Source organism: Bovifimicola ammoniilytica, from assembly GCF_025567085.1.
In the GTDB taxonomy this organism is placed as follows: Bacteria; Bacillota; Clostridia; order Lachnospirales; family Lachnospiraceae; genus Bovifimicola; species Bovifimicola ammoniilytica.
The window spans coordinates 266,349-381,691 of record NZ_JAOQJN010000004.1; the positions used below are offsets into that span (position 1 = coordinate 266,349).

Below are 115,343 nucleotides of genomic sequence, written 5' to 3' on the forward strand. Positions count from 1 at the left end.
TCAAATAATTAAGCTCTTTCAACAAAGCCTGATTTTAAGCATGAAGTACAAACATACATCTTTTTAGCTGCTCCGTTAAGGTTAACCTTTACAGATTTAACGTTTGATTTCCACATTTTACTTGTTTTTCTATTTGAGTGACTAACTGCGTTTCCGAAGTGAGCACCTTTATTACAAATTTCACATTTTGCCATTCCTAAGCACCTCCTTAAGCGTACATTTGGTCTTTTAGACCTAACACGAATGATATTTTAACAGATTAGCAATAAATATGCAAGCATTTTTTGAATTTTGTACTTTATTTTTTGAAAAAAGATGATATAATATCACCATAACATTAAATTAGGTTTTTACGCATATTTGCAATTTCCTAATTTATACTTGATTGTTATTAAATTCATTTTCATACATTTTATGCATGTATGAGGAACGGAGGAAGTATGAAAGGTAAATTAAATTCCAATCTTGGAGATGTTTATATTGATAACGCAGTTATTGCTAAATGTGCAGGTACAATTGCAATAGAGTGTTTTGGTATCGTTGGGATGGCAACTGTCAGTGTAGCTGATGGTATTGTTAAATTAGTTAAACGTGAAAATCTTGCTAAAGGAATTAATGTAGAAGTAGATGAAGATAATAATCTTACTATTGATTTTCATGTAATAGTTGCATATGGAGTCAGTATTTCAGCAGTTGCTGATAATCTTGTGTCAAATGTAAAATATCAGGTAGAAGAAATTACCGGCCTTTCCGTTAAGAAGATTAATATCTTTGTAGAAGGCGTACGTGTAATAGACTAATCTTAAGGAGGATTTTAATTGTGGTAACAAGTATAGATGGAAAGACTTTGCAGAAAATGTTTTTAGCAGGTGCTAAGAATCTTGAAGCAAAGAAAGAATGGATTAATGAGTTAAATGTATTCCCTGTTCCAGATGGTGATACAGGAACGAATATGACATTAACGATAATGTCTGCTGCAAAAGAAGTTAGCGGAATAGATAATCCAACAATGGAGACATTAGCTAAGGCTATTTCTTCGGGTTCCTTAAGAGGTGCGCGTGGTAACTCAGGTGTTATTCTTTCACAGCTTTTCAGAGGATTTACAAAAGAGATTAAAGCTTTTGAAACTATTGATGCAGTAGTTTTGGCAAATGCATGTGAACGTGCAGTTGAGACAGCATATAAAGCCGTTATGAAGCCTAAGGAGGGAACAATCCTTACAGTTGCAAAAGGTATGGCTGAAAAAGCAAAAGAAGTTGTTCTTGAAACAGATGACCTTGAATATATGATTGATGAGATAATCAAACATGGTGATTATGTACTCAGCCAGACACCAGAGATGCTTCCAGTATTAAAACAGGCAGGTGTTGTTGATTCAGGTGGACAGGGACTTATGCAGGTTATAAAAGGTGCATATGATGCATTTATGGGTAAGGAAATTGACTTATCTACTATAGAGGGTACACCTGCAAAAGCAGCAGCAACAAATGAAGTTCCTGAAACTTATGATATTAAGTACGGATATTGTACTGAATTCATTATTATGCTTGAGAAAGAGTATAATATGGAGAAAGAACACGAGTTCAAAGCATATTTAGAGTCAATTGGTGATTCTATTGTTTTAGTTTCTGATGATGACATTGTAAAGGTTCATGTACATACCAATGATCCTGGTCTTGCAATTCAGAAAGCTTTAACATTTGGTTCTTTAACTAAGATGAAAATTGATAATATGCGCGAAGAACATCAGGAAAAATTAATCAAAGATGCCGAGAAATTAGCAGCTAAACAGAAAGATGAAGAAGTCAAGAAGGCAGACGAACCAAGAAAACCAGTTGGATTTATAGCAGTTTCAATTGGTGAGGGAATGAATGAGATTCTTTCAGGACTTGGAGTTGATGAGATTATCGAGGGCGGTCAGACCATGAACCCAAGCACAGAAGATGTTCTTAATGCGATTGATAAGGTAAATGCAGATACAATATTTGTATTACCTAATAATAAGAATATTATACTTGCTGCAGAACAGGCAAGAAATTTAACAGAAGACAAGGAAATTATAGTTATCCCATCTAAGACAGTTCCACAGGGTATTACAGCTATTATTAACTATGTTCAGGATACTGATTCTAAGACAAATGCTGAAAAAATGATTGAAGAGATGTCTAAGGTTAAGACTGGTTCAGTAACTTATGCTGTAAGAGATACTGTAATTGATGATAAAGAGATCAAAGAAAATGACATAATGGGTATTGGTGATAATGGTATTATTTCTGTAGGTACAGATTTATTTAAGACTACAGTTGATATGGTATCTAATTTGGTAGATGACGATTCGGAGATAATAAGCATTTACTATGGTGCAGATGTAGATGAAGAAGCAGCTAATGAGCTTAGCGAGAAAATCGAAAGTCTGTATCCGGATGTTGAAGTCGATTTGAATTGTGGCGGACAGCCAATATATTATTATATTATTTCAGTAGAATAAGATTATGATAATTGGATAACTTGAATTTAAAATAAATAATATAAAATAAACAGAGGTCATATATTTTAATTTTCTAAAAATAGAGAAAATATAATATATGACCTTTTAATTTAGAATTATAGAGAACTATACAGACTAGAAATATACGACAAAGTGTGTTGGTTAAAACAGAACTATAGAATAGAAATTATTTACTGAGTAATGAGTCTATATAAATATTTCTTATAATAGTCACTGGTAAAATGTATTCCATCTGTTGTAGATTCAGATTTAAGAAAACCATTTTCATCAATGAAATAACTGTTTAAATCTATGTATGTGGTATCTGTCTCTGAACACATATTTCGAATCTTATTATTAAATAAATCGATTCGTTCATTATTTTCTGATTCGTTATTAACTTTTGCATCAGAAGAGATATGAAAAATTGCCATTATATTAATATGTGATTCGGGACTGATTTCTTTGATTTTATTAATTAATACTTTATATTTTTCTATAAATGTATCTTCATATTTCCAACCTAATTCATTATAACCAATGGATAAGTATATATTATCATATTTATATTTGCTTATGGCTTCATATAGTCCCAGATTCTCTCCGTTAATGAAGAATGTATCTTCTGTAAGCTTATCAATGGTGATTCCGACATCACAACAAAATGATGCGAATTTAGATGCTCCGGTGAACCTTCTGATGCCATCAGTTCTTGAATCACCGACAAATAATGAGTTATTGAGATGTTTAGAAACATTATCATCAGCCAAAACATTATCAAGATTAGAATAATTATCATCAGCTAAATAATTACTATCAGAACCATTGGAACTAATATCAGTTTTATTGCCGGAATTTGTATTTCTATTATTAACAGGATTAGTAGAATTAACATTATCAGAGCTATCTAAATCTGAATTATTATTAGAATTATTTGCATCTGGATTAGAAGTGTTATTTATTATATTACCATTGATGGGGTTAGAATTATTCTCAAATCTAACCAGACGGTTATCTGGAATATTTAATCTGATTATTATTACAATCAGAAATATTACAGCTATAAATAATAAAAATATTGTCAGTAATAATTTTTTTCCATTATTCAATGTTATATCTTACCTTTCGCATAAATTAAATACGTGATATAATGGCACAAAGATAACAAGTGATGTGAAATCATTGTGTATGTTACTATTATATAATTGCAATGATAAGAATGCAAGGAGGATTCTTAATGGAATTAACAAAAATAAAGGGTGTAGGTGAGAAAACTGTTGCACTTTTAAATAAATTAGGAATTAATGATTCGGATGAGTTGCTAAGGTACTATCCTAGAAATTATGATATATATGAGAAACCGATATTGATTGAGGATATAGATAATAAATTAATCGTTGCCATAGATGGTGTGGTCACTAAGAATATAGAGATAAAACATATGAAGAATCTTACCGTGGTTACGACAAATATTAAAGATGCTAATAATAAAATGATTAAAGTAACATGGTTTAATATGCCTTTTCTGAGGTCAACAATAAAATATTCGATGAGATTTATATTCAGAGGCAGAATTAACAGAGTAAATGGTATTCCTGTAATGGAGCAGCCTGAGATATTTACTATGGCGAAATATGAAGAGAAGCTTAATTCGATGCAGCCACTTTATGGACTTACTAAAGGCATTACAAATAACCAGATTTCAAAGATTATAAATAATCTTTTAGAGGTTAAAACTATAACAGATTATTTATCTGATGATTACAAGGCAAAGTATGATTTGTGTGATATGGATTATGCAATCAGAAATATACATTTTCCAAAAGATTTTGAATGTATGGCAGCAGCTAGAAAACGTCTTGTATTTGATGAATTTTTTGCGTTTATATATAAGATGAAGATGTTAAAGGCAAAAGAGATTCAGGTAGTAAACCAATATATAATTAATAATTTTCAGATGTCAGACAGTATCATTGAAAAGCTGCCATATAGCCTTACATCTGCACAGAGAAAAGTAATTAATGAAATACGAAGTGACATTTCAGGGGAATATGTAATGCAGAGACTTATACAAGGTGATGTAGGCTCAGGTAAGACGATAGTGGCATTTTTGACGATGATTGATTTTGCAGCGGCAGGTTTACAGTCAGTAATTATGGCACCGACAGAGGTGCTTGCAAGTCAACATTATGAAGATATGATTAATTTATTAGAAGAAAATGATTTGGATTACAAAGTTGTATTGCTTACAGGTTCACTTACTGCCAAGCAGAAACATATTGCCTATGATATGATTGAATCAGGTGAGGCTAGACTAATTATAGGTACACATGCAGCATTTCAGGAAAAAGTAGTCTATAATAATCTTTCACTGGTAGTTATAGACGAACAGCATAGATTTGGTGTGGTACAACGATCTTTGCTTATGGAAAAAGGATTAAAACCTCATGTGATGGTAATGAGTGCGACACCGATACCAAGAACACTTGCAATTATTCTATATGGGGATATGGATATTTCCGTTATCGATGAACTCCCCGCTAACAGACTATCGATAAAAAACTGTGTTGTAACTAAGGAATATCGCCCGAATGCATACAGATTTATTGAGAAAGAGGTACATTCAGGCAGACAGGCATATATAATATGTCCGATGGTAGAGGAAAGTGATACCTTAGAAGCTGAAAATGTAATAGATTATGCTGATAATTTATCTAAGATATTGCCGGATGATATTAAGGTTTCATATCTGCATGGTAAAATGAAGTCAGATTTGAAAAATGAAATTATCAGTAAATTCGAGAAAAATGAGATAAATGTCTTAGTATCGACAACTGTAATAGAGGTAGGAATTAATGTGCCGAATGCAACGATAATGATGGTCGAAAATGCAGAAAGGTTTGGTCTGTCTGCATTGCATCAGTTAAGAGGTCGTGTGGGACGAGGAAAATACCAGTCTTATTGTATATTTGTAAGCGCTTCGCAGAATAAAGAGAAACTTGATAAGCTAAATATTTTAAATAAATCTAATGATGGATTCTATATTGCTTCTGAGGACCTCAAACTAAGAGGACCGGGCGATTTCTTTGGAATACGCCAAAGTGGAGATATCGGTTTTGAAATTGCTGATATTTATACAGATGCTAAAATTTTAAAAAATGCCGAAAAGGCTGTGGATGAATTTATTAATGATGGATATGAATTTATTGACAAAAAAATTAATGATGATATAGTAATATATTAATTGATGAATATGATATATAGAAAGGATAAATGTACAGTCAGATTCATATGAAGATATATGATTGTACAAGGTATTTGTATGAATATAGTTGTTTTATGTGCAGGAACAAGTACAGAAAGAGAAGTATCCATTGTTACTGGTAAGATGGTGTGTGATGCACTTAGAGAAAAAGGACATAACGCAAGAGTATTAGATGTTTTCTTTGGAACATATAAAAATGATAAAGTTAATAAAGATAATTTCTTCTCAGGAGAATATGATTTAGATAGAGAAATAGAACACATTTCCTCGCTTAATAGTGAAGTTACGGAAATGAAGAGCAGTAGAAGGAGATTTTTCGGGGATAATGTACTTGATATATGTATGAGTGCAGATGTTGTATTTATGGCTCTTCATGGTGCAAACGGAGAAGATGGAAAAGTTCAGGCAACACTTGATTTATGTGGCGTTAAATATACAGGCACAGGATATTTAGGAAGTGCACTTGCAATGGATAAAGGAATGACAAAACAGTTATTTGTATACAATAATGTTCCTACACCTAAGGGAATTCTTTTATCTAAAAATGATAATAATAATTATGTGGAGAAATTAAAGAAAGCTGAAATTGCATTCCCATGCGTTGTTAAGCCTTGTTGTGGAGGCTCAAGTATCGGTGTTTCGATATCAAATAGTGAAGAAGAATTTTTAAAAGCACTAGAAGAAGCATTTTCGTTTGAAGATAATGTTGTTGTGGAAGAATATATTAAGGGCAGAGAATTCTCAATTGGTGTAATAGGTGGCAAGGCACTTCCTATTATTGAAATTATTCCTTTAGAGGGATTTTATGATTATAAGAATAAATATCAGCCTGGAATGACTAAAGATGTATGCCCGGCACAAATTAGTGCAGAATTAACTGAAAAAATGCAGGCTGAAGCAGTACATGCAAGCAAGGTTCTTAATCTGGATGCATATAGTAGAATAGATTTCTTAAGTGATGATAATGATAATATATATTGCTTAGAGGCAAATACTTTACCAGGAATGACACCAACAAGCCTTCTTCCACAGGAGGCAGCAGCTATTGGAATCAGCTTTCCTGATTTATGTGAGAAATTGATTAAAGAGAGTGATAGATAGAACACTTGGAAATGGAGTTAGTATGAGAAACCTTACATTAGAAAATGTTGCTAAAGCATGTAATGGAAGATTGTTCTGTGATTCAGAAGAATTATCTAAAAGAGAAGTGAGTGATATAGTTACGGATAATAGAAAAGTTACGAAAGATTCATTATTTGTAGCGATAAAAGGTGCACGAGTTGATGGACACAGTTTCATTAATTCAGCTTATGAAGCAGGTGCATTGTGTGTAATATCTGAACGGAAATTAGATATCGATAAACCATATATATTAGTCGAAAGCTCATTAGTTGCCATAAAAAATATTGCGAAATTCTACCGCAAGGGCTTAGATATTAAAGTTGTCGGAATAACGGGAAGTGTTGGTAAAACAAGCACTAAAGAGATGATATATTCAGTTTTATCTGAAAAATATAATGTATTAAAAACAGAAGGAAACTTTAATAATGAACTAGGACTTCCTCTCACAATTTTCAGGATAAGAGAAGAACATGAGATTGCTGTACTTGAAATGGGAATCAGTGATTTTGGCGAAATGACAAGACTTTCTGAAATTGCACAGCCTGATGTGGCTGTAATTACTAACATTGGTTTATGCCATTTAGAGAATCTCAAAACCAGAGACGGAATACTTAAAGCCAAGACAGAGATGTTTAAAAATATTTCTGAAGATGCATCAATAGTATTAAATGGTGATGACGATAAATTAAGTACAATTTCTGAATATAATGGTATAAAACCATATTTTTACGGTATTGATAATAAAGAGAGCAAAATATATGCAGACAATATCGAAAATTTTGGAATAAAAGGAATAAAATGCGATATCCACTACAAAGATTCTACTATAAATGCATTGATTAATATACCGGGTAAACATATGGTCTATAATGCACTTGCAGCCGTATGTGTCGGTAAAATATTTGGACTTAAAGATAATGAGATAGAAAGTGGAATAGAAAAATTAAAACCTGTATCAGGACGAAATAATATATTAGAATTAGATGGAATAACTGTAATAGATGACTGTTATAATGCTAATCCTGTATCAATGCGTGCAAGTATCGATGTACTTAATTATGCGACAGGCAGAAAAGTTGCAATCCTTGGTGATATGGGAGAATTAGGTGCTAATGAAGATAAAATGCATAAGGAAATCGGAGATTATATCATTAATACTGACATAGACGTAGTAGTATTAGCCGGTAAATTAATGAATAATGCATTTTTAGAGTTAGAGAAACAACATTTTGACAGAAAAATCTATTATTTTGATAAATTAGATGATTTAGTTTCTGAATTACCACGCATAATCAAAAAAGATGATACCATTTTAGTAAAGGCTTCCCATTTTATGAACTTTGTTAAAATAGTAGAGTATTTCAAAGAAAACTGGTAAGTTTAAGCAAATTACTAAAACTTACCAGTTTATATTTGAAATACCTCCACATAATATTACTGTAACATCAAAACCAGTAAAATATATGGAGGTTTAATTATGAATAACACAAGTTCAAACAAAACATCAGTACCAGAAGCAAAAAGTGCTATGAACAAATTCAAAATGGAAGTAGCAAATGAAATTGGTGTTCCTTTGTCAGATGGTTATAATGGTAATCTTACTTCCGCACAGAATGGTTCAGTAGGTGGATATATGGTTAAAAAGATGATTGAAGCACAGGAAAGAGAAATGGCTTCAAGAGGATAATTTAATCTAATCTATCTGAATTGATGTTAAGAGGGCTACCTGTTAAAGGGTAGTCCTCTCAGTGTTTACGGCTTATATTTTTGATAATGTCATTTACATAAGTATATAATTCTGATAAATTATTTGGATTATTATCAAAATTACTATTGGAATTGTCGTTAGCATTAACATTAGTAGTATTGCCGATATTATTGTTATTATTATTAATTATGTTATAAAAATCATTTATTTCAAAATAAAATTCCTTGGAATTAGACTCTTCTTTAAAAGCCGGTTTAAATATTTCCGAAAATTCTCTAGCGAAAACTCCGGTTTTCTTAGTATAGCAATTGTCTTTTTTAGCTTTGGTTCTATGTCCTTTATCCACAAACTGGGCAACTGATTTATGTATTGCCATATCTTCGTCAGGAAGATAATAATAGTCTTTATAATTTGTATAAAAATATTTAAGACATTTTTCTTCTAAAGGTATAAGAATTTTAAGTATATCATTGCCGGCACTTATATAAATATTGTCTTTTCTTATGGAAAAAGGAACTTTTAGGCGGTTATTAAGGTGGCAGTTTATTATAAGATTTTCGTTACATTCATAATCTGTAATGGTATAATCACCCTTTATAATGCTTACATATGACAAAATATCACAGATTTTTACCAGACCATATATATCATCGTAATTATGCAGGAGAAGAAGTTCTAAATAATCTTTAGTTGGTCTCTTTAAATAATCATAATAAATCTGAATCAGTCGTCCACCATCATATTCATCATCTCTTTGAATCTTAAGAAAGAGTTCTAAAGATTTCTGCTTAAGATTATCAAGTCCGAAGAAGAAACGGTAACTAAATACCTCTTTATAAATATCATATGAGATAAAATTATCAAAACTAAACTGTAATTCATAGAATTCCGCCTTGGCTTCAATAAAAGGAATATCAAAAGAATTTCCATTATAATTAATTACTACATCAAAATCTTTAATAAATGTTATAAATTCTGAAATAATTTCCTGTTCAGAATGTCCGTCATCATCAAACCATTGTATTGATTTAAGAGAATGATTATCGTAGTATACGACACCTATTAAATATATCGTATTTTTTAATCTGCTAAAACCTGTGGTTTCAATATCGAAAAAGCATATTCTTTTATTACCAAAATGTTGTTGTATATCATATAATATTTTTATTTGGGATGTATCTTTTCTCGTAATCATATTAAGTCTCCATTTCTGACACTTTAATACATATAAAATATCATATATTAAATTTGCTAACAAGATGTATTTTAAAGTTGTATTTTATGCTAAATTATATTAAAATTATATAATGATTTAAAACTAGAAAAGAGGGATTTCAAATGTCGTTATTAACGTTCAAAGGTGGTATTCATCCTTACGAGGGCAAAGAATTGTCAAAGGATAAAGCCATTGTTGAATATTTTCCAAAGGGCGATGTAGCCATATCTATGTCACAGCATATAGGAGCACCTGCAAAGCCTGTTGTAAATGTGGGGGATTATGTACTGACAGGGCAACTGATAGGCGAGGCATCAGGGTTTATTTCTGCAAATGTCCATTCATCAGTTTCAGGAAAAGTTAAAGCTATTGAGCCTAGAATGCTAGTAAATGGAAGTAAGGCTACTTGTATAATTATAGAAAATGATGGCAAGTTCGATGAAGTTGAATTCGAAAAGCCAAAGAGTTTAGAAGAATTAAGCAAGGAAGAGATAGTAGAACTTGTTAAAAAAGCAGGTATCGTAGGTATGGGTGGTGCAGGATTCCCCACTAATGTTAAGTTATCTCCGAAAGAACCTGATAAAATTGACTATGTTATAGTAAATGGTGCAGAATGTGAGCCATATCTTACATCGGATTATCGAAGACTTATAGAAGAACCAGAGGTTGTCATAGTTGGCCTTAAGGTTATGCTTAAATTATTTGACAATGCTAAGGGAATTATTGCTGTAGAAGATAATAAACTTGATGCAATAGCTAAATTAAAAGAACTTGTTAAGTCAGAAGATAGAATAGAGATTAAGACCTTGTATACAAAATATCCTCAAGGGGCAGAAAGAATGTTAATCAACGCAGTAACCGGAAGAAAGATTAATTCATCAATGCTTCCGGCTGATGCTGGATGTGTAGTTGATAATGTCGATACAGTATTTGCCATAAAATCTGCCGTAATTGATGGCAGACCGCTTATTAAGAGGGTTATAACAGTTACCGGTGATGCGATTAATGAACCACATAACTTCTTAGTAAGAACAGGTACAAATCACAGTGAATTAATAGATGCGGCAGGCGGCTTTAAAGAAGAACCAGAGAAGATTATTTCAGGCGGTCCTATGATGGGAATGGCTATAAGTACAATAGATGTTCCGGTAACTAAGACTTCTTCAGCATTATTATGCTACGTAAAAGATCCGTTGTCCAAAGTAAAAGAGACAAATTGTATAAATTGTGGCAGATGTGTAAGTGTCTGTCCAGGCAGGATTATTCCTACAAGACTGGCTGAATTCTCTGAACGCGGAGATATGGAGAACTTTGTTAAATATAATGGATTAGAATGCTGCGAATGTGGCTGCTGCTCTTATATATGTCCTGCTAAGAGAAATCTTACCCAGGCAATAAAGAGTATGCGTAAACAGGTATTGGCAAGTAAGAAAAAATAGAACAGAGGTGTTAAACTTGAAAGAAATGCTTAATGTATCATCAAATCCCCATGTCAGGGACAATACAACGACATCGGGAATAATGCTTGACGTATTAATTGCATTAATACCTGCAAGCATGTTTGGTATTTTTAATTTTGGCTACAGGGCATTAGCAGTAATAGTAGTTACTGTTTTAGCTGCAGTGGCTACAGAAGCGATTTATGAGAAAGCAATGAAACGAAAACTAACAATAGGTGATTTAAGTGCTGCCGTAACAGGACTTTTACTTGCACTTAATTTACCATCTACAATCCCTTTATGGATAGCTGCATTAGGTGCAATATTTGCAATATTGGTTATAAAGCAGTTATTTGGAGGTCTTGGACAGAACTTTATGAATCCGGCTCTTGGTGCAAGATGCTTTTTATTACTTTCATTTACGGGACAAATGACTAAGTTCACACTTGACGGAGTGACAACAGCTACACCACTTTACAATATTAAAAATGGTGGAAGTTATGATGTATTAAAGATGTTTATCGGAAATACTGCAGGTACTATTGGAGAGACATCCACACTAGCGATACTTATCGGTGCATGTTATCTTTTGGTAAAACGTATTATTGATTTTAAGATACCTGTATTTTATATTGGTACATTTACTATATTTGCAATGATTTATACAGTCTGTCATGGTGGTCTGGATATGCAATTTGTGGCAGCACAGTTATGTGGCGGAGGACTTATGTTAGGTGCATGGTTTATGGCAACTGACTATGTAACTTCACCGATTACTCCAAAGGGTAAAATAGTCTACGGAATCTGTCTTGGTCTTTTGACAGGAGCATTCAGATTACTTGCTACGGCAAATGCAGCACCTGAAGGAGTATCGTATGCAATTATATTCTGTAATCTGTTAGTTCCATTGATTGAAAAAGCTACATTTCCTAAAGCATTTGGAAAGGAGGCTTCAAAATAATGAAAGAAATTATGTTAAATTCTCTTAAATTATTCCTGATTACATTGATTGCAGGTCTGCTTCTCGGAACGGTGTATGAGATAACTAAGGAGCCGAGAAAGAAGCAGGAAGAGAAAACTAAGCAGACAGCATATGAAAAGGTATTTGAGGCAGCAGATTCATTTGAAGAGATGGATTATGATAAGAAAGAATTAGAGACATATATCTCTGATAATGGATATAAACCATCAATCGCTTATATTGACGGAATAGTTAAGGCATTAGATGGCGACAAAAATGTTGTCGGATACGTAATTACCGTAACAGATAAAGAAGGTTATGGCGGAAATATCCAGTTTACAATAGGCATTCAGAGTGATGGTACAATTAACGGAGTATCATTTTTATCTATTGAAGAAACTGCAGGTGTTGGTATGAAAGCAAAAGAGAATAAATTCAAGAGCCAGTTCGAGGGCAGAAAAGTTGATTCTTTTGAATATACCAAGAATGGAGCAACTGCTGATAATCAGATAGATGCAATCAGCGGAGCTACAATTACGACTAATGCAGTAACTAACGGAGTAAATACCGGAATTTTAGCATACAAATTTGTGATGGAGGCGAATTAAATGAATAAATGTTTAGAACGTCTATATAATGGAATTATAAAAGAAAATCCTACATTTGTTCTTATGTTAGGTATGTGTCCTACGCTTGCTGTTACATCATCATTACAGAACGGCTTTGGAATGGGTATGACAACCATGGTGGTTTTAACAGCATCGAATGCAATAATAGCTTTACTTAGAAATGTTATTCCTGATAAAGTCAGAATGCCTGCATTTATTGTTATTGTTGCGAGTTTTGTTACGATAGTACAGTTCTTATTACAGGCGTATCTGCCTGCACTTAATACATCATTAGGAATATATATTCCTTTAATAGTTGTTAACTGCATTATCTTAGGAAGAGCTGAAGCATATGCTTCTAAGAATCCTGTATTGCCATCAATATTTGACGGAATAGGAATGGGACTCGGATTTACATTTGGATTATCTTGTCTTGGCTTTTTCAGGGAATTAATCGGCTCAGGAACGATCTTAGGCAACAGGGTTATTCCGGAAAATTATAATATAAAGATAATAGCTTTAGCACCGGGAGCATTCTTCGTTCTTGCAACATTAGTTGCTATCCAGAATAAAATAAGAATTGCCCATGGAAAGAAACCAAAAGAAATGAAATGTTGTTCAGACTGTTCAAATTGTAATAAGCAATGTGATGACAGGACTGACGAAGTAGTAAAGGAGGCTTAATCACATGAAATCATTACTTATAATTGCCATTGCGGCAGCACTTGTAAACAATGTTGTATTAAGTCAGTTCTTAGGACTATGTCCATTCTTAGGAGTTTCTAAAAAAGTCAAAACTGCCGGAGGAATGGGTGCAGCGGTAATATTTGTAATCACTATATCATCATTGCTTACAAGTATTATTTATAAATGCATTTTAGTACCATCGAAGATGACCTACTTAAATACAATCGTATTTATATTAGTTATAGCTGCATTAGTACAGTTCGTGGAAATGGTACTTAAGAAATTAAGTCCCTCACTATACGAGGCACTTGGTGTATATCTGCCACTGATTACAACTAACTGTGCAGTTTTAGGTGTTGCATTATTAAATGTACAGAATAGTTATGGAATACTTGAAAGTGTTATAAATGGTTTTGGAACTGCCGTAGGTTTTACGGTTTCCATTGTTATTATGGCAGGAATCAGAGAAAAAATAGAATATAACGATGTATCGCCGGCATTAAAAGGAATGCCTATTGTACTTATAACAGCAGGACTTATGGCGATAGCTTTCTCTGGTTTTTCCGGTTTGTTATAATTATAATAAAAGATTCTGGCACAATGACACCTGAATTAAGATTGAGAGGAATTTCAAATGAACATAACAGGAATAATAATTGCCACCTGTCTAGTAGGCGGCACAGGATTAATAATTGGATTACTTCTTGGCTTTGCAGGCAAGGCTTTTGAAGTAAAAACAGATGAAAAAGAAATAGCAATAAGAGAAGCACTTCCGGGTAATAACTGTGGTGGCTGCGGATATGCAGGCTGTGATGCTCTGGCTAAAGCAATTGCTAATGGCGAAGCTATAGCATCGGCCTGTCCTGTAGGTGGTGCTATAGTCGCTGCAAAGATTGCTGAAATAATAGGCAGTGAAGTTGAAGTTACTAAAAATGTAGCATTTGTAAAATGTAGTGGAACCTGTGAGAAAGCAGGTAATAAGTTCAATTATTATGGTAACGAAGACTGTAAACAGGCTGCACTTTCAACAGGTGGCGGACCAAAGGCGTGTACATTTGGCTGTATGGGTTTTGGTTCGTGCGTTAAAGTCTGTGAATTCGATGCTATACATATAGAAAATGGTATAGCAGTAGTTGACAGAGAAAAATGCGTTGCCTGTGGTAAATGCGTAAAAGAATGTCCAAAACATCTTATAGAATTAGTTCCATATGATAGTAAATGCTTCGTTGCCTGTAACTCTAATGATAAAGGTAAAGACGTTAAAGCAGTCTGTCAGGCCGGCTGTATAGGCTGTAAATTATGTGAAAGAAATTGTGAATTCGATGCAATTCATGTAGAAAATAATCTGGCACATATAGATTATTCGAAATGTACTAACTGCGGAAAATGTAAAGAAAAATGCCCGGTTAAAATTATCAGATAAAACTTCGGACTGGTGGCTTTCTAAAATTATCATTGTAAACAAATTGCTTATATAATTATTGGCACTTTTATAAGAATTACGAATTTGTCGATATATGTTTTTGACTCTTATGATTATTTGTATTCATTCAACAGCCAGACATTAAATCGAGTTGTTCGTCTATGACATACACACGATTTACTCCTACTAGGTTAAGAAATTATGAGTGCGTATGCCATAGTCGTACAACTCAACTTAAATGTCTGTCTGGTGAATGTACACAAACCCTGAGTCAAAAACACACATCTGACAAATTTACGTAATTCTTATATATGTTCCAAAATTATATAAGCAATTTTGTTATACATTGGCAATTTACTTGAAAGCCACCAGTCCGAAGTTTTAGTTATTAATTAAGGACGGCATTATTCTTTACTTTTCAGCGTTAGTACATTATCTTTAAGCTTTAAGCCGGATGACAGATGAAGTTTATAATCCTTATCTATAAAAACTGCCTCAACACCATTGGTATTTTCTATTAAGTTCATTCCGTCTTCAAGACCAAGAAGATAAGCAGAGGTGCTAAGTCCATCTCCATCTGTAGAACTTTTAGAAATGATAGTTACTGCAAGCAGATTGTTTTCTTCAGGATAGCCTGATGAAGTGTTTAGTATATGATGATAGAGCTTATCATTTTCATAGAAATAACGTTCATATATGCCCGAAGTAATAATAGATAAATCATTGGCATTTACAATGGCGATGACATCATCATCTGAACCGAAAGGTTTCTGCAGACCTATATTATAATTCGAATTATCAGGTTTGCTTCCAATAAGTAGAATATTTCCACCAAGGTTAATAATGCCTTTGGGAATGTTCTGCTTTTTTAAATATTCTTTTAGTTTGTCGGCGATATATCCCTTTGCAATTCCACCAAGATCTAGTTTTGCTTCTGAATCTCTTAATAAGACTTCATTTCCGTTGATAGAGATATTGTTATAATCTATATGTGTAATAATATTTTCTATGGAAGCATTGTCTGGAACTTTTGGAGAATCTCCGGAGAAATTCCATAGTTCACTTAGATAACCAATGGTAATATCAAATTTTCCACTTGAAATGTCACCATAATGAATACCGGTTTTTATTAATTCAATAGTTTCATCGCTTACTGTTGTATATCTGCCTGATTTTGAATTGGCATTTATTTTGGAAACATCACTTGATTCTATGGTATTACTGAATATCTTTTCGTATTTATCACATATTTTAAAACATTCTTTAAGAGTTGTTTCATTTGCATTATAAAGGGTTATGGTAACTGCTGTATCAAAATAAAATCCGGTGTCGCTTACTGAAGATTTCCTGTCACTGCAGCCTGTAAGAGAAATCATGCATGTAAAGAGTGAGATAATTAGTGTAAATATTGTAAAATGTTTTGTGAAATTGCCAATGTTATTAAAATTATTTGAATTATTTGATTCATCAGGTTTAAAAGTTTTTATAATTAATTTAGATTTCTTACTAGTATTCAAAAGTACAATTCCTTTCTGCTTAGTTATCTGTGCTCATAATAATTCGCTCAGAAATGTAGATTATTATGAGTATTTTATATCAATGGCAGGCATAATACAACCATTAGAATTTATAATTGTATGTGACAAACAAAAATATTTGACAGATACTTGATGATATTCATAATAAATGTTAAAATTATGATTGTTTATGAATCAATATAGAAATGCAGAGTGATATATGAAAATATTAAAAAAGGATATAGTAATAATTGGTGTAATTATAGTAATTGCCACATGTTTTCTGATTTATAATTCTGTAAATGCGAGAAAAGGAACAGGCGTGGAGATAACAGTTTCAGGAAAGTTATATAAGACATTTCCAATCGATAAAGACGGAGTGTATGAGATAACGAATGGCAATGAGCATAATACATTGGTTATTAAAAATGGAAAAGTTAATATTTCAGAGGCAACCTGTAAGAATCAGGTGTGCGTAAAACATAAATCAATTTCTAAAGCTAATGAAACAATCATTTGCGTTCCAAACAAAATAGTAGTGAAAATTGTAAGTGATTCTGAAAATGAATTAGATGGAGTTGCAAAATAAGATATAATAATAAAATATAATTATGAAAAATTTGAAACAATTAAATAAATCAGAAAGTGTTGCATATATTGGACTTTTCAGTGCATTTGCAATAATAATAAGTTATATTGAAGCATTGATTCCGATAAATATCGGGATACCGGGAATTAAGTTAGGACTGCCTAATATAGTCATTGTGTTAGCAATTTATCTTATTGACAACAAGGCAGGGATAATCATTAACATTATAAGAGTACTTGTAGTTGGAATATTATTTGGAAATGCATTTTCGATAATTTTTTCAATGGCTGGTGCTTTAGTAAGCTACGTTGTAATGATTCTTATTAAGAAAATTAAAAATATGAGCATGTTAGGAGTAAGTGTGTGTGGCGGAGTTACACATAATGTTGCACAGCTTATTATGGCAGCTTTTGTTGCAGATACTTACAGCGTCAGTTATTATATGCCATTTATGATTATAGGAGGACTTATAACAGGCGTAATCATCGGAATTATTGCAATGCTTATCTATAACAGGTGCAGAAACATTAATTAGAACAGAAATATCAGGAGAAAAAGATAATGATTTCATTTATAAAAGGAACAGTAGTTGATATCGAGGAATCAAAGATAATATTAGAATGTAATGGTATCGGATATAATATTTTTGTACCATCATCACTAGTAAATTCGATTGGTAAAACGGGAAAAGACTTAAAAGTATTTACATATCTGGCTGTACGTGAAGATAGTATGACATTATTTGGTTTTTTATTAAAAGAAGAATTAGATATTTTTAAACAGATAATCGGTGTAAGTGGAATAGGTCCAAAGGGAGCACTTGGAATATTATCAACACTTACAATAGATGAACTTAAGATTGCAATTATGGCAGATGATTCTAAGACAATTGCCAAAGCACCAGGAATTGGAGGCAAAACTGCTTCAAAACTTATTCTTGAATTAAGAGATAAGATAGATTTTGACAATCCTTTTGGAATATCTGGAGATATGGAAGAAGACACAGATTATAATAGTGATTCTGGAGTACAAAATGATGCAATGGATGCACTTATTGCACTTGGTTATTCATCATCACAGGCTTTATCTGCAATTAAAAAGGCATATGCATCGAAAACAGATATTGGAAATACAAGTGAGCTTATCAAGATTGCATTAAAAAATATATAGACAATGAAAAGCGTACGGAAAGGCATGAAGAAAAGTGAGTAATACTTCGAAAAAGAGAATTATTAATACTGAATTAGAAAAAGAGGAAATTGCATTAGAGAATAATTTACGTCCACAGCTTTTAGATGATTATATCGGACAGACAAAAGCTAAAGAGAATTTGAAAATATTTATAAATGCAGCTAAGAGGCGAGGAGAATCTTTAGACCATACTCTTCTATATGGACCACCGGGACTTGGTAAGACTACCTTAGCAGGAATTATTGCAAATGAGATGAATGTTAATCTTAAAATCACATCGGGACCTGCAATTGAGAAACCGGGAGATATTGCGGCAATACTTAATAACTTAAGTGAGGGTGATGTTCTGTTTATTGATGAAATTCACAGACTAAACCGTCAGGTTGAAGAAGTATTATATCCAGCAATGGAAGATTATGCCATAGATATTATGATTGGAAAGGGTGCTTCGGCACGTTCTATCAGAATAGATTTACCAAGATTTACATTAGTTGGTGCTACAACAAGGGCAGGTATGCTTACAGCACCTTTAAGAGACAGATTCGGCCTTATTAACAAGTTAGAATTCTATTCGCCTGATGAGTTATTTATGATTATAAAACGTTCTGCAAATGTATTAAAAGTGGATATTGATGACGAAGGTGCAATGGAGCTTGCGAGACGTTCAAGAGGTACACCAAGACTTGCAAACAGACTATTAAAACGTGTCAGAGATTATGCTGAAGTTAAATATGATGGAATAATTGACGGAGAAGTTGCTAATAAAGCACTTGATATGTTAGAAGTTGATACTTTAGGACTTGATAATGCAGATAGAAATATTTTGCTTACAATTATTGAGAAATTTGCAGGTGGTCCAGTCGGTTTAGAGACACTAGCAGCATCAATTGGTGAAGATACAGGTACACTTGAAGACGTGTACGAACCATATTTGTTGCAAAATGGACTTATAAATCGTACACCGAGAGGAAGAATGGTAACACAGGCAGCATATGACCATTTAGGACTTAGCTATAATTAATACTTGTAATTTACCCATAATAAGGTATAATTAACTAAGCAATATAAGATATGAAAACAGAAGGGAGAGAACAATAAATGTCCTCAAAAAACAATACTGAAGTAATAATAGACGGCAAAATATTTACACTTAGTGGATACGAAAGCGAGGAGTATTTACAGAAAGTTGCTGCTTATATTAATAATAAGATAAGTGAGTTTAAGCAAGATGAAGCCTATAAGAGGCAGAATATTGATGTTCAGAAAGCCCTTCTTGATTTGAATATTGCAGATGATTATTTCAAGGCGAAAAAGCAGGCTGATACATTAGAAACAGAATTAGAGAATAAAGATAAACAACTGTATGAGATTAAACACGAATTGATAGCTGCACAGATTAAGATTGAGACAGGCGAAAAAGAGTCAGAAGATTTAAAGAAGCAGTTAAGTGAACTTCAGAAAGATGTTATAAGATTAGAGACAAGAATTCAGGAAATGAAAGAAGTTCAGCCTAAGAGAACATCATCTGCCAAGAAAGATAAAACAGAACTTAATTAATTTATTATAGCCGGACAGTTATGGAATAGGTGAGAATTCCTTGTGTTCGGCTAAATATTTTATTCTTAATGATGCATAATAGATAACAGTGTGAAAAATGCAGATTGATAACTGATTTTTCGCACAGCTAAATGTGTCGCAGACACCACAAATAGCAGCTATCGCAGAGCCAAATCTGACATTTGGCTTGTGATTCTTACGACACTTTGTGTCTGTGAAATGGAGAATGGTATGAAAAATAATATAGAAATTTTAGCTCCGGCAGGGTCACTAGATACCTTGTATGCAGGGATAAATGCAGGAGCTGATGCAATATATATCGGTGGAACTAAATTCGGTGCAAGAGCCTATGCTGACAATCCGGACGAATATAATTTACTACAGGCAATAGATTATGTCCATTTTAATAACAGGAAAATATATCTGACAGTTAATACGCTTATAAAGAATAACGAGATAGAAGAACAGCTCTATGACTATATTTATCCTTTATACAAACAGGGATTAGATGCGGTAATTGTACAGGACTTAGGTGTTTTTGAATTTATAAGGAATAATTTTAGAGACTTAGATATACATGCAAGCACACAGATGGCTGTTTCAGGAGTTGAAAGTGCTAAGCTGCTAAAGAAAATGGGTGCAAGCAGGGTTGTAACTGCCAGAGAATTATCACTTATGGAACTTAATAATATTCATAATAATGTGGATATTGAAATTGAGAGTTTTATACATGGCGCAATGTGTTACAGTTATTCAGGAATGTGTCTCTTTAGCAGTATGATTGGTGGCAGGAGCGGAAACAGGGGAAGATGTGCAGGGCCTTGCAGACAGCCATATGAAGTATATATGGGCAGAAAACGTATTAATAACGAAAACAATCTGTATGCATTAAGCCTTAGGGATATGAACACGTTAGAGATAATACCTGAGATTATAGATTCTGGAGTATTTTCATTAAAGATTGAGGGAAGAATGAAAAGCCCTGAATATTGTGCGGGAGTTGTATCAATATATCGTAAATATGTAGACTTATTCTTTGAAAAAGGTAAGGATAACTATAGAATTGATAAAAACGATATGAGAAATTTATCAGATTTATATAGTAGAAGTGGTTCGACAACAGGTTATTATAAGACACATAATTCCAGAAATATGATTTCTCTTCAGAAACCAGCATATAAGACTGAAAATATGGATTTTATAAATGAAATTAATTCTAGATACTGTAATGGCAGAAGATACAAAAATGTTAATGCAGACATTAAATTAAAATCCGGCAAAAATGCAATATTGACAATTTATACAGATGATATGTCTGTAACTGAAACAGGTAATAAGGTTGATGATGCACTTAACAGACCAATTGATAAAGAAAATGTAATAAAGCAGTTAAATAAGACAGGTGAATCTTTACTTAAATTTCAAAAAATAAACATAGAAATGGACGATAATATATTTATACCTGTTAAACAACTTAATGAATTAAGAAGAAGTACTGTTACAAAATTTGAAGAGGAATTCTTAGCCGGATATAGAAAAAATATAGATAATTACAATTGTGATTGCGCAGGCAACTATAAGGAGAAAGTCACAGATAAACCGGACATTAAAGATGTTAATACTAATATTATCTGTATGATTTATTCTAATGAGCAGTTATCAGCAGTTTTAGAACAGCCTGAAATTAAAGATATATATGTGTGTACAGATATGTTAGATACAGATGAATGTATAGAGGCTGTAAATAAGGTTAGTGATAATGGTAAATCACCTTATATTGTTCTTCCTGCCGTATTCAGACAGAAAGATAAGGCATATATAGATAATCTTTTAAAAAAAATATCTGGTAGAATATCAGGTGTTGTGATTAAAAATATAGATGAATTAGGTTATGCAGATGAGAAATTAATAGAAAATATTTATATAGATAATTCACTATATTCATTTAATGACTATGCCTATGAATATTTTAAAAAAATGAAGGCTAAGAGGATAACACTTCCTTTTGAATTGAATTATAAGGAACTTAGAAGGCTTGCAAAAGAAGACAATGAATTAGTGGTCTATGGTAAGATTCCTCTTATGATAACGGCTAATTGCATTAATAACACATTTAGTGGTTGTGACAGAAAGGCCAAAGATGTTGAGATAAAAGACAGACTTGGAATTAATTTCAATGTATTTAACTGTTGTAATTTCTGTTATAATATTATTTTTAATAATGTACCACTTTCTCTTTTAGACAGGCAAAATAAGATAAAATGTATTAATACTGCTAATTTAAGGCTTAATTTTACAACTGAAGACTATAAGCAGACTAAATACATTCTTGAAAAATACGTAAAAGTATTTTATTATAATGAGTATTCAGATGAAATTAAAGAATTTACCCGCGGCCATTTTAATCGCGGAGTTGAATAACCAGATTAAGATACCTGAATGTTTTGAACAGAACATTTGATATATTAATCCATATAAGAATGACAATGGAGAAAATCAGATATGAATAATTTATTTATTGGAATCTCAAAATACCTGTTTATAATTTTAATGGCATTTTTTGTATTCTTTAGTTTTATTGTTTTGGCAGACAATAAGAAACGTTCGCATAAAGCAGCTTTATTTATACAGACAATGATGATGTTTATATTACATCTGGCAGCATATATAGTTATTTTTATTAATACTGAGAATAATACAATGATTATATTCTATGGTGCACAGGTAATCTTTTTAGTAATATTTAGGGGATTACATGATGTGTTTTATGAGAAAGATTATAACAAAGGTCTTCTAAATGATGTATGTATGTTTTTATGTATAAGTTTTATAATGCTTACAAGACTTGATTATTCGAAAGCTATTAAGCAGTTTCTTATCGTATGCGTGGCATCAGTAGTGGCAATTATAATTCCTGTTATTATTAAGAAATACAAAAATATTGTAAATCTTACATACGTATATTGTTTTGCAGGGGTGGCATTTTTAGCAATAGTATTAGTTATAGGACAGATTACGGGTGGTGCAAAATTGTCAGTCTCATTAGCAGGCTTTTCATTCCAGCCATCGGAATTCGTTAAGATTTTATATGTATTTTTCATAGCAGCACTTCTTAATAAAAGCACAAGCTTCTTAAGAGTATGTCTATCGGCAATATTTGCAGGACTACATGTTATAATTTTAGTTTTATCAACAGATTTAGGTAGTGCACTTATATTCTTTATTGTATATGTTGTGATGATATATGTTGCAACGTGTAAAATCAGATATTTATTTGCTGGAGGAATTGGCGGCTGTGCAGCAGCATTAGTTGCTTATAAATTATTTTCGCATATAAGAATAAGAGTAGCAGCATATTTAAATCCATGGGCATTCATAGAGACAGGTGGATATCAGGTGGCACAGTCATTATTTGCAATAGGGACAGGTGGATTCTTAGGACTTGGATTATATAAAGGTCTGCCTAAATCAGTTCCGCTTGTAGAACAGGACTTTATGTTTTCAGCCATATCAGAAGAGTTAGGCGGCTTCTTTGGAATATGCCTTATCTTCTTATATATGTCATGTTTTATATGTATGATAAAGATTGCAATGAAACAGGAAGTTTTATTCTATAAACTTGTGGGAGTTGGTTTAGCAGTTACATATGCAGTACAGACAATTCTTACAATCGGTGGTGCGATTAAATTCATTCCGTCAACAGGTGTTACATTACCGCTCATAAGTTATGGTGGAAGTTCAGTTCTTTGCACAATGATTATGTTCGCTATATTCCAGGGACTTGTAGTACATGCGGAATATGAAGAAAAACAGACATCAGAAAGGATGATGACAGAAGATTTTAAATTTGTGGGTGATACGGAATCACTTAAGGCAGTTAAGAAATCGAGCAGGAACAAGAAAAAGAAGAGAAATATGTAGAAAAATATTTAATATTCATATAAGGATTGGTTTCGAATTATGAAGAAAGAAAAACGAAATAATAAAAACGACAAAATAGCAGAAATTAAGGATAATAGAAAGAAGAAAACTAAGAATTCCAACCGACAGATAATGGTTGTAACATATTTATTTCTTCTGTTGTTTGCGGGAATGATAGGATATTTTGTTAAATTTCAGGTTAAAGATAGTGATGAAGTAATTAACAATAACTATAATAACCGCCAGGAAGTGTTAGAAGAATCGGTTATAAGAGGAAGCATTTTAAGTGATGATGGTCAGGTGCTTGCACATACAATTGTAAGTGCTGACGGGACTGAAATAAGAAGTTATCCATATGGAACATTATTTGCTCATTCGGTAGGCTTTTCAACACATGGCAAAACAGGCGTTGAACTCATGGCTAATTATAAATTACTTACATCAAATGAACCGATAAATGAAATCGCTGAAAATGATTTGAAAGGTGATAAACATATTGGTGATAATGTAACTACGTCATTAAATATTAATCTGACTAAAGTTGCATATAATGCTTTAGAGGATAACCAGGGTGCGATTATTGCGATTGAACCATCTACAGGTAAGATAATTACAATGGTTTCAAAACCTGATTTTGATCCGAATACAATTGATTCAATATACGATACTTTAGTGGCAGACAACAGTAATTCCAATCTGCTTAACAGGGCAACTAACGGATTATATACTCCTGGTTCTACATTTAAGTTATTTACACTTATAGAATATATACGTGAGAATCCTGATTATTCAAACTATACATTTAATTGTAAAGGAAGTATTACGCAAGAGGATCATACGATTCACTGTGCAGGTGGAAGATGGCATGGTAACGAGGACCTTAAAGATTCATTTGCTAATTCATGTAACAGTTCATTTGTTAATCTTGGACTTACACTTGACAGGGCAAAATTCAAGAAATTATGTGAAAGCCTTTTCTTTAATAATGATTTACCGCTTAGCATGTCATATAAGAACAGTCAGTTTTCGTTAGACGAGACGTCATCGACATTTGAGACAATGCAGACAGTTATTGGTCAGGGTAAGACTTTGGTAACACCAATTCATCTTGCAATGATTGCATCAGCTATTGCAAATGATGGAGTTTTGATGAAACCATATATGATTACTAGTGTAGAAAATTATCTTGGAACATCAGTTAAAAAATATTCACCTGAAAAGGCGCAGAATTTATTCGAGAAACCAGAAGTTGATGTATTAAAAGAATTTCTTCGTGCTGTAGTAACACAAGGTACTGGTACTAAGTTAAAATCAGATTTATACACAGCATATGGTAAGACAGGTACAGCTCAGATTAATGATGGCAGCCAGTCTAATTCGTTATTTATGGGGTACGCTGAAAATGAAGGTAAGAAACTTGCCATATGTGTTGTCCTTGAGGATATGCCGGAGGGTTCAACACCTGCTGTTCCTGTTGCAAAAGCTGTATTTGATGAGTACTTTTCTAAGGAAGCCAATTAATAATTTATATTGCATAGAATTAATTATTGAGTTATACTAATATCAGTTCTGTTAGGACACACCAATTATACAGGAGGGATTGCAATGATTGAAGCAACGAGCTGTGGCGGTGTGGTTATATTTCGAGGCAAGATATTACTTTTATACAAGAATTATAAGAATAAGTATGAAGGCTGGGTATTGCCAAAAGGAACCGTAGAAGAAGGCGAAGAATATAATGAAACAGCACTTCGGGAGGTTCGCGAAGAAACAGGTGTTAGTGCGTCTATTATTAAATATGTTGGGAAGAGTCAGTACTCTTTCACTACACCACAAGACATTGTTGACAAAAGTGTACACTGGTATTTGATGATGGCAGATAGCTATTACAGCAAACCACAACGTGAGGAATACTTTTTAGATTCAGGATATTATAAATTTTATGAAGCATATCATCTGCTTAAATTTGCCAATGAGAAGCAGATTTTAGAAAAAGCATATAATGAATACCTTGATTTAAAGAAGAGTAACTTATGGGGAAGTAAGAAGTATTTCTAATATATACCAAGTTTTAGGTGAATAATCTCAGGGTTATTCATCTTTATTTATAATGGAGATTAATATGAATAAAATTAACTATCAAAAGATACTGGATAAGACAATTGAAGAAATATCTGCATCAGACAAGGTTCCGACTCTGTTGCTTCATAGTTGTTGTGCACCTTGCAGCAGTTATGTTTTAGAATATCTGTCACAGTTTTTTTCTATTGCTGTTCTGTATTATAATCCTAATATTTTTCCGAAAGAAGAATATGAATACAGAATCAGTGAACAGCAGAAACTTATAGATGAACTGCCAGTAAAGAATAAGATAACTCTTATTAGTACAGAGTATGAGCCAGAGAAGTTCTATAAAGCGGTAAAAGGACATGAAAATGATATGGAGGGCGGAGAACGTTGCTTCATATGTTATGAGTTGAGATTAAGGGAAGCGGCAAGATATGCGATTGATGGCAAGTTTGATTATTTTACTACCACATTATCGATTAGTCCTATGAAGAATGCTGATAAATTAAATGAAATCGGTAAGACAATATCAGAAGAATGTGGTATACCATATCTGTATTCGGATTTTAAGAAAAGAAATGGATATAAGCGTTCAGTTGAGCTTTCTAAGGAGTATGGATTATACCGCCAGAATTATTGTGGATGTGTATATTCTAAAACTATTGAATCTACTCAAAAGATGTGATATTATTATGATAATTTGAACTTTATTTTAAATGAATAGGAGGGAATATTGTGTCTCTTTCAGAAGGAATAATATATTATATATTTTCATTTGTGTTAACACTTGCATTCGTTCTGTGTGGTTGTTTCATTGGAACTACACTCAGAAAAAGAAAGAATCTCAAATTAGCTAATATAGATTCGGACAACACATCTGTTAATGCTGATGAGATGACAGAAGAAAAATAGGAATAAATAGCTTGTGATTAAATCACATTTGGAGGTCGAAATGGAAAAGTACGGAGTAAATCAGTTACGTAAAATGTTTTTGGAGTTTTTTGAGAGCAAAGGTCATTTAAAGATGAACAGCTTCTCATTAGTTCCTCATAATGACAATAGTTTATTATTAATAAATTCAGGCATGGCACCTTTAAAACCATATTTTACAGGACAGGAGATACCACCACGCAGACGTGTTACAACATGTCAGAAATGTATCAGAACAGGCGATATTGAGAATATTGGTAAGACAGCACGTCATGGTACATTCTTTGAGATGCTTGGTAACTTCTCATTTGGAGATTATTTTAAGACAGAAGCAATTCATTGGTCATGGGAATTTCTTACAGAAGTTGTAGGATTAGATAAAGACCGTTTGTATCCATCAATTTATGAAAATGATGATGAGGCATTTGATATCTGGAATAAAGAAATGGGAATCCCAGCTGAGAGAATATTCAGATTTGGTAAAGAGGATAATTTCTGGGAGCATGGTGCAGGCCCTTGTGGACCATGTTCAGAAATCTACTATGACAGAGGAGAAAAATATGGCTGTGGTAAGCCGGGTTGTACAGTAGGTTGTGATTGCGACAGATATATGGAAATATGGAATAACGTATTTACGCAGTTTGATAATGACGGAAATGGTAACTATGAAGAATTAAAACAGAAAAATATTGATACTGGTATGGGATTAGAGCGTCTTGCAAGCGTTGTTCAGGACGTTGATTCAATCTTTGATGTAGACACAATATTTGATTTAAGAAATAAAGTATGTGAAATGGCAAATGTTGAGTATCAGAAAGAATATAAGACAGACGTTTCAATAAGGATTATTACGGATCATATCCGTTCAGCTACATTTATGATTTCAGATGGAATTATGCCATCTAACGAGGGAAGAGGCTATGTTCTCCGTAGACTAATCAGAAGAGCTGCTCGTCATGGAAGATTACTTGGCATTGATGGTAAATTCCTTGCAACATTAAGTGAAACGGTAATTAATGGTTCTAAAGACGGTTATCCTGAACTTGATGAGAAGAAGGATATGATATTCAAGGTATTGACAGAAGAAGAGAACAAGTTTGATAAGACAATAGACCAGGGACTAAATATCTTATCTGATATGCAAAAAGAGATGGAAGCTAATAATTCTAAGGAATTATCTGGTGAAAATGCATTCAAATTATATGATACGTATGGTTTCCCTCTTGATTTAACAAAAGAGATTCTTGAAGAGAAAGGCTTTACAGTTGATGAAGAGAGTTTTGCAGCAGCGATGCAGAAACAAAAAGAGACAGCTAGAAATTCAAGAGCAAAGACTAACTATATGGGTGCAGATGTTACTGTATATGAATCTATTGACCCTGCCATAACATCTGAATTCGTAGGATATGATAACTTGGTTTATGATTCTAAGATTACTGTATTAACTACAGATACAGAATTAACAGAAGCATTAGCTGATGGAGATACAGGTACTATAATTGTAGATAAGACACCTTTCTATGCAACAATGGGTGGTCAGGAAGCCGATAAGGGTATTATCGTAACTGATACAGCAGAATTTGTTGTTAAAGATACAATTAAATTATTAGGTGGAAAAATCGGTCATGTAGGACAGGTTACAAAAGGAATGTTTAAAGTAGGAGATACAGTTACATTAAAGGTTGATGAGGAAAATAGAAATGCTACAGCTAAGAACCATAGTGCAACTCACCTTCTTCAGAAAGCACTTAGAATCGTACTTGGTACACATGTTGAGCAGGCAGGTTCTCTTGTAAATGCTGACCATTTAAGATTCGACTTTACACATTTCCAGGCACTTACAAGTGAAGAGTTAAAACAGATTGAAGAAATTGTAAATGAGAAGATTGCAGAGCAGTTACCGGTAGAGACAAAGATTATGTCTATTGAGGAAGCTAAAAAGACAGGAGCAATGGCTCTTTTTGGTGAAAAATATGGTGATAGTGTACGCGTAGTAAATATGGGTGAATTCTCTAAAGAATTTTGTGGTGGTACACACGTGAAGAATACAGGAAATATCATGCTGTTCAAGATTATATCAGAAAGTGGTGTAGCAGCAGGTGTAAGAAGAATAGATGCTCTTACAGGACAGGCAGTGTTAGATTACTATGCTAATATTGAAAATATGCTTTATGAAGCGGCTAGGACAGCTAAATCCGAACCAGCTAAATTAAATGCTAAAATCGAATCATTATTAGAAGAAATCAAGGTACTTCATAGTGAAAATGAGAGCCTTAAAAGTAAATTAGCTAATAATTCTCTTGGAGATGTTATGAGCAATGTTAAAGAGATAAAAGGCTTTAATGTTTTAGCAACTAAAGTTGACGGAGTAGATATGAATGGTCTCCGTAACCTTGGTGATAATTTGAAAGAGAAACTTACTAACGGAGTTATAGTTCTTGCTTCTTCACAGGAAGATAAAGTCAACTTAATAGTAATGGCAACAGATGATGCTGTTAAGAATGGCGCTCATGCAGGCAACATAATTAAGTCAATTGCACCATTAGTTGGTGGTGGCGGTGGAGGACGTCCTAATATGGCACAGGCAGGTGGAAAGAATCCGGCCGGCATAGATGCATCTCTTGCTAAAGTTGAGGAATGTTTATAAGAAATATAGTTTATAAGAACTATTTAAAAAGTCATTGACGTATGGAAAATTTATGCTATAATATGACTAGTGCAATAAAAAATACCCAAACAGTTGTATTATGCACAATTACACAACTGGAGGGAGGTTAGGTGTGAGACTATGTCAAATGTAATCGTTAAAGAAAACGAATCTTTAGATAGTGCTTTACGCAGATTCAAAAGAAACTGTGCAAAGGCTGGTATCCAGCAGGAAATCCGTAAGAGAGAACATTACGAAAAGCCAAGCGTAAAGCGTAAGAAGAAATCTGAAGCAGCTAGAAAACGTAAATATAATTAATCATTTAATATACCTATAGGTTTATCTTATAGGTATATTTTTTTTACTATAATCATATAGATAAATAATTAGGTGTAGTTACGTGCTGGTGTTTAATATGATTAGAGAAAATATATCTGATAATTTGAAACTGCCTAAAGAAGTATTGTTGGGTGCATCGGTATTACACGTAACAGGGCAGTATGAAATATATATTGAAAATTATAAAAATATAATTGAGTATACTGATACATTAATAAAATTACAGGGTAAAACCTGTAAAATGTATATAACAGGTAAAAATCTCCATATTGAATATTTTAATAATGAAGATATGAAGATAAAAGGCAGATTTAAAAATATTGAATTCGTATAAGGAAGTGATTATATTCATTGGCTGTATAATTCCATAAAGGGATATCTGATAATGAAATTCACAGGATTAGATAAGATAAGATTTATAAATCTATGTAAGAATAACAAGCTTAATATATGGAAAATAACAAGCGAAAACGATTATGTCATAATGTGCTGTGATGTGGCGTCTTTCTATAAGATGAAGAAGCTTCGAAGAAAATGTAATGGTTCAATTAAATTATTGCAAAGAAGAGGTCTGTTATTTCAGACAATAAAATATAAAAAACATATTTTCTTTGTAGTTGGAATAATATTATTCTTTGTAATTGCAAAAATAATTACGTTGTATGTATGGAATATTTCGTTTGAGGGAAATTATTCACATACTGATATTGAACTTATGAACTTTTTAAATAAGAATAAAATAGATAATGGTATCAGGAAGTCAAAAATTGATTGTGAAGAAATCGAATATTTATTAAGAACTAATTATGATGATATAACATGGGTATCTGCAGAAGTAAGGGGAACACGTATATTTATACATATTAAAGAAAACTTTGACACATACATTGCCAAAGTTGAAGACAAACCATATAATATTATCAGTAATGTTGACGGAATGATAGACAGTATAGTTACGAGGAGCGGCACGCCAAAGATTAAAGTAGGCGATGAGGTGAAAAAAGGGCAGCTTTTAGTAAGTGGAATAATTGAAATATATGGAGATAGTGAGGAGCTTATTAACTACAGACTTGTCAATTCTGACTCTGATATATATGCAAGAACGTATATTGAATATAATGATGAATTTGAGTTGAAACATATTGAAAAGGAATACACGGACAGAAAAAACAACATTCTACAGGTAGATATATTAGATAAAGCCTTTTATTTAAGCTTGTTTCAGAAAAAATTCAAGAATTACGATATAGTCAAGGATTATAAGCAGTTATCAATAACAGATAATTTTTATCTTCCAATGGGATATTCGAATATTAGTATAAAAGAATATAAAAATATTTATAGAATATATACGGAAGATGAGGCTAGAGCAATAGAAGAATCAAAAATTGAATTTTTTATGCAGAAATTGAACGAAAAAGGTATTCAAATTATAGAAAATAATGTTACAATAGTCGTTGAAAATGAAAAGTGTATTGCAACAGGAAATTTTCTGGTTGTAGAAAAGATTGGTGAAGTTCAGTATGTAGATGATACAATGTTGCCCAAGATAAGTAGTTCTGAAAGTGAGACATAAAATTATAACAAGAATAAGCTGTATATGAAATTATAATAGACATTGTAAATTACTTATAAAGTGAACTGTAAAAGAAATTAAAGTTATAAAAATGAACTATAAATTTATAAGAAATGAGGTCAGATACCAGGCATGAGCGTAATTGAGAATATAATAGATATACCTATGCAGTATAGTCAGGAGATATTTGGACAGTTTGATATAAATATTAAGAAAATAGAGAAAACTCTTCATGTGACAATTATATCAAGAGGATCCGAGTTAAAGATAATAGGAGGAGAGAGCAGTGTTGCGAGAGCAAAGAGCATTATAGAGACTCTTTGTACCTCAGCTAAGAATGGTAACCAGATTAATGAACAGGTTGTTAATTATGCTATTTCCTTAGCATACCAGGATAAGGCAGAGACATTAACTGAATTAGATGAAGATATAATATGCCGTACACTTACAGGTAAGCCTATAAAACCTAAGACTCATGGTCAGAAGCAGTATATTGATATGATTAAGAATAAAATGATTACATTTGGAATAGGACCTGCTGGAACAGGTAAGACATATCTTGCAATGGCGATGGCAATTACGGCATTTAAGAATAATGAGGTTGGAAGAATTATTTTGACGAGACCTGCTATTGAAGCCGGCGAGAATCTGGGCTTTCTACCGGGAGATTTACAAAGTAAGGTTGATCCTTATCTAAGACCTTTATATGATGCACTCTATCAGATTATGGGAGCTGAGTCGTATCTTCATAATAGTGAAAAAGGTTTAATTGAGGTAGCACCTTTGGCTTATATGCGTGGACGAACTTTAGATAATGCATTCATAATTCTTGATGAGGCACAGAATACAACACCTGCACAGATGAAGATGTTTCTTACGAGAATCGGTTTTGGTTCAAAGGTGGTTATAACAGGAGACTTAACCCAGAAAGACTTAAAGCCGGGCATACAAAGCGGTTTGGATACAGCAATCAGAGTATTGTCAAAGGTTGACGATATCGCATTTATCAGACTTACTAACGAAGATGTAGTAAGACATCCATTAGTACAGAAGATTGTTAAAGCCTATGAAGAATATGAGAATGCAAAGATGAAAAAGATAAATTCAGCAGCTAGAAGTAAAGGGAAAAATTGATGAAATTCTTTAAAAAAAATAAAAATGAATTATTAAAATTACTGATATTTATAATTATGGCAATATCAGTATTCTATATTACAAAAATACGCCTTAAGAGAGAAGTGTTATGGCCTTATGAGAAGAATACAAGACTTATAATTATTACATTTACTTTTGTTTTCTTAGAATATAGCATTTATTATGTAATGAAGAAAAGTGATAAATTTATAGCTCTGTTATATAGACTTTTACCAGCAGTATTATTAGTAAGTGTGTTTCTGTTTATTCCTGAGAAAATATTCAAAGTGACACCATTTTTATTACCATTGGTGCTTATATATTTCTCATATGGAATTATTAATACCATTATATTTCAGACATTTATAATGATTTTATATTATTTTACGGGACAGATGACTGTAGAAGTGCTTATTATGTATATGTTAAGCTTTGTTGTGGTATTCTTCTTTGCAAAATATACTGTTTCACATAGCTTTGCTATTCTGTCATTTATATTGTCTGTGACAACATATTTTATAGTAAATCTTAATTATCAATATATGACATATGAGAAAATTAAGGTTTCATCGGCATTGATTGGTCTGATTCCATTTATTATATCAGTTATTCCATTGTATTTCAGATATATTCTAATTGGAATTAATAACAGATATCTAAAAAATAGCCTGAAAAATATATGCGATGATGAAAATGAATTATTATTAATGCTTATGAAAAAAAATGAAAATGTATATTTACATTCGTTACAGGTGGCTGATACATCAGTAAGAGTAGCTAAAATGGTTGGTGCAGATATGAACCTTGTAAAAGCAGGTGGAAGATTTCATGAGATTGGTAAGTTGAAAAGCAACAATTACGTTTCTGCCGGAATAGATATTATGAAGTCTAATAAGTTTCCAAAAGAAGTAATAAATATTGTAAAAGAGCATAATAGTAAGTCAAACATACCAAGGACTTTAGAGTCTGCAATTGTTATGCTAAGTGATTCAATTGAAAACACACTTGAGACGATTATTGTAACTAAGGGAAATAATTTTAATAGAAGAAAGATTGTAGAAAATATTATAGATATCAGATTTGATACAGGTATGTTAGATATTGCCATAAAGGATATTGATTTATATAAGAAGCTTCGTAAGGCATATTTAACAATATACTCATAGGTGTTAATGAATTAAAGAATGGAGTTATATACTTTATAAATTAATGGATATTATGAACTGAAATATTTTCTTAAATATCAGATACTTATAAATACAGCTTAGAAAAGAGGATTTAGATATGAATATATGTATAGAAAAAGAGACAGATTTAGATTTAGGTTTTGACTGCGATGAGCTTATTAATAAAGTAATTACTTATGCTGCTGATTATGTGGGCTGTCCATATGAATTCGAAGTAAATGTTGTATTAACAGATAATGATACAATACATAAAGTTAATAAAGAGACAAGGAATATTGACAGAGCCACTGATGTATTATCATTTCCAATGGCAGAATATGATGAGCCTGGAGATTTCTCAAGGTTAGAAGATGAAGATATGTTTGATGTCTTTAATCCTGAGACCGGAGAATTATTATTAGGTGATATTATGGTATCACTTGAAAAGGTAGTGTCACAGGCAGAAGAATATGGACACTCAACAACCAGAGAGCTTGGATTCCTGATTGCACACAGTATGCTTCATCTATTTGGGTATGACCACATGGAGGAAGATGAGCGTGTAATAATGGAAGCAAAACAGAATGAAATAATGAATGGATTAGAGATATATAGATGAAAATATATGTGGATGGAGATAATGCGAAGGAATTATGTCAATGCACTGGTTCGTTCGCACAGCTATTTGCTCTGGAGCGAAAGCAAATAGCCTTAAAGGCAGATGAGAAATTACCTCTTTGCGATAAGTTGCTCAGAAATGGAGAAGATTATGGATAATGAAACTCTTATATCTTATGCAAAAAAGGCTATGGGGAATGCATATGCACCATATTCACAATTCAGTGTTGGCGCGGCTGTTTTAACAACTGACGGAGAAGTATTTACAGGTTGTAATGTCGAAAATGCATCGTTTGGAGCAACCATATGTGCTGAAAGATGTGCAGTATTAAAAGCTATATCAGAAGGTTATACATCTTTTAATAAGATTGCAATTGTATCCTCATCGGACAACCTTACATATCCATGTGGAATATGCAGACAGTTTCTTTCTGAATTTATGGAAGATGGATATGTGGTGTTACAGGATTCTGATGGCAATATCAGAGAATATCCATTTGATGAGTTGATTCCATATGCATTTAATCTGACTAAAGATTTATAAAATTTATAAAACTGAATAATATTATAAAATATGTTAACAATATATGTAAATAAATCAATTGAAATGGGGAGTAGTATGTTTTCATTGAAGAAAATATCATATATTGTATATTTTATTGCAATTGTATCAATTTTCGTGTTGTTATATTATGGAGGATATTATTATGCCATAAATAATATGAAATCAGATAATCTTATTACGAAAGATGAGGCACAGATAAGTAATCCGGGAGTCAAAACGGATGATTATACTGAGGTTAATAATAGCGAAAGTAATGTAATTCTAAGCAGTGCCAGATATATTATTGAAGAATATAACTCAGATACGGATGAATTAACTAAAAAGGAAGAGAAGATACCTGTTGATTATATCGGACTTACCAGAGAACAGGTTATTGATTATCTTACAACCTATGTTGCAAAGAATAAAGATGAAACACTTCAGAATGTACAGTTAGTGGCGTTTTCACCGGAGTCGCTTATTATTAGAAAGACGGTATGCAATCTAACTAACATTTACAATTATTTTGTTATTAGTGAAAATAATATAATTATGATTTATAATGCGAATCATGACAAATTATTTATTGATACGGGAATTGATGTAAGTAATATTGAAGAACAATATAAAGAAGAATTAAAAGATGGTTTCTATATAGAGACAATCCATGATTTATATAATTACTTAGAAAGCATAACCAGTTAAGATTCTATTTAAGTTATAAATAGATTGCAGGTTAGATTATGTTAAACTATAATAAAGTTATAGTTTAAGATTATAGATTAATATTATAGTTTAAGATTTAAGTAAAAGATTATAGTAAAAGGTTATAGTAAAAGGTTATAGTATAAAGTTATAGATTATAAATAGATAGAATAAAATTTTAGAAAAGAGACTGATAATGAATAATATTATAATAATAGGTGGCGGTGCATCAGGATTATTTGCTGCGATTAATGCTGCAAATGAAGACAATTCAGTAACCATCATTGAAGCAAATGATAAAATGGGTAAAAAGATTCTGTCTACTGGAAATGGCAGATGTAACTTCAGTAATTTAGATAGCCTTACAGGTAAATATAATTGTGATGATAATGAATTTATAGAAAAGATATTTAATGCATTTTCTAATAAGGATATAGTAAATACTTTTGAAAAAATGGGGCTATTTGCAACTAATAATAATGGATATCTGTATCCGGCATCAATGCAGGCAGCTTCAGTTTCTGATATGTTAATTAGCAGATGCAGGTTAGCTGGTGTAAAATTTATAAATAATACAATTGTTACTGATATACATATTGCAGAAGATGGAGGATTTGTAATTGAAACTGAAACTGATAATATAAATAATAATTATCATTGTGATAAAGTGATTCTGGCAATGGGAACTAAGGCAGGAATCAAAGATGATTTCTGCGAGAATATGACAGAATTTCTAATAGAACATAATCATACAATTGAGAAGTACAAGCCTGCATTATGCGGCATGGAAGTTAAGAAAGATAAACCGCCCTTTAAACAATTCTTTAAAAATACTGCGGGGGTAAGATGGAAAATAAATGCGTTTCTTTACATAGATAATGATAGAATTACAACCGAGTCAGGTGAATTGCAGTTTACTAATTATGGATTATCAGGAATAGTAATATTTCAGCTAGCGGCTATGGTATCAAGAGCTTTAGAGAATAACAGAAAAGCGACAGTTTTAATTGATTTTCTGCCAGAATATGATATCAATGAATTAGTAAATGCAGTGTGTATGCAGTATGCTTATGAAAAGAAGTCAGTATATGATATTTTAATGGGAATAATTAATTCCAAACTTGCGATGGAATTAATTAATATATATTCTTATTATGTTGATAATGAGGTTAAACCATTTAACAAGAATCTGCCTAAAGATAAATTAACAGATATGTTTAAGTTTTTCAAGAAGGTAGAATTTAACATAGATAGAACCAATGATTTTATGAAGGCACAAGTATGTTGTGGTGGAATAGATGTAGATGGTATTAATCCCTATACAATGGAATCTAAATATATTAAAAACCTGTATTTTACTGGAGAGCTAATAAATGTAGACGGAAAATGCGGCGGCTATAATCTTCAATGGGCATGGTCTACAGGATATGTTGCAGGGAAAAGTTGTAAATTAGTTTCGCAGAGCCAGATCTGACATTTGGCTTGCAATTTTGCAGGCACATTGTGCTTGTAAAATGGAGATTAGTATGAAAGGACTATCAGAAAAATGATTAGAATTTCACAAATTAAATTACCGATAAATCACACAGAAGAAGATTTATCTAAACAGATAAGTAAGCTTCTTAAGGTTAATAAAGATAATTTTAAATATAGGATATCAAAGAAATCAATTGATGCCAGAAAAGAAGATATAAAATATATCTATACTGTAGATGTAGAAATTAATAATGAAAAGAAAATAATTTCTAAAATTAACAATAAAAATATTATGTCAACCGATAATAAAAAATATGAATTTATTACGCCGGGAGAAAAGAAATTAAATCACAGACCTGTAATTGTAGGTTCAGGACCAGCAGGATTATTTTGTGCATATATGTTAGCAATAAATGGATATGAACCGCTTGTAATTGAACGTGGTGAAAAAGTAGATGAAAGACAGAAAACGGTAGAAAAGTTCTTTGAAACAGGTATTCTTAATCCGGAGTCTAATATACAGTTCGGTGAGGGGGGAGCAGGCACATTTTCTGATGGTAAACTAAATACAATGGTTAAAGATAAATTTCATAGAAATGATTTCGTATTAGATACATTTGTAAAATTTGGTGCAGATGAGAAAATAACTTATATTAATAAACCTCATATCGGAACTGATGTATTATCAAAGGTCATTAAAAATATCCGATTAGAGACTATTCGGCTTGGTGGAAGTTTTATGTTTGGTACTAGATTTACCAAATGTAATTATGATAATAATGTATTAAAATCAATTGATATAGAAACGAAAAATTATAAAGAGACAATTCCTTGTGAGGTTTTAGTGCTAGCGACAGGACACAGTTCAAGAGATACATTTAAAATGCTATATGATTCTAAATTAATTATGGAACCTAAAGCATTTGCAATCGGTGTAAGAATCGAACATAAACAGAAGCAGATTAATGATTCACAATATGGTATATTTAGTGACAAGTTGCCTGCTGCGGACTACAAACTTGCAACTAATCTTTCAACTGGAAGAGGTGTATATTCATTCTGCATGTGTCCGGGTGGATATGTGGTTAATTCCTCATCGGAATTAGAGTCAACAGCAGTTAATGGAATGAGTTATAGCAAGAGAGATGGCGAAAATGCGAACAGTGCAATGATTGTTACGATTACACCGGATGATTTTAAGGACAAGACACCTCTTGGTGGAATAGAATACCAGAGGGTTTTAGAAAAAGCAGCATATATAGAGGGTAAAGGTAGGATTCCTGTTCAGCTATTCGGAGATTTTAAGAAGAATATAAAGACTACAGAACTTGGAGATGTTAATCCCCAGATGAAAGGAAAATACGAATTTTCAAATTTGAGAAATATTTTTCCTGAATATATATCGGAGTCTTTAATACAGGGAATTGATTCTTTTGCATCTAAGATAAAGAACTATAACAGATATGATGCAGTTATGTCAGGAGTAGAGAGCAGAACCTCGTCACCACTTAGAATATTAAGAGATGAAACATTTGAAAGTAATATTAAAGGAATATATCCTTGCGGAGAGGGTGCAGGATATGCAGGCGGTATTACATCAGCAGCAATGGATGGTATAAAAGTCTATGAAGCAATTTCTAAAAAATATGCTCCATTGACAGATTAGTAACTTTTGTATAAAATACAAGAATGTATTTTACTTCACTTCGGAGGATTAAACGGAAATGGAAATATCAGATAATTATAGAAATAAATTAAAAGACAAAAAAAGAATTGTAGTAAAAATCGGTTCGTCATCGCTTACACATCCTGAGACGAATGGAATTGATTTATATAAACTTGAGAAATTAGTTCGGATTCTTACAGATATAAAAAATCAGGGCAAAGATGTTATATTAGTATCATCAGGCGCGATAGCTGTAGGTAAGCAATCTACGGGACTATCAGGTAAGAGCTTAACACTTTCAGAGAAACAGGCATGTGCAGCAATTGGACAGGCACAGCTTATGATGATGTATCAGAAGTTATTTTCTGAATATAACCAGAAAACTGCACAGATTCTTATGACAAAATATACAATGCTTGATGATTTAAGCAGATATAATGCAAGAAATACTTTTGAAGAATTATTAAAATTAGGTGTTATTCCTGTTGTAAATGAAAATGATACAGTTTCAACATATGAAATCGTATTTGGTGATAATGACAGATTATCTGCTTTAGTTACAGCACTTACAAATGCTGATATGCTTATATTATTATCTGATATAGATGGAATGTTTACGGATGATCCAAACATGAATAAAGATGCAAAATTCATTCCAATCGTTACTAATTTAGACAGTAAAATGTTCTCAATGGGTAAAGAATCATCTGGAAGTGATGTAGGAACGGGCGGAATGAGTGCTAAATTGGCTGCAGCACAGATAGCAACAGAGTCAGGTGCTGATATGATTATAGCTAATGGCGAAAATGTTTCGGTTGTTGAACAGATTTTAGCTGGGAATAATGTTGGAACTTTATTCACTTCTAATCAGAAAGAAGATTTTAAAATAATAGACTATTTGTCTGAATAAAAGGATTTTATTAATGAAAATAAAAATATTACAGAATTCAGAATGGCACTTTGGTAAATATCTTAGTGATAATTACGTGCTTGAAACAACTGAATATGATGGTGAATTTGAATCTGTTAAGGGAATTAGATATAGCTTACTTAACTTAGAGACAAATGAGCGAATTGAGGTTCTTCCTAATATTAATAAATATAACATTGGAGAAATTATCGATGTCTCGACAGAACCTAAATACTTATATTTTGCAAATGTAGAAAAAGATGATACAGAGGCTTCAAAAGACATTTATGCAGATTATACGGAAGTTGATAGATATAAAGAAGTCGGGAAAATATTACTTCTAAGATATAATATATCAAGTGGTGCAACTGAAGCTTTATATAATTTCTCAGAGAATCTTTATGGCCTTAATGAGATAAAGAAGCTTAAAATATTTATTATAAATGATTATTACATTATTATACAGAACGAGTATCTTGTATTAAATAAATCAAAAACTTATTCAGGATTCTTTAGATTTAACCAGAGACTATATAATATCAAAGATGAAACAGAGTATATGATTGCTGATGAGAATTTCAACTTGAATGGTATTATGAATATTCTTGCAATATCAGATAACCAGTGTGTCATCAAGACAGGATATTCGCTATTAGAGGATAACAGATATAACCTGCTAGATGAAGATGAGTGTAGTTTAGAGGCTGTAAGTTTTGTAAATATCGGACAGATGGTTTCAGACCTCGCAATTGGTAAGAAAAGTATTTCGCTTGAGACTATCGAACAGACTTATCATAACAAGACAATTCCATATATTAAGAAAATGGGAGATTACGTTATATATTCCTGTGTAAATAATGAGACTAAGGAAGAAGAGGTTAAATTTTATAATTTAACTTCGTCTGAGATAAAGACCTGTATTAATCAGGATGTTATACGTATTTCCAATCTTGCAAAAGCATATGTTCTCAATAATGAACCATATATTTGTATAATAAAAGATAATGAACTTTCATTCTTAAATCTTAATACAAATAAGATTGAACCTAAATACAATAATGGTTCGAGATTATGTGAGATATATAATAATCTGCTTGTATTTACCGGAGTTAATAAGACGATATTTGGTAAAAAGAAAACATTTTTTGATATCATAAGCTTTCCGGGAGGAGAATTATTATTGCACGAACAAAGTGAATATGTAGACAGCCTGATAACTAATACAGATACATTATATATAATTGTTAAGTGATATTGAAATTAGAAAATTATAAGTCTGTAAGAGTAGTAATGTATAGAATGGAGAAGATTTATTAATGGAACAGAGTAAATTAGACAGAATAAATGAATTAGCACGTCTTTCTAAGACAAGAGAACTTACAAATGCTGAAAAATCAGAACAAAAGAAGTTACGTGATGAGTACATCAGACTTGTTCATAATAATTTAAGAGGACAGTTACAAAATATCCGTATCGTAGAGAAAGATGGTTCGATAACATCTTTAAAGAAGAAATAGACAAAATTTATGAATAAAAGTGAATTAAGAAAAATTATGTCTGTTAAAAGAAACAGTCTTACAGATGAAGAAAAAATACATAAGAGTAGAAAAATATTTGAAAATTTGTTAGATACTGCGAACCTGGCTGATGTAAGTTGTATATTTATATTTGTAAGCTACAGAAGTGAATGTGATACGACTCCTATTATCGATTATTGTATTGATAATGGAATAAAAGTAGCAGTTCCAAGAGTAAATGGAGATAAAATGGATTTCTATGTAATCAGAGATAAATCAGAATTATCCATTGGCAGTTATGGAATATTAGAACCGGTTACAGATACAATTATATATCCTGATGAAAAAAGTCTTATTATAATGCCTGGATTAGTATTTGATACAAAGGGCAACCGAATCGGTTATGGCGGAGGATATTATGATAAATATATCTCTGAATATAATCTGGGCCTTAAAGTTGCAATTTGTTTTGATTTTCAGATCATAGAGGAAAATATTATAGAAGTCGAGGATACAGATGTTGTTCCGGATATGATTATTACAGATAGCCGTAATATAGATGTAGCCAAGCTTCGCTCATAGAGAACATTTGATATCATCTGATGTAAGCAAACTGCGGGGATGTAGAATAGAACTTATGTTTCAAATTGCTAATTTGTCGGTATTATCTTTCTTCTCTTTTGATTATTTATGTTCATTTAACATCCAGAACACTTAAACAGGGTTGTCCGTCTGTAACATACACTTGATTTATGACGTATCGTGTGTGTGAGTTATATGCCGTCATATGCAAAAGGTCGGTGCAGTAAATTACCGTTCAAGCGAAGCGCGTTTGATTTACTGCACCGTAATAGACTTTGCAGATGGCGGCATTTACTCACACCCGATAAAGGAATACGAAAGTGTATGTTACAGACGGACATTCCTGCTTAAGTGTCTGTCTGGTAAATGTACACAAAATATGAGAAGAAAGATAATACCTGACAAATTTACGCAATTCTTACAAAAAGTTCTAAATCTACATCCCCGCAGTTTGCTATATACAGATGATGCATTTATTATCACTGAGCGAAGTTTTACTACATTTATATACAACGTCCTAAGAATTACAAGTACAACATCTGCATCCCTGACGTCTTTTTTTATTTTCTAAGGCATATAATATCAAAAAAAGGTTTTATATGATTATCAATCTCGACAATATCTATACATACAATTCTTTATTAAACAAGTCTTTGCATATCGCAAAATTATATCCGCAATTAATTAAAGTTACCCATATAGGAACTTCTAACGATAACAGGATAATATTTATGGTAAAAGTAGGAAAAGGAAATAGAGGTCCGGTATTTGTGGCGGGGGTTCATGGCAGGGAAATAATTAATCCTACAGTTATGCTTTCTTTGATAGAACGACTTTCGCATCGTTATTATTCTTATGGAGAAAAATTATTAGACAAATATGCTTTGTATTTTATTCCTCTATTGAATCCTGATGGTTACACTATTGCTATGGAGGGATATTATGCAATTAATGATAAAATTCTAAGAAATAATTGTAGGCATTGTAATATTCCATACAAAGAATATAAATTCAATGGTGATGGAGTGGATATTAACAGGAATTTTATGTCGCAGTCTTTTGCATTTACTAATAATTCGGGGCTTCCTGATAATGAGCCTGAAACAATGGCATTTATAAAGGTGTGCGAACAAAATGATTTTATGGGAATGATAGATTTTCATTCAAGAGGAAATTCTATATTCTATTATAGAAGTGCAATGGTATATGAGTATAACAGAAAACAGTTCGATATTGCCTGCCGGTTATCTAAAATTACAGGCTATTCTTTATATACACCAAATGATGAGAATTCTGATAATCTGTCCGGGGGAAATACAGTTAATTTCTTCTCGGAAAGATACCTGTTGCCGGCAATAACCGTAGAAACAGTAGAAGATGAAGCAACATTTCCATTGGAGGCATCTTACTGTACGAGGGTATATAATGAACTTAAAAATGTTCCACTTGAATTTTTAAGAATGCTAATTTATTTGCATTGACAATAATATTTTAACTATATATAATATTAATTTGGGTGTTTGTACGCCTAGAGGTCTGATCTAGTAATTATAATACCAGATGATACTTATAAAATTGTGTCAGGATAATAAGCTATAAACCAACTTTTATTTCTGGCATTATATTATAAAGAAATTAATACGAAAGGATTACTTATGAACGAAATTAACCTTGATTTAGTAGATATATCAACCGAGGCACCATTAGAAGAACCGGCAAGACAATATTACTATATGGCAAAATGCAGAGAAATAATCCGTAAGAAGAGCGAACTGTTAAGACGTCCTCTTTATTGTCAGATTCAGACATTTGGTTGTCAGATGAATGCCAGAGATTCAGAAAAATTAACAGGTATTCTTGAGGCAATAGGCTATGTGCTTACTACTTCAAATGAAGAACCTGATTTTATCTTATATAATACCTGCACCGTCAGAGAAAATGCTAATCTAAAAGTATATGGACATCTTGGTAATTTGAAGAAATTGAAGAATAAGAACCCTGAAATGATTATTTCATTATGTGGTTGTATGATGCAGGAAGAAACAGTAGTTGAGAAAATTAAAAGCAGCTACCGTTTTGTTGACCTAATATTTGGAACGCATAATATATTTAAGTTAGCAGAACTTCTATATGAGAAATTCACAACTGGAAACAGTGTTATTGAGATATGGAAAGATACAGATAAGATTGTTGAAGAACTTCCTATTGACCGTAAATATCCATTCAAATCAGGTGTAAATATTATGTTTGGCTGCAATAACTTTTGTAGTTATTGTATAGTGCCTTATGTAAGAGGTCGTGAAAGAAGCAGAAAGCCTGAAGATATTATAGAAGAGATTAAAAAATTAGTTGCAGATGGCGTTGTGGAGGTGATGTTACTCGGACAAAATGTCAATTCTTATGGCAAAAACCTAGAAAATGGAATCTCATTTGCCGAACTTCTTAAACGTGTAGAAGAAATAGATGGATTAGAGCGAATCAGATTTATGACTTCACACCCTAAAGATTTATCAGATGATTTGATTGAAGTTATGAAGAACTCAAAGAAGATATGCAGACAGCTACATCTTCCATTACAATCAGGAAGCAGTCGTATTCTTAAAATAATGAACAGACATTATGATAAGGAGAAATACCTAGATCTTGCATTAAAGATTAGAAGAGAAATACCTGATATGGCATTATCTACTGATATTATTGTAGGTTTTCCAGGTGAAACAGAGGAGGACTTCTTAGAGACATTAGATGTAGTTAAGAAAGTAAGATATGACAGTGCATATACTTTCATATATTCGAAGAGAACAGGCACACCTGCTGCTAAAATGGAAAATCAGGTTCCGGAAGATGTGGTTAAGGACAGATTTAACAGATTATTAGAAGTAGTTCAGGAGATTTCTAATGAAAATACAGGTAAATATGTTGGAGAGACTATGGAAGTATTAGTTGAAGAAGTAAATGACCATGATTCCTCATTAGTTACTGGTAAATTAAGTAACAGCACAACAGTGCATTTTAAAGGAACTAAAGATTTAATCGGTAAGATTGTAAATGTACACTTAGATGAAGCTAAAGGCTTTTATTACTTTGGCACAATGGTTGAAGAATAATAGTGGCAAAAATAAAAAAGAAGCAGGAAATAAGAATAAAGAAATAAAAAGAAGTAACAAGAAAAGAATGAAGAAAAGAATGAAGAAAAGAATGAAGAAAAGAAAGTGTTTGTGAAAAAGTTATGAATTATATTAAACCAAAATTATTTTCGGTAATGAAAGATTATACTAAAGAACAGTTTGTTAAAGACGTAGTGGCAGGCATAATTGTTGCAATTATTGCATTACCATTATCAATTGCGTTAGCACTTGCATCAGGAGTAACTCCGGAAATGGGATTATATACAGCGATAGTTGCTGGTTTTATCATCTCATTTTTCGGTGGAAGTCGTGTCCAGATTGCAGGACCAACAGCGGCATTTGCAACAATTGTAGCAGGAATCGTGGCTACAGAGGGAATTGACGGATTAATAATTGCTACCATAATGGCAGGTATTATTCTTGTATTAATGGGATTGTTCAAATTCGGAAGCCTGATTAAATTCATACCACTTACCATAACTACTGGTTTTACAAGTGGTATTGCAGTTACTATTTTCATTGGTCAGATTAAAGATTTTTTAGGACTTACATTTAAGCAGACTAAAGAGCCTCTGATAGAGACTATGGATAAAGTTAAGATGATTGGAAGCTGCATTAATACTGTTAATGTATCAGCTTTAATAATAGGACTTGTGGCATTATTAATATTAATAATATGGCCAAAGATTAATAAGATAATTCCTCCATCATTAATAGCTATTATTATAACTGCTGCAGCAGTAAAATTATTATCACTTGATGTAAATACAATTGGTTCATTGTATACAATTTCATCAAAGTTACCACATTTTAATATGCCTGCATTTTCATTTGAAAAAATACGTTTATTATTACCTAATGCATTTACAATAGCGATACTTGCAGCTATTGAGTCACTTCTTTCCTGTGTAGTTGCAGACGGTATGATTGGAAGCAGGCATAAATCAAATGCTGAACTTGTGGCACAGGGCTTAGGTAATATCGGTAGTGCATTTTTCGGTGGAATACCTGCAACAGGTGCGATAGCAAGAACGGCTGCGAATGTTAAAAATGGAGGTAGAACTCCTATAGCAGGAATAGTTCATTCTATAACACTTGCACTTATATTAGTGATTTTGATGCCATATGCGGCACTTATTCCTATGCCTTGCATTGCAGCAATATTATTTATGGTTGCTTATAATATGTGTGAATGGAGAAAATTTCTCAATATATGTAAAACAGCACCAAAAAGTGATATACTTGTACTCATCTTAACTTTTGTGTTAACAGTAGTATTTGATTTAGTAGTAGCAATAGGTGTCGGTATTGTCTTAACCTGTCTGTTATTTATGAAGAGAATGTCAGAGGTTACATATGTACATGGCTGGAAATATATAGACGAAGATGAAGAAGATACCGAAGATGAAGATGCAATAGGCCTGAAAGTTGTGCCAAAAGGAACACATGTATTCGAAATTAACGGACCAATGTTCTTTGGCGCAGCAGATAAATTTATGGAGGTTGTATCTGAAACTGAAGGAGATGTACTTATTATCAGAATGAGAGGAGTGCCTGCACTAGATGTTACAGCATATCAGACACTTTTAAATATCTTAAAAACATGTAAAGCAAATGGAATGACACTTGTACTCTCGCACATTAATGAACAACCAAAACACGTATTTGAAAAAGCAGGCTTTATAGAAATGGTCGGAGAAGAGAATATTTGTCCAAACATTGATGCAGCAATAGAAAGAGCAAATGAAATACATTCGAAAAACGGAGGTTGACATGGGGCAGTTATCACCAATGATGCAAAAATATATGGAAACAAAGGAGCAATATAAGGACTGTATTCTGTTCTACAGATTAGGCGACTTTTATGAGATGTTTTTTGATGATGCAATCTTAGCTTCTAAAGAGTTAGAATTGACACTTACAGGTAAGGACTGTGGACTTGAAGAACGTGCGCCTATGTGTGGAATACCTTATCATGCTGTAGATACATATTTGAGCAAACTTGTTGAAAAAGGATATAAAGTTGCTATAGGTGAACAGGTAGAAGATCCTAAGCTGGCAAAGGGGTTAGTTAAACGTGAAGTAATAAGAGTGGTTACTCCGGGAACTAATCTTAATACTTCATCAATGGACGAAACAAAAAATAATTATCTTATGTGTATATCATATCTTGATGATAAATTTGGAATTGCAATAACTGATATTACAACTGGAGATTTTATGGTAACAGAGGTCAATTCTAGGAGGTCATTATTAGATGAAATTAATAAGTTTATGCCATCAGAGATAGTAGTTAATTCACCATTTTATCTGACTGGTATAGATACTGATGATTTGAAGAACAGACTTAACATATGCATATTTACATTAGATTCATGGTATTTTGATGAAGAGATGTGTGTAAATACCTTAAAAGACCATTTTCATGTAATGAATTTATCAGGATTAGGACTTGATGATTATCCTACAGGCACAATTGCAGCAGGTGCATTGATGAAATATCTGCTCGAAACACAGAAGATATCATTATCACATATTATTGCGATATCTCCTTATTCTACTGGAAAATATATGATAATTGATACATCTACCAGAAGAAATCTTGAATTAACGGAGACACTTCGTGAGAAACAGAAACGTGGCTCACTTCTGTGGGTTCTTGATAAGACTAAGACAGCAATGGGTGCAAGAACCTTAAGACAATACATAGAACAGCCTCTTGTTAAGAAAGAAGATATAATAAAGCGTCAGGAGGCTATTGCAGAGATTAATGATGACTTAATTACAAGAGAAGAGATAAGAGAATATCTTAATCCGGTATATGATTTAGAAAGATTAATAAGCCGTATTTCGTATCAGTCAGCTAATCCGAGAGACTTAATAGCATTCAGAAATTCGTTAGAGTTATTACCTCATATTAAAAATCAGATGAAGTCATATAAATCAGAAGAATTATCCGGATTATATAATAAGTTTGATGTGCTTGAAGACTTATACGAACTTGTCAGAGATTCAATTATGGAAGAGCCACCTGTAACTATTCGTGAGGGTGGAATAATTAAAGATGGATATTCAGAAGAAATCGACAGATTGAGAAAAGCCAAGACAGAGGGTAAGAACTGGATTGCAGATTTAGAAGCAAAAGAAAAGGAAAGAACCGGAATAAAGAGTTTAAAGATTAAATATAATAAGGTATTTGGATATTATATAGAAGTTACTAATTCATTTAAGGATTTAGTACCTGATAATTATACAAGAAAACAGACATTAGCTAATGCAGAACGCTATATTACCGATGAATTAAAGAATTTAGAGGATATAATTCTTGGCGCAGAAGAGAAACTTTCTGCTATTGAATATGATAAATTCTGCCTTATAAGAAATACTATAGCTGATGAAGTTGTAAGAATTAAACATACAGCTAAAATAGTTGCCAGGATTGATGTATATGCATCACTTGCATATGTGGCAGAGCATAATAATTTCGTCAGACCATCAATTAATGAAAAAGGCATTATTGATATTAAAAACGGTCGTCATCCTGTAGTTGAAAAGATGATGAATGGTTCAATGTTTGTTGAAAATGATACTTATTTAGATAAGCATAATAACAGAATTTCGATAATAACAGGTCCTAATATGGCAGGTAAATCTACATATATGAGACAGACGGCATTAATTGTATTAATGGCACAGATTGGCTCATTTGTTCCTGCAAGCTCTGCTAATATCGGAATATGTGACAGAATTTTTACCAGAGTCGGAGCCTCTGATGATTTGGCATCGGGACAGAGTACATTTATGGTGGAGATGACAGAGGTTGCTAATATCCTTAGAAATGCTACTTCTAACAGTTTACTTATCCTTGATGAAATAGGACGAGGTACAAGTACTTTTGATGGCCTTAGTATTGCATGGGCTGTAGTTGAACATATAAGCAATACAAAGCTTCTAGGTGCAAAGACACTATTTGCCACGCATTATCATGAACTTACCGAATTAGAGGGTACTTTAGCGGGCGTAAATAACTATTGTATAGCAGTTAAGGAACAGGGCGATGATATCGTATTCTTAAGAAAAATTGTCAAAGGCGGTGCTGATAAGAGTTATGGTATACAGGTTGCTAAACTTGCAGGAATACCGGAGTCAGTTATATTACGTGCTAAAGAGATTGCGATGGAATTATCGGATGCTGACATAAGTGCGAGGGCTAAAGAGATTGCGATTTCGTCTAAACCGGCAATTAAGAATAAGCAATTTGTTAAAGATGATACAGATGCAACCCAGATGTCATTATTTGATACTGTTAAAGATGATGACATTATAAACGAATTAAAAGAGTTAGATATATCTAATATGACACCTATGGATGCATTAAATACATTATATAAACTTCAAAATAAGTTAAGGAACCGTTGGTAATAGTTGTTAATGTTTAGAAATAAAAGGATGAGGTGAACTATGGCACATATAAATGTTCTTGATAAATCTACTGTGGATAAGATTGCAGCCGGAGAGGTTGTAGACAGACCATCATCAATTGTTAAGGAAGTTTTAGAAAATGCAATTGATGCCAGGGCAACTGCGGTTACGGTTGAGATAAAAGATGGTGGTATTTCATTTATCAGAATTACGGATAATGGACAGGGAATAGAAAAAGATGATATAAAAAATGCTTTTTTAAGACATGCTACTAGCAAAATTAAGAATGTAGAAGATTTATTAAGTGCCAGTTCGTTAGGATTTCGTGGAGAGGCATTATCAAGTATTGCTGCCGTTACACAGTTAGAATGTATTACGAAGACTCCTTCTGATTTAACAGGAATACGATATGTGATTGAGGGTGGAGAAGAAAAATGTCTTGAGGAAGTCGGTGCACCTACAGGAACAACATTTATTATAAGAAATTTGTTCTATAATACACCAGCACGACGTAAATTTTTAAAATCAGCTACAACAGAGGCATCATATATAAGTAGCATAGTGGAGAAAATTGCCCTTTCACATCCAGAAGTTTCAATCAGGTTTATTAACAATAATCAAAATAAACTTCATACATCGGGTAATAATAAATTAAATGAAATTATATATTCTATATATGGACGAGATGTTGCTGCAAATATATTAGAGATAGACGATATAGCAATGAATATGCATCTTACAGGATATATCGGGAAACCGATTGTCTCAAGAGGCAACAGAAATAATATGGTATACTTCATTAATGGCAGATTTATAAAAAGTAAAATTATAAATAATGCAATTGAGGAAGCATATAAGCCATATATGATGCAGCATAATTATCCATTCTGTGTATTACATTTTCAGATAGACAACTATCTTATAGATGTAAATGTTCATCCGTCTAAAATGGAGATTCGTTTTGAGAATCCAATGGATATATATAATATTTTCTATAATGCGATTTCGGCAGCACTTAGCAGACGTGAATTAATTCCTGAGGTAGCAGAGGCAGATTCGGGTAATTCTAAGAAAGCTCATGTACAAACTATTACAAATAATGTCAATAATATTGAAAGCAATATAAATAACATTGAAAACAATGTGAAAAATATTGAGAATATTGAAAACGATGTGAAAAATATTGAGAATATTGCAAATGCGATTACAACAAAGGAAAAACAACAGCCTAAAAGACATATAAGAGAACCTGAACCATTTGAAATCAGAAGAAATATGTTAAATGATATAGAAAGGGTCTCATATGCTTCAGAAAATGATAGCGTAGCAGATATATCTATGGTTGCTGATGGTGCAGATGATTATAATGCAATACCAGTACAGGGGCAGACTGAACAGATAGATTTATTCAATGATGTTTTCTTGTCTAAAAAAGAACGTAAGAAGCATAAAATGATAGGACAACTTTTCGATACTTACTGGCTTATTGAGTATGATAACAATTTATATATAATTGACCAGCATGCGGCTCATGAAAAGGTACTATACGAAAAGACGTTGAAGTCATTTAAGAATAAAGAGATTACCTCGCAGCAGATTAATCCTCCGATTATACTTACATTATCAATGGAGGAGGAAAATATAATTAACAGATTCAGTGATGAATTCGAAAGATTCGGCTATGAAATCGAGCCATTTGGTGGTAAGGACTATGCTGTACGTGCTGTACCTGCTAATCTGTATTCTATTGGACAGAAAGAACTATTAATGAGTCTTATTGATTCACTTACAGAGACTTCTGCAGAATTAAAATCAGATTTAATAACAGAGAAGATTGCTTCAATGTCCTGCAAGGCAGCAGTTAAAGGTAATAATCGTCTATCAGTTGAAGAGGCTAATGCATTAATAGAACAATTATTGCAACTAGACAATCCTTATAATTGTCCTCATGGACGACCTACTATTATATCAATGAGTAAATATGAAATTGAGAAGAAATTCAAAAGAATAGTGTAACAGAACAGAGGATAGTGTGAAAGAATTGTGCTGATGCACCAATTCTTTCACACAGCTATTTGTTTCAGAGCGAAAACAAATAGCTGTTTATGGCAAGTCAGAAATCGCCTACGCGAATTTCTGACCGCCTCTTTGCGACAAGTTGCTCAGAATAGAGGATTAGTGAAAAATGAATAATCTAAATAAGAAACCATTAGTTATAATAACAGGACCGACAGGTGTTGGTAAAACGGATATATCGATTGATATTGCTAAGAAAATTAATGGTGAAATTATAAGTGCAGATTCGATACAGATATATAAATATATGGATATAGGTTCGGCTAAAATAACTAAAGAGGAAATGGATGGAATAAAGCATTATCTGGTAGATGAACTTAATCCTGATGAAGAGTTCAATGTGTATATGTTTAAAACAATGTCTAAGAGAGCTATGGAAGAAATATATGCTAAAGGTAAAATTCCGATAATTGTTGGAGGAACTGGCTTCTATATACAGAGTATACTTTATGATATTGAGTTTTCTGATGAAGAAGAGAAAGATGATAGTATCCGTAAGAAGTATGAGCAGTTAGCAAAGGAAAAAGGCAATTTATATGTCCATAAGCTTTTAGAAGAGGTAGATAAGGAGTCAGCAGATTCAATACATGAGAATAATTTAAAACGTGTAATTCGTGCCTTAGAATATTTTGAAGTGAATCACGAAAAGATTTCTGTTCATAATTCCAGGGAAGCTTCTAAGAAATCACCATATAATTTCGTCTATTTTGTACTTAACAGGCAGAGAGATGTGTTATATGAAAGAATAGATAAGCGTGTAGATATGATGATTGAACAGGGACTTGTAAATGAAGTTAAGAATCTGTTGAATTTAGGATACATGCCTGACTTAGTATCTATGCAGGGCTTAGGATATAAGGAAATTGTTGCATATCTTAATGGAGAATATACATTAGATGAAGCAGTTGAGATAATTAAGCGAGATACAAGACATTTTGCAAAACGCCAGCTTACGTGGTTCAGACGTGAGAAAGAAGTTACTTTTATGAATTATGAAGATTATGGTAATGACAAAGGATTAGTTAGTAATGCTATGGTTGAAATAATGCATAAAAAAGCAATAATAGATAATAATTAAATAACATTTATTATTGAATATAAATATCATGGTATCAGAATAGTGCATTTGTTCTAAGCACGGCTAAAATTTTGATGTCGAAATTTATAAATATTATATTAATAGAAAGTATAGAGAAAAACAATGAATGAATTAAAAGATAAAATGTATAATGGTTTAGGAATATCAAAGCAAGTTCTTGATTTCTGTACTGAAATTGAGGAAAGGTTACAAGACAGATTTAAGGAATTTGATGAAAAGGCAGAATATAACCAGTTAAAGGTTATTAAGGCAATGCAGGAAGCAAGGGTAAGTGATGTACATTTCTCAGCTTCATCTGGTTATGGATATAATGACTTAGGAAGAGATACATTAGAAGAAGTGTATGCGAAAGTATTTAATACAGAAGCAGCACTTGTACGTCCGCAGATAACTTGCGGAACCCATGCACTTGCACTTGCGCTTGCTTCTAATCTAAGACCTGGTGATGAGTTGTTATCAGTATCAGGAAAGCCTTATGACACATTAGAGGAAGTTATTGGAATAAGACCATCTGTTGGTTCACTTAAAGAATTTGGAGTTACATATTCACAGGTAGATTTATTACCGGATGGCTCGTTTGACAAAGAGGGAATAAAAAAGGCAATTAATCCTAAAACTAAACTTATAGCAATTCAGCGTTCGAAAGGATATCTTCCTAGAAGAACTCTTTCACCATATGAAATAGGTGATGTTATAAAATTTATTAAAGAAATTAATCCTGAATTAATAGTGATGGTAGATAACTGTTATGGTGAATTCGTAGAATATGATGAACCGAGTGATTTTGGTGCAGATATGACAGTAGGTTCACTTATTAAGAATCCGGGTGGGGGACTTGCACCTATAGGTGGATACATTGTAGGAACTAAAGAATGTATTGAACAGGCGTCGTACAGACTTACAGCTCCAGGACTTGGAAGAGAAGTCGGTGCAACATTAGGTGTGACACAGAGCTTTTTCCAGGGATTATTCTTAGCACCTACTGTAGTAAGCGGAGCTTTAAAGGGTGCTGTATTTGCAGCTAATATATATGAGAAGTTAGGCTTTAAAGTAGTTCCTGATGGCAGTGAACCAAGATATGATATAATTCAGGCCATAGAATTCGGCCGTCCAGAGGGAGTTATTGAATTCTGTAAAGGTATACAGGCAGCAGCTCCGGTTGACAGCTTTGTTACACCAGAGCCATGGGCAATGCCAGGATATGATAGCGATGTAATTATGGCAGCAGGTGCATTTATTCAGGGTTCATCAATTGAACTTAGTGCAGATGGACCTATTAAGCCACCTTATGCAGTTTATTTTCAGGGTGGTCTTACATGGTATCATGCGAAACTTGGCATAATAAATTCTTTACAAAAATTAGTAGATGCGGGTATTGTTAAATTATAATTATTATGCTATTATAAAAAAGATTTTAGCAATTTTCTTTTTTGAATCTGGAGAGAATAATTGATGAAAGGATGATGAAGATAACATCGATTAAGGAAATCAGAAAAGAAAACAGACCTTATGAGAAATTTTTACTCAAAGGTCCCGAGGCTCTTACAGATTCAGAGCTTCTTGCAATTATAATCAGGACAGGTACTTATAATATGACATCTGTAGAATTATCAGATGCAGTATTATCAATGTCTAAATCGGATAATATATTAGGAATAACAAATTTGTCTTTAAAGGAATTACAGAGTATTAAAGGAATAGGACTTGTGAAAGCTACGCAGATAAAGTGTGTGGCAGAATTAAGCAGACGTATTTCTAAAGGAAACATTCCACTTGATAAAGAATTTATTTCACCTGAGATAATTGCAAATTATTATATGGAAGACTTAAGACACCTTGAAACTGAGCGCCTGCTTGTAGTAATGCTTAATACGAAGCACAGATTCCTAGGTGATTTTGAATTGTCTAAAGGGACGGTTAATGCATCAATGGCATCCCCAAGAGAGGCATTTATAGAAGCACTTAGGACAGGTGCAGTATATATAATACTGCTGCATAATCACCCTAGTGGTGACCCGACACCTAGCCGTGAAGATATAGTAACGACAAAGCGTATGAAAGAGGCGGGAAATATTATCGGTATTAATCTGATAGACCACATAATTATTGGCGATAATAAATATATAAGTCTGAAACAAATTGGATTGTTTTAGAAAATGGAGGAGAATAATGGCACAACATTCATATGGTATAGATTTAGGTACCAGCAATTTTAAAATTTTTGGATTAACAAATAAGAAAATAATAAATGAGAAAAACGTTATTGCTAAGAAGAACAAAGATGAAGTATTTCAGTTCGGTGACCTGGCATTTGAAATGTATGAGAAAGCACCTGAGAATATCGAGGTATCATTTCCTGTTAAATTTGGTGTAATTGCAGATATTAAGAATATGGATATTTTATTCGAAAGATTTTTCAAGAAATTAAATGGTAAAGGCATTACGGGTTCATCGAATTTCTGTATTGCAGTTCCTACTGATATTACAGAAGTAGAGAAAAGAGCCTTTTATGATATGATCGCGGAATCAAGAGTAAAGGCAAAACATATCAGTGTAGTTGAAAAGCCGATTGCAGATGCAGTTGGTGTAGGAATTGATGTTGAAAGTCCAAGAGGTAATCTTATTGTAAATATAGGTGCAGACACAACAGAGATTTCTGTAATATCATTAGGTGGAATTGTCTTAAGCAAGTTAATTAAAACAGGTGGTTCTAAATTAGATGATACAATCTGTAGCATTGTAAGAAAAAAATATAATCTTGTAATAGGAAGAAGAACAGCAGAACAAATTAAGATTAATCTTGCAGATGCTATTAATGTTTCATCAAGTTCATATGTTGCCTTTGGAAGGAATATTGTAACAGGACTTCCAGCAAGCAAGGAGATAAGTTCAGAACTTGTTTTTGAAGCGATTCAGGAATGTTTACATTCTATTATAGATTCTATTAAAGTTATCTTAGAGAGAACTCCGCCTGAACTTGCTGCTGATATAATTAACACAGGGGTATATCTTACAGGTGGTTCTTCATTAATCCAGAATATCGGACAGTTAATTACTAATGAAACAGGATTAAAGATTAATCTTGATGATGAACCTGAAGAGACAGTTATAAGAGGAATTGCTGAAATATTATCGAATAATAAGCTTAGTGAATTAATGTATGTTCCAAGAGAGAAACAATATAACTAAAAGACTATCAGAGGTATATTATTTTGAGAAGACGAGAAAAAAAAGAATTTCCAATTAAATATGTTTTATTCATTTTAACATTCCTTTGTTTTGTGCTTATTGTTTCTTCATTTGTATTTAAAGGATTTGCAACACCAGTTAAATCGGTTGCAACATATGTCATGACGCCAGTTACAAAGGGTATGAATGAAGTTGGAAAGTGGCTTACTGACAGAGCTGCAGATATAAAGGAACTTAAGAATATAAAAAGTGAGAATAAGAGTCTTAAAGAACAAATATTAGACTTACAAAATAAGAATGCATTATCAGTTGAAGATCAGAATGAGTTAGACCAGTTAAGAAAATTATATAAACTTAGTGAACAATATTCTGATTACGAGACGGTTGGTGCAAGAATTATCAGTAAGGACACAAGTAACTGGTATTCAACTTTTACAATTGATAAAGGAAGTAAGGATGGAATAGAAGTCGATATGAACGTTATCGGTGACGGAGGGCTTGTCGGAATCGTAAGTGAAGTTGGTGATAATTATTCTATAATCCGTTCAATTATTGATGATGAGAGCAATGTCAGTGCACAGTTTGCTTCAACATCTGATAAATGTATTGTAAAAGGAAGTCTGCAGTTAATTAATGATGGAATACTTCAGGTATTTAATATTAATAAGAATGCTAATGTAAATGAGGGTGATATGATTATCACATCTAATATAAGCAGTAAATTCTTACCGGGTATTTTGATAGGATATGTTAAAGATATTTCTGATGATTCTAATAATCTGACGAAGTCAGCATATGTTACTCCGGTAGTTGATTTTGCACATTTAGATATTGTTCTTATTATCAAACAACAGAAATTTACCGGTGAACAGTAGATAACGATTTAATCGTGGAAATGAGGTATATATGCTTCGGAAAATTATATTAGGCATTTCAATATTTGTATTTTATCTGTTACAATGCACAGTATTTAAAGCACTTTCGTTAGCATCAGTATCACCGAACCTTTTACTCATACTTACATTTGCAGCAGGATTTATGCGTGGTAAGAAAGAGGGAATGTTTGTTGGTTTTTTCAGTGGTCTGGTACTTGATATATTCTATGGGCAGGTAATTGGATTTAATGCATTATTGTATATGTATATCGGTTACATAAATGGCTTCTTTAATTCTATGTTCTATGATGAAGATGTTACGTTGCCTATCGGACTTGTATTCGGAAGTGACTTTGTGTATTCATTCTTCTATTATGTATTCAATTTTATGCTTAGAAACCGTTTAAATTTCATATATTATCTGATTCACATTATTTTACCAGAAATGATATATACAGTAGTTATTACACTTTTAATATATCGGATTATGTTAAAGATAAACCGTAAATTAGAAGCCTATGAGAAAAGGAGTGCAACAAAATTTGGTTAAAGAATTTTTTGAATATATATTAAGTATCTTAAAATCAAGATTGTTCGTATTAGGAATTATTGTTGTGTTATTATTCTCAGTTCTGATGATAAGAATATTTAATGTACAGATTGTAAATGGAGAATATTATTTAGAAAATTACATCCAGATGGCAGAACGTGAGGTCCTTACATCCGGAACAAGAGGAATTATATACGATAGAAATGGTGAAGTCCTTGCATATAACAAACTTGCATATGCAATTGAAATTGAGGATGATATAAGTGATTCCACAGAAAATAAGGATAAAAAGCTTAATGAGATAATATCTGAAACCATTAATATAATTACATCAAATGGTGATACATTGATTAATGATTTTCCTATTATTCTTAATACAAATAATGAATTTGAATTTTCTGTATCTTCTGATAATGAAAGATTAAGATTCTTAAGAGATATTTATGGAAAAAAATCGATAAGTGAATTAGATACTAAAAAAGAGACACTGTCAACATCTACGGCAGATGATGTAATGAAATATCTTTGTGGTGAAAAGATGTTTGATATATCAGATGAATATGATAAGGCAGAACAGATTAAGATTGCTATGGTAAGATATAATCTGTCACTTAATCGTTTTCAGAAGTATATTTCTACTAAGATAGCTTCAAATGTATCTGAGGAGACTGTGGCAGCTATCTATGAGGCACAGGCAGAGTTAAAAGGTGTAACTGTATCTGAAGAGACTGTAAGAGTATACAATGACAGTGTATATTTTGCACATATATTAGGTTATACAGGTACGATATCAGAAGATCAGTTAGCAGAGTTAAATTCTGATGGTGGCAGCTATATCAGTTCAGATGTCGTAGGTAAATCAGGAATAGAAAAAGAAATGGAATCTTATCTTCAGGGAACTAAAGGTAAGAGTACAATATTTGTAGATAATACCGGACGAATTCTTGAAAATGTAAGTAAGACAGATGCCAAGGCAGGAAATGATGTGTATTTAACGCTTGATGCTAAATTACAAAAGGCTGGATATACGATATTAGAACAGAAACTTGCAGGTATTTTATATTCGAAAATAGTTAATTATGATGTGACACCAAGTGAGGATATGAAGACAATCCCTATTCCGGTCAAAGATGTCTACTATCAGATTATCAATAATAATGTTGTAGATTTGAATAAGTTCGGACTGGAGTCTGCATCAGATAATGAGAAGAATATTTATGCGAAATTCGCAGCAAAACAGTCAGGTGTTATTAACTGGGTATATAGTGAACTTACAACTGATACACCAGAGGCACTCTCTGCGTTACCTGAAGAGAATAATACTTATTTGTCATATATATATACAAAATTAGCAGATACCGAGGGTATAATTAACAAAAAAGCAATTGATAGTGAAGATGAAACATATCAGAAATGGACTAATGAAACAATTAGTTTAAGAGAATTTCTGTTATATGCCATTTCTAAGAACTGGATAAATACTTCTAAGATATTTGACTCTTCAGAAGTTAAATATTCTGATACAGATGAAATCTATAATAAATTAGTAGAACACATTTACAATAGTCTTCCGACTGATACAGGCTTTAGCAAAAAGATTTATTATTATCTTATCTATAGTGGTTCAATTAGTGGTAATCAGGTATGTATGTTATTATATGACCAGAATGTTCTAGAATATGATGAAGCAGCTTATACAGCACTTAGAAGTGGAAGTTCTGCATTTGAATTTATCAGGGAACAGATTAAACAGATTAAAATTACACCTGCACAGTTAGCACTTGATCCTTGTTCAGGTTCGTTAGTCGTAACAGATACTAATTCAGGTGATGTACTTGCATTAGTAACATATCCAAGCTATGATAATAATAAATTGTCGGGTTCAGTAGATGCAGTATATTGGAAACAGTTAAATAGTGATTTGTCACTTCCGCTATATAACAGAGCAACCCAAACGAGGACTGCACCAGGTTCTACTTTTAAGATGCTTTCGGCCATAACAGGATTAGAAGAAGGCTATCTGACACCAGGAAGAACAATTACAGACCTTGGTGAATTCAAGAAAATCACACCATCGCCAAAATGTTGGAGATATCCGGGTAATCATGGTTCAATTAATGTCTCACAGGCACTTGAACACTCATGTAACTATTTCTTCTACGAAGTTGGCTATGAACTTAGTATTGACGAGCATGGAGGTTTTAGCAGTGATTTAGGATTGTCTAAGCTTAAAAAATACGGTGTGCAACTTGGACTTACTACAAAATCAGGTGTTGAGATTGAAGAAAATGAACCACTTTTCAGTACCGATAACTCAGTACGTTCAGCAATTGGACAGGGTTCAAATAGTTTTGCTAACATCCAGCTTGCAAGATATGTGAATACAGTTGCAAATAGTGGACATAATTATCAGTTGACACTACTTAATAAGGTTATTGATACAGATGGTAATCTTATTAAACAATATGAGCCTACATTAACTAATACAACTAATTTCAGTCAGTCGACCTGGGATGCCGTTCATTATGGTATGAGACTTGTTATAACAGGTGGTACTGCAAAAGGAACATTTAATGGTTTCCAGATAAATGTGGCGGGTAAATCCGGTACTGCACAGGAGAATAAGTTGCGTTCAAACCACTCAGTATTCGTGGCATATGCTCCTTATGAGAATCCTGAAATCGCCTTAAGTGTATTAATTCCTAATGGTGAGTCATCAGGATATACGGCAGAGGTTGTACGTGATACAATCAAATACTACTATGGACTTACAACTGATGAAGAATTATATGGTGGTATAGCATCAATACCTACATCGGGTGTAACGAACGATTAAGACATATAATAGCCATTATGTTAGCAGGAAAGGAATGAAAATTCAAAAAATGAAAAATTCTGTAGTGATAAAAGGAAATAAATATGGTATTATAGTTATGTTAGATAAAAATATACCATTTGATAATTTGTTGGCAGATATTGCTGAAAAATTTAAAGAATCATCAAAGTTTCTTGGTAACTCATCTATGGGAATTACTTTTGAGGGCAGATTTCTTGATAATAATGAGATACGTCAGGTCCTTGATACAATAGCAGATAATTCAGATTTGAATATTGTATGTGTTGTCGATAATGACAAGGAGCGCGAGGAATATTTCAAAAAAACAGTTGATCAGCATTTGAATGATTTGTCGAATAATGATGGACAGTTCTATAGAGGAACCTTACGTTCAGGACAGGTAATCGAAAGTGAAGGAAGCATAGTGATTCTTGGTGATGTTAATCCAGGTGCAAAGGTAATTTCATCAGGTAATGTAATAATACTTGGTTCTCTTAAGGGAACAGTATATGCAGGTGTTACCGGTGACTCTACATCATTTGTAGTGGCATTAGAGATGGAACCTATGCAGATAAGAATTGGTGATTACATTGCAAGAGCATCAGATGATGCTAAAAAGGCTAAGGATTCTAAAAATAAAAAGAATAAACCTGAAACAAAGATTGCATTTGTAGAAAATGGTAATATTTATATAGAACCACTTAATAAAGAAGTTTTAAATGATATTCATTTTAACTAAACAATAAAACTTGGGAGGAATTGTTACAATGAGTGAAGTAATTGTAGTAACATCAGGAAAAGGCGGCGTTGGTAAGACAACTACAACAGCCAACGTAGGTACAGGTTTAGCTATGCTGAACAAGAAAGTAGTATTGATTGACACAGATATAGGATTAAGAAATCTTGACGTCGTAATGGGGCTTGAGAATAGAATCGTATATAATCTTGTTGATGTTGTAAAAGGCAATTGTCGTGCAAAACAGGCAATGATTAAGGATAAACGTTATCCTAACTTATTCTTATTACCATGTGCTCAGGCAGGCGATAAGAACAGTGTATCTCCTGAAGAGATGAAAAAATTAACAGATGAATTAAGAGACGAATTTGATTACATAATTCTTGACTGTCCTGCAGGTATTGAGCAAGGCTTTAAGAATGCCATAGCAGGCGCAGACAGAGCAATTGTTGTTACAATGCCTGAAGTATCAGCTATTCGTGATGCAGACAGAATTATTGGATTATTAGAAGCAAATGAGAAGAAACGTGCTGACCTTGTAGTTAATAGAATCCGTATGGATATGGTTAAAAAAGGTGAGATGATGTCAATTGATGATGTTGTGGATATTCTTGCAATTGATTTAATTGGTGCTGTGCCTGATGATGAGAATATCGTTATTGCAACTAATAACGGTGAACCATTAGTTGGTTCTGACAGTCTTGCCGGACAGGCATATATGAATATTTGTAAACGTATTCTTGGTGAAGAAGTTCCATTACTTGATTTAGATAAGAAGCAGGGCTTTTTCGCAAGATTATTTAAGAAAAACTAAGGGGGTGTAAGTATGAGTATCTTTGATATGTTCAAGAAGAAACCTTCTGGAAATGTCGCAAAAGACAGACTCAAGTTATTACTTGTATCAGACAGAGCAAATTGCTCACCAGAGATTATGGAATTGATTAAGAATGATATAATTAATGTAATTAAAAAGTATATGGAAATTGATTGTGACGGACTTGATATCCAGATAACACAGACAGAGTCAGATAGCTCTAATGGTGCAGTTCCTGCACTTATCGCTAACATTCCAATCAAAGAAGTAAGACATAGTGCTGAAAAGGAAAATAAATAAAACATGGCAAGAATATTTGAAACTTTGAAAAGTTACAAATTCAGACATTTTAATATCAGATTACTAATCTGGGTATGTGCATTAACTGTTATTGGTATACTTGCAATAGCGAGTGCGACAGATTCAGACATATATGAGAAGAAACAGATTATGGGTTTTGCGATGGGGCTATTTATAATGGTTATAGCCTGTCTTGTAAGTTATAAATTCATTTTGAAGTTCTCGTGGGCATTTTATTTTCTGAATCTTATATTACTTATATGGGTAAAAGTCGCAGGTGCAAATAAAATGGGTGCTACCAGATGGATAGATTTAGGTTTTATCCAGTTACAGCCATCGGAATTCACAAAGATATTTCTAATATTATTTTTTGCAAGATATTTATGTAAATATAAAGACCGCCTTAATACATTACCTGTAATTGGTGGAGCAGTGGTATTATTTGCAATTCCACTTGCATTAGTATTAAAACAGCCGGATTTATCTACGAGTATTGTTATTTCACTTACATTTTGTGCAATAATGTATATGGCAGGACTCAGTTATAAGATAATCGGTGGCGTACTTGCAGTTGCAATTCCAGTTGCAGTTGTTTTAATATATCTGATTATGCAGCCAAACCAGAAAATAATCGAAGAATATCAGTACAACAGAATTATTGGTTTCTATGATGAAAATAATGAGGTCGCTGAAAGAATTAATTACCAGCAGAAGAACTCTGTTATGGCAATCGGTTCAGGCGGACTTTGGGGAAAAGGTTTAAACAATAACACGACAACAAGTGTTAAAAATGGTAATTATATATCAGAACCACAGACAGACTTCATCTTCTGTATAGTAGGTGAGGAATTAGGGTTTGTAGGTGCTTCGGCAGTTATAATACTGCTCTTGTTAATAATACTTGAGTGCTTTTATATCGGAACAAATGCACCTGATATGGCAGGTAAACTTATCGCCTGTGGATTTGGTTTTCTGTTAGCCATTCAATCGTTTGTAAATATTGGTGTAGTTACAAGAATTATTCCGAATACCGGATTACCATTACCATTTGTAAGTTATGGACTCAGCTCATTACTAAGTCTGTTTGCATGTATTGGTGTAATTCTTAATATCGGACTTCAGCGAAAAGAAATTATATAACAGTAGGAGGTAGCTTATGAACATTGGATTAATAGCACATAATTCCAAGAAAAAACTTATGCAGAACTTGTGTATTGCTTATCGCGGAATATTATGCAAAAATGAATTATATGCAACAGCAACAACAGGCAGGCTTATAGAAGAGGTAGCAAATTTGAATGTTCACAAGTTTTTAGCAGGACATCTCGGAGGTGTCCAGCAGATGTGCTCACAAATAGAACAAAACCAGTTAGATATGATTATATTTATCAGAGACCCACAGACACCACAGTCTCATGAGCCTGATGTAAATAATATTTTCAGATTATGTGATATGCATAATATTCCTTTAGCTACCAACTTAGCTACAGCGGAGATGTTAATCAAATCACTTGAACGTGGTGATTTAGATTGGCGTGATGTATATAGATAATTAGAGTATAGACTTTAGAATATATATAAACCGCATTTGTTTTAAAATTAAAGACCTGCGTATATGAACTGTCCTTAACTAACGTCACAGGCCGTCATATATTGCAGGTCTTTATGGTTATTATACTTGAATTATGGTTATCAGATTATTTCGTTATTTTAGTGTCTGCAAATTTTATAATATTATTTCTGTTTTAGTTAGAGAGCGTAGTAAGATTTACATTATTCAGCTATATCTCTGACTCTTCCGAACATACTTATAAGGTATAATCCGCAGATACCCACAACAGCATAAATGATTCTTGAAATTAATGTCATATTGCCAAATAGAAATGCAACGAGGTCTAATCTGAAGAAACCAATTAAGCCCCAGTTAATTGCACCTATAATAGCTATTGTAAGTAATGTATAATCTAAGCCTTTTGAATTCATTTTAATCATCCTTTCTAAGAGATATTCTATATCATCTATTATTAACAGTTATAATAAAAATTATTAAAATATTTATAAATTTATATAATTTATTAATATGTGATTGACTAAAAAACAAGATTATTAGATAATATTATACAGAGTCATTGAAAATATGGAGGTAAAAGTGAGAACTAAGAATAAACGAATTGTAAGATATAAGAAACCTTTAAATATAAATATTGGTATGATAATTCTGACTCTTGTTTTTTTATATCTGGGTATAAATTGTATAATCTATCTTTCAAGAGATAAGATATCTATATATGAGGTAACAAAGGGACAGAGTGAAGAGATAGCAGGTATAGCTACAACAGGAATTGCTCTTAGGACAGAGAATGTAACTAATGCACCTGCCTCAGGATATATTAATTATTATATTAAAGAAGGAACAAAAGTATCAGTAGGAAATACATTATATACAATAGATGAAAATGGTGATTTCTCTGAGAGATTAGAAAATGCAGCCGAGAATGATTCGATGCTTACAAATGAAAATCTGTCAGAAATCAAAACAGATATATCAAAATTTGTTTCATCATATGATTCTAAAAAATTTGATGAAGTTTATGATTTTAAATATAATCTTGATGCAACTTTATTAGAAAATATTAATCTTAATAACTTATCAACTATAAATGAATCAATAACAGCTAATGGAGGTGCAGCTTTATCACTAAATAAAGCCGACCGTTCAGGAATTGTTGAATTCTATATTGATGGTTATGAGGGACTTACAAATGATAAGATAACAGATGATTTATTTGATGAGAAAGCCTATAATAAGAATCCTATAAAGTCAGGAAGCAGTGTTGAAAGCGGAAAGCCTATTTATAAGACTATTGATAATGAGGAATGGGAGATAGTTATTCCATTAACTAAGAAGCAGGCTGAGGATTATAAGGATACAACTGTAGTAGACATATCATTTCCATCGGAGGGAATTAAAACCTCAGCATATTTCAGTATTATAGATAATAATGGCTCGAAATATGGTATAATCGGTCTTAGACGTTATATGATTCAATTTGTAGGAGATAGATTTATTAATATAAAGATTGATAGTGATAAAAAAGAAGGACTTAAAGTACCAAAGACGGCAATAGTTAAAAAAGATTATTACGAAATTCCGATTGATTATATTACAAATGGCGGAGATACCAGTGATGAAGGATTTATGAAAGAAGAAATTGTTAATAATGAGACAAAATCTGTTTTTGTAGCTGCTTCAATCGTATCTAGAAATGATACCATTTGCTATGTAGAAACATCTGACAAATTACAAAAAGGAGATGTTATAGCAAAACCTAATTCAACCGACAGATATCAGATAGATAAAACAGAGAAATTAGCAGGTGTATATAATGTTAATACAGGATATACAACTTTCAGATATGTTAAAATTCTATCAGAAAAAAATGGTTATTATATAGTTGAGTCTGGTTCTAAATATGGATTACAGGTATATGACCAGATAGTTTTAAATGCGTCATTAGTTAAGGAAAATCAAGTTATTTTTAAATAAAAGTATTAAAAAAAGTTTTAAAATAAAAGGAGTTGTGACACTATGATTAAAGACAACATAAGTACAGTACAGGCAAATATTGATAGTGCGTGTAAAAGAGTAGGAAGAGATTCTAAAGAGGTCACATTGATTGCCGTAAGTAAAACTAAACCTGTTTCAGATATCGAAGAGGCATATGCAACAGGAACAAGAGATTTTGGTGAAAATAAGGTTCAGGAGCTTGATGAGAAATATCCGGTTTTGCCTGATGATATAAGATGGCATCTTATAGGTCATCTGCAGAGAAATAAAGTTAAATATATAGTCGATAAAGTTCATCTTATCCATTCTGTTGATTCAGTAAGATTAGCTGAACAGATTAGTGTTGAAGCAGTAAAGAAAAATGTATCAGTAAATATTCTGGTTCAGGTAAATGTTGCAAATGAAGAGACAAAATTTGGATTAAGTGAAGAAGAGACAATAAATATTGTAACAGAGATAAGTAAGTTATCTAATGTACATATAAAGGGACTTATGACAATTGCACCTTATACTGAGAATCCTGAAAGTAATAGACAATATTTCAGGGAATTAAAGCAATTATCAGTAAAGATTGACAACTTACATATAGATAATGTCGAAATGAAAGAGCTTTCAATGGGAATGACAGGTGACTATGAAGTAGCAGTAGAAGAGGGAGCAACTTTAGTAAGAGTTGGTACGGGGATTTTTGGTAACAGAAATTACAATATATAGCCATAAATCAGTATAAACTGGTTGACATAAGCACCAAAAACAAGGATAATAGTAATAATTAAATATAACTCATTGACGTACTTATGTATGTCATGGATTAATCAAAATATACGTCATTAGCATATTTATGTATGATGTATATTAATCAAAATATATTAGATGGCATATGTTATGTATGCCGGTTGGAGGTAATTTATGAGTATAACAGATAAGTTTTTAAGTTTTATGAAACTGAATGATGAAGATGATTATGATGATTATGATGAAGAAGATGAATATGAGGTTCCAAAGAGACAGCCTAAAGCTTCTAAACGATATGATGATATAGATGATTATTCAAAGGAAACAGTATCAAGAACAGCACCAAGACCTAAACAGGTTAAGCCTAAAGTTGTACCTATTAGAGGTAAGAATGGTATGGAGGTTTGTGTTATTAAACCATCTACTATAGAAGATGGAAGAGAGATAACAAATACTCTTGTTTCAGGACGAGCTGTTGTATTAAACTTAGAAGGAATCCATGTTGAACTTGCACAGAGAATAATTGATTTTACATCAGGTTCATGCTTCGCAATTGATGGAAATATGCAGAAGGTTTCTAATTACATATTTATTGCAACTCCACCATCAGTAGAGATTTCAGGAGATTTCCAGGAAATTCTCAATGGTAATGCAAATGTAACAGAAATGTAATTGAGGTGTATATATGTCCGTTATTTTACCGGTAAGTTTCAATAATAAGCCTTGCTATAATATACTTATAGAGAAGGACTATGAAAAATTTTATGAAGAAGTACAGAAGTTTGATATATTAAACCGTCGCTTGTGTATTGTCACAGAGACTAACGTAGGACCACATTATGCTAATCAATTAAGAGACAGATTAGCAGGACTTTGCAAAGAAGTGTATATATTTACATTTGATGCAGGTGAAAGTAGTAAAAATCTTGATGTGGTCTATAAGTTATATGAATTTTTGATACAAAATAAATTTGACAGAAAAGATGTCTTAATTGCACTTGGTGGTGGTGTAGTTGGAGATTTAACAGGATTTACGGCTGCAACATATCTTAGAGGTATAAGATTTATTCAGATGCCTACATCATTACTTTCACAGGTTGATAGTAGTATTGGAGGTAAGACAGGTGTCGATTTTAATGGTTATAAGAATATGGTTGGTGCATTTTATCAGCCTATATTAGTTTATATTAATATTGAGACCTTAAAGACCTTGCCAATTCGCGAATATTTATCTGGAATGGGAGAGATAATTAAACATGGTTTTATTAAAGACAAGGATTATCTCAAGTGGCTTAATGATAATTCTGAACATATTCTTAATTTAGAATATGATGCATTAGAATATATGATATGCGAAAGTTGTATGATTAAGAGAGCTGTTGTTGAATATGATCCTAAGGAGACACTTGGCGAAAGAGCTTTACTTAATTTTGGACATACACTTGGACATGCTATCGAGAAGAATTCTAACTTTTCATTATTACATGGAGAATGTGTAGCACTTGGTATGCTTGCTGCATTAGAGATTTCATATACAAAAGGTTATATAAGTGAGAAAGATTTGGAATTCAGTAAAAGTATTATTAGAAAATATAATTTGCCTACGACAGTAGAGGGATTATCCAAGACTGAAGTAGTAGAGGCAACTAAATCAGATAAGAAGATGGAGGCTGATACTATTAAGTTTATTCTTCTTAAGAGTCTTGGTAATGCTATTATCGATACATCAGTATCTATTGAAGAGATGGATAATTCTTTAGAAGGTATTGTATTATAAACTATTAATTTAACTGATGTATTTATATTAATGATATATTATACTGCAGTTATCTAGTATCTGCTTTAGGTAATCTACTTAATTGAAAGGAATAAACAGAATAATAATGCAGAGTAGTAAGAAAAAGTTGACTAAATACTTATTATTAAGTATTTTAACTATAATTCTGGTAGGTATTGACCAGATATCAAAGTATCTGATTGTTAACAGACTTAATATTGAGAAGAATTATCCAGTTATTCCGCAATTAATATCCTTTGAATATCTTGAGAATAGAGGTGTTGCATTTGGAATTATGGATGGAAAGATGACTCTTATTACAATAGTTGTAATTCTTGTTACAATTGGAATAATTTATATTATTAAGCTATTACAGAATTCTATATATCGCAATTATGATTTATCTAAGAAATTTTCGTTTCTGCAGATATTATGTACATTTATGATTGCAGGTGCGATTGGAAATCTAATAGACAGAATCAGATTAGGATATGTAGTTGACTTTATAAAGTTTGACTTTATTGATTTTCCAACTTTTAATATTGCAGATTGCTATGTTGTAGTGGCAACCATATTAGTATTTATTATTTTAATGTTTTTTACGGACGAAAATGAATTCGAGAGTTTATTTCATAAGGAAGTTTAAATAAATGAACACGTTTTTTGATAAAATAATTGTTGATTTTCTTGCAGATGGTACAAGAATTGATAAGTACATTTCAACATTATATCCTGATATATCAAGAACACATATTCAAAGGTTGATTGCAGAACAATTTATATTAGTTAATGACTCAGTCGTTAAGTCGAATTATAAGCTTTCTACAAATGATGTGGTATTAATCCATATTCCGGAAGCAATCGAACCAGAAATTGTACCAGAGGATATTCCATTAGATATTCTATATGAAGATAGCGATATAATTGTTGTTAATAAGCCTAAACAAATGGTGGTTCATCCAGCAAGAGGACATTATTCAGGAACATTGGTAAATGCATTGCTTTATCATTGTAAAGATGAATTATCAGGAATCAATGGTGTTATGAGACCTGGTATTGTTCATAGGATAGATATGGATACAACAGGTGTTTTAGTTGTATGTAAAAATGATTATGCACATAACAAATTAGCCGAACAATTAAAGGAACATTCAATAACACGACGTTACGAAGCTATCGTCCATAATGTTATAAAAGAAGATTCAGGTACAGTTAATGCCAAAATTGGCAGACACCCTAATAACAGACTGAAGATGGAAGCAAACGTTAATAATGGTAAAGATGCAATTACGCATTATAAGGTTTTAGAACGCTTTAAGAATTTTACCCATATTGAATGTCAGTTAGAAACTGGAAGAACTCATCAGATAAGAGTTCATATGGCGAGTATAGGTTATCCTTTATTAGGAGATGCCGTATATGGTCCGGCTCATTGCCCATATAAATTAGTTGGGCAGACACTTCATGCCAGAGTTTTAGGATTTATACATCCAAGAACTAATAAATATATGGAGTTTGAAGCTCCTTTACCAGAATATTTTGTACATTTACTCAAAATATTACCGCGCAATTAGTAAAAAATTTTTTGGGAGGTGTTTTGTATGGATAAACATACTATTATTACAATCGGAAGACAATATGGTAGTGGTGGTCGTGAAATCGGTCAGAAGCTTGCAGAAAGACTTGGTATCAAGTGCTACGATAATGAGTTACTTTCTATTGCTGCTAAAGAAAGTGGTTTATGCCAGGAAGTATTCGAAGCACATGATGAAAAACCTACAAATAGCTTTTTGTATTCACTTGTTATGGATACATATCACCCATATGGTACAGGTGGAATGATAGATGTTCCATTAAGCCAGAAGATATTCTTAGCCCAATTCGAAACTATTAAGAATATTGCTAAGAAAGAAAGCTGCGTATTTGTTGGAAGATGTGCAGATTATGCATTACAAGATGATTACAATGTAACAAGTGTATTTATTTCAAGTGATATGGATTCTAAAATAAAAAGAATTTGTGAAAGAAATAATGTTACACCTTCTAAGGCACAGGAGATGATTTTAAAAACCGATAAGAAACGTGCAAGTTATTACAATTACTACACTAATAAAAAATGGGGTGTTTGTTCATCCTACGACCTGTGTATAAACAGTGGTAAAATCGGAATCGATAAAGCTGTTGATGTAATTATGAATTATTTAAAAATGTAAAGGTTATACATACAATTCAAAACATAATTATTAATATTAATTTAGTTGTTTAATTAAACCACCATAATATGTATATGGAGAAATCAAAGAATGATTTTACATTACATTTATGGTGGCTTTTTTTTTAGAGAAATTGTAATGTCTGTAATATATGTACACCATAGCCGAAATGATGAACAGTGAAATAAAAAAGCCAAAGGAAAGCCCAAAAAGAGATGTATTGGAACGAATAAAACTATTCGCAAAACCATAGTTTAACGAAAAGTTATACTAGAAAAGTTATTATTAATGTGTTATAATCAGATTATTAATAAATATAACAAATACAAACATCATATCATAAGGAATAAATATATGGAATTACAGAAATTATATAGTTATACAAGGCAGGCTATAGATAAATATAATATGATAAATGATGGAGATAAAATTGCAATTGGTGTATCTGGTGGCAAAGACAGTCTCACATTATTATATGCTTTAAGTGGACTTAGACGTTTTTATTCAAAACATTTTGATTTAGTGGCAATATCCGTTGACTTAGGCTTTGGTATACAGGAATTTGATGCGATTAACAAATTATGCAATGATTTGGATATTCCTTTACATATTGTACATACAGAAATTAATCAGATTGTATTCGTTAATCGCAGGGAATCTAACCCATGCTCATTGTGTGCTAAAATGCGTAAAGGTGCGTTGAATGATAAGGCTAAGGAATTAGGATGTAATCGTGTTGCATATGCTCATCATAAAGATGATATTATAGAGACTATGATGTTATCTCTTATGTATGAAGGCAGGTTTTATTCTTTTTCTCCAGTGACATTTTTAGATAAAACCAAACTTTATGTTATACGTCCATTAATGTTTGTCAGTGAATCTGAAGTAATTGGCTTTAAAAATAAATATAATTTACCAGTTGCTAAAAATCAATGTCCGGCTGATGGACATACTAAACGTGAATATGTAAAAAATCTTATAAAGCAACTTAATCATGACAATCCAGGTGTTAAAGAACGTATGTTCGGAGCAATTGTCGCTAGTAAAATTGAAGGGTGGAATATTACAAATGCCAAATTCTAAGAAAAATTCATCTAATAATATTTCTAGTAATAATAATTCTAGTAATAATATAGATATTTCTGATACAAATAATTCTAATAAAGCTAATCCTAAAGAAATTAACACTAAAACAGTTAATACCAAAACGACTGCTAATACTAAGACAACTACAAGAAATTATCACGACCAGATTAATATAAATAATGACTTAAAACTTCGTGAAATGTTAAAGGAATTACCACGATTCTGTATGACTTTCTTTAGAGGTATTGAATATACAACATCATCAAGAACACGTATTGCTTATGCATATGATTTAGGTGTATTTTTTAATTACATTAAAGATACTAATCCTGCATATGCTGATATTGAAATAAATCATTTTTCAATAGATATATTAAATAAAATAACGGTTGATGATATCGAAGAATATCTGGATTATCTGAAAGTATATTCTAAAAATAGTTCAGAACATACAAATCGTGAAAAGGGAATTAAGAGAAAATTATCATCTTTAAAATCATTTTATAACTACTTCTTCTGCAATCAGATTATTGAAGATAATCCAGCAGCTAAGGTCAGAATGCCTAAATTACACGAATCAGAAATTATCAGACTTGATTCTGATGAGGTTGTAAGATTACTTGATGAAGTTGAATCAGGAGATAATCTTACTAAATCGCAAAAGAAATATCATGATAAAACCAAACTACGTGATACTGCATTACTTACACTTTTACTTGGAACCGGTATGCGTGTTTCAGAATGTGTAGGTATAGATATTAATGATGTAGATTTTAAAAATTCAGGTATAAAAGTCAGACGTAAAGGTGGTTACGAAGCAATCGTATATTTTGGAGATGAGGTAGAAATAGCTTTGCTTAATTATCTTGAATACAGAAATACAATTAAACCTGTTGCTGGACACGAGAATGCACTCTTCTTATCTTTACAAAATAAAAGAATTAGTGTTCGTTCAGTAGAAAATCTTGTTAAGAAATATTCAGGTTTAATAACAACTTTAAAACATATAACGCCTCATAAACTCAGGAGTACGTATGGTACAAATCTTTATAAAGAAACTGGAGATATCTACTTAGTTGCCGATGTACTTGGACACAAAGACGTTAATACAACCAGAAAGCACTATGCTGCCATAGAGGACCGCAGACGTTATAATGCAAGAAATGAGGTCTCATTACGAAGAAATAAAGAGGAAGAATAACCCATAAAATAAATATGTAATGCAAACAAATATTATATCAGGCATTGATCATTACATAATGAATAGTATTTAATCATTGTAATAATATACAATGATGTAATTACCACTATGAATTGTGTCTGAACTCAGACTATTTATTGCTTTAATTTCTTTAATATAAGATTTGGTTGATATACTATCAGATGGCTTATATTCTTCGGCAATTGACCAAAGTGTATCGCCATCTTCAATCAATATACTTGAATAACATTTTACTTTGTTGTTCTTTTTATTTTCTTTGGCATTAGTTTTTAATGTAAAGGAAAATACGAGAATTAATATTAACATAACCAATACAATGGCTACAGGTATTATGGAATAAATGTTTTTTATACGTATTTTTTTAATGTTCATAGATTTTATTGTTGCTTTATTTGTGTCTCTCATTGTTATCACCTTTAATCCTTTCACATTTTGGTGTACTTTTTATAGATATTATATATTATTATATTTGTACTTCTCATTTGTTCTGGTTTTATATAAATTTAATCCATTACTACACAGAACAAATGTTCTTACTTATATTCTGTATTATACATAACGAACAAGTGTTTGTCAATATTTTTTCGAACATTTGTTTGATTATTTTTTGATAGTATGTTATAATGCTATTATCAACAAGAAACTGGAATTATATTGAAAGGGACATATAATATATATGTTAAAGGTAAATTATTTATATGGAATATGGTAAGATAAGTACTAAACAACAGGAAATACTTGATTATATAAAGACTGAGATTATTAACCGTGGTTATCCACCAACTGTAAGGGATATCTGTAATGCAGTTAATTTGAAGTCTACTTCTTCTGTTCATTCTCATTTGGCGACGCTTGAGAGAGAGGGATATATTATTAGAGATAAGACTAAGCCAAGAGCTATTGAGATTGTTGATGATTCATTTAATGCATCCAGATGTGAGATTATTAATGTTCCTATTGTCGGAAGAGTTGCTGCAGGCGAACCAATTCTTGCAATTCAGAATATAGAGGATTATTTCCCTATTCCTGCTGAATTTCTTCATAATAAGACTACATTTATGCTAAAGGTTAAGGGCGAAAGTATGATTAATGTTGGTATTTTAGATGGTGATACTATTATTGTGGAGGAATGTACAAGTGCTGATAATGGAGATATCGTGGTTGCTCTTGTAGATGATTCTGCCACAGTTAAGACATTTTATAAAGAGGATGGTCATATTCGTTTACAACCTGAGAATGATACATATGAACCTATTATAGTTGATAACTGTACTATTATAGGTAAATACATAGGATTAGTTCGTATGATGAGATATTAAGATAATTAAGTAGTTATTGGATATAAAAGGTCCATATATTGTTCAGGATAATGAGTGTTATCCTGAACAATATATGGACCTTAAAAAATCTTTATATTTATTATTTTTGTTGTAGCTTTGTGTTTTAATTGATACTAATAATTATTGTTTATATAATTAAAGTGAGTCTACATCAACAACATTTCCGTCCTGCCATAATCTTTCTAAATCATAGAATAATCTGTCTTCTTGATTGAATACATGTACAATTATATCACTATAATCTAATAATATCCAATTAGCTGAAGAGTATCCTTCAACATGATTTGTGTAAACTTTATCATTGGCAAGCTCTTCTTCTACTGAATCGACCATAGCCTGTACCTGGCTTTTGTTAGAACCTCCGGCAATAACGAGGTAATCTGCAAGTACAGAGATATCTTTTATGTCGATGATTTTTATATCAATAGCTTTTTTATCATCTAATGCATTATAAATTGTTTTTAATTTTTCAGTTATTGTCATAATTAAGGCTACTCCTTTTATTCATCTTTATTCAATTTCTTATAATATTCATAGGCTTTCTGAGTCTGATTATCTATAGGGCTATTTGTTTCCTTGAGATATTCAAGAGTATCACGAATAATTAGATATACAGCCCTGTCGATATCTTCGAATGCAGTTTTTCGTATTTCCTTAAGGTTGGGAGCCTTATCTCTGTTAGGTTCAATATAATCTGCAACAAATATAATCTTTTCAAGCATTGTCATCTCCTGACCGCCTGTAGTATGTTTAAGGATTGCATTAATAATCTCTTTATCCTGTATACCGTATTTGTCCATTGCTATAAATGCACCTAATTTAGCATGTAATAACGATGGTTTTGCTTTCTCAGCTTCATTTATGCTTATATTGTGTTCAATACATTTTTTTAACTTTTTATCATCTGTAATACATTTGGCACAATCATGCAAAAGTCCAGCAATTTCTGCTTTCTCTAGATCTACGTCATATTTCATTGCAAGGCAGATTGATGTATATGATACTCCGATAGTATGTTCATATCGTTCCTTATCTAATGAATTTTTTAAATCTTTCGTAATGTTTTTGAAATTTTTATTCATCTGGTAATTCCTTCCTGAAATAAAATTGTCTCTTCAATGTCTTGATTTTTTATACATTTTTATACAATCTATTGTCAATTATATACCTTTCAACCTTATCGTCAACAAGATATTTTATTGACTTATTTTTATATACTAAATTCCTTATATCACTTGAAGAAATACCAATAACCGGTGATTTTACAAATTCAATTCTTGCCATATATTTTGCTTGTAATTTAGCTATATGTTCCTTGATTTGCATATATTGATAATCTCTGTCAGCTACTAATACTGTACAGTATCTAAAAATCTCATCAGGATTATGCCAGCTTTCGATAGCAAGAAGTGAATCAGCACCCATTATAAAGAATAGGTTATCGTTTGTATGTTCTCTTAACAGTTTCAATGTATCTGATGTATAGATGATTCCTGTACGCTTCATTTCAAAATCAGAAAAAACAAATCTGTCATTTGATTTTATGGCTAATTCTACCATGTTTTTTCTGTGAAAATTACTTGTAATATTATTAATATCCTTATGAGGCGGATTGCCTGAGGGCATAAACAGAATCTTATCAAGATTTAATTCATTTAATGCAGCCTGTGCAATAATTGTATGTCCTATATGAATAGGATCAAGTGTTCCACCAAGGATACCAATATTTGATATGCTATGAGTATTCATATATTATAATCACTTCAATTCTATTTTGGGATTGGTTTTAGATGGTCTGTAAAGTACAATTTTCTTACCAATAACCTGAACGACTTCAGAATGTGTTCTTTCGGCAATGATATTTGCAACATTCATAGGTGTATCCATACAATTTTTTAAAACATTAATTTTTATTAATTCTCTTGCTTCAAGTGCTTCATCTATTCCGGCTGTTAATTCAGGAGTTACGATTGATTTGCCTACCTGATAAATTGGCTGGATAGTGCTTGCAAGACTTCTTAAATAAGCTCTTTGTCTACTTGTCAAAATACTTCCTCCATTCTATTTTTAGATATTTTGCGTTCTATATAGAACTTTAGTTTACATAATTAATTTATGTAAACTAAAAGATATTTCTGTAATTTTTTTCGATTATGGTGTCAAAAGGATGTTTTACACCAATAACCACCACAAGGACTTTTGATACCTTATCTTTATAATAAATATAATAAATCTAATAAATCTATATATTTATTATTGTAAAATTCTACTTACTTGTAATATTCAAATTCGTGACCATAAATCTTAACAGTATCACCTTCCTGGATACCGAGATTTTCTAATTCTTCTAAGATACCATTGTCTTTCATAAATTTCTGGAAGAAAATGAATCCCTTTTCAGCTTCAAGATTAGTATATCCTAACATTTTCTCAATTCTTGGTCCTTCTATTGAATAAAGACCATCTTCTACTTTTTCTACTGTATATGGGTCATCAGGATTGTCACTAAATTGTCCAGGAAAATATTCCTGTTCAAATACAACGGGTGTACTATCCATCTGTTCAAGCATATCATTTACAGCATATAAAAGCTCTTTAAGACCTTTACCACTCACAGCGGATATACCAAATACTTTAATACCTTTTGGCTCAAATTCAGCCTTTAATTTATCGACAATGCTTTCGTCACCATCATAAATTGCATCTATTTTATTAGCGGCTATTACCTGCGGACGATTCATTAAGTCAGGATTATATGCTTTTAATTCAGCATTTATCTTATTAATATCGTCAATAGGATCTCTTCCCTCGGTTGATGCTGCATCAACCATATGAATAAGAACTTTGGTTCTTTCAATGTGTTTTAGAAATTCGTGACCAAGACCAATGCCTTCTGAAGCACCCTCAATAAGTCCCGGAATATCGGCAATTACAAAGCCTTTATTACCATCTAAATCAACTACACCAAGGTTAGGATTAAGGGTTGTAAAATGATAATTTGCAATTTTAGGTCTGGCATTAGTTACTCTTGATAATAATGTTGATTTGCCTACGTTTGGATATCCTACAAGACCTACATCAGCTATAACTTTTAACTCAAGGCGTACATATAACTCCATTGATTTCTGTCCCGGCTGCGCATATTTTGGAACCTGCATTGTAGCTGTTGCATAGTGCTGGTTACCCTTACCACCTCTTCCGCCTTTCAGAACTATAACTTTCTTATCAGCATCAGACATATCGGCAATAACTTTTCCTGACTCATCATCTTTTATAATTGTGCCGAGGGGAACCTTGATGATAAGGTCCTGTCCATCTTTACCATGCTGATTTCTTTTGCCACCCTCTTCGCCAGATTGTGCTACATATTTTCTAATATGTCTAAAATCAGTAAGAGTATTTAAGCCTTCATCTACAATAAATATAATATCGCCACCGCGGCCACCATCGCCGCCATCAGGACCGCCATTTGGGACATATAATTCTCGTCTGAAGCTTACATGACCGTCTCCGCCTTTTCCTGATTTTATAAATATTTTCGCACTATCTGCAAACATGTTTTCACCATGCCTTTCTAAATAAAAAAGGCTTCAAACCATAGGATTTGAAGCCTAAAATAATTATTCTGCTACTGGAACGATAGAAACCTGTTTCTTATCTCTACCTTTTCTTTCAAATCTAACAACACCATCAACTAAAGCGTATAATGTGTCATCTCCACCACGTCCAACATTCACACCTGGGTGAATCTTTGTTCCACGCTGTCTGTAAAGAATATTACCAGCTTTAACAAACTGTCCGTCTGCTCTTTTTGCACCTAATCTCTTAGATTCTGAATCTCTACCGTTTTTTGTAGATCCAACACCCTTTTTATGAGCAAAAAACTGAAGGTTCATTTTTAACATAGTTTACACCTCCTTGAAAACTATTTTGATGTATTTTTCGTTGTCTTTTTGAATATCTTTGACACCACGTACCAAAGATTTCATTAAAATTTTCGACTCATTACTCAATTCTTCTGTTAGACGAAACATCAAATATCCTGATTCTTCATCAGAATTGCATTCAAATGCATCATCTGTAAATTCTTCAATAGAATTAATTGTATTAATAGATAAAACAGATGCTGCAGCACAAACAATGTCTCTGCCATATTCATCAGCTTCTGCGTGTCCATCAAATTCAAATCCTACAAATTGATCAGAGGAGTCTTTATAAATTGTTACATTAATCATAAGACTACCAATTAAGCATTGATTTTGTCAATCTTAACTTCAGTATATGCCTGTCTGTGACCATTCTTCTTATGATATCCAGTCTTTCTCTTGTACTTGTAAACGATAACCTTTTTAGCTTTACCGTTGCCTACAACTGTTGCTTCAACACTTGCATTAGCTACTGTAGGATTACCTACTTTAACATCAGCATCACTAACAAGAAGAACCTGATCAAATGTAACTTTTTCATCAGCTTCAACACCAAGTTTTTCAACTCTGATTACATCGCCTTCTGAAACTTTGTACTGTTTACCACCTGTTGCTATAATTGCGTACATATGGCACCTCCTATTTCAATTACTCGCCAACTTCGGTGTTAGTAAATAAATACTATACTTATAACCTCATTGTGCGGCACACTAGAGTAGTTTAACATAATCGGATATACTTGTCAATGCATAATTTCTAAAATTTACATATGCAATTTAATATAATCTTATCATATAATAAAGTAAAAATATACCGGAGAATTATATGAGCAATAATAATCTTCCACTTTATTACGAGAAATATCCTGTAATTAATTTAGCACGCAGTAATTATGCTAATAATATGGATTTGGAATATCTTAATACATTATTTCCTAATGAAATTGCCGAATTAAAATATATAATCGAACAGGAATGTGATAAATTAGATTACAACGGAAGTATGATATATGATGAATGTCCTGATAAGATTATGTTTATGAAAAAATGCAGTGACATTTGTTCAATAGCCTGCTGCAACTGTAAATATGCTAAAAAATGTACAGATACAAGATGGCTTAGGGATATTGTAAATGTTCTTTTTACAAATGAAGTATATAAAAGACGTTGCAATCGCAGAAACTATTTTTATTAATATTATTAAAGAAAATAGAAAAAAGATTTAAATCCAGATGATATGTTCTATAGAAAAATAGAAACTTTCCGGTATAGGATAATTCACTAAACCGGAAAGCTTACATATTTTAATGTTTAATACTTAACTTTGAAATTATACATCCGGAAAGATAAAATTAACTATTCAATCCTTAATGTTCAATTCTTGTTATCAGACCATTATTTTCAAAATCTACTATGATATGGTCACCAGCATCTAATTTATCACTAAGAATCTCCTTAGCTACCATTGTCTCAATATTCTTCTGCAAATATCTCTTAAGTGGTCTCGCACCATATACAGGATCATAACCATTGTCTGCTATAAACTGTTTAGCACTGTCTGTAAGACTTATTGATAAATCTCTGTCAGCTATTCTCTTGTTAAGATTATTGATGAGAATATCTATAATTCCTGAAATATTTTCCTTAGTCAATGGCTTAAACATAATAATTTCATCAAGACGGTTAATGAATTCAGGTCTGAAATGACTCTTAAGTTCATTTTCAACCTTGGCTGCCGCTTCAGGATTAATTGTACCATCTTCATTTATACCATCAAGCAGATATGACGAACCTAAGTTAGATGTCATTATTAGGATAGTATTTTTAAAGTCAACAGTTCTGCCCTGAGAGTCAGTGATTCGGCCGTCATCTAATACCTGTAACAGGATATTGAATACATCAGGATGAGCTTTTTCAATTTCATCGAACAGAACAACTGAATAAGGTTTTCTTCTTACTGCTTCAGTAAGCTGGCCGCCTTCATCATATCCTACATATCCTGGAGGAGCTCCAACTAAACGAGAGACTGAATATTTCTCCATATATTCACTCATGTCGATTCTGACCATATTAGCTTCATTATCAAAAAGATTTGCAGCAAGTGATTTGGCCAATTCTGTCTTACCTACACCTGTTGGTCCAAGGAATAGGAATGAACCGATTGGTTTAGATGGATCTTTTATTCCTGCTTTTGAACGGATAATTGCCTCTGTAACTTTTTCTACTGCATCGTCCTGACCAATTACTCTTTTATGAAGTTCATCATCTAGATGTAATGTCTTATTTCTCTCTGATTCTGTAAGTTTAGCTACAGGTATTCCTGTCCAGCGCGAAACAATCTTTGCAATCTCTTCGTCGGTAACAGCCTCATGAACAAGAGTAAGTTTCTGGTTTTTTATTTTTTCTTCTTCCTGTTCAAGACTCTTATTAAGTGCAGGTAATTCACCATATTTTAATTTTGCAACAGTTTCAAGGTCATAATTTCTTTCAGCAACCTGAATCTGGTTATTGATATCTTCGATTTTCTCTCTGATTTTAGAAAGATTATCTACACTTGATTTTTCATTTTCCCATTTTGCCATACCATTTTTGAATTCATCACGTAATTCGGCGAGTTCTTTCTGGAGTGCCTCTAGACGTTCTTTACTAAGTCTGTCATCTTCCTTCTTTAATGCAGTTTCTTCAATCTCCATCTGCATAACTTTACGTTTTAATTCATCAAGTTCTGTTGGTAATGAATCTAATTCAGTTTTAATTAATGCACAGGCTTCATCGACTAAGTCAATTGCTTTATCGGGAAGAAATCTGTCTGAAATATATCTGTCAGATAATGTGACTGCACTTACTAATGCTGAGTCAGTAATCTTAACACCATGATATACTTCATATCTTTCTTTAAGACCTCTTAATATTGAAATAGTATCTTCAACTGATGGCTCATCAACCATAACAGGCTGGAAACGTCTTTCAAGTGCAGGATCTTTTTCAATATATTTTCTATACTCATCAAGTGTTGTTGCACCTATACAATGAAGTTCACCTCTGGCAAGCATTGGTTTTAACATATTGCCTGCATCCATAGCACCATCTGATTTACCAGCACCAACAATTGTATGCAGTTCATCAATAAACAGGATAATCTGTCCCTCGCTGTTCTTAACTTCATTTAATACAGCTTTAAGTCTTTCTTCAAATTCACCTCTGTATTTCGCACCTGCAACTAATGCACCCATATCAAGAGCAAATACTTTCTTATCCTTTAAGCCCTGAGGTACATCGCCTCTGACAATTCTTTGTGCAAGTCCCTCTACTGCTGCTGTTTTACCGACACCTGGTTCACCGATAAGTACAGGGTTATTTTTAGTCTTTCTTGATAAAATTCTAATAACATTTCGAATTTCATTATCTCTACCGATAACAGGATCTAATTTCTGCTCTCTTGCACGCTCTACTAAATCAGTAGCATATTTACTAAGAGTATCATAAGTAGCTTCCGGGTTATCAGAAGTAACTCTCTGATTACCTCTTACAGTAGCTAAAGCCTGAAGAAATCGTTCTTTATTAATTCCAAATTCCTTAAAAATTTCTTTAATTCCTTTATTCTGATATCTTATAAGGCTTAAGAACAAATGTTCAACGGAAATGTATTCATCTCCCATTGCCTTAGCATCATCTTCAGCACTTATTAATACCTTATTTAAATCATTACTGATTCGTAAATCTCCACCTTGAACTTTAACTTTTTTCTCAAGAGCTTCCTTAACTCGATTAACAAAGTAATCTTTATTTATATCCATTTTTTCAATCAATTTAAGAATAAGGCTGTCTTCAGATATTAACAGACTATAAAGTAAATGTTCCTGGTCGATTTCCTGATTACCGAATTCATATGCAATTTTCTCACAGCCTTGTACTGCTTCGATTGATTTCTGAGTAAATTTACTAATGTTCATAAGATTATCTCCCTTCTATAATGAATTTATCAGGTATCAAAAAATATTACATTTTGTAAGAACCTGACAGAACATAACAGATTCTTGATTCAAAACAAATCTAATTGATAAGATTCATCTCTGCCCTGTTGTTCTATTACATATATAACACCAACTTCATAAAAATGCAAGAACTTTTTTTGAAAAATTTTATAAATGGAAAAAATAGTTTATCTTTCGCTATATTCTATGCCATTTTTACAACATTTTATCAGATAAAATATAAGAATAAAGAATGTCGCTTGCGACATTCTCCGCCTGCGGCGGGTTGCTATAGCAACATTTTCTGTTCCGACGCAGTGCAATCCTCGCGGAGCGTTTTTTACTTACCAGAACAATTTCAACGAAATTTCCTGGTAAGTAAAAAAGGATACTAAAACCTATAAACAGAATTTTAATATCCTTTAATGATAAGCAAATGTTTCTACTTGTATTATTTACTTGTTATTAACTCAAACTTTGCACATACATAATAACTTTTTAAATGTTTTATATTAGTGATGGAATAATCTAAGTCCTGTGAAGCACATTGCCATATTATATTTATTGCATGTATCAATTACATTATCATCACGAATTGAACCACCAGGTTGAGCTACATATTTAACACCACTCTTATGTGCTCTTTCAATATTATCTCCAAATGGGAAGAATGCATCAGAACCAAGTGCTACGTCCTGCATTTTATCAAGCCATGCTCTTTTCTCTTCTCTTGTAAATACTTCAGGTTTAGTTTTGAAGATTTTCTCCCATTCGCCATCAGCGAGTACATCCATATAATCTTCACCGATGTATAAATCGATTGCATTATCTCTGTCAGCACGCCTTATACCGTCGATAAAAGGTAATTCAAGAACCTTTGGAGACTGACGTAAGAACCAGTTATCAGCCTTAGAGCCTGCAAGTCTCGTACAATGTATTCTTGATTGCTGACCAGCACCAATTCCTATAGCCTGTCCACCTTTTGCATAGCATACTGAATTAGACTGTGTATATTTTAATGTAATTAATGAGATAATTAAATCAATTTTAGCTGATTCAGGAATCTCTTTATTATCTGTAACGATATTTCCAAGAAAATCATCATCTATTACAAGTTCGTTTCTTCCCTGCTCAAATATAACACCGAATACTTCTTTGTGTTCGATTGGATTTGGTTTGTATTCAGGATCGATTTTAATTACGTTATAATTACCTTTTTTCTTTTCCTTTAGAATTTCTAAAGCTTCAGGTTCATATCCTGGAGCAATAACACCATCTGAAACTTCTCTCTTTATAAGTAATGCTGTTGCAACATCACATACATCTGAAAGTGCGATGAAATCACCAAATGATGACATTCTGTCAGCACCTCTTGCTCTTGCGTATGCATTTGCAAGTGGAGTGAATTCAACATCAAGATCATCCACCCAGTAGATTTTTCTTTCAACTTCACTTAAAGGAAGTCCTATTGCTGCACCTGCTGGAGAAACATGCTTAAATGATGTAGCTGCTGCTATTCCTGTAGCTTTCTTAAGTTCACTTACTAACTGCCAGCCATTAAATGCGTCAAGAAAATTAATATAACCAGGTTTGCCACTTAAAACTTCGATAGGAAGTTCGCCTTCGTTCATATATATTCTTGATGGTTTCTGGTTTGGGTTACAACCATATTTTAATTCGAGTTCTTTCATTTTTTAAACCATACCTTTCTTCTTTATTTGTTCTTATTTATAATAACACTTTCGTATTTACCTGTTTCAATATCTATATATCTAACAAATAAAGATACTTTATTATCTTCATTTAAAGATGTCCATAAATCATTTGCAAATTCATTCATATCATCCTTAATTGCAACTAATTTTGGTTCGCCTTCGAAACTTGGTAATGGATTACCATCGCATTTATATGTGTGAATGAAATGTCCCTCACCTGATACAGGATTAGTATAAGCAAATGTATATCTGTTACATGCATCAGGATTACCATTGTTGCTCTTAAGAATTGACATTGCATAATTATATTCACCATTTTCAACGTGCATAATACCTGAAATTCTTGGTGTATAGTTTGGAGCATCAGGCTCAAATTCTCTTGTTCTAAGTGACTGCTCGAATGTCTGCTGTTTATCCATTAATTCATAGATTGTGTCAGTCTGGTCACCATTTGTTACAATTGTCTTATTTCCTAATACTCTTACAGGTGCATAGATAATTAAGCTTGGATCACTTAATTTAGATGGATCAAATGCCTGTGTTCTGATACCCTCTCCATCTTCTACAAAAACTCTGTTTCGGCTGTTTTCACTTCGTCCCATAATAAAGTATGCTGTTACTGCATATTTTCCATTAGGACTTTTTCCGATAATGATACCTCTTCCAGGATATGAGTTTTCTTTAAGTTCTTTTTCAATTGAGATTGACTCCATTCTGATAATCCTCCTTGCAAATGTTTTGTCTGATAATAGAATTCCTTTGAAATGCTATTTTGATACCATAATCACACATAATAATCTAAAAATTATATCCAAATATGTATATAATAACAAAAAAGCCTGAACAATTATAAAAATTGCCCAGACGGTCGACCAAAATAGCCAGATACATTTCCTGTAGTTAATTCTACCTGCAATAAATATGCATTTCCGTCAGTCATGTATCTATAACTAATCCTACACGATAGGTGAAATATTTTCAAGTACTTTTTTAATAAATTACTCAGACTTCGCTCTTTCATATGTAGATTAATTAATCTGTTATAGTGAATTTGACATATATAAATATCGAAACACCTTGTAAGAATTGCGTAAATTTGTAAGATATCTTTTTTCGGCTCCAATTTTGTGTACATTCAACAGACATACACTTAAGCCGAGATGTCAGTCTATGACACACACTTTCATAATTCCTTTATCTAGTGCAAGTAAATGCCGTCATCTGCAAAGCCTGTTACGGTGCAGTTAATCAAACGCGCTTCGCTTGAACGGTGATTTACTGCACCGACCTTTTGCATCTGACGGCATATAACTTGCACACGATACGTCATAAATCAAGTGTGTGGCATAGACGGACACATCGGTTTAAGTGTATGGCATTGAATGAACTCAAATAATCAAAAGAGCCGAAAAATATATCTACAAATTAGCAATTCTTACAAAAGTTTTGATATTTATATATGCAAATTTACTTAACACAGATAATTTAAGTTTTATGAAAGAGCGAAGTCTGGATAATTTATATATCCTGCGTACTTATAAGCAGCATATTGTATAGGTTATACCATACTTTACTGTGGATATTTTCTTCAAATTTATTGAGGTTATTATCTGAATGTTCAATTTCCCTTGAATAGTTGTATACTAATTTAATCTGCTCGTTTTTTGTGAAACTTCTGCCATTTTGAAACCATTTTGTAAAGCCAAGTATTTTAATCATTAGCAGATTAGCGGCTGAGAATCTAACCATATCGTAGGCTCTGTTAGAATACACAGCTCCAAGATAATAGGTTGACAGAAAATATATAATTAATTGTTCGTATTCGTATTCCCTGTCTTTCATATATTCTGAAAATTGTTTATATTCATCATAGATATTGTCAATTGAATTAATTGTTATAAGTGCCTTATCAAGAGTATCCTGCCACGATTGTTTCAAATGCTCCATTTCGGATAAATCCTCAATATAATTAATGTATAGAGTTTTTATTATTTCATCTAAGCAGCATACTTTTTCTGATTTAAAATTTATTATAGCTATTTTCCTGTTCTTAGAGTGATTTATACAATTATTATTATAATCCACATATTTATCTAATGATTGGTTTTTATATTTATCTATATAAGTAAGTTTATAATTTATAAACTTCTTAGCTATTTTATTAATAAATTCTTCATTGCTAAATTTATCAATTAATTCATCCCATTCATATAATCCATGATTGTTAAGGTCATGACTCATTGCCAGGATGTATGATAATCTCATGGAAAACGATAGATTTCTGTTTTGTAGTATCTTATAAAAGAGTTCTCTTGTCTCCTGAAACTTTGTAAATAGAATATAGTCAAAGTACTCGTATTCTTCTTTCTTACTCGTTTGAATATGGCTTTTGAAGAATACTTTATCTTTTTTATTAAGCAGAATTCTTGCAACTTCAGGACAGGATACGGATAATGTAACCTCTCTGATATTTTCAAATTCTTCATAATGTCTTGGATATCTTCTACAGGTCTTGCAAAGCATATTCTTACCTGCCTCTATATATAAATCGCATAAATTATCTTCATTTAAGAATACACATGCTTTTTTATAGCTTCTGATTTCTTTATTCTCATAATCAATTGAGTTTTGAAGTCTGGCAGAAAAATCCCCCTTGAAATTTTTATATTTTCTAAGAGATTTATCATCAGGCACAATTATCCATTGTGCACAACATGTAGCCTCGCATTTATCCGCTATACAATTAAATTCTTTATAATAATCCGGGTATATATATTCCATTTAATTCATCTTCCTAATTTCTGCTTCTTATAATTTTTTGGCTTATTGTCTTATATGATTAAAGTGTATAAAATATTTATAGTCTTTACAGGGACTAACCCTGCCGTCTTGATAACTCAGGTTCCAATATCTTCTTAATATTTAATATAACAAAAATAAAAAACTGTTTAAATTATATAAAATCAGGCTTGTTTTTTCAAGTATACCTTTTGAATTTTAAAGATTTTTGAAGAAATTGTGGTATGAATTTTTTGAATGAATTTATGATGATTGGTAGGAGTAAATCACTAAACATTTATAATTCTATGATTTATAATTCTACGATTAGTTTTATAGTTACATTTGTTAAATATCGTGATATACTATCATTATCAAATACGATTTGGGAGAAACATATGATTGCAGAAAATATAAATGATGTTAAAAATTTTATGTCCACATTACTTATTAAAGATTCTTTTGATAAATTTCTTGTTACAGATGTAACAATTGTCACATATAATACATTTCATATTGACGGGCATATTAATAAAGATTTCTATACTAATGAAGAATTTGAAGATATTAATTCACCTCTTCTATCAAGCTGGGCGAAACTCAAACCATTTTGCTTCGACATTATAAAAGGTAAGAAAACACCTCTTTATTTTAAGATTATTTTCAGCCTGCCGGAAATGATGATAGAAAAGCTTTTACATGATAATGATATTTTGTTAACTAAAGAAAATATTGCTAACTTATTTCTGAATATTAAGTATGATAAGGGTGTTTTATCATATACAACGGGCACTTCACTTAATATATTTACTATTGATAAATCGCTTGAGAAAGCATTTGACTTGTATATTTCTAAATTTATTAGCACTCTAAGTTAATGAGTGCTAATTTTTTCTTGACATTTGATTATTACAGTATTAGAATTAGGTTTAATTAATAAATACTTATGGATACAGGAGGTAATTTAAAATGTCAAATACACATGGAAGTCTTTCAATTAACAGCGAAAATATATTCCCTATTATAAAGAAATGGTTATATTCTGACCACGATATATTCTTTAGGGAATTAATATCAAATGGTTGTGATGCCATTACCAAAGTCAAAAAATTAGATATGATGGGTGAATATACAATCCCTGATAATAATGAATTTAAAATCAAGGTTATTGCCAATTCAGAAGACAAAACTCTTACATTTATAGATAATGGTATTGGTATGACTTATGATGAGGTTAATGAATATATTAACCAGATCGCATTTTCAGGTGCCGAAGCATTTTTAGCCCAATACAAGGATAAGACAAATGATGACCAGATAATTGGACATTTCGGATTAGGTTTCTATTCAGCATTTATGGTAGCTGATAAAGTTACTATTGATACACTTTCTTATAAAGCTGATGCTAAACCTGTTCATTGGGAATGTGACGGTGGTACGGAATTCGATATGTCAGAAGGCGATAAAGCAGAACGTGGTACTACTATTACTCTTTATCTTAACGAAGACAGCTTAGAATTTGCTAATGAATATCGTGCAAGAGAAGTTATTACTAAATACTGTTCATTTATGCCAATCGAAATTTATCTTGAGAATCCTAATGCTGAACCACAGTACGATACTATTGATGCAAGCGAAGTTACAGACAAAGATACAGTCATAGAGAATATCGTTGAAGAAGCTAAAACCGAAGAAGTTGAAAATGAAGATGGTACAAAGGAAGTTAAAGAGGTATCCCCTGCTAAAGAGAAGGCTAAGATTCTTCGTCGTCCTGTAGCACTTAATGATACTAATCCTCTTTGGACAAAACATCCTAATGAATGCAGTGAAGATGATTATAAAGAATTCTACAGAAAAGTATTCAATGATTATAAGGAACCTTTATTCTGGATTCATCTGAATATGGATTATCCATTTAACCTTAAAGGTATATTATATTTCCCTAAACTTAATACACAATATGATACTATTGAAGGAACAATTAAATTATATAACAATCAGGTATTTATAGCTGATAATATTAAGGAAGTAATTCCAGAATTCTTAATGCTTCTTAAAGGTGTAATTGATTGTCCTGATTTACCATTAAATGTATCAAGAAGTGCATTACAAAACGATGGTTTCGTTAAGAAAATATCTGATTATATCACTAAGAAAGTTGCTGATAAACTTTCAGGAATGTGCAAAACTGATAAAGAATCTTATGAAAAATACTGGGACGATATCGGACCATTTATTAAATTCGGCTGCTTAAAAGATGAGAAATTCTGTGAAAAGATGAATGATTATATCTTATTTAAGAATATTGATAAAAAATATCTTACACTTCCAGAATGTCTCAAAGAAAATGAAGAAAAACATAAAAATACAATTTTCTACGTAACTGATGAAATACAGCAAAGCCAGTATATCAATATGTTTAGAAAAGAGGGTATTGATGCTGTAATACTTAACCATAACATAGATGAACCATTTATTACTCATCTTGAGCAGAAGAATGAGGGCGTTAAATTCTTAAGAATTGACTCCGACTTAAATGATTCTTTCAAGGAAGAAACTAAAGAAGATGATGAAGAATTCAAGACTACTACTGATACTCTTACAGAAATATTTAAAAAGGCTCTTAATAATGAGAACTTAGATGTTAAAGTTGAAAAATTAAAAGATGAGAATATTTCCTCAATGGTTACTCTTTCAGAAGAAAGCAGACGTATGCAGGATATGATGAAGATGTACGGAATGAGTGGAATGGATCCATCAATGTTTGGAACAAATGTAACTTTAGTTCTTAACGCTAACAACAATCTTGTTAAATATGTTCTTAATCATAAAGATGATGAAAATACTAATATGATTTGTGAGCAGTTATATGACCTTGCATTAATAAGCCATAAACAACTTTCGCCGGATGAAATGACTAAATTTATTGAACGTAGTAATAAGATTATGATGTTACTTACAAAATAATAAATAATAATGTCCGCCTATGTACACACTTTAATATTCCTTAATCGTGTGTATCATAGACGGACATCTTTTATTTAACACTTCTAAACAATGAAATAAATTAATTAACAGATAGTATAGATATAGTATATAAATATCTATTCGTATATTTAGTATAAAACCTTATACATTTCTCAAAATCGAATTTCAGGATAGTAACAGGACATTCCGTTTGTACACATTATGCTTCTATTCTCAGGAAAAATCATTTTATCTAAATATTCTTCTCTTGAATTACATTGTGAGGCAATCTCGATATTCTTTCTTATAAGCTTTATATCTTCGCATATTGAACTACATTCATCGCTTCTGCCAACAACTTTTCCGGCATTAATATTCATCCTTATGAAATCATATATAGCACACATTCCGCAAGAGAAGTAATGAAATTCATCTCTTAACAGATTATCTGTACATTCCATACTGCTTCTGCTCTTGAAATTATCATCAAATATATTAATTTCGTTATTGCATTTGTCAAGATCAGCACATATCGAACACATTTCCGTCCTATGGAAACCAAGACAGTTAGAGTCAGAAAATTTGCAGCCGTTTCTCATAATAAATACTTCATATTCCATATTTCTGTCAATATTAATAATAGTATCTATTTCCTCCATACTTAAATCTCTCGGAAGAATTATTCTTTTAGCACCCTCTTTCTTATAGAACTGTACAATATCTGAATTGTAGGCACCTGCAATGGTACTTATTACAATAGGTAGTCCCTCTTCTTTAGCTATACTCATTACATCAGGATTAGAAAGTATAATGCCATTTGCTTTAGTCCCTGATATAATTTTAAAATATTTCCTTATGAATTCTAATTCATCATCAGAATATGATGCTGAATTAAATGTTATAAATATATCAGCATCATTTTCTTTTACAAGATTAATTACTTTAGGAATCTCATAAATTGACAGACAGTTTGCTCTTTTGCCATAGCCCGACATTCGATTAATATCTGAATAATTTCCAAAGTTTTTATTCCATTCTTCATCATGGAATCCCATATAGAATTCACCTGCACCTGCATTAATATAATCTTTTAAAAATTCAATGTTATTAAGTGGAACTAAAATATTCATCTTTAATTACATACCTTTCCTATTATTTCGTTAAGTGGAAAATATATTAATCTTTTTTTAGAATCTATGTTTATATTCGATAATTTGAAGCAATTATTTTCAAAAAAAATGGTCTTACCTATTCTTATCCATTTCCTGTTATCATTCATATTGTATTTAATATAGACATTATTACATTCGGTATTGCAGGGAACTGAGGGCCTGAATTTCTTAGTTATTTCCTTAAATTGTGAGGCATATTCACATATTTTACCGGTAGTCATATACGTGTAGGGTGTATGGATACCGACTATAATTCCCTCTATATCAGGCAGTATAAATGATTTATGCGTTACATCTGCTTCAATTGATTTAATATTATATTTCTTGATTGTTTTTCGCAGATAATGGGTGTTATATTTGGGTGTATGATCTGAATTAAAGTATTCGTCATATCTGGGATCCCTGTAATCCTTAAAGAAAATTCTTCCCATATTTATATTTAATTCTAATTGCGGATTAGTATTTAGAAATTCGTACATATATTCTAACATTCCATAATCATTAACCGTTATTTCGTCAATGTTATTACTGTATTTATTAAGAATATTAATTACAGAAGTTTTTATATCTTTGAGATTTCTTTCAGTAGGTACAGGAATTACAAGTGTTATGTTTATATTGGGGGTAAAAGCTTCAGTTAACATATTTATTAATTCATCATAGTTACATTTCTGAAAATAATTACCACAGAAATACGAACCAATATAGATCCGGCTTATTGAATAATTATCTTTTATTTTGCCTATAACGGTCTCTATATCCGGAAATCTGCATATTTCACAAAGATTAAGGCAGGTTGTGGTCTCTGTTATTATCATAATTTCTCCATTTCACAGCTAAATTTTATAAAATCAGATTTTATATATGTTATTATTTACAAAATGCTTTTAATTATAACAAATTTACACACAAGGTTAAAAATGTATGATATAATGTTTTGCGGTAGTTTTTGACTATTATTATTTATATATAGAAAGGCAGGAATTTTACATGAAATTATGGGGCGGACGTTTCACTAAGGAAACAAACCAACTAGTACATAACTTTAATGCATCAATTTCTTTTGATCAGAAATTTTATAAACAGGATATTCGTGGCAGCATTGCACACGTAACTATGCTTGCTAAACAGGGAATCCTTACAAATGAGGATAAAGAGACAATTGTTAATGGATTAAATGGAATCCTAAATGATATAGAAAACGGCACATTAGAGATATCTACTACTTCTGAAGATATACATAGCTTTGTTGAACAGACATTGATTGAGCGTGTAGGTGAAGCCGGCAAAAGACTTCATACAGGAAGAAGCCGTAATGACCAGGTTGCTTTAGATATGAAATTATATACAAGAGATGAAATCGTTGAAATAGACGGACTTTTGAAAACTCTTCTTTCATCTTTACTTAAAGTTATGGAAGAAAATACTGAAACATATATGCCTGGCTTTACACATTTACAGAAAGCACAACCTATTACTCTTGCACATCATTTCGGAGCATATTTTGAAATGTTTAAAAGAGACAGAGGCCGTTTACACGATATATATGAACGTATGAATTATTGTCCTCTGGGGTCAGGTGCCTTAGCAGGTACTACTTATCCTTTAGACAGAGAATATTCTGCTAAATTACTTGATTTCTATGGACCTACCCTTAATAGTATGGACTCTGTAGCTGACAGAGATTATCTTATTGAATTATTAAGTGCTTTATCAACTATCATGATGCATTTAAGCAGATTCTGTGAAGAAATAATTATATGGAATTCTAACGAATACAGATTCGTAGAAATTGATGATTCTTATAGTACAGGCAGCAGTATTATGCCTCAGAAGAAGAACCCCGATATTGCTGAATTAGTACGTGGTAAAACAGGCCGTGTATATGGTGCTTTAATTTCACTTCTTACAACAATGAAAGGAATTTCACTTGCATACAATAAAGATATGCAGGAGGATAAAGAGCTTTCATTTGATGCAATTGATACTGTAAAAGGTTGTATAAGCCTGTTTACTGGAATGATTGATACAATTAAATTTAATAAAGATGTTATGGAAGCAAGTGCTAAGAATGGCTTTACTAATGCTACTGATGCAGCGGATTACCTAGTTAATCATGGTGTACCATTCAGAGATGCCCATGGTATCGTAGGCCAGCTCGTTCTTTTCTGTATTGATAAGAATATTGCCTTAGATGATATGACAATTGATGAGTTTAAAGCAATCAGCCCTGTATTTGAGGAGGATATATATGAAGCAATCAGTCTTAAGACCTGTGTTGAGAAACGAACAACTATCGGTGCCCCTGGAAAGGAAGCTATGGATAAAGTAATAGCAATCTATAAGAATTACTTAGCTTCTGAACAGTAGACTAGCTTATATTTATTTTCATATTTATTATATATTTATATCTGTCAAATTTATTTTAACGGATGAATATTTGTTACAATATGTATGTACGAAGTTTGAGTAAAATAATATATAAATATATGATTTAAGATAATTCTAACAATAAAATACCCTTAATAAATATACGTTTTATATTTATTAAGGGTATTTTTAAATGGTAAAACATTTATTTTGTTGTATCTTGTTTTATATTAGTTATTATTTTACATTAGATGTTATTTTGTATCTGCATTAGAATCTTCTACATGAACAACTAACTGGTTAAATGGAATCTCAATGTTATTAGCATCTAGTTCATTTTTAATTGTTTCTGTTAAATCGAATTTAACTGTCCAGTAATCAGAAGTTTTAGTCCATACTCTTAATCCTAATGTTATCTGACTTGCCTCAAGATTAGATACATAAGAGAAGATTTCTTTATCTTTAATTACTAAATCATTCTTCTTAGCTGTTTCTTCAAGTATTTCTTTTGCTTTTTTTATGTCTGAATCATAGCTTATTCCAATTTCGAAATCGACTCTTCTGGTATCAAATGCTGTAACATTAGTAAGACTTGTATTTGAAAGATTTCCATTAGGAATAACTGTCTTTTTATTATCAGGAGTAATTAATGTTGTATAAAATAAATCAATTTTATATACAGTTCCTTCTTTTCCGTTTCCTGATTCTATAATATAGTCACCAACTGCGAAAGGTTTAAGTATAAGAATTAATACGCCGCCTGCAAAGTTCGAAAGACTGCCCTGAATGGATAAGCCGATAGCAAGGCTGGCTGTTCCTAATACTGCAACAAAGGATGTGGTCTTAATTCCTACAGTTTCTAGAAGGACACTTATAAGGACAATGTATAATCCGACTTTTATTAAGGAATTTAGAAATTTACTTACACTAACTTCCATCTTGGTTCTTTCGAAAAATCTTTTGCATATCTTAAGAACAATATTAATTAATACTTTACCTATCCAGAATATAATAAGTGCTATTATAACATTAATTCCAAATTTAATTAATGATGGAACCAGGTTTTTTAATTGTTCAATTAATGCACTTGCTTTTTTTATTGTTTCTTCAGGATTCTGTAACGCCATATCTGTAGTTTCAGTAGTTGCAGCCTCTAATAAAAAGCTCATTAAAAATCACCTCGTTAGTTTTATTATTTTGAAGTCGTTTTTGAAGTTTTTGCAGTTGTCTTAGTGGTTGCTTTAGCTGTAGACTTAGCAGGAGCTTTCACTTCTGGATTAGAAGTTGTCTTAGCTGTAGACTTAGCAGGAGCTTTCACTTCTGATTCTGCTACTGTTTTAGCTTCTGCTTTTAAAGTTTTGCTAAATGTAGCATCTTCTGTTTTTGTGGTTTTTTTAGATTCAGCTACCTTTTTAACAGTTGTAGCTTTCTTAGTTTCTGTAGCTTTCTTAGTTTCTGTAGCTTTCTTAGTTTCTGTAGCTTTCTTAGCGGTAGGCTTTTTAGCAGCAGCAGTTTTCTTAGCAGCAGCAGTTTTTTTAGCTGAAACATTTGCTTTAGCAGCTTTGTTATCTGTTAATTTTTCATCCACTTTTGAGAATTTAAAGATAGAAATACTTAAAGCAGGGAGATTAACTCTAATAGATTCTTCTCTTCCGTCGCATTCATCAGTTTTAGATTGTTTAAGTCGTGAATTAACGAAACCATTTCCACCATAATTCTTATTATTACTGTTAAATATCTCTTTGTATTTACCCTTCTTTGGTACACCAATTTTATATTCTTCTCTGTCTACTGCATCAAAGTTACATGCAACTAACAATATATCATTCTCGTCTGCGCCTTTTCTTAAGAATGTAAGAATACTTTCACGTGCAGAGATATTATTAATCCATTCAAAACCATCTGGATTATTGTCATACTCAAATAATGCTTTCTCAGATTTATAAAGTTCATTTAAGTCCTTAACCATTGCATTAATATTCTTATGTTTATCAACTTTTAAGATACTCATATCTAATGTGCTGCCTGGAAGCCACTCAGCATATTGAGCCATATCCTGCCCCATAAATAAGACTTTCTTGCCAGGGTGTACATATTCGTATGCAAGAGTTAATTTCATATTGTCAAATTTTCTCTCTTCAGTATCACCAGTCATTCTGCCAAGTAATGATGGATTGCCATTGATGAATTCTGCCTCTGGATAGCCGACAATGTAATTATCACTATATTGATATACCATACTGAGAGATAAATCGTTATAACTCTTCTCACGCATATAAGCAGGAATACTTATATAATTTAAGAAATCTTTTCTCCATTCAGTATTAAGTTTTAAATCAAAACCGAGACATGTTTCACTTACTTCACCTGTTAACTCAGGATAACCCGATGTATCATCAGCAATTGTGATGATTCCCTTATGAAGTTTATGGATAATTGAGTTAAAATGCTTAATGAATTCGATTCCTTCTAAATTCTCAACACCGCCATATATATTAGGCTCCCATTCGCCAGGCTGTTTATCATAATCTAAATATAATATTGAAGCAACATTTACTAATTTAATTCCATCAAAATGATATTTATTAATCTGCATAAATGCATTGGCAATAAGATAACTTGTTACCTCCGGTCTGCCATAGTTATATAAATTAGCCTTGTTCTTATAGTTGTAGCCTCTTTTAGGATTAGCATGTTCAAAAAGTGATGTTCCGTCAAAGGCAGCTATTCCCTGTTCTTCAGAACTAAACTGGTTAATTGCTAAATCGATTATAACACCGATATTTTTAGAGTGTAAATAATCTACAAATGCCATTAAATCTTCACATTTACCATATCTGTTAGTTGGTGCATAGATAAAATCAGGTTTAAATGCATCATTATAATATTCTGCTAAAGGCATAAGTTCAACGTGTGTATATCCAAGTCTAAGGACATAATCTGCAACGTCTTTAGCAAGTTCTTTATAATTTACATTACCATCGATATCCTTTGAAAAATTACCAACAGACATCTGGTAAATAGATAAAGGTGAATTAGTTAATTCGAATTTATCTCTTGATTTAAGCCATATATCATCTGTCCATTTAAATCCATTTATATCTTTTATAACACTTGCAGAACCACCATTTTCTTCCATCTCATATGTAAATGGATCTGCTTTAAGAATATTTTCATTTCCTTTCTTCTTTATCTCATATTTATAAAGTTGTCCCTCTTTAAGTTCAGGAATAAAGATTTCAAAAATACCTGTGTCCTTTATTCGCGACATCTGGTGAATTCTTCCATCCCAGTTGTTAAACTCGCCTACAACACTAACTCGTATTGCTTCAGGAGCCCATACTCGGAATCTTATTCCTTCTGTTTTATTTATTATACATTTCTTAGAACCCATATAATCGTAGGCATCATAATGAATTCCTGCATTAAATTTTTTTAACTCTTTTAAATCAGTTCCGATTTCAAAAGCATAAGAATCGTATGTCTCATAAGTATTGCCATCTTTAGTAATTACAAATTTATAATTATCTATAACTTTCTTAGAATCAATAAATATAGCATAGAATCCTGCATCATCCATCTTACACATATCAATAACTTTATTAGAGTACTTAACCTTAACATCATCTGCTTCAGGAATGAATGTCTGAATCAGCAGCCCTTTGTCGGTCATATGTGGACCTAATAATGTATGAGGGTTATCAATATCTGTATATTCTATTCCCTCAATAAGTGGCCAATTCATTATTTTATATAAATCGTTATACATATAATTCCTCCATTCTGAGATTTCTCTAAACTCATATCCTAATTATCTCATATAAATGTCTTTTTTTCAATGATTTTAAGACTTGTATTTCATTGGAAGTTCTTTTTCTTTACTTGGGAACATTTTCATGTTAAAATCTAACATATATTTTGCCATTAATAGGAACACTATATCAGAAAACTAAGCTGATTGTGTTCTTTTAATTGTGATATTTTTGAAACGGAGGACGTTATGAATTGATATCCGAAATTTATTTTATAATAAAAGGTTTTACAAACAGGCTTAAAGATGACCATATAAGTGCGTTCTCAGCACAGGCGGCATTCTTCCTTATAATGTCGATAGTTCCATTTCTGTCGCTTTTACTTACACTTATTAAATATCTGCCAATCAGTCAGACAATGCTGTTAGATACAGTTATTAATGTGACACCTGTTCCGTTTGAGCCACTCGTTACAACAATTCTTGAAGAATTGTTTGCTAAAAGTAATGGAGCAATTTTATCAGTATCCGTTCTTGTTGCGATATGGTCGGCTGCAAAAGGTGTTTTAGCAATTGTAAGAGGATTACAGGCTGTATATCATGTTAATGAAAGCAGAAATTATTTTGTTTTAAGATTTATTTCAGCGATATATACGGTCATTTTTGTTACTGCAATTATACTTACATTATTATTATTAGTTTTTAGTAATCAGATATATTATGCATTAAAGGCAGATTTTCCTACAGCAGCAGATTTTATTTCAATATTTATTAAGCAGAAATTCCTATTGGCATTGTGTCTGCTTACATTGTTCTTTTTAGTTGTATATAAGTTAGTAAGACGTTCTAACAACTCATTCATCAGTCTTATACCGGGTGCAGTTATTGCAGCATTAAGCTGGATTGTATTCTCATATGCGTTTTCGGTATATATTGATAAATTCAGTGATTTTTCATATACTTATGGAAGTCTTACAACTATCGTATTATTGATGTTGTGGGTATATTTCTGTATGTATCTTCTGTTTATAGGTGCAGAAATAAATTCATATTTTGAAGTATTTATCGAAAATAGTAAGCATAAATTTCTTAAAAAAATAAGAAAATCAAAATAAATGCTCTTATACATTAATTACAAATATACTTAATTATAAATATATTTAAATACAAAATAAAAATTTAAAAAGTCGTAACATTAATATTTGTCTCTTAGAGTAATAATGTTTGAGTACTAATTCCAGCTATCAAACGTTATTGCTATAACTCATTTCTAAGAAATAAAACATTAATATTACGACTTTTTTATATAGCTTATGCCTCTTTTGATTCAATAGCAACTTTTAAGAATTGTAAGCCTAAGATAATTACGCCACCTATTATGAAGTATATAATGCTAAATGACGAGAAATTAAGCATTTTAAGATTCTTAAGATTGCCCGCTGAATCTCTTAAGGTTGTTGGTCCCATTGCAATCGAATATATTGAACCAATCATCATACCAATTATAAAATGAACTATATGTGCACGGAAGAATTCTAATAGTTTCTTTATAAGTTTAACAACTGCTAAAGCTCCTACTATTACACCAATACCAAATATTACAAGTGCAGGTACATATTCAAATTTCAAATGTAAAACATCTTTAATTGCTGTGGTTATCGGTACATAGAGTCCAAAAATCATAAGGACTGTTGAACCTGATATACCAGGGAGTACCATTGCTGAAATTGCAACTACTCCGGCAATGAATAACATTATACCGACGCCTGCATTGAATTTACCGGCAGCCAGATTAACACCATCTGAGAAAAGTGTTGTTCCAGAGAAATATGATATGGCGCATACAAAAATTATACCGAGAATTTCAAATATTATAGGAAAATATTTACCTTTCAAACACTCTTTTTCTTCTTTAACGATAATTGGAATTGCAAAAATAATAAAACCAATAAATAGTGAACTTATCTGATATATATGACTTTCGAAAACTGCTGTTATGAATAATATAGCAAGTGCCATACCAACAATCCAGCCTATACCAATTTTCAAAAGGAATTTAACAGATTCCTTCTTCTCTTCTTTAGTTCCGCTTATGATATCATTTAAAGAACCAATAAATTTGTCATAAAAGCCAAGTAAAAATGCGATTGTACCACCGCTTACACCTGGTACACTATCGGCTAATGCCATACAAAAGCCCTGAATAAATCTAATAATCATCTTACTTTACCAACTGTTTCAATTCAAATGAATTGCCTTTCTATAAAATAATATGCACATAAATATATGTAACGTTATCATACTAACATAACAAATATTTATGTGCAATATATTTTTTGTCTGATTATTTAATATGTTATTTAATAAGTAATGATTTACCTGTCATTTCAGCAGGCTGTTCTAATCCCATTAACTCTAATAATGTCGGAGCGATGTCTGCAAGGCATCCATTTTCTCTTAACTTGTATACAGGATCAGCATTTACAAGGATAAATGGAACAGGGTTAGTTGTATGTGCTGTATAAGGCTCGCCTGTTTCGTAATCGATAAGCTGTTCTGCATTACCATGGTCAGCACAGATGAATAACTGTCCATCAACCTGTTTTATAAATTCAACAACTTCGCCTACACATTTATCTATTACTTCGATAGCTTCTATTGCTGATTCCATAACACCTGTATGTCCAACCATATCTGGGTTTGCAAAGTTACAAATAATAACATCATATTTACCACCTGTAATTGCTTCACTTAATTTATCACAAACTGTATAAGCGCTCATTCTAGGTTTCTTATCATATGTTGGAACGTATTTAGGTGAATCTACAAGAATTCTGTCCTCACCCTCATTTGGTTCTTCGACACCACCATTAAAGAAGAATGTAACGTGAGCATATTTCTCTGTTTCTGCAATTCTTGCCTGTTTTAAGCCTTTAGCTGCAAGATATTCACCAAGTGTATTTGTGATTGATACTTTCTTAAATGCAATGGATTTATTAGGAATTGTAACATCATATTCTGTAAAGCATACAAATGTAACATTTTTTCTGTTGCCTCTGTTAAATCCAGTGAAATCATCCATACAGAAAGCTCTTGTCATCTCTCTTGCTCTGTCTGGTCTGAAATTAAAGAATATGATAGAATCGTTGTCATTAACTGTCGCAACAGGTTTACCATCTTTCTCAATAACAACAGGAATTACAAATTCATCTGTTAATTCCTTAGCATATGAATCTTCAATTGCTTTAACAGGGCATTCAGATGTCTCGCCCTTACCATTAGCGATTGCATCATATGCTTTCTCAATTCTATCCCAGTTGTTATCTCTATCCATTGCATAATAACGTCCTGATACTGAAGCAACTTCACCAACACCGATTTCTTTCATCTTATCACATAATTCTGTCATAAATTCTTTACCAGATGTAGGAGCTGTATCACGTCCATCTAAGAATGCATGTACATATACTTTATCGATACCATTTCTCTTAGCTAATTCAAGTAATCCGTATAAATGTGTATTGTGACTGTGTACACCACCATCTGATAATAATCCAAATAAATGAAGTGCAGAGTTATTAGCTTTTACATTATTTATTGCTTCCATTAAGCCTTCATTTTCAAAGAAATCACCATCAGCTATTGATTTAGTAATTCTTGTAAGTTCCTGGTATACAATGCGTCCTGCACCCATATTAAGATGTCCTACTTCTGAGTTGCCCATCTGTCCATCAGGTAATCCAACTGCCATTCCACTTGCATATCCTTTAACAAATGGATACTCTTTCATTAATTTATCCATGACAGGTGTTTTTGCATTTGCTATAGCATTACCTTCTGTCTTGTCATTTAATCCATAACCATCAAGTATCATTAAAACTGTAGGTCTTTTACTCATAATTGTATCTCCTTTTATATATTTTAGTTTTGGAAATTTATTCTTAAATTATACCAATACATACTATAACATTCGCTAAAAAATTTATCAAGACAATTTATCAAGACAATTTATGTTTATTCTTTACCTTTATTCTCTAATTTTAAGATAACTTGCAGGTTTATATACGATTTTATATAATTTTAGCTTTTTAAGGACTAATGATATGAGAATTGGTATGAAAATTGCCATAATAAGGTTGATTATGAATGCTAAAGCGAAATATGTAATTCCAAACTTAGGTAAAATAACACGATTACCTGCTGTTATAAAACAATGAATTACATATATTTCTAACGAATATCTACCACATAATTCAAAGAATTTATTCCGTCCTAACATAATAATGTTCTCAAATACCAATATTGTAGTTACCGTACAGATAAATGCAGTAAGGAATTTCACAGGATAATTTGAGGCTAATCCATTATATGCGGTGTAGACAAGGGTGCTTATTGATATTAGTACTAATATCAATAAGTATATATATTTATTGAAAAATTTGGCTGTTAAAGCCCTGACTTTTTCTGAATCAGCATAATACATTCCAAGTGCGAAAAATACAGCATAATAAGTTAATTCATACACCGGAAATATTAATTTAACAGTAATAAATGAACCTACTATTCCTATAATAAATGATGCTATTACCAGTATATCTGTTCTTATTTTTTTATAACACAGATGATATATTATGTAATAAAAAAATAATACATATAAGTACCAGTATGGCTTCATTGGTTTAATAAGAATCAGTTCTAAATCTCTTACTGAAAATGATTTGTTTACAGAATCTGCAAAATACATTTTAAAACACCATTGGACTACCGAAAATATTAAATATATCCATACTATATTTAAACATTGTTTACTAAATCTTGATTTGATATTTTTGGTATTCATGCAATATGCCTTGCAGAATAGAAAACCACTTAAGAAAAAGAATAATGGCATATGAAATGCATACATACAATTATAAATAGCCTGTAACACACCTTTGTTCGCAGGAAAAGTTTTTGCACCAAGATATCCGTCTGCGATATGACCTAATATAACCAGAATTATTGCAAATCCTTTACAGGCATCTATCCATTCAATTCTGTTATTTACTTTTTCGTTTGGTTTATTCATAACTTAATTACTCCTTATATTTAATATCTGTATATTAAATTAATTATATTTTATTAAATCAATTAAAAATGGACATTATCTCGTATCATTGTATAGTGCCTATTGAAAAGTAGCTATATACGAAAGAAATAATGCCCATAGATATTATACTATACTTTATTTAATATTTAATCGGATAAATATTGATTAAAATTATTTATTATAGTTGACAATTTTACCGAAATCTGGTTTTAATGAAGCACCACCTACTAAACCACCATCGATGTCTGGTTTAGCAAATAATTCTGCAGCATTTCCTGCATTAACAGAACCGCCGTACTGGATACGGATAGCTTCTGCTGTTGCTTCGTCATATACTTCTGCGATGCAATTTCTGATTGCTGCACAAACTTCTTCTGCCTGATCAGATGTAGCTGTTTCGCCTGTTCCGATAGCCCAGATTGGTTCGTAAGCGATAACTGCTGTTTTAGCCTGATCTGCTGTTACATTCTGGAATGCAATTTTAATCTGCATGCGAATCCAGTCAAGATAGATTCCCTGTTTTCTCTGTGTTAATGTTTCACCACAGCAGATGATAGGTGTAATTCCATGTTCAAATGCTTTAAGAACTTTCTTGTTAACTGTTTCGTCTGTTTCAGCAAAGTATTCTCTTCTTTCTGAATGTCCGATGATAACATATTTAACACCGATGTCTGTTAACATATTTGGAGAGATTTCGCCTGTATAAGCACCACTCTCTTCAAAATACATATTCTCAGCACCAATCTGGATGTTTGAACCTTTTGCTGCTTCTACAGCTGGTACAAGGTCGATTGCTGGTACGCAGAATAATACATCAACATCATCATTAGCTACTAATGGTTTTAATTCATTTATTAAAGCAACTGCCTCACTAGGAGTTTTGTTCATTTTCCAGTTACCTGCAATAATTTTTTTACGCATTTGGATATATCTCCTTTATAAATATTTTATCTGCTACAGTCTTACATAGAGTAAAACTGTAGTGTAATTTTTATAAATTATTTGTCGTTTGCAGCAACAACACCTGGAAGGTCTTTACCCTCAAGGAATTCAAGAGAAGCTCCACCACCTGTAGAGATGTGAGTCATCTTGTCGCCGAATCCTAAGTTATTAACTGCGGCTGCTGAATCACCACCACCGATGATTGTTGTAGCACCCTCTAATTCAGCTAATGCTTTTGCAACTGCTATTGTACCATTTGCAAAGTTAGGCATCTCGAAGCAGCCCATTGGTCCGTTCCAAACAACTGTCTTAGCACCTTTGATTGCATCTGCAAATAATTCTCTTGTCTTAGGTCCGATATCAAGACCTTCCATATCATCAGGAATTCCACCTCTTTCAACTACTTTGAAGTTAGCATCATTTGAGAAATCATCTGCAACTACTGTATCGATAGGGATAAGTAATTTAACACCTTTTTCTTCAGCTTTCTTCTCCATATCAAGAGCATACTGTTTGTAATCTTCCTCTAATAAAGATTTACCAACTGGTTCACCGTGTGCTGCCATAAATGTATATGCCATACCACCACCGATGATTAATGTATCTACTTTATTTAAAAGGTTCTCGATTACAGGAATCTTTGAAGAAACTTTAGCTCCGCCAAGGATTGCTACGAATGGTCTTTTAGGATTGTTTACTGCATTTCCTAAGAAATCGATTTCTTTCTGCATCAAATATCCAACAACTGCTGTATCAACGAATTTTGTAACACCAACATTTGAACAATGTGCTCTATGAGCTGTACCAAATGCATCATTTACAAATACGTCACAAAGGCTTGCTAATTCTTTACTGAATTCTTCGCCGTTCTTTGTTTCTTCTGCACGATAACGTGTGTTCTCAAGAAGAACAACATCACCATCTTTCATTGCAGCTACTGCAGCCTTTGCATTTTCACCAACAACATTAGCATCAGCAGCAAATTTTACTTCCTGACCTAATAATTCTGTTAATCTTTTAGCAACTGGTGCTAAAGATAATTCTGGCTTTGGTTCTCCCTTTGGTTTTCCTAAATGAGAGCAAAGAATAACTTTTCCTCCATCAGCAATTAATTTCTTGATTGTAGGAAGAGCTGCAACTAATCTATTCTCATCAGTAATATTTAAGTCTGCATCAAGAGGAACGTTAAAGTCGCATCTTACTAATACTCTTTTTCCTTTTACGTTGATATCATCAATTGATTTCTTATTAAGCATAAATCTGCTCCTTTCTAATAATTAAAATAATAAATAAATATAATCTTAAAAAACGAGTCCGATCCATCCAGACCGGACCCGCTTAGGTTTTATATTGTCAAAATTATGCTAATTCTGAGAAATATTTAATTGTTCTTACCATCTGGCTTGTGTATGAGTTTTCGTTATCATACCAAGAAACAACCTGTACTTCGTAAAGGTCATCAGATACTTTGCTAACCATTGTCTGTGTAGCATCGAATAAAGAACCGAATCTCATACCAACGATATCGCTAGATACGATTTCATCTTCATTGTAACCGAATGATTCGTTAGAAGCTGCTTTCATAGCTGCGTTGATTCCGTCAACTGTTACGTCAGAACCTTTAACAACTGCTGTTAAGATTGTTGTAGAACCTGTAGGTGTTGGTACACGCTGTGCAGATCCGATTAATTTACCATTTAATTCTGGAATAACTAAACCGATGGCTTTTGCAGCACCTGTTGAGTTAGGTACGATATTAATTGCAGCTGCTCTAGATCTTCTTAAATCACCTTTTCTCTGTGGTCCATCAAGTGTCATCTGATCGCCTGTGTAAGCATGGATTGTTACCATGATACCTGACTGGATTGCTGCATATTTGTTAAGAGCATCAGCCATAGGTGCTAAACAGTTTGTTGTACAAGAAGCTGCTGAAATGATTGTATCATCAGCTTTTAATGTTGTATGGTTTGTGTTGTAAACGATTGTAGGAAGATCGTTACCAGCTGGAGCTGAGATAACTACCTTTCTTGCACCAGCATTGATATGAGCCTGTGCTTTTGCTTTAGATGTGTAGAAACCTGAACACTCTAAAACTACGTCTACTTTTAATTCTCCCCATGGGCAGTTGTTAGCATCTGGGAATGCATAAATCTTGATTTCTTTTCCATCAACTGTGATAGAATCTTCACCAGCTGTAACTTTATCAGCTAATTCATATTTACCCTGTGATGAATCATACTTTAATAAATGAGCTAACATTTTTGGACTTGTTAAGTCATTGATAGCTACTACTTCGTATCCTTCTGCTCCAAACATCTGTCTGAATGCAAGACGACCAATACGGCCAAAACCATTAATTGCAACTCTTACTGCCATTTTAATGTTCCTCCTAAAGTTATAAATAATAAGATTGTTAAAAATTTGACGTTAGGCAATATTCATTTCCCATTCAAAATTTAACCTAGGTGTATTGTACCTAATTTGTTTAAAAATATCAAGTATATTTTTGCCAAATTTTCTAATTATATACCTTTTCGATTGTATAGTATTAATGTATTGCATTGTATTTAATGGTTTTTGTCGCATATTTTAATATATTATGCTAAAATATGACCTATGATTTTAATAGGAAAGGAACTGATAAAATGAATAGACTTGTAGATTACCACATTCATACATTTTTCTCAGGTGACAGTGAAGCAAAAACTGACGAAATAGTTAAAAGTGCCATAGAAAAAGGCTTATCTTCTATATGCGTAACAGACCATTTAGATTTTGACTATATCGTTGATGATGTATTATTTGAATTAGATAAAGATAAATATTTTGAATATTTTGAAAATCTTCGTGAAGAATATAGAGATTTATTAGACATAAGAATCGGTATTGAAACAGGTCTTGAGCCTGATAAGTCAAAGAGACTTGATGATTTCATAAATAGACATAATTATGATTTTATCATCGGCTCTTCTCATTTAGTAAATGGTATTGATCCATTTTATCCTGAATATTTTAATGGAAGAACAGATTATCAGGCTTTTTTAGAATATTTTGAATCAATTGAAACTAATCTTAAATATTGCAAAAACTTTGATGTATACGGACATATTGATTATGTTGTCCGTTATTCTCCAAATAAGGATTTTAATTATAAAGTATTTGATTATTGTGATATTATAAATGAAATCCTAAAGAATTTAATTCATAATGGTAAAGGAATTGAAATAAATACAAGTGGATACCGTTCAGGATTATCTAATCCGAATCCCAATACAGAGATTATAAAAATGTACAGAGAACTTGGTGGCGAAATAATTACTATTGGTTCTGATGCACACAGACCTCAGGACATTGCTTATAATTTTAATAAAGCTGTCGAAATATTAAAAGGTTGTGGATTTAAATATTATACTGAATTTAAAAACCGTAAGCCTGAATTCATAAAACTTGATTAGATATTATAAAACAGACCTGGCTATTACATATGTAATTAATATTCGCCTGTTAAAGCAATTTGACATATGTAAATATCGAAACACCTTGTAATAATTGCTTAAATTTATGAGATATTATTTTTCGGCTCATATTTTGTGTGCATTCAACGAACATACAATTAAGCCGAGATGTACATCTATGACACACACTTTCATATGACTTAATCTAGTGAGAGTAAATGCCGCCATCTACAGAGGTTATTACGGAGCAGTAAATCAAACGCACTTCGCTTGAACGGTGATTTACTGCTCCGACCTTTTGTATCTGACGGCATTAACTCTCACACGATACGTCATAAATCAAGTGTGTGGCACAGACGTACACATCGGTTTAAGTGTATGGCTCTTGAATGAACATAAATAATCAAAAGAGCCGAAAAATGAATATCCATAAATTAGCAATTATTACAAAAGTTTTTATATTTATATATGCAAATTTGCTTAACACAGAAAATTTAATTCTATTATGTAATAGCCAGGTCTGTTTTATCATCAATCTCTATTCATTTGACATTTTCTTCTTTTTGGCAATCTTAATATCCATTGTCATCGTAATAAGTATGTAAATTATAAATACTACACTTAATGTGTATGCAAAACTATACGCATATGAAGACACTTTCTTTGCTACTGGTTCTATTGTATTGGCTGAAACGATGGATACAGAATACCAATTAGTATCAGGAACTATATCATAGCATATGTATCTTTTATGTTTTCCTGAACCATATGTAATTATTCCTGAACGTCCATTTTTTATTTGTTTTTTAAGTTTAGCAATTGATTTCTCATTTTTAATATTAATTGAATCTAAAAGTACAAATAAATTTGTATTTTTGCCAACAGCATCTGGTCTGGCAACTAATATACCATCTTCCTGAGAGATAAATGTTGTTCCAAGTTTCTCAAATGATGATGTATCAATAATCTCAGTAAATTCCTGAATATCATAATTACATATTAATGCGCCGACTATCTTATCATTTTTATAGACAGGCACACCAAGGCATATATATTCTACATTATTTTTTTCATCAGCTATAATTGTTGAAACACCATTATTTCCATTCAATATATTATCAAGAAATTCATTATGGTCATAACTAACAGAATCTCCGATTGTAAGAACCTCATCTTTATTAGCAGACACAAGACCTAATCCAACAAATTCATGTGCATTAAGAGCCTTTTCTAACAGATTTGAAGTCATATCAATATCGATTTCATCATTTTCATCATATAATAAAGATAAAGTCTTTAACACATTATACTCATCATTTATTTTAAGTCTTATTTTTTCAAGACTCTCAGATACCATTGATGTCAGATATACTTTAGTATTTTTATTAATCTGTTTCTGGACATCACTTTTGAATCCTGTAAAGGAATATGCAATGTATAAAGCTGCGATTATTAGTAAAATAAATTTATAGGTAATACATGTCCATAATAGTTTGCTAAAATCAACTATACTGGCTTTCAGATTACCAAGATTAATTCTAGAGGACTTGCCTGATTTAGTTTTTTTATCTCTTTTTGAAGCCTCTTCTGAAGCTTTGTCAGCTTTATTAGTAGTTTTAACTTTATTAGTTTTAACTTTATCAGTTTTAACAACATCGGTTTTAACTTCATCTGTTATATCAGTCTTATCAGTTTTTTTGATTTCTAAATTTTTTTTACTCATTAGTCTATACCTCTTAAAATAGTTCCACCAAATGCAACATATTCACCATCATATACAACTACTGCCTGTCCGGGAGTTACAGCTCTTACAGGTTCCTCAAATATACATTCTATATTGTTGCCATTCTTTTTAACATGACATTTTGTTCCACGATGGTTATAACGTATCTTGGCAATATATTCTTTATTTTCATCTACTTCTTCATCTGCCATATAATTAACATTATCAGCAATTAAAGTTGTTTTCAGAACATCTGTACTCTTTCCGATGACAACTTCATTAGATTCAGGGCGAATTTCAATTACGAATACCGGATATCCCATAGCAAGATTCAACCCTTTTCGTTGACCAACAGTATAATTTGTAATTCCCTTATGTTGACCAATCACATTTCCGTCTATATCCACGAAATTACCCGGAATAATATTATTATTTGTATTTCTGCGAATGAAACTTGCGTAATCATTGTCAGGTACAAAGCATATTTCCATACTGTCAGGTTTCTTTGCAACACTTAATCCTATTTCTTCAGCAATCTTTCTTACTTCATCTTTAGTATAACCACCAATGGGCATAAGTGTATGTGACAACTGATGTTGTGTAAGATTATACAGTGCATATGTCTGATCCTTGGCAGCCGTCACTGAATTTCTTATTGTATATCTTCCGTTATTAAGTTTATCTATTCTTGCATAATGTCCGGTCGCAATATAATCAGCACCTATTTCCAGTGAACGCTGCAATAATGATTCCCACTTTACATAACGGTTACAGGCTATACATGGATTAGGAGTTCTTCCAGCCATATATTCATTTATAAAATATTTAATTACCTTTTCATTAAATTCGCTTCTGAAATTCATTACATAATAAGGAATGTCTAACATATTAGCTACGCGTCTGGCATCATCTACGGCACTTAGTCCACAACAGCCACCTTCAGCTGAAGCATCATAAGAGTCATCTTCCTGCCATATCTGCATTGTAACACCTATGACGTCATATCCTTCTTGTTTTAACAGATATGCTGCGACAGATGAATCTACACCACCGGACATTCCAACTACAACTTTTTTATTCTTCTTAATTATTTCCATATCTTTGTAGTTTAATAACCATACCTTTCTAATGTAATATTAATAATTAGCTATTATACATTCAAATTCTTATTTTGTAAAATAACTATTATATTCTGATGATTTTTTTCTAAGTTCACTTATAATATTTTTGGTATTATTTACAACAAAATCTATTTCATCTTTGGTTGTTTCATCGGAAATCGTAAATCTTATTGATGAATATGCAAGTTCTTCAGGAAGTCCTATCGAAATCAGGACATGCGATGGCTTACTGCTATTACTTGAACAGGCAGAACCACTTGAAGCACATATTCCTTTCATATCTAATAATGCTAGAATTTCTGAAGCTTCTACAAACTGAAAAGAAATATTTATATTTCCCGGAAGTCTGTTACGCCTGCTTCCGTTAAGCCTTGAAAATGGTATCTCTCTTAATATTCTTTCGATAAAATAATCTCTGAGTGATACTTTGTAGCGTGCTTTATTCATCATATTATTATGAGAAAGTTCAGCAGCTTTAGCCATTCCAACAATAGATGGAACGTTCTGTGTTCCTGCCCGTAGTCCCTTTTCCTGTCCACCACCGAATAATAAAGGCACTGTTTTAACACTATCATTTATATATAGAAAGCCAATTCCTTTTGGTCCATGGAACTTATGAGCACTGGCACTTAATAAATCGATATTCATCTGCCTAACATCTATTGGTATCTGTCCATATGCCTGAACGGCATCGGTATGAAATATTATTCCTCTCTCATGACAGATTTTACCGATTTTAGAAATAGGTTCAATTGTTCCAATCTCATTATTTGCCATCATAACAGATACTAATATTGTTTCATCAGTAATTTCATCAATTAACCGTTGCAATTTTATCACACCATATTCGTCAACGTCAATATAAGAAATTTTAAAATCCAGGTCCTCTAAATTTTTGGACGTCTTTAGAATTGCAGGGTGTTCTATTTTCGAAGTAATAATGTGTTTACCTTTGTTTTTATATGCTTTGGCAACTGTTCTAAGTGCCCAGTTATCAGACTCTGTTCCTCCCGATGTGAAATATATCTCATCTGATGTTGCATTTATTGTATCAGAAATAATATTTCTGGCATTTTCAATAGCATCCCTGCTTTTACCTGCAAATTCATATATACTTGATGGGTTTCCGTATAGTATTGTAAAATATTCAAGCATTTCATCTACCACTTCTTTTTTTGTCTTTGTAGTAGCTGCGTTATCCATATAAATCATTTTTTACCTCCACATCTATAATTCCCGTTATAACAAAGTAATTTTGAATACATATAATAAATGCTACATATAATTTCAAAAAAGAGTTCCGTTTCAAAATGAATAAATCATATATATCAACATTTACAAAAAGCAGTATAATCAAAGGAACGATTATTTTAACTTTTGCAGGTTTTATAACAAGAATAATTGGCTTTTTATTTAGAATATTCCTTACAGGCAAAATTGGTGCAGAGGGTCTTGGAATTTATCAATTAATTTTTCCAATACAAATTGTCTGTTTTTCATTTTGTACTATGGGTTTTGAAATGGCTATATCTAAGCTCGTGGCTGCAAACAGAAAATCTTCTGATAATGCCGGATTATATTATCTTATAAGTGGAATATTAATGTCTGTTATTATCTCAGTAGTAATTACCGTTATTGTATTTACTAATTCTGACTATATAGCAAGAAGATTATTATTAGAGCCAAGATGTTCAGAGCTTGTTATGTATATGAGCCTATCTATTCCGTTAGCCAGTATTCATTCCTGTATATGCGGTTATTATCTTGGAATAAAGAATTCACGTATTCCGGCATTAACTCAGGTTATCGAACAGCTAATCAGAGTAATTTCAATTTATTTAATAATTATGCTCTTTGAAAAATATAATTACAGAGTTACTCCTGTAGTGGCTGTTATGGGTTCGGTTATTGGTGAACTTTCTTCTACTATTTACTGTGTCTTAAGTATTAATAAGAATTTAAGAAAGAACTTTAAATACTCTGTATTCTATCAGAAAATCAAGTATGTATCAAAAGAACTTTTTATGTTGTCATTCCCGCTCACATTGAATAAGTTAATGTTAAGTATATTGCAAAGCATACAAAGTGTACTGGTTCCAAGCATGTTAATCACTTATGGGTTATCCTCTAAAGATGCCCTTAGTATATATGGTATAATTCTTGGACTTGTACTGCCATTAATAATGTTTCCAAGTGCTATCGTTAATTCTATGGCATTACTCCTGCTTCCTGCAATTTCAGAAGCTGACAGCAATAATAATACTGACAAAATACAAATAGCAACCAAAAAAGCGACTTTCTTTAGTATTGTATTTGGAATATTGTGTCTTGGCATATTTGCAAGGTATGGTAATGAAATATCATTACTTCTATTCAGGAATAATTCCGGTGAATATATTAGTAGTTTAGGACTTATCTGTCCGTTTATATTCGTTACTGCAACTATGGCAAGTACCATCAATGGTCTTGGACATACGGAGATAACATTTATACATAATATTGTCTCTACATTAATTCAGATTTTATCAATTATATTTCTTATACCCAGATATGGTATAAACGGATATATTACAGGCTTGATAATCAGCACAGTAATTAGTGCAATAAGTCATTATATTTCAATGTACCGTCTGATTAAATTTAAGTTAAATATCATGAAAACATTCATATATCCCTTTATCGTTATATTTCTGCTAATTAAAATATGTGATTTTGTATTTTTAAATATAAGTGCTTTAAACACTATATACGCTTTTATATGCTCTGGGGTAGTTATCTGTATATTATATAGCCTGATTTATATAAATATTTTCAAAAATTTAAATTAGATTTTTAAAATATTATATATTACGTTGAAGCCAGGAAGACTTCAGTCCATAAACGTTATATTGAATGTATTTGTGAATACTATATATATATCGTTATGATATCAATGTTAAATAAATTCTGTCATATATTTCTGAAACCTCAAAGGAAGCATCTGAGTCTGAAATTTAATATTAGTTCTCTCTTTTATAGCAATGCTTTGACAGAATTTCTTATACAGATTACTATACAATTCTTCATACGAAGAGATTTCAAGCTCCTTATCTGACAGAAAATCACCTGAGACTATAATCCATTCTTGATATTCAGGATGGACTACACATAAGTTTCTGATTTCATCATATATGATAAAATTCTCATTTGGTAAACGGTCAGCAAAATGCGGTGCAATAAAGGTTATAATATTATTCTTTGGACCAATTTTAGAAAAGAGAATATCTCCGTTTAATTCTTGAAATCTTAGAAAACCTTTAAGATGTAAAATTTCATTATTTACCTCTCGTGCCATTTTAAATACATTATTTACGTAATTATCTGATAAATCATTTATAAGATTTAGTTTATTCTTCATTGATAACCCTTTTACAATCATATGATATACGTTGTCTGCTTTATTATTGTTCCGGCTTGCAATACACTGACATATTATGATATAGCAGTGTTCACCAAATTCACGTATAAGAGTCCTTGCAACCTTTAATGCTTTAACATCATCAGAAGTAATATTTATATATTCCGTAAAGAATTCAAGATTATCATCCGCACAAGTTCTCATAATAGTATCATTATGATTATATTTACATTCATATGCTGTATATATTGCAGTAAATATCCCCTCTATTGAATCTTCACAATATAATACTTTTTTTCTCATACTAATCTCCATTCCGCAGCAATATTAGTCATTCGTATCATCAAATAATGACAATTGTTTATAAGTTACATTATCCACAGAAAATGGATACCTGTCTTTAGGATCAATTATATTTCTTACTATATAATCTTCATCAATTTTAGTATTATACATCATCTTTCCATTACATGTAATGAAGTATAATGCTCTTTTTAATACCACTCCGATTTTCTTCAAATCTTCAAATGACAGATTACCACTTCGTCTGGCATATACTATTCTCTTTGCACTTTTAACTCCGACTCCCGGTATTCTTAATAAAGTATTATAATCAGCCTTATTTATCTCAATAGGAAACAGCTCTAAATGTCTTATAGCCCAGTTACACTTAGGATCTAATAATACGTTGAAATTCGGACGTTCTTCACTAAGCAGTTCATTTGATTTAAAGCCATAGAATCTTAGAAGAAAGTCTGCCTGATATAGCCTGTGTTCACGCAATAACGGCGGACCGCTTGTAAGTACAGGCAGATTCTTATCGTTGTTGACATTGACAAATGCTGAATAGAATACGCGCTTTAAATCATACTTATTATAAAGTGCTTCTGCTATGGTTATAATCTGGTAGTCACTTTCAGGTGTAGCACCGACTATCATCTGGGTTGACTGTCCTGCCGAAACGAACTTAGGTGCGTTCTTATATAACATCATTTCATTCTTATTCTGTATAATTCCATTCTTAATCTGTTTCATCGGTTTTAATATATTATTTCTATGCTTATTAGGTGCAAGATTTCTTAAGCCCTCTGCAGTAGGAAGTTCCATATTTACACTCATTCTGTCAGCTAGCAATCCGGTACTTTGTATTATCTCGGGAGATGCTCCGGGAATGGCTTTTACATGTATATAACCATTAAAATTATATTCATTTCTAAGTTTATATATTGTTCTATAGATTAACTCCATAGTGTAATCAGGAGATTTAATAATTCCTGAACTTAAAAACAATCCCTCAATATAATTTCGCCTGTAAAACTGCATAGTAAGCTCGCATACCTCTTCTGGTGTAAATGTTACCCTTTCTACATCATTAGAACATCTGTTTATACAATATTTGCAATCATAAATGCACTCATTAGTAAATAAAATCTTTAAAAGTGATATACAACGTCCATCGGCTGAAAAACTATGGCATATCCCTCCCTTTACTGCATTACCGATATCTTTTCCATTGCCTTTTCTGCCTGTACCACTGCTGGTACAGGCAACATCATATTTGGCAGCATCACTTAATACCTCAAGTTTATGAAATATATTCTTTCCATTAGTAATTGTATAATCCATATTACACCTCGAACATATGTTTGATATAAATATAATATCACAATTCTTAATCGAACACAAGTTCTTTTTTTGATTTATTTTAACAGTTTATTTTAAGACTTGTTATGATTGTCGCAATTATATACTTAAAGCATACGATGGATAAATTACAATAATGTTCTATATGATTAATAATTAAAAAAAATAAAGAATGTCGCTTGTGACATTCTCCTCATGCGGCGGGTTGCTATAGCAACATTTTCTGCTCCGTCGCAGTGCGATCCTCGCGGAGTGTTTTTTATTTAACAGGACAATTTCAACGAAATTTTCTGGTAAGTAAAAAAGCAATCTCCAGGTTTCAATAGCCAAAAGATTGCTTTTATTATTTCATTATTTTATTATTATATTAATTAAATTTACTTTCTACTTCCCACTATTTTCTGATGTATCAATCAAATCATAAGGTGTCAACTGGTATACATAATAATTAAGCCAGTTTGTATATATCGCATTTGCATGTGCTCTCCATGTAAGTAATGGTGGATTGTCAGGATTATCGTCTTTATAGTAATTATAAGGGATATGTATAGAAAGTCCTTTCTCTAAGTCCCTCTTATACTCGATATCTAAAGTCATTCTGTCATATTCAGGATGTCCTGTCATAAAAATCTGTTTGCCATCTTCAGCAATAATTATAAATGGACCTGCTTCATCTGATTCAGCAAGTACTGTCAGGTTCTTATTAGCTTTAATATCTTCTGGTAAGACACCAATATGTCTTGAATGAGGAGCTAGAAATACGTCATCAAAACCTCTCATTAATGGGACTTTTCTATGAATAACTCTGTGTTCATAGATTCCAAAACATTTCTCAGGTAATCTTACTGTAGGAATATTATAATGATAATATAATCCTGCCAATGCACCCCAGCAGATATGAAGAGTTGATGTAACATTAGTTTTTGTGAAGTCCATAATCTTTTTCATCTCGTCCCAGTAATCAACATCCTCATATGCGTAATCATCTAATGGTGCACCAGTAATAATGAAACCATCGAATTTCTTATGTTTTATTTCGTCAAATGTACTGTAAAACTGATTCAAATGACTTGCAGGAGTATTCTTCGAAATATGTGAAGCTATATGGACAAAAGTCACATCAACCTGTAATGGTGTATTTGATAACGCTCTTAATAACTGAATTTCTGTTTCATGTTTTAAAGGCATAAGATTTAATATTGCAATCTTTAATGGACGGATATCCTGTCTTATAGCCCTGGTTTCGTCCATTATAAATATATTTTCTTGTTCGATTACCGCTTTCGCAGGTAAATCGGATTTTACTTTAATTGGCATATTATTCTCCATTCCGCAGACGTTATTGTCAGAGAAACCTCGAGCTGAATATTAAATTCCGCTCCACGATAAAAGCTAATTTGTGACGCCTACGGCACAAATTAGTTATAAAAAAATAATCGCATCAGCATTATTTTTTCACTATTCTCCTATATAAATACTATTACATAAATACAATTTTAATCAGTTCAATGATTATAATACAAAATTCTCTATCTTTCAACACCTGCTAATGTCATAAATTCTTCTTCAGTAATTATACTTACTCCTAATTCCTTAGCTTTCTTATTCTTTGATGATGTAGATAAAGAGTCATTATTAATAAGATAATCAGTCTTTTTACTAACAGAATTCGTTGTCTTACCTCCAAGACTTTCAATATAATTCTTAAGGGCATCACGATTTTCATAGTGATTTAAAGAACCTGTTATTACAAATGTTTTGTTAGCAATATTTTCATTTGCT

The 115,343-nt window shown here is 32.0% G+C and carries 108 protein-coding genes and 1 riboswitch (1 of these 109 only partly in view); of the genes, 73 read left to right on the forward strand and 35 right to left on the reverse strand.

Going from position 1 to position 115,343, the window contains the following annotated elements; translation table 11 throughout:
• Window positions 1-8: 8 nt before the first annotated feature.
• Complete coding sequence (rpmB, locus tag OCV48_RS06955) at window positions 9-194, reverse strand: 50S ribosomal protein L28 (protein ID WP_021981869.1); 186 nt, start codon at window positions 192-194, stop codon at window positions 9-11.
• A 246-nt stretch (window positions 195-440) separates the two neighbouring features.
• Here rpmB and OCV48_RS06960 point away from each other — a divergent pair, with 246 nt between their 5' ends.
• On the forward strand, window positions 441-800 hold the full coding sequence (locus OCV48_RS06960; protein ID WP_021981868.1) for an Asp23/Gls24 family envelope stress response protein: 360 nt from the start codon (window positions 441-443) through the stop codon (window positions 798-800).
• A 17-nt stretch (window positions 801-817) separates the two neighbouring features.
• The gene (locus OCV48_RS06965) at window positions 818-2,488 is read left to right on the forward strand and encodes a DAK2 domain-containing protein (RefSeq protein ID WP_147591482.1); all 1,671 of its coding nucleotides are present in this window, start codon (window positions 818-820) and stop codon (window positions 2,486-2,488) included.
• A gap of 191 nt (window positions 2,489-2,679) precedes the next feature.
• On the opposite strand, the gene OCV48_RS06970 is transcribed toward OCV48_RS06965, so the two are convergent.
• Window positions 2,680-3,597 (reverse strand): GDSL-type esterase/lipase family protein, encoded by a 918-nt coding sequence (locus tag OCV48_RS06970; RefSeq protein ID WP_262559326.1) that lies wholly within the window; start codon window positions 3,595-3,597, stop codon window positions 2,680-2,682.
• Window positions 3,598-3,725: 128 nt separating this feature from the next.
• On the opposite strand from OCV48_RS06970, the gene recG reads away from it, so the two are divergent.
• The 4 genes from recG (at window position 3,726) to OCV48_RS06990 (ending at window position 8,562) form a co-directional block, all read left to right on the forward strand.
• Window positions 3,726-5,732, forward strand: coding sequence for an ATP-dependent DNA helicase RecG (gene recG / locus OCV48_RS06975; RefSeq protein ID WP_147591484.1), 2,007 nt, complete (start codon window positions 3,726-3,728; stop codon window positions 5,730-5,732).
• A 78-nt stretch (window positions 5,733-5,810) separates the two neighbouring features.
• Window positions 5,811-6,854 (forward strand): D-alanine--D-alanine ligase family protein, encoded by a 1,044-nt coding sequence (locus OCV48_RS06980; protein WP_021981864.1) that lies wholly within the window; start codon window positions 5,811-5,813, stop codon window positions 6,852-6,854.
• Window positions 6,844-8,253, forward strand: a complete 1,410-nt coding sequence (locus OCV48_RS06985; protein ID WP_394803244.1) for a UDP-N-acetylmuramoyl-tripeptide--D-alanyl-D-alanine ligase — start codon at window positions 6,844-6,846, stop codon at window positions 8,251-8,253. The genes OCV48_RS06980 and OCV48_RS06985 overlap by 11 nt, the downstream gene beginning before the upstream one ends.
• A gap of 99 nt (window positions 8,254-8,352) precedes the next feature.
• Window positions 8,353-8,562, forward strand: coding sequence for an alpha/beta-type small acid-soluble spore protein (locus tag OCV48_RS06990; RefSeq protein ID WP_021981862.1), 210 nt, complete (start codon window positions 8,353-8,355; stop codon window positions 8,560-8,562).
• Window positions 8,563-8,620: 58 nt separating this feature from the next.
• Here the strand turns inward: OCV48_RS06990 and OCV48_RS06995 are convergent, their stop codons facing one another.
• Complete coding sequence (locus tag OCV48_RS06995) at window positions 8,621-9,778, reverse strand: ribonuclease H-like domain-containing protein (protein WP_021981861.1); 1,158 nt, start codon at window positions 9,776-9,778, stop codon at window positions 8,621-8,623.
• 143 nt (window positions 9,779-9,921) lie between these two features.
• Between OCV48_RS06995 and rsxC the strand changes: the two genes are divergently transcribed.
• Genes rsxC through OCV48_RS07025 form a run of 6 tightly spaced genes read left to right on the forward strand, consistent with a single transcriptional unit; the run spans window position 9,922 to window position 14,917 of the window.
• Window positions 9,922-11,238, forward strand: coding sequence for an electron transport complex subunit RsxC (rsxC, locus tag OCV48_RS07000; RefSeq protein ID WP_147591485.1), 1,317 nt, complete (start codon window positions 9,922-9,924; stop codon window positions 11,236-11,238).
• A gap of 16 nt (window positions 11,239-11,254) precedes the next feature.
• Window positions 11,255-12,199: an RnfABCDGE type electron transport complex subunit D gene (locus OCV48_RS07005; RefSeq protein WP_147591486.1), complete on the forward strand. Its 945-nt coding sequence runs from the start codon at window positions 11,255-11,257 to the stop codon at window positions 12,197-12,199.
• Window positions 12,199-12,807, forward strand: coding sequence for an RnfABCDGE type electron transport complex subunit G (locus OCV48_RS07010; RefSeq protein WP_021981858.1), 609 nt, complete (start codon window positions 12,199-12,201; stop codon window positions 12,805-12,807). Before OCV48_RS07005 ends, OCV48_RS07010 begins: the two co-directional genes overlap by 1 nt.
• The gene (gene rsxE, locus OCV48_RS07015; RefSeq protein WP_147591487.1) at window positions 12,808-13,491 is read left to right on the forward strand and encodes an electron transport complex subunit RsxE; all 684 of its coding nucleotides are present in this window, start codon (window positions 12,808-12,810) and stop codon (window positions 13,489-13,491) included.
• Window positions 13,492-13,495: 4 nt separating this feature from the next.
• The gene (gene rsxA, locus OCV48_RS07020) at window positions 13,496-14,071 is read left to right on the forward strand and encodes an electron transport complex subunit RsxA (protein ID WP_147591488.1); all 576 of its coding nucleotides are present in this window, start codon (window positions 13,496-13,498) and stop codon (window positions 14,069-14,071) included.
• Between the two features lie 57 nt (window positions 14,072-14,128).
• Complete coding sequence (locus OCV48_RS07025; RefSeq protein ID WP_021981855.1) at window positions 14,129-14,917, forward strand: RnfABCDGE type electron transport complex subunit B; 789 nt, start codon at window positions 14,129-14,131, stop codon at window positions 14,915-14,917.
• Window positions 14,918-15,321: 404 nt separating this feature from the next.
• Here the strand turns inward: OCV48_RS07025 and OCV48_RS07030 are convergent, their stop codons facing one another.
• A complete protein-coding gene (locus OCV48_RS07030) occupies window positions 15,322-16,434 on the reverse strand; it encodes an FAD:protein FMN transferase (protein WP_262559330.1) in 1,113 nt (370 codons plus the stop codon).
• A gap of 220 nt (window positions 16,435-16,654) precedes the next feature.
• Here OCV48_RS07030 and OCV48_RS07035 point away from each other — a divergent pair, with 220 nt between their 5' ends.
• From OCV48_RS07035 to OCV48_RS07250, 44 genes are all read left to right on the forward strand, one after another.
• A complete protein-coding gene (locus OCV48_RS07035) occupies window positions 16,655-17,023 on the forward strand; it encodes a NusG domain II-containing protein (RefSeq protein WP_021981853.1) in 369 nt (122 codons plus the stop codon).
• Between the two features lie 22 nt (window positions 17,024-17,045).
• Window positions 17,046-17,558 (forward strand): Gx transporter family protein, encoded by a 513-nt coding sequence (locus tag OCV48_RS07040; RefSeq protein WP_147591489.1) that lies wholly within the window; start codon window positions 17,046-17,048, stop codon window positions 17,556-17,558.
• 26 nt (window positions 17,559-17,584) lie between these two features.
• Window positions 17,585-18,193, forward strand: a complete 609-nt coding sequence (gene ruvA / locus OCV48_RS07045) for a Holliday junction branch migration protein RuvA (RefSeq protein ID WP_021981851.1) — start codon at window positions 17,585-17,587, stop codon at window positions 18,191-18,193.
• A 34-nt stretch (window positions 18,194-18,227) separates the two neighbouring features.
• Complete coding sequence (gene ruvB, locus OCV48_RS07050) at window positions 18,228-19,235, forward strand: Holliday junction branch migration DNA helicase RuvB (RefSeq protein ID WP_021981850.1); 1,008 nt, start codon at window positions 18,228-18,230, stop codon at window positions 19,233-19,235.
• A gap of 77 nt (window positions 19,236-19,312) precedes the next feature.
• On the forward strand, window positions 19,313-19,771 hold the full coding sequence (zapA, locus tag OCV48_RS07055; protein WP_021981849.1) for a cell division protein ZapA: 459 nt from the start codon (window positions 19,313-19,315) through the stop codon (window positions 19,769-19,771).
• Window positions 19,772-20,002: 231 nt separating this feature from the next.
• Window positions 20,003-22,192, forward strand: coding sequence for a U32 family peptidase (locus OCV48_RS07060; protein WP_021981848.1), 2,190 nt, complete (start codon window positions 20,003-20,005; stop codon window positions 22,190-22,192).
• An 81-nt stretch (window positions 22,193-22,273) separates the two neighbouring features.
• Window positions 22,274-23,692, forward strand: coding sequence for an FtsW/RodA/SpoVE family cell cycle protein (locus tag OCV48_RS07065; protein WP_147591491.1), 1,419 nt, complete (start codon window positions 22,274-22,276; stop codon window positions 23,690-23,692).
• A gap of 39 nt (window positions 23,693-23,731) precedes the next feature.
• On the forward strand, window positions 23,732-25,213 hold the full coding sequence (locus tag OCV48_RS07070) for a peptidoglycan D,D-transpeptidase FtsI family protein (RefSeq protein WP_147591492.1): 1,482 nt from the start codon (window positions 23,732-23,734) through the stop codon (window positions 25,211-25,213).
• Between the two features lie 84 nt (window positions 25,214-25,297).
• On the forward strand, window positions 25,298-25,750 hold the full coding sequence (locus tag OCV48_RS07075; protein ID WP_021981845.1) for an NUDIX hydrolase: 453 nt from the start codon (window positions 25,298-25,300) through the stop codon (window positions 25,748-25,750).
• Window positions 25,751-25,814: 64 nt separating this feature from the next.
• Window positions 25,815-26,444, forward strand: coding sequence for an epoxyqueuosine reductase QueH (locus tag OCV48_RS07080; RefSeq protein WP_147591493.1), 630 nt, complete (start codon window positions 25,815-25,817; stop codon window positions 26,442-26,444).
• A 50-nt stretch (window positions 26,445-26,494) separates the two neighbouring features.
• A complete protein-coding gene (locus OCV48_RS07085) occupies window positions 26,495-26,671 on the forward strand; it encodes a hypothetical protein (RefSeq protein WP_021981843.1) in 177 nt (58 codons plus the stop codon).
• A 40-nt stretch (window positions 26,672-26,711) separates the two neighbouring features.
• A complete protein-coding gene (alaS, locus tag OCV48_RS07090) occupies window positions 26,712-29,336 on the forward strand; it encodes an alanine--tRNA ligase (RefSeq protein WP_147591494.1) in 2,625 nt (874 codons plus the stop codon).
• A gap of 141 nt (window positions 29,337-29,477) precedes the next feature.
• Complete coding sequence (gene rpsU, locus OCV48_RS07095; RefSeq protein ID WP_021981841.1) at window positions 29,478-29,654, forward strand: 30S ribosomal protein S21; 177 nt, start codon at window positions 29,478-29,480, stop codon at window positions 29,652-29,654.
• Between the two features lie 97 nt (window positions 29,655-29,751).
• Window positions 29,752-30,009 carry a YabP/YqfC family sporulation protein gene (locus OCV48_RS07100; protein ID WP_262559341.1) on the forward strand — a complete coding sequence of 86 codons (258 nt, stop codon included), beginning with the start codon at window positions 29,752-29,754 and terminating at the stop codon, window positions 30,007-30,009.
• 33 nt (window positions 30,010-30,042) lie between these two features.
• The gene (locus OCV48_RS07105) at window positions 30,043-31,251 is read left to right on the forward strand and encodes a sporulation protein YqfD (protein WP_262559398.1); all 1,209 of its coding nucleotides are present in this window, start codon (window positions 30,043-30,045) and stop codon (window positions 31,249-31,251) included.
• A gap of 132 nt (window positions 31,252-31,383) precedes the next feature.
• The gene (locus tag OCV48_RS07110) at window positions 31,384-32,385 is read left to right on the forward strand and encodes a PhoH family protein (RefSeq protein WP_021981838.1); all 1,002 of its coding nucleotides are present in this window, start codon (window positions 31,384-31,386) and stop codon (window positions 32,383-32,385) included.
• A complete protein-coding gene (locus OCV48_RS07115) occupies window positions 32,385-33,551 on the forward strand; it encodes an HDIG domain-containing metalloprotein (RefSeq protein ID WP_147591497.1) in 1,167 nt (388 codons plus the stop codon). The genes OCV48_RS07110 and OCV48_RS07115 overlap by 1 nt, the downstream gene beginning before the upstream one ends.
• Window positions 33,552-33,669: 118 nt before the next feature.
• A complete protein-coding gene (gene ybeY, locus OCV48_RS07120; RefSeq protein WP_021981836.1) occupies window positions 33,670-34,170 on the forward strand; it encodes an rRNA maturation RNase YbeY in 501 nt (166 codons plus the stop codon).
• Window positions 34,167-34,328 (forward strand): hypothetical protein, encoded by a 162-nt coding sequence (locus OCV48_RS07125; protein WP_262559344.1) that lies wholly within the window; start codon window positions 34,167-34,169, stop codon window positions 34,326-34,328. Before ybeY ends, OCV48_RS07125 begins: the two co-directional genes overlap by 4 nt.
• Window positions 34,321-34,713 (forward strand): cytidine deaminase, encoded by a 393-nt coding sequence (locus tag OCV48_RS07130; RefSeq protein ID WP_021981834.1) that lies wholly within the window; start codon window positions 34,321-34,323, stop codon window positions 34,711-34,713. Before OCV48_RS07125 ends, OCV48_RS07130 begins: the two co-directional genes overlap by 8 nt.
• Before the next feature lie 75 nt (window positions 34,714-34,788).
• On the forward strand, window positions 34,789-35,418 hold the full coding sequence (locus tag OCV48_RS07135; RefSeq protein ID WP_147591499.1) for a hypothetical protein: 630 nt from the start codon (window positions 34,789-34,791) through the stop codon (window positions 35,416-35,418).
• 196 nt (window positions 35,419-35,614) lie between these two features.
• Window positions 35,615-36,892, forward strand: a complete 1,278-nt coding sequence (locus OCV48_RS07140) for an aminoacetone oxidase family FAD-binding enzyme (RefSeq protein WP_147591500.1) — start codon at window positions 35,615-35,617, stop codon at window positions 36,890-36,892.
• 72 nt (window positions 36,893-36,964) lie between these two features.
• Complete coding sequence (locus OCV48_RS07145; RefSeq protein WP_021981831.1) at window positions 36,965-38,560, forward strand: NAD(P)/FAD-dependent oxidoreductase; 1,596 nt, start codon at window positions 36,965-36,967, stop codon at window positions 38,558-38,560.
• Window positions 38,561-38,618: 58 nt separating this feature from the next.
• Window positions 38,619-39,470, forward strand: a complete 852-nt coding sequence (proB, locus tag OCV48_RS07150) for a glutamate 5-kinase (protein WP_021981830.1) — start codon at window positions 38,619-38,621, stop codon at window positions 39,468-39,470.
• 13 nt (window positions 39,471-39,483) lie between these two features.
• Entirely contained in the window at window positions 39,484-40,722 is a 1,239-nt protein-coding gene (locus tag OCV48_RS07155; RefSeq protein WP_021981829.1) for a hypothetical protein, read from the forward strand.
• Between the two features lie 64 nt (window positions 40,723-40,786).
• Complete coding sequence (locus OCV48_RS07160; RefSeq protein ID WP_021981828.1) at window positions 40,787-40,987, forward strand: DUF896 domain-containing protein; 201 nt, start codon at window positions 40,787-40,789, stop codon at window positions 40,985-40,987.
• 9 nt (window positions 40,988-40,996) lie between these two features.
• On the forward strand, window positions 40,997-41,569 hold the full coding sequence (locus tag OCV48_RS07165; RefSeq protein ID WP_147591501.1) for a 5-formyltetrahydrofolate cyclo-ligase: 573 nt from the start codon (window positions 40,997-40,999) through the stop codon (window positions 41,567-41,569).
• A 599-nt stretch (window positions 41,570-42,168) separates the two neighbouring features.
• On the forward strand, window positions 42,169-43,050 hold the full coding sequence (locus OCV48_RS07170) for a M14 family zinc carboxypeptidase (protein ID WP_147591502.1): 882 nt from the start codon (window positions 42,169-42,171) through the stop codon (window positions 43,048-43,050).
• 174 nt (window positions 43,051-43,224) lie between these two features.
• Window positions 43,225-44,676: a tRNA (N6-isopentenyl adenosine(37)-C2)-methylthiotransferase MiaB gene (gene miaB / locus OCV48_RS07175; RefSeq protein ID WP_147591503.1), complete on the forward strand. Its 1,452-nt coding sequence runs from the start codon at window positions 43,225-43,227 to the stop codon at window positions 44,674-44,676.
• A 122-nt stretch (window positions 44,677-44,798) separates the two neighbouring features.
• A complete protein-coding gene (locus OCV48_RS07180; RefSeq protein WP_147591504.1) occupies window positions 44,799-46,469 on the forward strand; it encodes a SulP family inorganic anion transporter in 1,671 nt (556 codons plus the stop codon).
• A 1-nt stretch (window position 46,470) separates the two neighbouring features.
• The gene (mutS, locus tag OCV48_RS07185) at window positions 46,471-49,119 is read left to right on the forward strand and encodes a DNA mismatch repair protein MutS (protein ID WP_147591505.1); all 2,649 of its coding nucleotides are present in this window, start codon (window positions 46,471-46,473) and stop codon (window positions 49,117-49,119) included.
• Window positions 49,120-49,158: 39 nt separating this feature from the next.
• Window positions 49,159-51,135: a DNA mismatch repair endonuclease MutL gene (mutL, locus tag OCV48_RS07190; RefSeq protein WP_147591506.1), complete on the forward strand. Its 1,977-nt coding sequence runs from the start codon at window positions 49,159-49,161 to the stop codon at window positions 51,133-51,135.
• Window positions 51,136-51,304: 169 nt separating this feature from the next.
• The gene (miaA, locus tag OCV48_RS07195; protein WP_147591507.1) at window positions 51,305-52,273 is read left to right on the forward strand and encodes a tRNA (adenosine(37)-N6)-dimethylallyltransferase MiaA; all 969 of its coding nucleotides are present in this window, start codon (window positions 51,305-51,307) and stop codon (window positions 52,271-52,273) included.
• Between the two features lie 123 nt (window positions 52,274-52,396).
• Window positions 52,397-53,683, forward strand: a complete 1,287-nt coding sequence (locus OCV48_RS07200) for a methionine gamma-lyase family protein (RefSeq protein ID WP_021983336.1) — start codon at window positions 52,397-52,399, stop codon at window positions 53,681-53,683.
• A 41-nt stretch (window positions 53,684-53,724) separates the two neighbouring features.
• On the forward strand, window positions 53,725-54,447 hold the full coding sequence (gene radC / locus OCV48_RS07205; RefSeq protein WP_317246815.1) for a RadC family protein: 723 nt from the start codon (window positions 53,725-53,727) through the stop codon (window positions 54,445-54,447).
• Window positions 54,448-54,463: 16 nt separating this feature from the next.
• Window positions 54,464-55,483, forward strand: a complete 1,020-nt coding sequence (gene mreB / locus OCV48_RS07210; protein ID WP_147591508.1) for a rod shape-determining protein — start codon at window positions 54,464-54,466, stop codon at window positions 55,481-55,483.
• Window positions 55,484-55,506: 23 nt separating this feature from the next.
• Window positions 55,507-56,358, forward strand: a complete 852-nt coding sequence (gene mreC, locus OCV48_RS07215; protein ID WP_021983339.1) for a rod shape-determining protein MreC — start codon at window positions 55,507-55,509, stop codon at window positions 56,356-56,358.
• Between the two features lie 31 nt (window positions 56,359-56,389).
• The gene (mreD, locus tag OCV48_RS07220; RefSeq protein WP_147591509.1) at window positions 56,390-56,908 is read left to right on the forward strand and encodes a rod shape-determining protein MreD; all 519 of its coding nucleotides are present in this window, start codon (window positions 56,390-56,392) and stop codon (window positions 56,906-56,908) included.
• The gene (locus OCV48_RS07225; protein ID WP_262559354.1) at window positions 56,901-59,744 is read left to right on the forward strand and encodes a penicillin-binding transpeptidase domain-containing protein; all 2,844 of its coding nucleotides are present in this window, start codon (window positions 56,901-56,903) and stop codon (window positions 59,742-59,744) included. Before mreD ends, OCV48_RS07225 begins: the two co-directional genes overlap by 8 nt.
• A 34-nt stretch (window positions 59,745-59,778) precedes the next feature.
• A complete protein-coding gene (locus OCV48_RS07230; protein ID WP_021983342.1) occupies window positions 59,779-60,483 on the forward strand; it encodes a septum site-determining protein MinC in 705 nt (234 codons plus the stop codon).
• Between the two features lie 28 nt (window positions 60,484-60,511).
• Entirely contained in the window at window positions 60,512-61,294 is a 783-nt protein-coding gene (gene minD, locus OCV48_RS07235; protein ID WP_021983343.1) for a septum site-determining protein MinD, read from the forward strand.
• 12 nt (window positions 61,295-61,306) lie between these two features.
• Window positions 61,307-61,594 carry a cell division topological specificity factor MinE gene (gene minE, locus OCV48_RS07240; RefSeq protein WP_021983344.1) on the forward strand — a complete coding sequence of 96 codons (288 nt, stop codon included), beginning with the start codon at window positions 61,307-61,309 and terminating at the stop codon, window positions 61,592-61,594.
• 3 nt (window positions 61,595-61,597) lie between these two features.
• Complete coding sequence (locus tag OCV48_RS07245) at window positions 61,598-62,734, forward strand: FtsW/RodA/SpoVE family cell cycle protein (protein ID WP_147591511.1); 1,137 nt, start codon at window positions 61,598-61,600, stop codon at window positions 62,732-62,734.
• A 16-nt stretch (window positions 62,735-62,750) separates the two neighbouring features.
• Complete coding sequence (locus OCV48_RS07250) at window positions 62,751-63,146, forward strand: methylglyoxal synthase (RefSeq protein WP_021983346.1); 396 nt, start codon at window positions 62,751-62,753, stop codon at window positions 63,144-63,146.
• 221 nt (window positions 63,147-63,367) lie between these two features.
• Here OCV48_RS07250 and OCV48_RS07255 read toward each other — a convergent pair whose 3' ends face one another.
• Window positions 63,368-63,577, reverse strand: a complete 210-nt coding sequence (locus OCV48_RS07255) for a DUF378 domain-containing protein (RefSeq protein WP_021983347.1) — start codon at window positions 63,575-63,577, stop codon at window positions 63,368-63,370.
• A gap of 166 nt (window positions 63,578-63,743) precedes the next feature.
• On the opposite strand from OCV48_RS07255, the gene OCV48_RS07260 reads away from it, so the two are divergent.
• From OCV48_RS07260 to OCV48_RS07300, 9 genes are all read left to right on the forward strand, one after another.
• Window positions 63,744-65,141: an HlyD family efflux transporter periplasmic adaptor subunit gene (locus OCV48_RS07260; RefSeq protein WP_147591512.1), complete on the forward strand. Its 1,398-nt coding sequence runs from the start codon at window positions 63,744-63,746 to the stop codon at window positions 65,139-65,141.
• Window positions 65,142-65,183: 42 nt separating this feature from the next.
• A complete protein-coding gene (locus tag OCV48_RS07265) occupies window positions 65,184-65,876 on the forward strand; it encodes a YggS family pyridoxal phosphate-dependent enzyme (RefSeq protein ID WP_021983349.1) in 693 nt (230 codons plus the stop codon).
• Between the two features lie 195 nt (window positions 65,877-66,071).
• Window positions 66,072-66,569, forward strand: a complete 498-nt coding sequence (locus OCV48_RS07270) for a cell division protein SepF (protein WP_021983350.1) — start codon at window positions 66,072-66,074, stop codon at window positions 66,567-66,569.
• 13 nt (window positions 66,570-66,582) lie between these two features.
• A complete protein-coding gene (gene aroB / locus OCV48_RS07275) occupies window positions 66,583-67,674 on the forward strand; it encodes a 3-dehydroquinate synthase (protein ID WP_147591513.1) in 1,092 nt (363 codons plus the stop codon).
• 82 nt (window positions 67,675-67,756) lie between these two features.
• Window positions 67,757-68,320 carry a signal peptidase II gene (gene lspA / locus OCV48_RS07280; RefSeq protein ID WP_147591514.1) on the forward strand — a complete coding sequence of 188 codons (564 nt, stop codon included), beginning with the start codon at window positions 67,757-67,759 and terminating at the stop codon, window positions 68,318-68,320.
• Between the two features lie 4 nt (window positions 68,321-68,324).
• Entirely contained in the window at window positions 68,325-69,248 is a 924-nt protein-coding gene (locus tag OCV48_RS07285) for an RluA family pseudouridine synthase (RefSeq protein ID WP_021983353.1), read from the forward strand.
• 27 nt (window positions 69,249-69,275) lie between these two features.
• Complete coding sequence (locus tag OCV48_RS07290) at window positions 69,276-69,887, forward strand: cytidylate kinase-like family protein (RefSeq protein ID WP_021983354.1); 612 nt, start codon at window positions 69,276-69,278, stop codon at window positions 69,885-69,887.
• Window positions 69,888-70,241: 354 nt separating this feature from the next.
• Window positions 70,242-70,973, forward strand: coding sequence for a tRNA lysidine(34) synthetase (locus OCV48_RS07295; RefSeq protein ID WP_147591515.1), 732 nt, complete (start codon window positions 70,242-70,244; stop codon window positions 70,971-70,973).
• A gap of 202 nt (window positions 70,974-71,175) precedes the next feature.
• A complete protein-coding gene (locus tag OCV48_RS07300; RefSeq protein WP_262559401.1) occupies window positions 71,176-72,177 on the forward strand; it encodes a tyrosine-type recombinase/integrase in 1,002 nt (333 codons plus the stop codon).
• Window positions 72,178-72,246: 69 nt separating this feature from the next.
• Here the strand turns inward: OCV48_RS07300 and yneA are convergent, their stop codons facing one another.
• Window positions 72,247-72,603, reverse strand: coding sequence for a cell division suppressor protein YneA (gene yneA, locus OCV48_RS07305; protein ID WP_147591517.1), 357 nt, complete (start codon window positions 72,601-72,603; stop codon window positions 72,247-72,249).
• A 293-nt stretch (window positions 72,604-72,896) separates the two neighbouring features.
• Here yneA and lexA point away from each other — a divergent pair, with 293 nt between their 5' ends.
• Window positions 72,897-73,517, forward strand: a complete 621-nt coding sequence (gene lexA / locus OCV48_RS07310) for a transcriptional repressor LexA (protein WP_147591518.1) — start codon at window positions 72,897-72,899, stop codon at window positions 73,515-73,517.
• 156 nt (window positions 73,518-73,673) lie between these two features.
• On the opposite strand, the gene rsfS is transcribed toward lexA, so the two are convergent.
• The 8 genes from rsfS to rplU form a co-directional block, all read right to left on the reverse strand.
• Complete coding sequence (gene rsfS / locus OCV48_RS07315; protein ID WP_021983360.1) at window positions 73,674-74,021, reverse strand: ribosome silencing factor; 348 nt, start codon at window positions 74,019-74,021, stop codon at window positions 73,674-73,676.
• A gap of 17 nt (window positions 74,022-74,038) precedes the next feature.
• Window positions 74,039-74,620 carry a bis(5'-nucleosyl)-tetraphosphatase (symmetrical) YqeK gene (yqeK, locus tag OCV48_RS07320; RefSeq protein WP_021983361.1) on the reverse strand — a complete coding sequence of 194 codons (582 nt, stop codon included), beginning with the start codon at window positions 74,618-74,620 and terminating at the stop codon, window positions 74,039-74,041.
• 49 nt (window positions 74,621-74,669) lie between these two features.
• Window positions 74,670-75,287, reverse strand: coding sequence for a nicotinate-nucleotide adenylyltransferase (gene nadD, locus OCV48_RS07325; RefSeq protein ID WP_021983362.1), 618 nt, complete (start codon window positions 75,285-75,287; stop codon window positions 74,670-74,672).
• 9 nt (window positions 75,288-75,296) lie between these two features.
• On the reverse strand, window positions 75,297-75,584 hold the full coding sequence (gene yhbY, locus OCV48_RS07330) for a ribosome assembly RNA-binding protein YhbY (RefSeq protein WP_021983363.1): 288 nt from the start codon (window positions 75,582-75,584) through the stop codon (window positions 75,297-75,299).
• A gap of 224 nt (window positions 75,585-75,808) precedes the next feature.
• Complete coding sequence (obgE, locus tag OCV48_RS07335; protein ID WP_021983364.1) at window positions 75,809-77,095, reverse strand: GTPase ObgE; 1,287 nt, start codon at window positions 77,093-77,095, stop codon at window positions 75,809-75,811.
• Window positions 77,096-77,158: 63 nt separating this feature from the next.
• A complete protein-coding gene (gene rpmA / locus OCV48_RS07340) occupies window positions 77,159-77,443 on the reverse strand; it encodes a 50S ribosomal protein L27 (RefSeq protein ID WP_021983365.1) in 285 nt (94 codons plus the stop codon).
• A gap of 3 nt (window positions 77,444-77,446) precedes the next feature.
• Window positions 77,447-77,773, reverse strand: a complete 327-nt coding sequence (locus OCV48_RS07345) for a ribosomal-processing cysteine protease Prp (protein ID WP_147591519.1) — start codon at window positions 77,771-77,773, stop codon at window positions 77,447-77,449.
• An 11-nt stretch (window positions 77,774-77,784) separates the two neighbouring features.
• Complete coding sequence (gene rplU, locus OCV48_RS07350) at window positions 77,785-78,093, reverse strand: 50S ribosomal protein L21 (protein WP_021983367.1); 309 nt, start codon at window positions 78,091-78,093, stop codon at window positions 77,785-77,787.
• A gap of 196 nt (window positions 78,094-78,289) precedes the next feature.
• On the opposite strand from rplU, the gene OCV48_RS07355 reads away from it, so the two are divergent.
• Complete coding sequence (locus OCV48_RS07355) at window positions 78,290-78,658, forward strand: hypothetical protein (RefSeq protein ID WP_021983368.1); 369 nt, start codon at window positions 78,290-78,292, stop codon at window positions 78,656-78,658.
• A gap of 172 nt (window positions 78,659-78,830) precedes the next feature.
• On the opposite strand, the gene clpB is transcribed toward OCV48_RS07355, so the two are convergent.
• From clpB to fliB, 4 genes are all read right to left on the reverse strand, one after another.
• Window positions 78,831-81,416 carry an ATP-dependent chaperone ClpB gene (gene clpB / locus OCV48_RS07360; protein WP_147591520.1) on the reverse strand — a complete coding sequence of 862 codons (2,586 nt, stop codon included), beginning with the start codon at window positions 81,414-81,416 and terminating at the stop codon, window positions 78,831-78,833.
• 533 nt (window positions 81,417-81,949) lie between these two features.
• Window positions 81,950-83,128: a phosphoribosylaminoimidazolecarboxamide formyltransferase gene (locus tag OCV48_RS07365; RefSeq protein ID WP_021983370.1), complete on the reverse strand. Its 1,179-nt coding sequence runs from the start codon at window positions 83,126-83,128 to the stop codon at window positions 81,950-81,952.
• Window positions 83,129-83,151: 23 nt separating this feature from the next.
• A complete protein-coding gene (locus tag OCV48_RS07370; RefSeq protein ID WP_021983371.1) occupies window positions 83,152-83,865 on the reverse strand; it encodes an IMP cyclohydrolase in 714 nt (237 codons plus the stop codon).
• A 138-nt stretch (window positions 83,866-84,003) separates the two neighbouring features.
• Window positions 84,004-84,102, reverse strand: a riboswitch (ZMP/ZTP riboswitch).
• A 568-nt stretch (window positions 84,103-84,670) separates the two neighbouring features.
• Entirely contained in the window at window positions 84,671-85,933 is a 1,263-nt protein-coding gene (fliB, locus tag OCV48_RS07375) for a flagellin lysine-N-methylase (protein ID WP_147591521.1), read from the reverse strand.
• A gap of 242 nt (window positions 85,934-86,175) precedes the next feature.
• Here fliB and OCV48_RS07380 point away from each other — a divergent pair, with 242 nt between their 5' ends.
• Both OCV48_RS07380 and htpG read left to right on the forward strand, forming a co-directional pair.
• Window positions 86,176-86,808 carry a DUF5721 family protein gene (locus tag OCV48_RS07380; protein ID WP_147591522.1) on the forward strand — a complete coding sequence of 211 codons (633 nt, stop codon included), beginning with the start codon at window positions 86,176-86,178 and terminating at the stop codon, window positions 86,806-86,808.
• 91 nt (window positions 86,809-86,899) lie between these two features.
• Window positions 86,900-88,897: a molecular chaperone HtpG gene (htpG, locus tag OCV48_RS07385; RefSeq protein ID WP_147591523.1), complete on the forward strand. Its 1,998-nt coding sequence runs from the start codon at window positions 86,900-86,902 to the stop codon at window positions 88,895-88,897.
• Window positions 88,898-89,070: 173 nt separating this feature from the next.
• Here the strand turns inward: htpG and OCV48_RS07390 are convergent, their stop codons facing one another.
• Window positions 89,071-90,027 carry a peptidase U32 family protein gene (locus tag OCV48_RS07390; protein ID WP_147591524.1) on the reverse strand — a complete coding sequence of 319 codons (957 nt, stop codon included), beginning with the start codon at window positions 90,025-90,027 and terminating at the stop codon, window positions 89,071-89,073.
• Window positions 90,028-90,029: 2 nt separating this feature from the next.
• Complete coding sequence (locus tag OCV48_RS07395) at window positions 90,030-90,887, reverse strand: hypothetical protein (protein ID WP_147591525.1); 858 nt, start codon at window positions 90,885-90,887, stop codon at window positions 90,030-90,032.
• 172 nt (window positions 90,888-91,059) lie between these two features.
• Here OCV48_RS07395 and argH point away from each other — a divergent pair, with 172 nt between their 5' ends.
• The gene (gene argH, locus OCV48_RS07400) at window positions 91,060-92,439 is read left to right on the forward strand and encodes an argininosuccinate lyase (protein WP_147591526.1); all 1,380 of its coding nucleotides are present in this window, start codon (window positions 91,060-91,062) and stop codon (window positions 92,437-92,439) included.
• Window positions 92,440-92,693: 254 nt separating this feature from the next.
• Here argH and OCV48_RS07405 read toward each other — a convergent pair whose 3' ends face one another.
• Both OCV48_RS07405 and glgB read right to left on the reverse strand, forming a co-directional pair.
• On the reverse strand, window positions 92,694-93,608 hold the full coding sequence (locus OCV48_RS07405) for a mechanosensitive ion channel family protein (protein ID WP_021982614.1): 915 nt from the start codon (window positions 93,606-93,608) through the stop codon (window positions 92,694-92,696).
• Between the two features lie 23 nt (window positions 93,609-93,631).
• Window positions 93,632-96,208, reverse strand: a complete 2,577-nt coding sequence (gene glgB / locus OCV48_RS07410; RefSeq protein WP_147591527.1) for a 1,4-alpha-glucan branching protein GlgB — start codon at window positions 96,206-96,208, stop codon at window positions 93,632-93,634.
• A 236-nt stretch (window positions 96,209-96,444) separates the two neighbouring features.
• On the opposite strand from glgB, the gene OCV48_RS07415 reads away from it, so the two are divergent.
• Window positions 96,445-97,305 carry a YihY/virulence factor BrkB family protein gene (locus OCV48_RS07415; RefSeq protein ID WP_021982612.1) on the forward strand — a complete coding sequence of 287 codons (861 nt, stop codon included), beginning with the start codon at window positions 96,445-96,447 and terminating at the stop codon, window positions 97,303-97,305.
• 196 nt (window positions 97,306-97,501) lie between these two features.
• Here OCV48_RS07415 and OCV48_RS07420 read toward each other — a convergent pair whose 3' ends face one another.
• From OCV48_RS07420 to gap, 6 genes are all read right to left on the reverse strand, one after another.
• Window positions 97,502-98,410 carry a DUF368 domain-containing protein gene (locus OCV48_RS07420; protein ID WP_262559371.1) on the reverse strand — a complete coding sequence of 303 codons (909 nt, stop codon included), beginning with the start codon at window positions 98,408-98,410 and terminating at the stop codon, window positions 97,502-97,504.
• A gap of 136 nt (window positions 98,411-98,546) precedes the next feature.
• Entirely contained in the window at window positions 98,547-100,088 is a 1,542-nt protein-coding gene (gpmI, locus tag OCV48_RS07425) for a 2,3-bisphosphoglycerate-independent phosphoglycerate mutase (protein ID WP_147591528.1), read from the reverse strand.
• Window positions 100,089-100,217: 129 nt separating this feature from the next.
• Window positions 100,218-101,258, reverse strand: coding sequence for an acyltransferase family protein (locus tag OCV48_RS07430; protein ID WP_021982609.1), 1,041 nt, complete (start codon window positions 101,256-101,258; stop codon window positions 100,218-100,220).
• Between the two features lie 192 nt (window positions 101,259-101,450).
• Window positions 101,451-102,200, reverse strand: coding sequence for a triose-phosphate isomerase (gene tpiA, locus OCV48_RS07435; protein WP_147591529.1), 750 nt, complete (start codon window positions 102,198-102,200; stop codon window positions 101,451-101,453).
• Window positions 102,201-102,277: 77 nt separating this feature from the next.
• The gene (locus OCV48_RS07440) at window positions 102,278-103,477 is read right to left on the reverse strand and encodes a phosphoglycerate kinase (RefSeq protein ID WP_147591530.1); all 1,200 of its coding nucleotides are present in this window, start codon (window positions 103,475-103,477) and stop codon (window positions 102,278-102,280) included.
• 103 nt (window positions 103,478-103,580) lie between these two features.
• Entirely contained in the window at window positions 103,581-104,597 is a 1,017-nt protein-coding gene (gene gap, locus OCV48_RS07445; protein ID WP_147591531.1) for a type I glyceraldehyde-3-phosphate dehydrogenase, read from the reverse strand.
• Between the two features lie 269 nt (window positions 104,598-104,866).
• Here gap and OCV48_RS07450 point away from each other — a divergent pair, with 269 nt between their 5' ends.
• Window positions 104,867-105,676, forward strand: coding sequence for a histidinol-phosphatase HisJ family protein (locus tag OCV48_RS07450; RefSeq protein WP_147591532.1), 810 nt, complete (start codon window positions 104,867-104,869; stop codon window positions 105,674-105,676).
• 538 nt (window positions 105,677-106,214) lie between these two features.
• On the opposite strand, the gene OCV48_RS07455 is transcribed toward OCV48_RS07450, so the two are convergent.
• From OCV48_RS07455 to OCV48_RS07465, 3 genes are all read right to left on the reverse strand, one after another.
• On the reverse strand, window positions 106,215-107,399 hold the full coding sequence (locus OCV48_RS07455) for a cache domain-containing protein (RefSeq protein WP_147591533.1): 1,185 nt from the start codon (window positions 107,397-107,399) through the stop codon (window positions 106,215-106,217).
• Window positions 107,399-108,496: a tRNA 2-thiouridine(34) synthase MnmA gene (gene mnmA / locus OCV48_RS07460; RefSeq protein ID WP_147591534.1), complete on the reverse strand. Its 1,098-nt coding sequence runs from the start codon at window positions 108,494-108,496 to the stop codon at window positions 107,399-107,401. The genes OCV48_RS07455 and mnmA overlap by 1 nt, the downstream gene beginning before the upstream one ends.
• Window positions 108,497-108,565: 69 nt before the next feature.
• Window positions 108,566-109,732, reverse strand: a complete 1,167-nt coding sequence (locus OCV48_RS07465; RefSeq protein ID WP_147591535.1) for a cysteine desulfurase family protein — start codon at window positions 109,730-109,732, stop codon at window positions 108,566-108,568.
• A 98-nt stretch (window positions 109,733-109,830) separates the two neighbouring features.
• Here OCV48_RS07465 and OCV48_RS07470 point away from each other — a divergent pair, with 98 nt between their 5' ends.
• Window positions 109,831-111,348 carry an oligosaccharide flippase family protein gene (locus tag OCV48_RS07470; protein WP_147591536.1) on the forward strand — a complete coding sequence of 506 codons (1,518 nt, stop codon included), beginning with the start codon at window positions 109,831-109,833 and terminating at the stop codon, window positions 111,346-111,348.
• A gap of 107 nt (window positions 111,349-111,455) precedes the next feature.
• Here the strand turns inward: OCV48_RS07470 and OCV48_RS07475 are convergent, their stop codons facing one another.
• The 4 genes from OCV48_RS07475 to ligA form a co-directional block, all read right to left on the reverse strand.
• Window positions 111,456-112,220: a TIGR03915 family putative DNA repair protein gene (locus OCV48_RS07475; protein WP_021982600.1), complete on the reverse strand. Its 765-nt coding sequence runs from the start codon at window positions 112,218-112,220 to the stop codon at window positions 111,456-111,458.
• A gap of 24 nt (window positions 112,221-112,244) precedes the next feature.
• Entirely contained in the window at window positions 112,245-113,543 is a 1,299-nt protein-coding gene (locus OCV48_RS07480; protein ID WP_147591538.1) for a putative DNA modification/repair radical SAM protein, read from the reverse strand.
• A 402-nt stretch (window positions 113,544-113,945) separates the two neighbouring features.
• Complete coding sequence (gene metA, locus OCV48_RS07485; protein ID WP_021983621.1) at window positions 113,946-114,878, reverse strand: homoserine O-acetyltransferase MetA; 933 nt, start codon at window positions 114,876-114,878, stop codon at window positions 113,946-113,948.
• A gap of 212 nt (window positions 114,879-115,090) precedes the next feature.
• Window positions 115,091-115,343 carry the 3' end of an NAD-dependent DNA ligase LigA gene (ligA, locus tag OCV48_RS07490; RefSeq protein WP_147591539.1) on the reverse strand. 1,712 nt of this gene lie beyond the right edge of the window, so the window shows 253 of its 1,965 coding nt (coding positions 1,713-1,965); its start codon lies off the right edge, out of view; it ends in the stop codon at window positions 115,091-115,093.

What these genes read in the sequence shown, in the direction of transcription:
- rpmB (WP_021981869.1), bottom strand. Translation starts at nt 194, where the DNA reads ATGGCAAAATGTGAAATTTGTAATAAAGGTGCTCACTTCGGAAACGCA.
- OCV48_RS06960 (WP_021981868.1), top strand. Translation starts at nt 441, where the DNA reads ATGAAAGGTAAATTAAATTCCAATCTTGGAGATGTTTATATTGATAAC.
- recG (WP_147591484.1), top strand. Translation starts at nt 3,726, where the DNA reads ATGGAATTAACAAAAATAAAGGGTGTAGGTGAGAAAACTGTTGCACTT.
- OCV48_RS06980 (WP_021981864.1), top strand. Translation starts at nt 5,811, where the DNA reads ATGAATATAGTTGTTTTATGTGCAGGAACAAGTACAGAAAGAGAAGTA.
- OCV48_RS06990 (WP_021981862.1), top strand. Translation starts at nt 8,353, where the DNA reads ATGAATAACACAAGTTCAAACAAAACATCAGTACCAGAAGCAAAAAGT.
- OCV48_RS06995 (WP_021981861.1), bottom strand. Translation starts at nt 9,778, where the DNA reads ATGATTACGAGAAAAGATACATCCCAAATAAAAATATTATATGATATA.
- rsxC (WP_147591485.1), top strand. Translation starts at nt 9,922, where the DNA reads ATGTCGTTATTAACGTTCAAAGGTGGTATTCATCCTTACGAGGGCAAA.
- OCV48_RS07010 (WP_021981858.1), top strand. Translation starts at nt 12,199, where the DNA reads ATGAAAGAAATTATGTTAAATTCTCTTAAATTATTCCTGATTACATTG.
- rsxE (WP_147591487.1), top strand. Translation starts at nt 12,808, where the DNA reads ATGAATAAATGTTTAGAACGTCTATATAATGGAATTATAAAAGAAAAT.
- rsxA (WP_147591488.1), top strand. Translation starts at nt 13,496, where the DNA reads ATGAAATCATTACTTATAATTGCCATTGCGGCAGCACTTGTAAACAAT.
- OCV48_RS07025 (WP_021981855.1), top strand. Translation starts at nt 14,129, where the DNA reads ATGAACATAACAGGAATAATAATTGCCACCTGTCTAGTAGGCGGCACA.
- OCV48_RS07035 (WP_021981853.1), top strand. Translation starts at nt 16,655, where the DNA reads ATGAAAATATTAAAAAAGGATATAGTAATAATTGGTGTAATTATAGTA.
- OCV48_RS07040 (WP_147591489.1), top strand. Translation starts at nt 17,046, where the DNA reads ATGAAAAATTTGAAACAATTAAATAAATCAGAAAGTGTTGCATATATT.
- ruvA (WP_021981851.1), top strand. Translation starts at nt 17,585, where the DNA reads ATGATTTCATTTATAAAAGGAACAGTAGTTGATATCGAGGAATCAAAG.
- zapA (WP_021981849.1), top strand. Translation starts at nt 19,313, where the DNA reads ATGTCCTCAAAAAACAATACTGAAGTAATAATAGACGGCAAAATATTT.
- OCV48_RS07060 (WP_021981848.1), top strand. Translation starts at nt 20,003, where the DNA reads ATGAAAAATAATATAGAAATTTTAGCTCCGGCAGGGTCACTAGATACC.
- OCV48_RS07065 (WP_147591491.1), top strand. Translation starts at nt 22,274, where the DNA reads ATGAATAATTTATTTATTGGAATCTCAAAATACCTGTTTATAATTTTA.
- OCV48_RS07070 (WP_147591492.1), top strand. Translation starts at nt 23,732, where the DNA reads ATGAAGAAAGAAAAACGAAATAATAAAAACGACAAAATAGCAGAAATT.
- OCV48_RS07075 (WP_021981845.1), top strand. Translation starts at nt 25,298, where the DNA reads ATGATTGAAGCAACGAGCTGTGGCGGTGTGGTTATATTTCGAGGCAAG.
- OCV48_RS07080 (WP_147591493.1), top strand. Translation starts at nt 25,815, where the DNA reads ATGAATAAAATTAACTATCAAAAGATACTGGATAAGACAATTGAAGAA.
- alaS (WP_147591494.1), top strand. Translation starts at nt 26,712, where the DNA reads ATGGAAAAGTACGGAGTAAATCAGTTACGTAAAATGTTTTTGGAGTTT.
- rpsU (WP_021981841.1), top strand. Translation starts at nt 29,478, where the DNA reads ATGTCAAATGTAATCGTTAAAGAAAACGAATCTTTAGATAGTGCTTTA.
- OCV48_RS07100 (WP_262559341.1), top strand. Translation starts at nt 29,752, where the DNA reads ATGATTAGAGAAAATATATCTGATAATTTGAAACTGCCTAAAGAAGTA.
- OCV48_RS07110 (WP_021981838.1), top strand. Translation starts at nt 31,384, where the DNA reads ATGAGCGTAATTGAGAATATAATAGATATACCTATGCAGTATAGTCAG.
- OCV48_RS07115 (WP_147591497.1), top strand. Translation starts at nt 32,385, where the DNA reads ATGAAATTCTTTAAAAAAAATAAAAATGAATTATTAAAATTACTGATA.
- ybeY (WP_021981836.1), top strand. Translation starts at nt 33,670, where the DNA reads ATGAATATATGTATAGAAAAAGAGACAGATTTAGATTTAGGTTTTGAC.
- OCV48_RS07125 (WP_262559344.1), top strand. Translation starts at nt 34,167, where the DNA reads ATGAAAATATATGTGGATGGAGATAATGCGAAGGAATTATGTCAATGC.
- OCV48_RS07130 (WP_021981834.1), top strand. Translation starts at nt 34,321, where the DNA reads ATGGATAATGAAACTCTTATATCTTATGCAAAAAAGGCTATGGGGAAT.
- OCV48_RS07135 (WP_147591499.1), top strand. Translation starts at nt 34,789, where the DNA reads ATGTTTTCATTGAAGAAAATATCATATATTGTATATTTTATTGCAATT.
- OCV48_RS07140 (WP_147591500.1), top strand. Translation starts at nt 35,615, where the DNA reads ATGAATAATATTATAATAATAGGTGGCGGTGCATCAGGATTATTTGCT.
- OCV48_RS07145 (WP_021981831.1), top strand. Translation starts at nt 36,965, where the DNA reads ATGATTAGAATTTCACAAATTAAATTACCGATAAATCACACAGAAGAA.
- proB (WP_021981830.1), top strand. Translation starts at nt 38,619, where the DNA reads ATGGAAATATCAGATAATTATAGAAATAAATTAAAAGACAAAAAAAGA.
- OCV48_RS07155 (WP_021981829.1), top strand. Translation starts at nt 39,484, where the DNA reads ATGAAAATAAAAATATTACAGAATTCAGAATGGCACTTTGGTAAATAT.
- OCV48_RS07160 (WP_021981828.1), top strand. Translation starts at nt 40,787, where the DNA reads ATGGAACAGAGTAAATTAGACAGAATAAATGAATTAGCACGTCTTTCT.
- OCV48_RS07165 (WP_147591501.1), top strand. Translation starts at nt 40,997, where the DNA reads ATGAATAAAAGTGAATTAAGAAAAATTATGTCTGTTAAAAGAAACAGT.
- OCV48_RS07170 (WP_147591502.1), top strand. Translation starts at nt 42,169, where the DNA reads ATGATTATCAATCTCGACAATATCTATACATACAATTCTTTATTAAAC.
- miaB (WP_147591503.1), top strand. Translation starts at nt 43,225, where the DNA reads ATGAACGAAATTAACCTTGATTTAGTAGATATATCAACCGAGGCACCA.
- OCV48_RS07180 (WP_147591504.1), top strand. Translation starts at nt 44,799, where the DNA reads ATGAATTATATTAAACCAAAATTATTTTCGGTAATGAAAGATTATACT.
- mutS (WP_147591505.1), top strand. Translation starts at nt 46,471, where the DNA reads ATGGGGCAGTTATCACCAATGATGCAAAAATATATGGAAACAAAGGAG.
- mutL (WP_147591506.1), top strand. Translation starts at nt 49,159, where the DNA reads ATGGCACATATAAATGTTCTTGATAAATCTACTGTGGATAAGATTGCA.
- miaA (WP_147591507.1), top strand. Translation starts at nt 51,305, where the DNA reads ATGAATAATCTAAATAAGAAACCATTAGTTATAATAACAGGACCGACA.
- OCV48_RS07200 (WP_021983336.1), top strand. Translation starts at nt 52,397, where the DNA reads ATGAATGAATTAAAAGATAAAATGTATAATGGTTTAGGAATATCAAAG.
- mreB (WP_147591508.1), top strand. Translation starts at nt 54,464, where the DNA reads ATGGCACAACATTCATATGGTATAGATTTAGGTACCAGCAATTTTAAA.
- mreD (WP_147591509.1), top strand. Translation starts at nt 56,390, where the DNA reads ATGCTTCGGAAAATTATATTAGGCATTTCAATATTTGTATTTTATCTG.
- OCV48_RS07230 (WP_021983342.1), top strand. Translation starts at nt 59,779, where the DNA reads ATGAAAATTCAAAAAATGAAAAATTCTGTAGTGATAAAAGGAAATAAA.
- minD (WP_021983343.1), top strand. Translation starts at nt 60,512, where the DNA reads ATGAGTGAAGTAATTGTAGTAACATCAGGAAAAGGCGGCGTTGGTAAG.
- minE (WP_021983344.1), top strand. Translation starts at nt 61,307, where the DNA reads ATGAGTATCTTTGATATGTTCAAGAAGAAACCTTCTGGAAATGTCGCA.
- OCV48_RS07245 (WP_147591511.1), top strand. Translation starts at nt 61,598, where the DNA reads ATGGCAAGAATATTTGAAACTTTGAAAAGTTACAAATTCAGACATTTT.
- OCV48_RS07250 (WP_021983346.1), top strand. Translation starts at nt 62,751, where the DNA reads ATGAACATTGGATTAATAGCACATAATTCCAAGAAAAAACTTATGCAG.
- OCV48_RS07255 (WP_021983347.1), bottom strand. Translation starts at nt 63,577, where the DNA reads ATGAATTCAAAAGGCTTAGATTATACATTACTTACAATAGCTATTATA.
- OCV48_RS07265 (WP_021983349.1), top strand. Translation starts at nt 65,184, where the DNA reads ATGATTAAAGACAACATAAGTACAGTACAGGCAAATATTGATAGTGCG.
- OCV48_RS07270 (WP_021983350.1), top strand. Translation starts at nt 66,072, where the DNA reads ATGAGTATAACAGATAAGTTTTTAAGTTTTATGAAACTGAATGATGAA.
- aroB (WP_147591513.1), top strand. Translation starts at nt 66,583, where the DNA reads ATGTCCGTTATTTTACCGGTAAGTTTCAATAATAAGCCTTGCTATAAT.
- OCV48_RS07285 (WP_021983353.1), top strand. Translation starts at nt 68,325, where the DNA reads ATGAACACGTTTTTTGATAAAATAATTGTTGATTTTCTTGCAGATGGT.
- OCV48_RS07290 (WP_021983354.1), top strand. Translation starts at nt 69,276, where the DNA reads ATGGATAAACATACTATTATTACAATCGGAAGACAATATGGTAGTGGT.
- OCV48_RS07295 (WP_147591515.1), top strand. Translation starts at nt 70,242, where the DNA reads ATGGAATTACAGAAATTATATAGTTATACAAGGCAGGCTATAGATAAA.
- OCV48_RS07300 (WP_262559401.1), top strand. Translation starts at nt 71,176, where the DNA reads ATGTTAAAGGAATTACCACGATTCTGTATGACTTTCTTTAGAGGTATT.
- yneA (WP_147591517.1), bottom strand. Translation starts at nt 72,603, where the DNA reads ATGAGAGACACAAATAAAGCAACAATAAAATCTATGAACATTAAAAAA.
- lexA (WP_147591518.1), top strand. Translation starts at nt 72,897, where the DNA reads ATGGAATATGGTAAGATAAGTACTAAACAACAGGAAATACTTGATTAT.
- rsfS (WP_021983360.1), bottom strand. Translation starts at nt 74,021, where the DNA reads ATGACAATAACTGAAAAATTAAAAACAATTTATAATGCATTAGATGAT.
- yqeK (WP_021983361.1), bottom strand. Translation starts at nt 74,620, where the DNA reads ATGAATAAAAATTTCAAAAACATTACGAAAGATTTAAAAAATTCATTA.
- nadD (WP_021983362.1), bottom strand. Translation starts at nt 75,287, where the DNA reads ATGAATACTCATAGCATATCAAATATTGGTATCCTTGGTGGAACACTT.
- obgE (WP_021983364.1), bottom strand. Translation starts at nt 77,095, where the DNA reads ATGTTTGCAGATAGTGCGAAAATATTTATAAAATCAGGAAAAGGCGGA.
- rpmA (WP_021983365.1), bottom strand. Translation starts at nt 77,443, where the DNA reads ATGTTAAAAATGAACCTTCAGTTTTTTGCTCATAAAAAGGGTGTTGGA.
- OCV48_RS07345 (WP_147591519.1), bottom strand. Translation starts at nt 77,773, where the DNA reads ATGATTAATGTAACAATTTATAAAGACTCCTCTGATCAATTTGTAGGA.
- rplU (WP_021983367.1), bottom strand. Translation starts at nt 78,093, where the DNA reads ATGTACGCAATTATAGCAACAGGTGGTAAACAGTACAAAGTTTCAGAA.
- OCV48_RS07355 (WP_021983368.1), top strand. Translation starts at nt 78,290, where the DNA reads ATGAGCAATAATAATCTTCCACTTTATTACGAGAAATATCCTGTAATT.
- clpB (WP_147591520.1), bottom strand. Translation starts at nt 81,416, where the DNA reads ATGAACATTAGTAAATTTACTCAGAAATCAATCGAAGCAGTACAAGGC.
- OCV48_RS07365 (WP_021983370.1), bottom strand. Translation starts at nt 83,128, where the DNA reads ATGAAAGAACTCGAATTAAAATATGGTTGTAACCCAAACCAGAAACCA.
- OCV48_RS07370 (WP_021983371.1), bottom strand. Translation starts at nt 83,865, where the DNA reads ATGGAGTCAATCTCAATTGAAAAAGAACTTAAAGAAAACTCATATCCT.
- fliB (WP_147591521.1), bottom strand. Translation starts at nt 85,933, where the DNA reads ATGGAATATATATACCCGGATTATTATAAAGAATTTAATTGTATAGCG.
- OCV48_RS07380 (WP_147591522.1), top strand. Translation starts at nt 86,176, where the DNA reads ATGAATTTTTTGAATGAATTTATGATGATTGGTAGGAGTAAATCACTA.
- htpG (WP_147591523.1), top strand. Translation starts at nt 86,900, where the DNA reads ATGTCAAATACACATGGAAGTCTTTCAATTAACAGCGAAAATATATTC.
- OCV48_RS07390 (WP_147591524.1), bottom strand. Translation starts at nt 90,027, where the DNA reads ATGAATATTTTAGTTCCACTTAATAACATTGAATTTTTAAAAGATTAT.
- OCV48_RS07395 (WP_147591525.1), bottom strand. Translation starts at nt 90,887, where the DNA reads ATGATAATAACAGAGACCACAACCTGCCTTAATCTTTGTGAAATATGC.
- argH (WP_147591526.1), top strand. Translation starts at nt 91,060, where the DNA reads ATGAAATTATGGGGCGGACGTTTCACTAAGGAAACAAACCAACTAGTA.
- OCV48_RS07405 (WP_021982614.1), bottom strand. Translation starts at nt 93,608, where the DNA reads ATGAGCTTTTTATTAGAGGCTGCAACTACTGAAACTACAGATATGGCG.
- glgB (WP_147591527.1), bottom strand. Translation starts at nt 96,208, where the DNA reads ATGTATAACGATTTATATAAAATAATGAATTGGCCACTTATTGAGGGA.
- OCV48_RS07420 (WP_262559371.1), bottom strand. Translation starts at nt 98,410, where the DNA reads ATGATTATTAGATTTATTCAGGGCTTTTGTATGGCATTAGCCGATAGT.
- gpmI (WP_147591528.1), bottom strand. Translation starts at nt 100,088, where the DNA reads ATGAGTAAAAGACCTACAGTTTTAATGATACTTGATGGTTATGGATTA.
- OCV48_RS07430 (WP_021982609.1), bottom strand. Translation starts at nt 101,258, where the DNA reads ATGAATAAACCAAACGAAAAAGTAAATAACAGAATTGAATGGATAGAT.
- tpiA (WP_147591529.1), bottom strand. Translation starts at nt 102,200, where the DNA reads ATGCGTAAAAAAATTATTGCAGGTAACTGGAAAATGAACAAAACTCCT.
- OCV48_RS07440 (WP_147591530.1), bottom strand. Translation starts at nt 103,477, where the DNA reads ATGCTTAATAAGAAATCAATTGATGATATCAACGTAAAAGGAAAAAGA.
- gap (WP_147591531.1), bottom strand. Translation starts at nt 104,597, where the DNA reads ATGGCAGTAAGAGTTGCAATTAATGGTTTTGGCCGTATTGGTCGTCTT.
- OCV48_RS07450 (WP_147591532.1), top strand. Translation starts at nt 104,867, where the DNA reads ATGAATAGACTTGTAGATTACCACATTCATACATTTTTCTCAGGTGAC.
- OCV48_RS07455 (WP_147591533.1), bottom strand. Translation starts at nt 107,399, where the DNA reads ATGAGTAAAAAAAATTTAGAAATCAAAAAAACTGATAAGACTGATATA.
- mnmA (WP_147591534.1), bottom strand. Translation starts at nt 108,496, where the DNA reads ATGGAAATAATTAAGAAGAATAAAAAAGTTGTAGTTGGAATGTCCGGT.
- OCV48_RS07465 (WP_147591535.1), bottom strand. Translation starts at nt 109,732, where the DNA reads ATGATTTATATGGATAACGCAGCTACTACAAAGACAAAAAAAGAAGTG.
- OCV48_RS07470 (WP_147591536.1), top strand. Translation starts at nt 109,831, where the DNA reads ATGAATAAATCATATATATCAACATTTACAAAAAGCAGTATAATCAAA.
- OCV48_RS07475 (WP_021982600.1), bottom strand. Translation starts at nt 112,220, where the DNA reads ATGAGAAAAAAAGTATTATATTGTGAAGATTCAATAGAGGGGATATTT.
- OCV48_RS07480 (WP_147591538.1), bottom strand. Translation starts at nt 113,543, where the DNA reads ATGGATTATACAATTACTAATGGAAAGAATATATTTCATAAACTTGAG.
- metA (WP_021983621.1), bottom strand. Translation starts at nt 114,878, where the DNA reads ATGCCAATTAAAGTAAAATCCGATTTACCTGCGAAAGCGGTAATCGAA.